Source organism: Allopontixanthobacter confluentis (assembly GCF_009827615.1).
GTDB lineage: Bacteria > Pseudomonadota > Alphaproteobacteria > Sphingomonadales > Sphingomonadaceae > Allopontixanthobacter > Allopontixanthobacter confluentis.
On record NZ_WTYU01000002.1, the window covers coordinates 470363 to 580945 of the forward strand.

Annotated in this window: 118 protein-coding genes and 1 tRNA gene (2 of these 119 only partly in view); 60 read left to right on the forward strand and 59 right to left on the reverse strand. The window is 59.9% G+C overall.

All coding sequences use genetic code 11. The features are described from left to right. Both GRI44_RS10555 and GRI44_RS10560 read left to right on the forward strand, forming a co-directional pair. Nucleotides 1–722, forward strand: partial view of a cisplatin damage response ATP-dependent DNA ligase gene (locus tag GRI44_RS10555; protein WP_160601753.1) — the end only. 901 nt of this gene lie to the left of the window's left edge; 722 of the gene's 1623 nt are visible here — the last part of the coding sequence; the start codon falls outside the window, past its left edge; its stop codon occupies nt 720–722. A 78-nt stretch (nt 723–800) separates the two neighbouring features. Beyond that, nucleotides 801–1454: a YoaK family protein gene (locus GRI44_RS10560; RefSeq protein WP_160601754.1), complete on the forward strand. Its 654-nt coding sequence runs from the start codon at nt 801–803 to the stop codon at nt 1452–1454. Here GRI44_RS10560 and GRI44_RS10565 read toward each other — a convergent pair. From GRI44_RS10565 to GRI44_RS10585, 5 genes are read right to left on the reverse strand one after another with little or no spacing between them, the layout of a single operon-like run. Next, the gene (locus GRI44_RS10565; RefSeq protein ID WP_160602342.1) at nt 1439–1720 is read right to left on the reverse strand and encodes a DUF167 domain-containing protein; all 282 of its coding nucleotides are present in this window, start codon (nt 1718–1720) and stop codon (nt 1439–1441) included. The two genes, GRI44_RS10560 and GRI44_RS10565, sit on opposite strands and share 16 nt — an antisense overlap. Next, the gene (locus GRI44_RS10570) at nt 1701–2294 is read right to left on the reverse strand and encodes a gamma carbonic anhydrase family protein (RefSeq protein ID WP_160601755.1); all 594 of its coding nucleotides are present in this window, start codon (nt 2292–2294) and stop codon (nt 1701–1703) included. The genes GRI44_RS10565 and GRI44_RS10570 overlap by 20 nt, the downstream gene beginning before the upstream one ends. Then, entirely contained in the window at nt 2291–2893 is a 603-nt protein-coding gene (locus GRI44_RS10575; protein WP_160601756.1) for a GNAT family N-acetyltransferase, read from the reverse strand. The genes GRI44_RS10570 and GRI44_RS10575 overlap by 4 nt, the downstream gene beginning before the upstream one ends. Beyond that, nucleotides 2886–3881 (reverse strand): porphobilinogen synthase, encoded by a 996-nt coding sequence (gene hemB / locus GRI44_RS10580; protein ID WP_160601757.1) that lies wholly within the window; start codon nt 3879–3881, stop codon nt 2886–2888. Before hemB ends, GRI44_RS10575 begins: the two co-directional genes overlap by 8 nt. 36 nt (nt 3882–3917) lie before the next feature. Beyond that, nucleotides 3918–5591: a M23 family metallopeptidase gene (locus GRI44_RS10585; protein WP_232843110.1), complete on the reverse strand. Its 1674-nt coding sequence runs from the start codon at nt 5589–5591 to the stop codon at nt 3918–3920. A gap of 165 nt (nt 5592–5756) precedes the next feature. Between GRI44_RS10585 and GRI44_RS10590 the strand changes: the two genes are divergently transcribed. The 6 genes from GRI44_RS10590 to GRI44_RS10615 all read left to right on the forward strand — a co-directional run bounded on the left by GRI44_RS10590 (nt 5757) and on the right by GRI44_RS10615 (nt 11513). Further along, complete coding sequence (locus GRI44_RS10590; protein WP_160601758.1) at nt 5757–8555, forward strand: helicase-related protein; 2799 nt, start codon at nt 5757–5759, stop codon at nt 8553–8555. Nucleotides 8556–8568: 13 nt separating this feature from the next. Further along, nucleotides 8569–8877, forward strand: coding sequence for an RNA-binding S4 domain-containing protein (locus tag GRI44_RS10595; RefSeq protein WP_160602344.1), 309 nt, complete (start codon nt 8569–8571; stop codon nt 8875–8877). Nucleotides 8878–8892: 15 nt separating this feature from the next. Continuing rightward, complete coding sequence (fdxA, locus tag GRI44_RS10600) at nt 8893–9231, forward strand: ferredoxin FdxA (protein ID WP_160601759.1); 339 nt, start codon at nt 8893–8895, stop codon at nt 9229–9231. 400 nt (nt 9232–9631) lie between these two features. Next, on the forward strand, nt 9632–10165 hold the full coding sequence (locus GRI44_RS10605; protein ID WP_160601760.1) for a CarD family transcriptional regulator: 534 nt from the start codon (nt 9632–9634) through the stop codon (nt 10163–10165). Nucleotides 10166–10315: 150 nt separating this feature from the next. Beyond that, nucleotides 10316–11068 carry a head GIN domain-containing protein gene (locus GRI44_RS10610; RefSeq protein ID WP_232843111.1) on the forward strand — a complete coding sequence of 251 codons (753 nt, stop codon included), beginning with the start codon at nt 10316–10318 and terminating at the stop codon, nt 11066–11068. Nucleotides 11069–11180: 112 nt separating this feature from the next. Beyond that, entirely contained in the window at nt 11181–11513 is a 333-nt protein-coding gene (locus tag GRI44_RS10615; protein WP_160601761.1) for a hypothetical protein, read from the forward strand. Between the two features lie 30 nt (nt 11514–11543). Here the strand turns inward: GRI44_RS10615 and GRI44_RS10620 are convergent, their stop codons facing one another. Then, on the reverse strand, nt 11544–12482 hold the full coding sequence (locus tag GRI44_RS10620) for an L-threonylcarbamoyladenylate synthase (RefSeq protein ID WP_160601762.1): 939 nt from the start codon (nt 12480–12482) through the stop codon (nt 11544–11546). Between the two features lie 82 nt (nt 12483–12564). Between GRI44_RS10620 and GRI44_RS10625 the strand changes: the two genes are divergently transcribed. Further along, nucleotides 12565–14304, forward strand: coding sequence for an acyl-CoA dehydrogenase (locus tag GRI44_RS10625; RefSeq protein ID WP_160602346.1), 1740 nt, complete (start codon nt 12565–12567; stop codon nt 14302–14304). A 62-nt stretch (nt 14305–14366) separates the two neighbouring features. Here GRI44_RS10625 and GRI44_RS10630 read toward each other — a convergent pair whose 3' ends face one another. Continuing rightward, nucleotides 14367–15824 carry a PQQ-dependent sugar dehydrogenase gene (locus tag GRI44_RS10630; protein WP_160601763.1) on the reverse strand — a complete coding sequence of 486 codons (1458 nt, stop codon included), beginning with the start codon at nt 15822–15824 and terminating at the stop codon, nt 14367–14369. Between the two features lie 78 nt (nt 15825–15902). Here GRI44_RS10630 and GRI44_RS10635 point away from each other — a divergent pair, with 78 nt between their 5' ends. Together GRI44_RS10635 and GRI44_RS10640 are read left to right on the forward strand one after the other, a co-directional pair. Next, entirely contained in the window at nt 15903–16385 is a 483-nt protein-coding gene (locus tag GRI44_RS10635; RefSeq protein ID WP_160601764.1) for a GAF domain-containing protein, read from the forward strand. A gap of 135 nt (nt 16386–16520) precedes the next feature. Continuing rightward, nucleotides 16521–16961, forward strand: a complete 441-nt coding sequence (locus tag GRI44_RS10640; RefSeq protein ID WP_160601765.1) for a hypothetical protein — start codon at nt 16521–16523, stop codon at nt 16959–16961. A gap of 46 nt (nt 16962–17007) precedes the next feature. On the opposite strand, the gene GRI44_RS10645 is transcribed toward GRI44_RS10640, so the two are convergent. The 9 genes from GRI44_RS10645 to GRI44_RS10685 all read right to left on the reverse strand — a co-directional run bounded on the left by GRI44_RS10645 (nt 17008) and on the right by GRI44_RS10685 (nt 27610). Beyond that, nucleotides 17008–19779, reverse strand: a complete 2772-nt coding sequence (locus GRI44_RS10645; protein ID WP_160601766.1) for an MSCRAMM family protein — start codon at nt 19777–19779, stop codon at nt 17008–17010. Between the two features lie 29 nt (nt 19780–19808). Beyond that, nucleotides 19809–20645, reverse strand: coding sequence for a fimbrial biogenesis chaperone (locus GRI44_RS10650; RefSeq protein ID WP_160601767.1), 837 nt, complete (start codon nt 20643–20645; stop codon nt 19809–19811). Between the two features lie 218 nt (nt 20646–20863). Further along, a complete protein-coding gene (locus GRI44_RS10655) occupies nt 20864–21439 on the reverse strand; it encodes a DUF4402 domain-containing protein (RefSeq protein WP_160601768.1) in 576 nt (191 codons plus the stop codon). A gap of 213 nt (nt 21440–21652) precedes the next feature. Beyond that, complete coding sequence (locus tag GRI44_RS10660; RefSeq protein WP_160601769.1) at nt 21653–22654, reverse strand: ParB/RepB/Spo0J family partition protein; 1002 nt, start codon at nt 22652–22654, stop codon at nt 21653–21655. After that, entirely contained in the window at nt 22651–23427 is a 777-nt protein-coding gene (locus GRI44_RS10665; RefSeq protein ID WP_160601770.1) for a ParA family protein, read from the reverse strand. Before GRI44_RS10665 ends, GRI44_RS10660 begins: the two co-directional genes overlap by 4 nt. A gap of 10 nt (nt 23428–23437) precedes the next feature. After that, the gene (gene rsmG / locus GRI44_RS10670) at nt 23438–23998 is read right to left on the reverse strand and encodes a 16S rRNA (guanine(527)-N(7))-methyltransferase RsmG (protein ID WP_232843112.1); all 561 of its coding nucleotides are present in this window, start codon (nt 23996–23998) and stop codon (nt 23438–23440) included. A gap of 56 nt (nt 23999–24054) precedes the next feature. Then, a complete protein-coding gene (mnmG, locus tag GRI44_RS10675; protein ID WP_160601772.1) occupies nt 24055–25911 on the reverse strand; it encodes a tRNA uridine-5-carboxymethylaminomethyl(34) synthesis enzyme MnmG in 1857 nt (618 codons plus the stop codon). 122 nt (nt 25912–26033) lie between these two features. Then, nucleotides 26034–27308 carry a tRNA uridine-5-carboxymethylaminomethyl(34) synthesis GTPase MnmE gene (gene mnmE / locus GRI44_RS10680; RefSeq protein ID WP_160601773.1) on the reverse strand — a complete coding sequence of 425 codons (1275 nt, stop codon included), beginning with the start codon at nt 27306–27308 and terminating at the stop codon, nt 26034–26036. 29 nt (nt 27309–27337) lie between these two features. After that, nucleotides 27338–27610, reverse strand: a complete 273-nt coding sequence (locus GRI44_RS10685) for a DUF6489 family protein (RefSeq protein ID WP_160602347.1) — start codon at nt 27608–27610, stop codon at nt 27338–27340. A 116-nt stretch (nt 27611–27726) separates the two neighbouring features. On the opposite strand from GRI44_RS10685, the gene GRI44_RS10690 reads away from it, so the two are divergent. From GRI44_RS10690 to GRI44_RS10700, 3 genes are read left to right on the forward strand one after another with little or no spacing between them, the layout of a single operon-like run. Then, nucleotides 27727–28425: a dienelactone hydrolase family protein gene (locus tag GRI44_RS10690; RefSeq protein WP_160601774.1), complete on the forward strand. Its 699-nt coding sequence runs from the start codon at nt 27727–27729 to the stop codon at nt 28423–28425. A gap of 13 nt (nt 28426–28438) precedes the next feature. Continuing rightward, nucleotides 28439–30040 (forward strand): FMN-binding glutamate synthase family protein, encoded by a 1602-nt coding sequence (locus GRI44_RS10695; protein WP_160601775.1) that lies wholly within the window; start codon nt 28439–28441, stop codon nt 30038–30040. Further along, complete coding sequence (locus tag GRI44_RS10700; RefSeq protein WP_160601776.1) at nt 30037–30435, forward strand: nuclear transport factor 2 family protein; 399 nt, start codon at nt 30037–30039, stop codon at nt 30433–30435. Before GRI44_RS10695 ends, GRI44_RS10700 begins: the two co-directional genes overlap by 4 nt. Before the next feature lie 3 nt (nt 30436–30438). Here GRI44_RS10700 and GRI44_RS10705 read toward each other — a convergent pair whose 3' ends face one another. The 4 genes from GRI44_RS10705 to hemE form a co-directional block, all read right to left on the reverse strand. Further along, nucleotides 30439–30837: a BLUF domain-containing protein gene (locus GRI44_RS10705; RefSeq protein ID WP_160601777.1), complete on the reverse strand. Its 399-nt coding sequence runs from the start codon at nt 30835–30837 to the stop codon at nt 30439–30441. Between the two features lie 139 nt (nt 30838–30976). Continuing rightward, nucleotides 30977–32242 carry a transcription termination factor Rho gene (rho, locus tag GRI44_RS10710; RefSeq protein ID WP_160601778.1) on the reverse strand — a complete coding sequence of 422 codons (1266 nt, stop codon included), beginning with the start codon at nt 32240–32242 and terminating at the stop codon, nt 30977–30979. Between the two features lie 170 nt (nt 32243–32412). Then, entirely contained in the window at nt 32413–32856 is a 444-nt protein-coding gene (locus tag GRI44_RS10715; RefSeq protein ID WP_160601779.1) for a CopD family protein, read from the reverse strand. A 31-nt stretch (nt 32857–32887) separates the two neighbouring features. Beyond that, entirely contained in the window at nt 32888–33937 is a 1050-nt protein-coding gene (gene hemE, locus GRI44_RS10720) for a uroporphyrinogen decarboxylase (RefSeq protein WP_160601780.1), read from the reverse strand. A 320-nt stretch (nt 33938–34257) separates the two neighbouring features. Between hemE and GRI44_RS10725 the strand changes: the two genes are divergently transcribed. The 10 genes from GRI44_RS10725 (at nt 34258) to GRI44_RS10770 (ending at nt 40893) form a co-directional block, all read left to right on the forward strand. Then, entirely contained in the window at nt 34258–35103 is an 846-nt protein-coding gene (locus GRI44_RS10725; protein ID WP_160601781.1) for a pyruvate, water dikinase regulatory protein, read from the forward strand. 10 nt (nt 35104–35113) lie between these two features. Continuing rightward, nucleotides 35114–35698 (forward strand): Maf family protein, encoded by a 585-nt coding sequence (locus GRI44_RS10730; protein ID WP_160601782.1) that lies wholly within the window; start codon nt 35114–35116, stop codon nt 35696–35698. 13 nt (nt 35699–35711) lie between these two features. Further along, nucleotides 35712–36566: a shikimate dehydrogenase gene (gene aroE, locus GRI44_RS10735; protein ID WP_160602348.1), complete on the forward strand. Its 855-nt coding sequence runs from the start codon at nt 35712–35714 to the stop codon at nt 36564–36566. Continuing rightward, complete coding sequence (coaE, locus tag GRI44_RS10740; protein WP_160601783.1) at nt 36563–37183, forward strand: dephospho-CoA kinase; 621 nt, start codon at nt 36563–36565, stop codon at nt 37181–37183. Before aroE ends, coaE begins: the two co-directional genes overlap by 4 nt. Nucleotides 37184–37228: 45 nt before the next feature. Continuing rightward, complete coding sequence (gene dnaQ / locus GRI44_RS10745) at nt 37229–37918, forward strand: DNA polymerase III subunit epsilon (RefSeq protein ID WP_160601784.1); 690 nt, start codon at nt 37229–37231, stop codon at nt 37916–37918. A gap of 71 nt (nt 37919–37989) precedes the next feature. Beyond that, nucleotides 37990–38553 carry a ribosome hibernation-promoting factor, HPF/YfiA family gene (hpf, locus tag GRI44_RS10750; RefSeq protein ID WP_160601785.1) on the forward strand — a complete coding sequence of 188 codons (564 nt, stop codon included), beginning with the start codon at nt 37990–37992 and terminating at the stop codon, nt 38551–38553. Nucleotides 38554–38741: 188 nt separating this feature from the next. Then, nucleotides 38742–39215 (forward strand): PTS sugar transporter subunit IIA, encoded by a 474-nt coding sequence (locus tag GRI44_RS10755; RefSeq protein WP_160601786.1) that lies wholly within the window; start codon nt 38742–38744, stop codon nt 39213–39215. Beyond that, the gene (locus GRI44_RS10760; RefSeq protein ID WP_160601787.1) at nt 39205–39696 is read left to right on the forward strand and encodes a PaaI family thioesterase; all 492 of its coding nucleotides are present in this window, start codon (nt 39205–39207) and stop codon (nt 39694–39696) included. The genes GRI44_RS10755 and GRI44_RS10760 overlap by 11 nt, the downstream gene beginning before the upstream one ends. Further along, nucleotides 39693–40031 (forward strand): DUF1491 family protein, encoded by a 339-nt coding sequence (locus tag GRI44_RS10765; protein ID WP_160601788.1) that lies wholly within the window; start codon nt 39693–39695, stop codon nt 40029–40031. Before GRI44_RS10760 ends, GRI44_RS10765 begins: the two co-directional genes overlap by 4 nt. A 202-nt stretch (nt 40032–40233) precedes the next feature. Then, entirely contained in the window at nt 40234–40893 is a 660-nt protein-coding gene (locus GRI44_RS10770; protein WP_160601789.1) for a cell wall hydrolase, read from the forward strand. 108 nt (nt 40894–41001) lie between these two features. On the opposite strand, the gene xth is transcribed toward GRI44_RS10770, so the two are convergent. The 3 genes from xth to GRI44_RS10785 form a co-directional block, all read right to left on the reverse strand. Further along, entirely contained in the window at nt 41002–41775 is a 774-nt protein-coding gene (gene xth, locus GRI44_RS10775) for an exodeoxyribonuclease III (protein WP_160601790.1), read from the reverse strand. 131 nt (nt 41776–41906) lie between these two features. Further along, nucleotides 41907–42236 carry a HesB/IscA family protein gene (locus tag GRI44_RS10780; protein WP_160601791.1) on the reverse strand — a complete coding sequence of 110 codons (330 nt, stop codon included), beginning with the start codon at nt 42234–42236 and terminating at the stop codon, nt 41907–41909. Nucleotides 42237–42326: 90 nt separating this feature from the next. Continuing rightward, nucleotides 42327–42758, reverse strand: coding sequence for a CBS domain-containing protein (locus GRI44_RS10785; protein ID WP_160601792.1), 432 nt, complete (start codon nt 42756–42758; stop codon nt 42327–42329). A 113-nt stretch (nt 42759–42871) separates the two neighbouring features. Between GRI44_RS10785 and GRI44_RS10790 the strand changes: the two genes are divergently transcribed. Further along, entirely contained in the window at nt 42872–43165 is a 294-nt protein-coding gene (locus GRI44_RS10790; protein ID WP_160601793.1) for a hypothetical protein, read from the forward strand. 34 nt (nt 43166–43199) lie between these two features. Here the strand turns inward: GRI44_RS10790 and GRI44_RS10795 are convergent, their stop codons facing one another. From GRI44_RS10795 to GRI44_RS10815, 5 genes are all read right to left on the reverse strand, one after another. Beyond that, the gene (locus GRI44_RS10795; RefSeq protein WP_160601794.1) at nt 43200–43589 is read right to left on the reverse strand and encodes a (2Fe-2S) ferredoxin domain-containing protein; all 390 of its coding nucleotides are present in this window, start codon (nt 43587–43589) and stop codon (nt 43200–43202) included. After that, nucleotides 43586–45727 (reverse strand): S9 family peptidase, encoded by a 2142-nt coding sequence (locus GRI44_RS10800; protein ID WP_160601795.1) that lies wholly within the window; start codon nt 45725–45727, stop codon nt 43586–43588. Before GRI44_RS10800 ends, GRI44_RS10795 begins: the two co-directional genes overlap by 4 nt. A gap of 110 nt (nt 45728–45837) precedes the next feature. Then, entirely contained in the window at nt 45838–46398 is a 561-nt protein-coding gene (locus GRI44_RS10805) for a DUF2497 domain-containing protein (protein ID WP_160601796.1), read from the reverse strand. A gap of 37 nt (nt 46399–46435) precedes the next feature. Beyond that, on the reverse strand, nt 46436–47881 hold the full coding sequence (locus GRI44_RS10810) for a TolC family outer membrane protein (RefSeq protein ID WP_232843113.1): 1446 nt from the start codon (nt 47879–47881) through the stop codon (nt 46436–46438). Nucleotides 47882–47904: 23 nt separating this feature from the next. Continuing rightward, entirely contained in the window at nt 47905–48576 is a 672-nt protein-coding gene (locus tag GRI44_RS10815; RefSeq protein WP_232843114.1) for a protein-L-isoaspartate O-methyltransferase family protein, read from the reverse strand. Nucleotides 48577–48757: 181 nt separating this feature from the next. Here GRI44_RS10815 and GRI44_RS10820 point away from each other — a divergent pair, with 181 nt between their 5' ends. The 3 genes from GRI44_RS10820 (at nt 48758) to GRI44_RS10830 (ending at nt 52416) form a co-directional block, all read left to right on the forward strand. Then, nucleotides 48758–50284, forward strand: coding sequence for a fumarate hydratase (locus tag GRI44_RS10820; protein ID WP_160602350.1), 1527 nt, complete (start codon nt 48758–48760; stop codon nt 50282–50284). A gap of 148 nt (nt 50285–50432) precedes the next feature. Continuing rightward, a complete protein-coding gene (locus GRI44_RS10825) occupies nt 50433–51683 on the forward strand; it encodes a sensor histidine kinase (protein ID WP_160601798.1) in 1251 nt (416 codons plus the stop codon). Next, nucleotides 51676–52416: a LytR/AlgR family response regulator transcription factor gene (locus tag GRI44_RS10830; RefSeq protein WP_160601799.1), complete on the forward strand. Its 741-nt coding sequence runs from the start codon at nt 51676–51678 to the stop codon at nt 52414–52416. The genes GRI44_RS10825 and GRI44_RS10830 overlap by 8 nt, the downstream gene beginning before the upstream one ends. Nucleotides 52417–52596: 180 nt before the next feature. On the opposite strand, the gene GRI44_RS10835 is transcribed toward GRI44_RS10830, so the two are convergent. Continuing rightward, nucleotides 52597–52914, reverse strand: a complete 318-nt coding sequence (locus GRI44_RS10835) for a UrcA family protein (protein WP_160601800.1) — start codon at nt 52912–52914, stop codon at nt 52597–52599. A 191-nt stretch (nt 52915–53105) separates the two neighbouring features. Between GRI44_RS10835 and GRI44_RS10840 the strand changes: the two genes are divergently transcribed. The 3 genes from GRI44_RS10840 to GRI44_RS10850 all read left to right on the forward strand — a co-directional run bounded on the left by GRI44_RS10840 (nt 53106) and on the right by GRI44_RS10850 (nt 55171). Continuing rightward, a complete protein-coding gene (locus GRI44_RS10840; RefSeq protein WP_332872405.1) occupies nt 53106–53387 on the forward strand; it encodes a hypothetical protein in 282 nt (93 codons plus the stop codon). Nucleotides 53388–53472: 85 nt separating this feature from the next. After that, complete coding sequence (locus GRI44_RS10845) at nt 53473–54324, forward strand: diacylglycerol kinase family protein (RefSeq protein WP_160601801.1); 852 nt, start codon at nt 53473–53475, stop codon at nt 54322–54324. Then, on the forward strand, nt 54317–55171 hold the full coding sequence (locus GRI44_RS10850) for a metallophosphoesterase family protein (RefSeq protein ID WP_160601802.1): 855 nt from the start codon (nt 54317–54319) through the stop codon (nt 55169–55171). The genes GRI44_RS10845 and GRI44_RS10850 overlap by 8 nt, the downstream gene beginning before the upstream one ends. Nucleotides 55172–55265: 94 nt before the next feature. Here the strand turns inward: GRI44_RS10850 and rpsI are convergent, their stop codons facing one another. The 4 genes from rpsI to GRI44_RS10870 form a co-directional block, all read right to left on the reverse strand. Beyond that, a complete protein-coding gene (gene rpsI, locus GRI44_RS10855) occupies nt 55266–55790 on the reverse strand; it encodes a 30S ribosomal protein S9 (RefSeq protein ID WP_160601803.1) in 525 nt (174 codons plus the stop codon). Continuing rightward, nucleotides 55790–56269 carry a 50S ribosomal protein L13 gene (gene rplM / locus GRI44_RS10860; protein ID WP_160602352.1) on the reverse strand — a complete coding sequence of 160 codons (480 nt, stop codon included), beginning with the start codon at nt 56267–56269 and terminating at the stop codon, nt 55790–55792. The genes rpsI and rplM overlap by 1 nt, the downstream gene beginning before the upstream one ends. 183 nt (nt 56270–56452) lie before the next feature. Then, entirely contained in the window at nt 56453–57205 is a 753-nt protein-coding gene (locus GRI44_RS10865) for a hypothetical protein (protein WP_160601804.1), read from the reverse strand. Continuing rightward, nucleotides 57202–58278 carry a COX15/CtaA family protein gene (locus GRI44_RS10870; protein ID WP_160601805.1) on the reverse strand — a complete coding sequence of 359 codons (1077 nt, stop codon included), beginning with the start codon at nt 58276–58278 and terminating at the stop codon, nt 57202–57204. Before GRI44_RS10870 ends, GRI44_RS10865 begins: the two co-directional genes overlap by 4 nt. 141 nt (nt 58279–58419) lie before the next feature. On the opposite strand from GRI44_RS10870, the gene GRI44_RS10875 reads away from it, so the two are divergent. From GRI44_RS10875 to GRI44_RS10890, 4 genes are all read left to right on the forward strand, one after another. After that, complete coding sequence (locus GRI44_RS10875; protein WP_160601806.1) at nt 58420–58791, forward strand: MerC domain-containing protein; 372 nt, start codon at nt 58420–58422, stop codon at nt 58789–58791. A 17-nt stretch (nt 58792–58808) separates the two neighbouring features. Then, entirely contained in the window at nt 58809–59801 is a 993-nt protein-coding gene (gene thiS / locus GRI44_RS10880; RefSeq protein ID WP_160601807.1) for a sulfur carrier protein ThiS, read from the forward strand. Between the two features lie 99 nt (nt 59802–59900). Further along, on the forward strand, nt 59901–60428 hold the full coding sequence (locus GRI44_RS10885) for a hypothetical protein (protein WP_160601808.1): 528 nt from the start codon (nt 59901–59903) through the stop codon (nt 60426–60428). 58 nt (nt 60429–60486) lie between these two features. Next, nucleotides 60487–61017, forward strand: a complete 531-nt coding sequence (locus GRI44_RS10890) for a hypothetical protein (RefSeq protein ID WP_160601809.1) — start codon at nt 60487–60489, stop codon at nt 61015–61017. On the opposite strand, the gene GRI44_RS10895 is transcribed toward GRI44_RS10890, so the two are convergent. The 3 genes from GRI44_RS10895 to GRI44_RS10905 form a co-directional block, all read right to left on the reverse strand. Beyond that, nucleotides 61014–62816, reverse strand: coding sequence for an AMP-dependent synthetase/ligase (locus GRI44_RS10895; protein ID WP_202386323.1), 1803 nt, complete (start codon nt 62814–62816; stop codon nt 61014–61016). The two genes, GRI44_RS10890 and GRI44_RS10895, sit on opposite strands and share 4 nt — an antisense overlap. 84 nt (nt 62817–62900) lie before the next feature. Next, complete coding sequence (gene ggt, locus GRI44_RS10900; protein ID WP_160601810.1) at nt 62901–64643, reverse strand: gamma-glutamyltransferase; 1743 nt, start codon at nt 64641–64643, stop codon at nt 62901–62903. Between the two features lie 10 nt (nt 64644–64653). After that, complete coding sequence (locus tag GRI44_RS10905; RefSeq protein ID WP_160601811.1) at nt 64654–65688, reverse strand: quinone-dependent dihydroorotate dehydrogenase; 1035 nt, start codon at nt 65686–65688, stop codon at nt 64654–64656. A gap of 430 nt (nt 65689–66118) precedes the next feature. Between GRI44_RS10905 and GRI44_RS10910 the strand changes: the two genes are divergently transcribed. The 10 genes from GRI44_RS10910 (at nt 66119) to GRI44_RS10955 (ending at nt 75081) form a co-directional block, all read left to right on the forward strand. Then, the gene (locus tag GRI44_RS10910) at nt 66119–67966 is read left to right on the forward strand and encodes a DUF885 domain-containing protein (protein ID WP_160601812.1); all 1848 of its coding nucleotides are present in this window, start codon (nt 66119–66121) and stop codon (nt 67964–67966) included. Between the two features lie 75 nt (nt 67967–68041). Next, nucleotides 68042–68965: a helix-turn-helix domain-containing protein gene (locus tag GRI44_RS10915; protein ID WP_160601813.1), complete on the forward strand. Its 924-nt coding sequence runs from the start codon at nt 68042–68044 to the stop codon at nt 68963–68965. A gap of 107 nt (nt 68966–69072) precedes the next feature. Then, complete coding sequence (locus GRI44_RS10920) at nt 69073–69519, forward strand: SUF system Fe-S cluster assembly regulator (RefSeq protein WP_160601814.1); 447 nt, start codon at nt 69073–69075, stop codon at nt 69517–69519. Continuing rightward, nucleotides 69516–71012 (forward strand): Fe-S cluster assembly protein SufB, encoded by a 1497-nt coding sequence (gene sufB / locus GRI44_RS10925; RefSeq protein WP_160601815.1) that lies wholly within the window; start codon nt 69516–69518, stop codon nt 71010–71012. Before GRI44_RS10920 ends, sufB begins: the two co-directional genes overlap by 4 nt. Further along, the gene (locus tag GRI44_RS10930) at nt 71009–71482 is read left to right on the forward strand and encodes an endonuclease domain-containing protein (protein ID WP_160601816.1); all 474 of its coding nucleotides are present in this window, start codon (nt 71009–71011) and stop codon (nt 71480–71482) included. The genes sufB and GRI44_RS10930 overlap by 4 nt, the downstream gene beginning before the upstream one ends. A gap of 9 nt (nt 71483–71491) precedes the next feature. Further along, nucleotides 71492–72235: a Fe-S cluster assembly ATPase SufC gene (sufC, locus tag GRI44_RS10935; RefSeq protein ID WP_160601817.1), complete on the forward strand. Its 744-nt coding sequence runs from the start codon at nt 71492–71494 to the stop codon at nt 72233–72235. After that, entirely contained in the window at nt 72232–72999 is a 768-nt protein-coding gene (locus GRI44_RS10940) for a SufD family Fe-S cluster assembly protein (RefSeq protein WP_160601818.1), read from the forward strand. The genes sufC and GRI44_RS10940 overlap by 4 nt, the downstream gene beginning before the upstream one ends. Before the next feature lie 2 nt (nt 73000–73001). Beyond that, nucleotides 73002–74210 (forward strand): SufS family cysteine desulfurase, encoded by a 1209-nt coding sequence (locus tag GRI44_RS10945; protein WP_160601819.1) that lies wholly within the window; start codon nt 73002–73004, stop codon nt 74208–74210. Continuing rightward, nucleotides 74210–74725: an SUF system Fe-S cluster assembly protein gene (locus GRI44_RS10950; RefSeq protein WP_160601820.1), complete on the forward strand. Its 516-nt coding sequence runs from the start codon at nt 74210–74212 to the stop codon at nt 74723–74725. Before GRI44_RS10945 ends, GRI44_RS10950 begins: the two co-directional genes overlap by 1 nt. Further along, nucleotides 74725–75081, forward strand: a complete 357-nt coding sequence (locus GRI44_RS10955; RefSeq protein ID WP_202386324.1) for a HesB/IscA family protein — start codon at nt 74725–74727, stop codon at nt 75079–75081. Before GRI44_RS10950 ends, GRI44_RS10955 begins: the two co-directional genes overlap by 1 nt. Nucleotides 75082–75087: 6 nt before the next feature. Here GRI44_RS10955 and GRI44_RS10960 read toward each other — a convergent pair whose 3' ends face one another. After that, nucleotides 75088–75537: a hypothetical protein gene (locus GRI44_RS10960; RefSeq protein WP_160601822.1), complete on the reverse strand. Its 450-nt coding sequence runs from the start codon at nt 75535–75537 to the stop codon at nt 75088–75090. Then, a complete protein-coding gene (locus GRI44_RS10965; RefSeq protein ID WP_332872406.1) occupies nt 75527–76252 on the reverse strand; it encodes an EI24 domain-containing protein in 726 nt (241 codons plus the stop codon). The genes GRI44_RS10960 and GRI44_RS10965 overlap by 11 nt, the downstream gene beginning before the upstream one ends. A gap of 100 nt (nt 76253–76352) precedes the next feature. On the opposite strand from GRI44_RS10965, the gene GRI44_RS10970 reads away from it, so the two are divergent. Then, on the forward strand, nt 76353–77348 hold the full coding sequence (locus tag GRI44_RS10970; protein ID WP_160601823.1) for an adenosine kinase: 996 nt from the start codon (nt 76353–76355) through the stop codon (nt 77346–77348). A 60-nt stretch (nt 77349–77408) separates the two neighbouring features. Here the strand turns inward: GRI44_RS10970 and purD are convergent, their stop codons facing one another. Continuing rightward, the gene (gene purD / locus GRI44_RS10975) at nt 77409–78710 is read right to left on the reverse strand and encodes a phosphoribosylamine--glycine ligase (RefSeq protein WP_160601824.1); all 1302 of its coding nucleotides are present in this window, start codon (nt 78708–78710) and stop codon (nt 77409–77411) included. Between purD and xseA the strand changes: the two genes are divergently transcribed. From xseA to GRI44_RS10995, 4 genes are read left to right on the forward strand one after another with little or no spacing between them, the layout of a single operon-like run. Next, complete coding sequence (gene xseA, locus GRI44_RS10980; RefSeq protein WP_160601825.1) at nt 78709–80196, forward strand: exodeoxyribonuclease VII large subunit; 1488 nt, start codon at nt 78709–78711, stop codon at nt 80194–80196. The genes purD and xseA overlap by 2 nt on opposite strands. A gap of 23 nt (nt 80197–80219) precedes the next feature. Beyond that, nucleotides 80220–80423: a DUF2093 domain-containing protein gene (locus GRI44_RS10985; protein WP_160601826.1), complete on the forward strand. Its 204-nt coding sequence runs from the start codon at nt 80220–80222 to the stop codon at nt 80421–80423. Then, on the forward strand, nt 80420–81403 hold the full coding sequence (locus tag GRI44_RS10990; protein ID WP_160601827.1) for a M23 family metallopeptidase: 984 nt from the start codon (nt 80420–80422) through the stop codon (nt 81401–81403). Before GRI44_RS10985 ends, GRI44_RS10990 begins: the two co-directional genes overlap by 4 nt. A gap of 33 nt (nt 81404–81436) precedes the next feature. Continuing rightward, complete coding sequence (locus GRI44_RS10995) at nt 81437–82426, forward strand: esterase-like activity of phytase family protein (protein ID WP_160601828.1); 990 nt, start codon at nt 81437–81439, stop codon at nt 82424–82426. 162 nt (nt 82427–82588) lie between these two features. Here the strand turns inward: GRI44_RS10995 and rpmB are convergent, their stop codons facing one another. Beyond that, nucleotides 82589–82891 carry a 50S ribosomal protein L28 gene (rpmB, locus tag GRI44_RS11000; protein WP_160601829.1) on the reverse strand — a complete coding sequence of 101 codons (303 nt, stop codon included), beginning with the start codon at nt 82889–82891 and terminating at the stop codon, nt 82589–82591. A gap of 162 nt (nt 82892–83053) precedes the next feature. Here rpmB and GRI44_RS11005 point away from each other — a divergent pair, with 162 nt between their 5' ends. Beyond that, nucleotides 83054–83515 (forward strand): nucleoside deaminase, encoded by a 462-nt coding sequence (locus GRI44_RS11005; RefSeq protein WP_160601830.1) that lies wholly within the window; start codon nt 83054–83056, stop codon nt 83513–83515. 19 nt (nt 83516–83534) lie between these two features. Here GRI44_RS11005 and GRI44_RS11010 read toward each other — a convergent pair whose 3' ends face one another. The 4 genes from GRI44_RS11010 to GRI44_RS11025 form a co-directional block, all read right to left on the reverse strand. Then, complete coding sequence (locus tag GRI44_RS11010; RefSeq protein ID WP_160601831.1) at nt 83535–83993, reverse strand: hypothetical protein; 459 nt, start codon at nt 83991–83993, stop codon at nt 83535–83537. A 155-nt stretch (nt 83994–84148) separates the two neighbouring features. Then, the gene (gene nadC, locus GRI44_RS11015; protein ID WP_160601832.1) at nt 84149–85009 is read right to left on the reverse strand and encodes a carboxylating nicotinate-nucleotide diphosphorylase; all 861 of its coding nucleotides are present in this window, start codon (nt 85007–85009) and stop codon (nt 84149–84151) included. Nucleotide 85010: 1 nt separating this feature from the next. Continuing rightward, a complete protein-coding gene (locus tag GRI44_RS11020) occupies nt 85011–85808 on the reverse strand; it encodes a LytR/AlgR family response regulator transcription factor (protein WP_160601833.1) in 798 nt (265 codons plus the stop codon). Continuing rightward, nucleotides 85805–87094 carry a sensor histidine kinase gene (locus GRI44_RS11025; RefSeq protein WP_160601834.1) on the reverse strand — a complete coding sequence of 430 codons (1290 nt, stop codon included), beginning with the start codon at nt 87092–87094 and terminating at the stop codon, nt 85805–85807. Before GRI44_RS11025 ends, GRI44_RS11020 begins: the two co-directional genes overlap by 4 nt. 92 nt (nt 87095–87186) lie before the next feature. Between GRI44_RS11025 and GRI44_RS11030 the strand changes: the two genes are divergently transcribed. Continuing rightward, entirely contained in the window at nt 87187–87801 is a 615-nt protein-coding gene (locus GRI44_RS11030; RefSeq protein WP_160601835.1) for an HD domain-containing protein, read from the forward strand. A gap of 19 nt (nt 87802–87820) precedes the next feature. Here the strand turns inward: GRI44_RS11030 and GRI44_RS11035 are convergent, their stop codons facing one another. The 9 genes from GRI44_RS11035 to GRI44_RS11070 form a co-directional block, all read right to left on the reverse strand. Next, entirely contained in the window at nt 87821–88822 is a 1002-nt protein-coding gene (locus GRI44_RS11035) for a M48 family metalloprotease (protein ID WP_202386325.1), read from the reverse strand. Then, on the reverse strand, nt 88819–89526 hold the full coding sequence (locus GRI44_RS11040) for a DsbA family protein (protein ID WP_160601836.1): 708 nt from the start codon (nt 89524–89526) through the stop codon (nt 88819–88821). Before GRI44_RS11040 ends, GRI44_RS11035 begins: the two co-directional genes overlap by 4 nt. Before the next feature lie 6 nt (nt 89527–89532). Then, the gene (locus tag GRI44_RS11045; protein ID WP_160601837.1) at nt 89533–90888 is read right to left on the reverse strand and encodes a M48 family metalloprotease; all 1356 of its coding nucleotides are present in this window, start codon (nt 90886–90888) and stop codon (nt 89533–89535) included. 10 nt (nt 90889–90898) lie between these two features. Next, nucleotides 90899–91873, reverse strand: coding sequence for an alpha/beta hydrolase (locus tag GRI44_RS11050; RefSeq protein WP_160601838.1), 975 nt, complete (start codon nt 91871–91873; stop codon nt 90899–90901). Between the two features lie 155 nt (nt 91874–92028). Continuing rightward, a complete protein-coding gene (locus GRI44_RS14175; RefSeq protein ID WP_202386380.1) occupies nt 92029–94014 on the reverse strand; it encodes a PAS domain-containing protein in 1986 nt (661 codons plus the stop codon). A 155-nt stretch (nt 94015–94169) separates the two neighbouring features. After that, nucleotides 94170–94628 (reverse strand): DUF2141 domain-containing protein, encoded by a 459-nt coding sequence (locus GRI44_RS11055; protein WP_160601839.1) that lies wholly within the window; start codon nt 94626–94628, stop codon nt 94170–94172. A 5-nt stretch (nt 94629–94633) separates the two neighbouring features. Then, nucleotides 94634–95392 carry a sterol desaturase family protein gene (locus GRI44_RS11060; RefSeq protein ID WP_232843115.1) on the reverse strand — a complete coding sequence of 253 codons (759 nt, stop codon included), beginning with the start codon at nt 95390–95392 and terminating at the stop codon, nt 94634–94636. Nucleotides 95393–95476: 84 nt separating this feature from the next. Beyond that, nucleotides 95477–96001 carry an MmcB family DNA repair protein gene (locus GRI44_RS11065; RefSeq protein ID WP_160601840.1) on the reverse strand — a complete coding sequence of 175 codons (525 nt, stop codon included), beginning with the start codon at nt 95999–96001 and terminating at the stop codon, nt 95477–95479. Between the two features lie 94 nt (nt 96002–96095). Further along, a complete protein-coding gene (locus GRI44_RS11070) occupies nt 96096–96500 on the reverse strand; it encodes a hypothetical protein (protein ID WP_232843116.1) in 405 nt (134 codons plus the stop codon). Nucleotides 96501–96636: 136 nt separating this feature from the next. On the opposite strand from GRI44_RS11070, the gene GRI44_RS11075 reads away from it, so the two are divergent. Further along, nucleotides 96637–96713: transfer RNA gene (locus GRI44_RS11075), tRNA-Arg, on the forward strand. 191 nt (nt 96714–96904) lie between these two features. On the opposite strand, the gene GRI44_RS11080 is transcribed toward GRI44_RS11075, so the two are convergent. From GRI44_RS11080 to GRI44_RS11090, 3 genes are read right to left on the reverse strand one after another with little or no spacing between them, the layout of a single operon-like run. Continuing rightward, on the reverse strand, nt 96905–97333 hold the full coding sequence (locus tag GRI44_RS11080; protein ID WP_160601841.1) for a hydrogenase: 429 nt from the start codon (nt 97331–97333) through the stop codon (nt 96905–96907). A 32-nt stretch (nt 97334–97365) separates the two neighbouring features. Further along, a complete protein-coding gene (locus GRI44_RS11085; RefSeq protein ID WP_160601842.1) occupies nt 97366–98130 on the reverse strand; it encodes a MauE/DoxX family redox-associated membrane protein in 765 nt (254 codons plus the stop codon). 6 nt (nt 98131–98136) lie between these two features. After that, complete coding sequence (locus GRI44_RS11090; RefSeq protein ID WP_202386327.1) at nt 98137–98424, reverse strand: metal-sensitive transcriptional regulator; 288 nt, start codon at nt 98422–98424, stop codon at nt 98137–98139. Between the two features lie 81 nt (nt 98425–98505). Between GRI44_RS11090 and GRI44_RS11095 the strand changes: the two genes are divergently transcribed. Together GRI44_RS11095 and GRI44_RS11100 are read left to right on the forward strand one after the other, a co-directional pair. Continuing rightward, nucleotides 98506–100305 (forward strand): copper resistance system multicopper oxidase, encoded by a 1800-nt coding sequence (locus tag GRI44_RS11095; RefSeq protein WP_160601843.1) that lies wholly within the window; start codon nt 98506–98508, stop codon nt 100303–100305. Beyond that, nucleotides 100305–101495, forward strand: coding sequence for a copper resistance protein B (locus GRI44_RS11100; protein WP_160601844.1), 1191 nt, complete (start codon nt 100305–100307; stop codon nt 101493–101495). The genes GRI44_RS11095 and GRI44_RS11100 overlap by 1 nt, the downstream gene beginning before the upstream one ends. Nucleotides 101496–101564: 69 nt before the next feature. Here the strand turns inward: GRI44_RS11100 and GRI44_RS11105 are convergent, their stop codons facing one another. Both GRI44_RS11105 and GRI44_RS11110 read right to left on the reverse strand, forming a co-directional pair. Continuing rightward, the gene (locus tag GRI44_RS11105) at nt 101565–103130 is read right to left on the reverse strand and encodes a long-chain-fatty-acid--CoA ligase (protein ID WP_160601845.1); all 1566 of its coding nucleotides are present in this window, start codon (nt 103128–103130) and stop codon (nt 101565–101567) included. 67 nt (nt 103131–103197) lie between these two features. After that, complete coding sequence (locus tag GRI44_RS11110; RefSeq protein ID WP_160601846.1) at nt 103198–104421, reverse strand: M20 metallopeptidase family protein; 1224 nt, start codon at nt 104419–104421, stop codon at nt 103198–103200. A gap of 93 nt (nt 104422–104514) precedes the next feature. Between GRI44_RS11110 and GRI44_RS11115 the strand changes: the two genes are divergently transcribed. Beyond that, complete coding sequence (locus GRI44_RS11115; protein ID WP_160601847.1) at nt 104515–105537, forward strand: diacylglycerol kinase family protein; 1023 nt, start codon at nt 104515–104517, stop codon at nt 105535–105537. Continuing rightward, nucleotides 105519–106436 carry a hypothetical protein gene (locus tag GRI44_RS11120; protein WP_408609197.1) on the forward strand — a complete coding sequence of 306 codons (918 nt, stop codon included), beginning with the start codon at nt 105519–105521 and terminating at the stop codon, nt 106434–106436. The genes GRI44_RS11115 and GRI44_RS11120 overlap by 19 nt, the downstream gene beginning before the upstream one ends. A 3-nt stretch (nt 106437–106439) precedes the next feature. On the opposite strand, the gene GRI44_RS11125 is transcribed toward GRI44_RS11120, so the two are convergent. Continuing rightward, entirely contained in the window at nt 106440–106946 is a 507-nt protein-coding gene (locus tag GRI44_RS11125; protein WP_408609205.1) for a DUF2141 domain-containing protein, read from the reverse strand. 384 nt (nt 106947–107330) lie between these two features. Here GRI44_RS11125 and rpe point away from each other — a divergent pair, with 384 nt between their 5' ends. The 3 genes from rpe to purH form a co-directional block, all read left to right on the forward strand. Then, nucleotides 107331–107993, forward strand: coding sequence for a ribulose-phosphate 3-epimerase (gene rpe, locus GRI44_RS11130; RefSeq protein ID WP_160601849.1), 663 nt, complete (start codon nt 107331–107333; stop codon nt 107991–107993). 125 nt (nt 107994–108118) lie between these two features. Next, nucleotides 108119–109948, forward strand: coding sequence for a heparinase II/III family protein (locus GRI44_RS11135; RefSeq protein WP_160602359.1), 1830 nt, complete (start codon nt 108119–108121; stop codon nt 109946–109948). Between the two features lie 13 nt (nt 109949–109961). Then, a protein-coding gene (gene purH / locus GRI44_RS11140; protein WP_160602360.1) for a bifunctional phosphoribosylaminoimidazolecarboxamide formyltransferase/IMP cyclohydrolase crosses the window boundary here: on the forward strand, nt 109962–110583 show its 5' end (the start). Its footprint extends 962 nt past the window's final position; 622 of the gene's 1584 nt are visible here — the first part of the coding sequence; the start codon lies at nt 109962–109964; its stop codon lies beyond the right edge, outside the window.

Genomic DNA, 110583 nt, shown 5'->3' on the forward strand with positions numbered 1-110583 from the left:
AGCGCCTTGGCCGCAAGACCGTGAGCAAGAAAATGCTCGCCGAAGCACCGGCCTTTGTTCGGCTGTATGATGCATTGGCAATCGAAGGCGAGGATTTGCGCCCATTGGGGTGGTCCGACCGGCGCAAGCGGCTGGAAAGTTTCATGCCGCGTTTGCCGGCCAGCCATTTTGATCTGTCGAACATTGTCGAGGCGGCCAGTTTCGAACAGTTGGCGGAAATCCGCGAAACGGCGCGCGATGATGCGATCGAAGGGTTGATGCTCAAACGCCGTGACGCGCCCTATATTGCCGGGCGCAGGGCGGGCCTGTGGTATAAGTGGAAACGCGACCCGCTGCTGATTGATTGCGTGTTGATGTATGCCCAGCGCGGCAGCGGCAAACGCAGCAGCTTCTATTCCGATTACACGTTCGGTTGCTGGAACGGCGACCCGGATGCCGGCGCGGAACTGCTGCCGGTGGGCAAAGCCTATTCTGGCTTCACTGACGAGGAACTGAAAAAGATCGACCGTCATGTGCGCCAGAATACGCTGAACCGGTTCGGCCCGGTGCGCGAAACGGACAAGACCCTCGTGTTCGAAGTCGCGTTCGATTCTGTTCATCAGAGCAAGCGCCACAAATCCGGTCTCGCCATGCGTTTCCCGCGCATCCACCGGATCAGGTGGGACAAACCGGCGCACGAGGCGGACCGCATTACCGCGTTGGAAGCCCTGATTCGGGACTGAGCCGCAATGCGCCGCATTGCAATGTATGTGTTGGCGGGCTTGCGTTGGCAGGCTGGCGGTGTTTGAACATAGTCCAACATGAACCGATATGACCGATCCCGCAGATTGCTTGCCATCGCGATTGCAGCATTGGCTGGTTTTGTCGATGCGTCAGGCTTTCTTGCAGGCGACCGGTATTTTGTATCTTTCATGTCCGGCAATACCACCCGTCTGGCAGTCGATCTTACGTCCGATATCAGGCAGGCCATGATCCCTCTTGGTCTGATTACTGGCTTTGTGCTGGGCGTAACCTTGGGGGCCATCACCTCTGATCGCGCAGGCAAATGGCGCAAGACCGCAGTGCTGGCCTTGTCCACCCTGCTTCTATGCGGCGCAGCGCTGGCCCGTGAATATGGCTCCATCGCAGCGATGATGGCCGCATTGGTTTTGGCAATGGGCACGTTAAACAACAGCTTTCGGCGCAATGGCGAAGTCACCGTGGGCGTCACTTATATGACAGGCAGCCTGGTTCGCATCGGACAGGCCATCGCCGCTGCGATACAGGGCCGCCCACTGGCAGGCTGGGCCAGCACTGTGCTACTATGGGCAGGGCTGGTTGGCGGGGCAATTGCTGGCGCTGTAACCTACAGCGCCGCACCCTATTATGCGCTTGGTCTGGCGGCCGGGTGGAGCGCGGCCCTGGCGCTGTTTGCCAGCCGGATAGAACGCCGGTCCGCTCACTCAGAAATCTGAAATTGCTTGTCGCGCCCAGTTGCGCCGCGCAACATGCGAAGCCGTGACGTCGGCAGACACAGGCATTTTGCGAGCAATTTCAGCACTGCTTCATTCGCTTCGCCATCGGTCGGGCGGGCGCGCACTTTCAGGTGCAGTTTTCCTGCAACGATGGCCGCCGCTTCCTCCCGCGCGCCCGGGGTAACCCGCACCGCCAGCCGCCCCGCGCCATCCGCCAGAGCATGGATGGCCTGCGGTGGGGGCAGATCAGCCTTCGCCCGCGCCAAGGCCCGCTGCATTCACTGCTGCGCCGTGATGCCGTGCATTTTCGGCATAATGGGCCACGCCCATGCGCATTCCGGCAATGGCCGCATCGTTCAATTCGCGCATGAACCGCGCCGGGCGGCCGCCCCACAGGCTTCGCGGTTCCATGATCTTGCCTTCGGTCAGCATGGCACCTGCGGCCAGCATGGCATCAGAACCGATGCGCGCCTTGTTCATCGCAATCGCGCCCAACCCCATGAAGCCGCGGTCTTCGATGATACAGCCATGGACCATGGCCAGATGGCCAACCAGCACATCATCACCGATGATGCAGGGCGAGCCCTCTTCATCGCCGGGGCGCGCAGGGTCGCAATGGACCACGCTGCCATCCTGGATGTTGCTGCGCTGGCCAATGACAATGCGGCTGACATCTGCGCGCAGTACGCAATTATACCAGATGCTGGCATCCGCGCCGATTTCCACATCCCCGATGATGCGGCAGCCAGGTGCAATAAAGGCACTGTCATGAATGCGCGGGCTTTTGCCGTGGACCGGGATGATTGTGACACCGGGCCGGTGTGCATTTGGTGTGGTCATGGCTGTTTCTCCCAATCTTCGCGGCGCCCATCATTTCTGACGGCCGAATAAACGATAGTGTCGCGCCACGGCGGGTCATATCGCACATCGGCATAGTCCAGATCTTCGCGGCGTTTCATGCCCAGACGGATCATCAGCCCCCAGCTTGGCCTGTTATCGATGACCGTCAGTGCCACGATTTCCTTCGCGCCAAACCGGGCAAAGCCTGCGTCCATGGCCGCTTGCGCAGCTTCGCGGGCGTAACCCTTGCCCCATGCGTCCTGGCGGAAACGCCAGCCGATTTCCATCGCGCCGGTTACAGAACTGCCCGGTGCATCAGCGCGTTTCAACCCGCAAAAGCCGAGCACTTCGCCGGCCAGATGGCCGCCATCGTCCTCGCGTTCCACCAGCCAGAAACAGTGACCGTTACGCGCGGCGCAATTTTCCACCCTGCTGCGCTGGATGGCCATGTGATCAGCGTCCATCACCCCGCCCAGCCATTCCATAACCGCAGGGGTGTTGGTGTGCCGGAAAAACGCTGCCCAGTCAGCATCGCCCTGCCAGTCGCGCAGGACCAGCCGCTCAGTTTCAGCGCGAAATCCGGGGGTCCTGTCAGCCATTCATCAACCTTGCCGCATGGGCCGCATGATAGGTAAGGACGCCGGTGCAGCCTGCCCGTTTGAACGCCATCAGCGTTTCCATCACCAACGCATCCCGTTCGCCCGCACCTGCGGCAGCAGCGGCTTCGATCATCGCATATTCCCCGCTCACCTGATAGGCGAAGACCGGCACATCGAAGCGGTCCTTAACCCGCGCCACAATGTCGAGATAGGGCAGGCCCGGCTTGACCATGACGCTGTCAGCCCCTTCGGCAATATCCAGCGCCACTTCGCGCAGGGCCTCATCTGTATTGGCAGGGTCCATCTGGTAGCTTTTCTTGTCACCTTTCAGCAATCCGCCAGAGCCGACTGCATCGCGAAACGGGCCATAGAATGCCGAGGCATATTTGGCGGCGTAACTCATGATCTGGACATTATGATGCCCGCCCATTTCCAGGGCCATGCGGATGGCGCGCACGCGGCCATCCATCATGTCGGACGGGGCGATGATATCAGCGCCCGCGTCGGCCTGGTTTATCGCCTGATCGACCAGCACGGCCACTGTATCGTCGTTGCGTACATAGCCTGCATCGTCTGTGAGACCGTCCTGCCCGTGCGACGTATAAGGGTCCAGCGCGACATCGGTCAGAATGCCGATGTCATTGCCGCAGGCATCCCGAACGGCTTTGATGGCGCGGCACATCAGATTGTCGGGGTTCAGCGCCTCGGCGCCATCATCGCTGCGCCGGTCAGCCTGCGTGTTGGGAAACAGGGCGATGCACGGAATGCCCAGCGCGGCCGCTTCGCGCGCGCGGGCAGCAATGCCATCAACCGACCAGCGGGACACGCCCGGCAGCGATGCAATGGGCTGATCCACGCCGTGACCCTCGGTAACAAACAGCGGCCAGATAAGATCGGCAGGGGTCAGCGTGGTTTCGCGGTGAAGTGCGCGGCTCCAGCCTGATGAACGGGTCCGGCGCAGGCGAAGGTTGGGATAGGATGCGGTCATGCAAGCATCTGTTGCCGCAATCGGCGTAAAATTCAATCAGCCGATTTTTCTGGGCTGCTCCACCTTGTCGATTTCCCTGACCGGGGCTGTCTCCACCTCGCCTGTTGCAGGGGTCATGGACGCAAGCGCGGCACCGGGCGTAACATTGCGCAACTTTGCCAGCGTTGCGCGGAACTGCTGCAATTCAGCGCCTGACAGCTGGGCACGCGTGACAAAACGGACAGAAGCCGGATCAACCGCGCGGCCCGAACGATACATTTCATAATGCAGATGCGCGCCGGTCGAAAGGCCGGTGGAGCCGACATAGCCAATCACCTGCCCGCGGCGAACGGCCTGTCCGCCGCGCACTGCCATCCGGCTCATGTGGCAATAGCGGGTTTGCAGATCCCCGCCGTGGCTGAGCCGGACTGCATTGCCGCAGCCGCCCATTCTGCCCGCCCCGCTGACCGTGCCATCAGTCACCGCGACAATAGGTGTGCCGTAACCGGCGCGGAAATCCATGCCGGCATGCATGCGCCTGTATCCCAGAATGGGATGGCGCCGCATACCGAAACGTGACGAGATACTGCCCGGCACTGGTGCCACCAGCCCGGCGCGCTGTTCGCCAACCCCTGATGCTTCGAAAAACCGGCCTTCCTTGCCCCAGCGCATCAATTGCGTGGCTTGCCGCCCGCTGCGTTCAATACCGGCATACAGCAGCTGGCCTGCCTGCCGTTCGCCGGTGGCGGCGCGTTTATGGGCAATGATGATGTCAAACGTGTCGTTCGCACCCACCGCACGTTCCATATCAACCTGCTGGCCCAGCGTTTTGAGATATTGCTGCACGGCGCTGGCAGGCGCACCAGCCGCGCGGGCAGACCGATACAGGCTCTGGCCGACAACGCCGCGAATACGCAGCGGCGTTTCATCCACGCGGATGGGTTTGCGCTGCAGGGCCAGCGTGCCCCCGCTCCGCTCGATCCCCAGTTCCAGATCAAACCGCGCACGGAAGGCCAGCGCATCCAGCGGTCGCGGGGATCCGGGTGATGGACGCCTGCCAAGGGTAATATCCACTTGCGTTCCCGGCTCGATATCGCCCAGCGGCATCGTGCGGGCGACCATTTCGCTGACCCGCGCAGCATCTGCCGCGCCCACCCCTGCGCGTTGCAGCATGCGCCCAAAACTGTCCCCGCTGACCAATGTGGCCAGCATCTGAACCTGCGGCCGTTCGGGCGCGGAACGCAGCGGCACCACCGCATCGGTTGCACCCATGTGGCGGCCGCTGTCACTCCCCAGTGCCAGAGGCAGGATCATGTGGCTGCGGAATTCATCCCGCGCCTGGGCATCCAGTGACATGGCCGGTGCCGCTTCGAGCGGCGCGAAATCCGGCCAAAAGGCAATCGCGATTGCGGATAGGCCAAGCAGTGTGCCGACCCCGCGAAACCAGCGGCCACTGCCGATTTTTTCCGCCAGATCGGGGGCGAGGTCCATTTTCTCGAAGCGTTGCGACATGGCCAGGCGCCATTCTTCAAACTTTTCGGTCAGGCTGCGTGCGCGCTGCAGTACAAGCTGCCGCGCGTCGGTTGTTCCCGTTCCGGCATCGTCTGAAATAATCTGCGCATGAGACAGGGTAACGGTGGCAGTATTACCCGCCCCGCCCGCCATATTGCCTTCAAATCCGCGCGGATAATGCAGCGCGCCCTCCTGTGTCGGCCTTAATGCAAAAGCCATTTCCTGATCCCGTAACGCCCTTTGCCGCTTTTCCTGCACTTTTAAAGTTAATGTCGATTTAAGCTGCGATGATCTGCATCGCTGACAGGACAAGCTGTTGACGCTGCACGACAAGAGCTTGTCGCAAGGCATGTGCGATGCCACATTCAGCCTGTGACCCGTCGCATGTCAGATACTTCAACGCTCAAGGCTGTCCTTGGGCCGACCAACACCGGCAAGACCCACTTGGCGATTGAGCGGATGTGTGGCCATTCCAGCGGTGCCATCGGCTTTCCCCTTCGCCTGCTTGCGCGCGAGGTGTATGACCGTGTCTGCGCCATCAAGGGCGAGGCGCAGGTTGCGCTGATTACCGGCGAAGAACGGATCGAGCCGCCCACCGCGCGCTATATGTGCTGCACTGCCGAAGCCATGCCGGTGTTCGGCGCTGCACGCGGCGATACTGGCGGTTTTGCTACAAGCGGGGCATTCAGGAACCAGCCGCCATCCTTTGTGGCGCTGGATGAAGCGCAACTGGGTGCCAACCGTGAACGGGGCCATATTTTCACCGACCGGCTGCTGAATGCCCGCGGACGTGATGAAACCATGCTGTTGGGTGCAGCCACGCTGGAACCCATGGTGCGCGCCCTGCTTCCACGCGCGGAAATCATCCAGCGGCCACGGTTTTCCACCCTGTCGCATATTGGCCCGCGCAAATTATCCCGCCTGCCGCCGCGCAGCGCCATTGTCGCCTTTTCGGCGGAGCAGGTTTACGCTGTGGCAGAAATGCTGCGCCGTTTCCGGGGCGGGTCTGCCATTGTCATGGGCGCTCTCAGCCCTGATACCCGCAACCGGCAGGTGGAACTGTTCCAGTCGGGCGAAGTGGATTACATCGTCGCCACCGATGCCATCGGCATGGGTCTCAATCTTGATATCAACCATGTCGCCTTCGCTTCCCTGACCAAATTCGACGGGGTCAGACAGCGCAGGCTTTTTCCGGCCGAAATGGCGCAGATTGCAGGCCGTGCGGGGCGCCATCAGCGCGATGGAACATTCGGCACATTATCCGGCATGGGCGGGCGCCATGCGGATAATCCCGAATTTACCGAAGAAGAAATCTACGCGGTGGAAGAACACCGCTTTGCCCCCGTCACCAAGCTGTTCTGGCGCGATGCCCAGCCGCGTTTCGACAGTGTGGCCATGCTGATCGGCGATCTGGAAGCGCCGCCGCAGGACCAGGGGCTGGAACCGGTGCTGACGCTTGCCCCGGAAGCGATCGACCTTGCCGTGCTGAAACGGCTGGCTGAAGAACCCTTCGCCAGCGACATTCGTGGACAGGCCAATGTCCGGCGCTTCTGGGCAGTCTGTTCGCTGCCGGATTTCCGCCAGCAGGGGGCCGATACGCACAGCCGCTTCGTGGCGCGTTTGTGGCAGGATTTGCGCGGCGGATATCTGGGTTCGGATTATGTCGCGGCACGAATTTCCGAACTGGACAATGTTCAGGGCGACATTCACACGTTACAGGGCCGGATCGCCGCGATCCGCAGCTGGTCCTATATCTGCCAGCGGCCCGACTGGGTTCTGGCGCGCGACGAGATGGCGGCACGCGCCCGTGCAGTGGAAGCCCGGCTTTCCGATGCGCTGCATGGCCGCCTGACAGAGAGATTCGTTAACCGGAGGACTGCAATCCTGATGAAAACGCTGGGACAGGATGCTTCACTGCTGCCCGTTACACTATCGGATGAAGGCACCATGCTGGTGGAGGACGAGCCGATAGGCAAGATAAGCGCGTTCCGCTTCGCCGTGGACCACGAAGCCAGCCATATAGATCGCAAGATGCTGTTGGCCGCTGGCGAAAAATCCCTGCCGCGCATTTTGACGCAGCGGGCTGACGCATTGATCGAGGCAGGCTTTGCCGGCGTTTCAATCGACAAGGGCAGCCTGTGGTGGGAAGGTGAACGGATTGCGCAGCTGGAACTGGCGGCGGGCTCGGCCACCCCGCGCATCCTGCCCGCACGCGAATTGAATGTGCTGGCCGATGCCACGAAGGCCCGCCTGGTTGGCGCGCTGGAAGAATGGCTTGCCAGCAAGACTGCGGCGCTGGAACCCCTGGCCAAGCTGGAAGAAGCCTCGCGCGATCCGGCCGCAGGTTCAGAAGCGCGGGCGCTGCTGATTGCCCTTCTGGCAGGGCATGGCCATGTCACCCGCGAACAGGCAGGGCTGGAACATTTGCCCAAGGAAACGAGGCCGTTCCTGCGCCGGCTTGGCGTCACTTTCGGGGCGCTCGACATTTTTGCACCAGCCTTGCTTAAACCTGCGCCGCGCCAGATGCTGCATGCACTCGGGCGGGACCGGCGGCCGGTGCATTCCGCAATGGTGCCGGTCATTGCAGGCACAGGCCAACTGCCCTCGGGCTATCGCCCTGCAGGCGAACAGGCCGTTCGCATCGACATTGCGGAAAAACTGTTTCGCGCTGCCCATGATGCGCGCGGCAGAAGCGGGCGCCGCAAATTTGCGATTGACCCGTCGCTGGCCATTTCCACGGGACTGACGCCGGACAGCTATCGCCGCCTGATGGGTGTGGCCGGTTTCCGCCAGCTTTCTGCACGCCCGCTGGCAGAGGGAGCATTTGGCCCGCCAGCGCCGGATATGTGGGAATGGCGCCCGGCATCACGCACCCCGCACAAGACGGGCGGCAATCGCAAAACGGGCGGCGCTGCGGGCAGCCGGAAGTCCGGTGCGGCAAAATCCGGCGCAGTAACATCTGATACCGGCCAATCTGCTACAGGCCAATCTCATACCGGCCAGTCTGGTGCCCGAAAATCAAATGCACCGCGATCACAAAGCGGCAGACAGGCAGACGGCAGCCGGCGCGGCAATCAGGACAGACGAAATACGCCCCAGCAGCGGGAGCGGCAGCCAGACAAGCCGGTCAATGCGCCAGCCACGGGCAAGGCACTTGCCGGTCTGGCCGACCTGTTACGGTAGCGCGCATTTGGCCATGCGGATCGACAGGCTGTTTTGCTATCTGCGCTTTGCCCGCACCCGCAGCCTGTCGCATCGCCTGATTGATGAAGGCCATATCCGCCGCAACGGGGTGCGCGTGTGCCGTGCCAGCCAGCCGGTTGCGGTGGGCGATGTGCTGACTTTCCCCTGGGGCAGCGGGGTCCTGGTGATCGAACTGCTGGCGCTGCCGGCGCGGCGCGGTTCGCCTGCCGAAGCGCAAAGTTTTTATCGGATGCTTGACCAGCAGGGCCAAACCGCCATAGCACCGGACAACAGTTTAACAGCCTCAGATATTCAGGACTAAGGGGAACACGCAGCCATGACTTATGTCGTTACCGACGCTTGCATCAAATGCAAATATACCGACTGCGTCGAAGTTTGCCCGGTAGACTGCTTCTACGAAGGCGAAACGATGCTGGTCATCAACCCCAGCGAATGTATCGATTGCGGCGTTTGCGAACCTGAATGCCCCGCCGAAGCGATTTTGCCCGATACCGAAGACAATCTGGAAAAGTGGTTGGAACTGAACACCAAATATTCGGCTGAATGGCCCAATATCACCACCCAGAAAGATCCGCCGGAAGATGCCGACGAACATAAGGGCGAAGAAGACAAGTTCGACAAATACTTCACGCCTGAACCGGGCGAAGGCGACTAGATTTTTGCGGCAACGCAGGACAGGGGCAATGGATTGCCCCTGTCTGAAACTCCTGCCCGGGCCACTGTAATGGTGTGTCCGGGCTTTGTTGTATTGGCGAGGCAGCTTGCGTTCTTTTGGCCAGCCGCCTGGGCCTTTAACGGCCAAACACCGTGGTTTGGCGCTGGATAACGCCCTCACCCAATTGTGTGATTGGCCTTAGATTCGCGAGTCTGGCAATTTTGTTGCGAATCTGCTATATAATAGTGGAACTGCTCTGGCTCACGATGGGTAGAGTTAGTATCTGGAAAGGCGCAGACCCCCAACCACAGACAATTTCCCGCTTTCCGGCGCGGTATTCCGCGGCCTGCTGGAATGGCCTCCCTATGGTTCAGGTGCTGCCCGCACGAAAGGATTTTATATGGCAACCGAAGCAAACGTCTTCGACGTTGGCGATTATGTTGTTTACCCCAAACATGGGGTGGGTCGCGTCATCGAACTGCAAAATGAAGAAATCGCCGGAATGCAGCTGGAACTGTATGTCCTGCGTTTCGAAAAAGAGCGCATGACCCTGCGTGTGCCGACCAACAAGGTCGAAGCCATCGGGATGCGCAAGCTGTCCAGCGACAAGACGCTGAAGGAAGCCATGGAAACCCTCAAGGGCAAGCCCAAGGTCAAGCGCACCATGTGGTCCCGCCGTGCGCAGGAATATGAAGCGAAGATCAATTCGGGCGATCTGGTGTCGATTGCCGAAGTGACGCGCGACCTGTTCCGCCCGGAAGACCAGCCTGAGCAGAGCTATTCCGAACGTCAGATTTTCGAAGCTGCGTCCAGCCGCCTTGCCCGCGAACTGGCGGCGATGGAAAAGACGGACGAGCCTGCTGCGCTCGAAAAGATTCTCGACGTGCTGCGCGAACATGCGCCGCAATATTACGAGAACACCGAAGACGCGTAAGCGCGCGGGCCGGTCCATCGACCAGCGACATAATTCAATCGATCAGGGCCGTCCGAAAGGGCGGCCCTTTTTGGTGGTCAGCTTGCGAGCCGCCCGTTGCTGTATTATATCGGTAACACGCAAGAATGCAGGATTATGGAGGTAGGCAGCATGTTGCAGGATTTCTTCAGGAAGATTGCGCCTATCGCAGTCGCCGCAATGTCGGTCGGGCTTTCCGGGTGCGACGAGGCAAACGTGACAGTGAATGGCGAAAGCGGCGTTCCGCTGTCAGAACTGGACATGACGGGCGATGCACCAACCGAAGTGCTGCTGGCTGGGCCTGATACTATCGTCATCACCGACGGTACGAAGCTGGCAATCGATGTGGAAGGCGATGCCAAAACCGTCGCCGCAATGCGTTTTTCGCTGAAAGACGGCACGCTGGCCATCATGCGCGCAAAAGGAAATTGGAAGGATGGCGGCAAGGCGACTGTCAATATTACCATGCCATCGCCCGAAGCGCTGATCCTGGCCGGGTCGGGCACCATCAACGCTGCGTCCCTCGCCAGCCAGGCTGATGTCAAAATCCTCGGCAGCGGCAAGGCATCGACTGCCAGTATCGCGGCGGATAAGCTGGAAGTCACTGTCGCTGGTTCGGGCACCTATCTGGCGTCAGGCGTGGCCAAGGCGCTGGATCTGACGGTGGCAGGCTCTGGCAGTGCGCGGATGGGCGGCCTCAAGGTCGAAACGGCGGACATCAAGATCGTCGGTTCTGGCGATGCCGAATTCGCATCCGATGGCACGGTCGATGCCAGCATCATGGGATCGGGCGATGTCACCATCACCGGCCGCGCTACCTGCAAGGTGAAATCCATGGGTTCCGGCACGGTCACTTGCCAGAACGTAACGCAGGAAACGGAATAAGGCACACAATCTGCCGCTGAATGGCGTTTCAGTCTGATGGGAATGTTTGATATCGGCTGATTAATCGACCGGACACATCAAACAGGCTATGCGGCGCTGGAAAGGAATTTTCATGCGCCGCATTGCCCCTGCCTTTGCTGTATGTGCAGCCCTGTCATTGTCAGGCTGCCTTGCGAAAACCGCGCTGGACGTGGTCACCGCGCCGGTGAAAATCGCTAGCAAAGCCGTTGACCTTGCTACCACCAGCCAATCCGAAGCTGACGAGAAACGCGGGCGCGAATTGCGCAAGCGGGAAGAACAGCTGGGCAAACTCGACCGCCAGCGCGAAAAGCTGGCCCGGGAATGCGATGACGGAAACAATTCCGCCTGCCGGGATCTGGTCGATGTGGAAGAAGAAATCCGCCTGCTGGTCCCTACCGTGCCGGTGGAACGCCAGCCGCGCTAAAGTGTTAGAATAGTGTGGCGGCCCTGAATTTCAGGCCGCTGCGCGTCGAAGCCGATCATTAATGGCAATGCCCACGCCCGTATGCGGCACAGGCGCAACGGCAATTTTTGCAAAACCGGAATCACCAGCGCGGTGCAGCGCTGCGTAAAGCGCGCCTGCGGCTTCTTCCAGATCGGCAGAAGCTGACAGATTATCGTGCCCGGCGATGTGCCCGAACCCGATCAGATATTCATCTGCCTGCGCGCTATCTGCATTCAGCCGCACCGGCTTTCCGGGTGAATAATGTGATGCCATCTGGCCCGGCGCTTCCAGCCTGCCGCCGACCGCGCTGGCCGCATCCTGCCCGGCTGTCGCCTCGATTGTAATCGGGCCCGGTCGTAACACGTCGATGGTGCCGTCATGGCGGACCGCTACTATCGTTGATTCCACGCCTTTTTCGCACGGGCCAGCATCCAGTATCAGGTCGATCCGCCCGTCCAGCGTGGCTGCCACATGGGCGGCGCTGGTGGGGCTGACGGCGTTGCTCCTGTTGGCAGAAGGGGCCGCCAGCGGGCAGCCACTTTCCCGGATCAGCGCCCGCATCGCAGCATGGGCCGGCATCCGCACCGCGATGGTCGGCAGGCCTGCAGAGACCGCAGCGGTAACCGGCGCCCCGCCCAGCAGTGGCAGGACCAGTGTCAGCGGGCCGGGCCAGTAGCGCGCTGCCAGCGCCTTTGCCGCGTCACTGAAATGCGCCAGCGTTTCTGCCTGATGGAGTGTATCGACATGGACGATGAGCGGATTGACGCCGGGGCGTCCTTTCGCATGGTAGATTTTTGCAACCGCCGCGGCATCATCGGCGCGGGCCGCCAGACCGTACACAGTCTCTGTCGGAACCGCCACAATGCCCCCACCGCGCACGATTCGCGCAGCGCGCGCAATTCCGGCATCGTCAGCCCATACCGTTTCCGTAGCGTTCTTGCCGGACATGCCGCCGCGCTATAGGTGGGAGGCAGAAAAGCCAAGCTCTTCCGGCGTATCTGCCGCGAAAGCTGCAAAGGAATTTGACGTGATCCCATATACCGCGCCCACCCATGACCAGCTGCTCGCCATCAATATCTGCGCTGAAATCGAACATCTGGCGCAGAGCGAACGTTTCGCCGCGGCAGAGCCTGACATGGTTGAAGCCATCGTTGACGGCATTGGCGGGTTTGCCGCTGGCGAGTTTGCCCCGCTCAACCGTGCGGGCGATCTGGGAGGGGCAAAACTGGAAAACGGCATTGTGCGCCTGCCTGACGGATTTGCCGAGGCCTATGAAGCCTATGTCGCCCAAGGATGGAACGCGATCGGTTCCCCCACCGAATATGGCGGGCAGGGCCTGCCTTTCACCCTTGCCTGCAATGTGCTGGAAAATCTGGGCAGCGCCAACATGGCCTTCACTCTCCTGCCGATCCTGTCTGTCGGCGCGGTTGACGCATTGGCTGATCATGGCAGCGACGCGCAGAAATCGCTGTATCTGCCCAAGCTGGTCAGCGGCGAATGGTCCGGCACCATGAACCTGACCGAACCGCAGGCTGGCAGCGATGTGGGCGCCCTGCGCAGCACCGCCACGCTGATCGCGGATGGCGAACATGCCGGAAAATACCGCATCACCGGCCAGAAAATCTACATCACCTGGGGCGAGCATGAACTGGCCCGAAACATCATCCACCTGGTGCTGGCCCGCCTGCCCGGCGCACCGGAAGGCACACGCGGCATCAGCCTGTTTGTCGTGCCCAAATATCATGTGAACGCCGATGGCTCGCTGGGCGGCAGGAACGATCTGCGCTGCGTCAGCCTGGAACATAAGCTGGGCATCAATGCGTCACCCACCTGCGTCATGAGTTATGGCGACAATGGCGAATGTATTGGCGAATTAGTTGGCGCGGAAAACCGCGGTCTGGCGGCGATGTTCACGATGATGAACTCGGCCCGCATCAATGTAGGCAGCCAGGGGGTGCAAATTGCCGAACGGGCCTTGCAGCAGGCCATGCATTACGCTGCTGACCGGGTGCAATCAGCCCGCGCAGGATCGCCTGACCGCCATTCGGTTGCGATTATCGAACATCCAGATGTGCGCCGTATGCTGCTGCGCATGAAGTCCCTGACAGAAGCCATGCGCGCACTGCTGTATTACACCGCCGGGCAGGTGGACCGCGGCGCATTGGGCGATGAAGCCGCCGCGCGCCGCGCCGAAGTGCTGGTGCCGATGATCAAGGCCTGGGGCACAGATACCGGCGTGGAAGTGGCCAGCATTGGCATTCAGGTGCATGGCGGCATGGGCTTTGTCGAAGAAACAGGCGCAGCGCAGCATTACCGCGACGCGCGCATTGCCCCCATTTACGAAGGCACCAATGGTATTCAGGCGGCTGATCTGGTCACGCGCAAGCTGGGCTTTGAAGATGGCGCAGTATTTGCCGCACTGATGGCGGATGTGGCCCGCGACAGCGCTGATGAGCCTGCCTTGCAGGCGCTTGCCAATGCGTGCGCCGACATTGGCCAATGGATGCGCAGCGATGCCAGCCTGGATGATCGGCTGGCAGGCAGTGTGCCGTTCTGCACCATGTGCGCCGTGGCCGTGGCAGGATGGCAGATGCTGAAACAGAAACGCGCGGTAGAGGCAGGCCATTCGCCTGCCCTGGCCGCGACTAAGCCGGTTACGGCGCGCTTTTTCCTTGACCATATTGTGACCGAGGCTGCGGGCCTCAAGGCATCCGCCACAGCGGGCGCAGGCCTGCTGTATGAATTGACCGCAGACCAACTGGCCGGCTGATTACGGCCTGCTGCTTACTTCCAGCCGCTTACGAGCGACCGATAACCGCCAGCGGCCCTCCCTTACTGGGCGACTTGCTGGCGGGCATATTCTTCCTTGAAGCGCACCTGAGGATCGCCGCGCAATTCGCGCTGCGGCGGCAGTGACTTGGTGCGCGTGGTGGCAATTTGCGCCGATGGCTGCGCGCCCGGTGCGGTGACGCGCCAGATGATGCCGGCTGTATCGTCGCTGACCAGCAGCGAACCATTCCCAGCCCATGTGACCCAGGTGGGCCTGCCCTTGGTCGTGCCCTTGCCCGTCAGGAAGCCCGTCAACACCGGCACTGGCTTGCCTTGCGGATTACCGCGCGCATCGAAGGCGACATAGACCACATCATAGCCCGATGCAGGTTTGCGGTTCCACGAACCGTGGCGCGCAATGAACGCGCCGTTGCTGAACCCATCACCCATGGTCGTGCCCTGCTGCGAAAACACGAGGCCCAATGCAGCGACATGAGGGCCAAGGGCATATTCCGGGCGGCGCGCATATTCGTTGGTGTACGCGGGCATCGGTGCCTTTACGCGCTGGTCGATCGTGTCCTTGTAGTAAATCCATGGCCAGCCATAATTGGAGCCAAGCGGCACATTGGTCAGATAATCCGGCACCAGATCGGAGCCAAGCTGATCACGTTCGTTGACAGTGGTCCACAATTCGCCGCTCCACGGGTTCCAGGCCAGACCGTTGGGGTTGCGCAGCCCAGTGGCAAACAGCCGCTGGCGGCCTTCCGCCAGATCATATTCCCAGATGGCCGCGCGCCCTTTTTCCACGTCCATTCCATTTTCACCGATGTTGGACGCGGACCCGACTGCGACGTAAATTTTCGTCCCTTCAGGGTTGATGGTAATGTTGCGCATCCAGTGATTGCCTGCGGCAGGCAGATCCATCAGTTTCTCAGCAGCGCCGGAAACCGTCGTGCTGCCCATGGCATAAGGGAATTTCAGCAATTCATCATGGTTTGCAATGAACAGGGTGCCATCATTCCACGCGATGCCGGACGGCGAATCAAGATCATCACGCAGCACCTGGCGCACATCTGCACTGCCATCGCCATCAGTATCGCGCAGCAGCACCAGCTTGTTGGGGGATGGCCCTGTCGCGCCAGCACGGGACATCAGAAGATTGGCAATCCATGCCGTGATGCCGCCACCATCGCCCGATGACGGTCCGCGGGTCAGCGTCACCAGCACATCGCCATTGGGCATGGTGTACATCACGCGGGGATGGTCCAGACCTTCGGCAAAGCGCGTTACTGCCAGGCCTTGTGCTGCGGCGGGCACTTCGTTCGCAGCCCAGCCGACAGGCTCGGCGATGTTCACCGTCGGGATAGCCTCGGCCTTGGGTTCTTCCAGCACCGGATCAGTGCCGGTCACGGCCGCGACATCCAAACTGGCGCGGTCCCCCTGTACGACCCATGCGGCCGCAAAAATAACCAGTAGGATTAGGACAAGGACCCAGGCGAGTATCTTCTGCTTTGTGCTCATGATCAAATCGATAAGCCAGTGCGCGGTTTGCTGCAATCATTGGTTGCAGCAGGCCCGCCGCACGCTAGATAGAATTGCATGTATGATTTTACCGCAGATGCCGATCTTGCCCCCGCCGAAATGCACCGCCAGCTGGTGCAGGCATGCGATGCATTGACCAATGGGGAAAGCGACGGCGTGGCCAATATGGCCAATGTCGCGGCACTGATGTGGGAATTTATCCCGCGCCTCAACTGGGCCGGTTTTTACCGCGTCATCGATGGCGAAATGGTGCTCGGCCCTTTTGTCGGCAGGCCGGCCTGTATCCGCATCCCCATGGGGCAGGGCGTGTGCGGCACTGCTGCCAGCGAAGGAAAAACGCAGCTGGTGGAGGATGTTCACGCTTTCCCGGGGCATATTGCCTGCGATTCTGCGAGCAATTCCGAATTGGTGGTGCCCATTATGCGTAATGGCCAGGCGATTGCCGTGATCGATCTCGACAGTCCGGATCATGCCCGGTTCACTGCCGAAGATGCCTCGGGCGTGGAAGCACTGGCGCTAATGCTGTCCAGCCGGATCTGAGCCTCCAGACCTTTAATGCTTAACGGTGGCCGGCCCGAAACGGGACGCAGGCAAAGCTTTGTTTGGAAATGCGCGGCAGAGGATGGTAAAAACACCCTTGCATTTCCGTCCATGTCAGGACGCGTGACACGGGGTATGACTATGCGTATTCGCCTGCCATTGTGGACTGCCGCTGCGTGCATCACTGTTTTTGCAGCCGGCCACGTCGCTGCCCATCCGGTGGCCGTGGGCGAGGTGCCAGTAAATCCCGATGCACAGTATCACCATGCTGACCCCGCGCCGAGTGGCGCAGACTTCCAACCGGCCTGGACAGAGCACCGTTACAAGCACGACTGGCACCATGATGCATATCGGCAGCCCGAAGCTTGCGTCTGGCACGAAGCGTCGCCGCAAGGATGGCAGGGCTGGCAGGGGCAGTCAGACAATATGTGCGCAGTGCAGCCCATCCTGTTGGATGATCTGGCCGCGCGCTATCCCCACGGCATTGGCCCCGTCATGCTCGTGCCTGTCATGGTGGCCATTCCCCAGCGCGCCGTAATCCGCGAATATGTTACCGAGGAATGGATCGAGGAATAGGCCGGTCTGCCAGCCCACCCATACTCCAGAAAAACACCATGCAAAATCAGTCAGGTGATGCTGACGCCATAGCGCCGCTTCGCAGTCCTGAAATGGCGCCGGTGCTGGGCATGGTGGCAGCCTGAGCAATGGTAAAGCTGCCTTTTTGCAGTTGGATAATTCCCATCCGCGCCACATCCTTGTCCCGGGCAAGCTCGACCGCATCCTGAATCTGGCCGGTGACGCCCAGTGCCCTCGCGGCATCAGCGGCTACCCGGATGCGATAACGGCCATAGGGAATGCGTTCAAACAGGAAGAAACCGTCAAATTCGCTCACTGTGCTGGCAACAATGGCCCCGCGCGAATCAATCAGTTCCAGCGCGACCCCTGCCGCTTCCACGCCCGAAGTCGAATGGATGACCCCTTCCACTTCGCCCGATGGGGACACGGGCAATTCAATGACCGTTGCCACGCCAGGCCGCGGCACGACCACAATCCCCTTGGTCGACGCGGCGAGATAGGGATCACCCAGCGATGATTCGTCAATCCCCACCATTACCGGCACGAAGGGGCGCAATTCGTCGACAAAAGCCCGGCCATTTTCATCGGTTATGGCATCGGTGGTGCGGAAGCCGGCTTCGACATAGACATCTTTCAGCACTTCCTCGTCCGGACCACGGCGGCCATCGCCATTGTCATCACGGAATACGGTGACGGCGGCCTGCCCGCTGCGCGCCAGTTTCTTTTCCGAAAAACGGATGCCGCCATCCAGCGGGTCCGGGCCGAAGCTGAAGGAAAGTGCAATATTGGCACCAATCCCCCCGTTTTTCGAATAGCGCGCATCTGTGCGAAGGGAGAATTTGTCGAACCTGCGCGAATAGCCAAGGCTGAATTGTGTATCATCCGAACGTGCGTCATATTCCACTTCGGCAGAAATATCCGATCGGTCGTCCAGCCCCTTGTCGGTGGATACAACCGCGCGGCTGAACCCCTTGTCTTCCCCTTCCAAGTCAAATTGCGCTGACCCGCGCAGGCGCAAGCCAAACATGCGGGTGTTGGCCAGCAGGCGAAGCTGCGTTTTCCTTAGGTCGCGCTGGTCATCTGCCGCATCGCGCACATTGCGCTCCAATTGCGCCGTCAACGCAATGCTGCGCATGGACACTGCAGTTTGCGTTAAGAATTTGGTAATATTTGTTCCGTCCCGCAGGGTGGACTGGCCGAAACTGGCCTGCAATGGCAGGGTAAGGCTGCCCAGACGCAACGCCGTGTCGAAATTGACAGCGAAACTATGGCGAAGGCCTTCCTCGACAAATTCACTGATAAAATCTCCGCCAGCCCAGGTGGCCGCTGCACCAAAATTGACCGGCCCCACTCGGCCAAGGGCATTGGCCTGCACCGCCATGCCCGCGCCCAATTCATGAGCGCCGCTCAATTCAAGCTGCATGGCCCCCATGGACCTGTAAACGCCCCCCTCGAGATAGTTGCGCCGGCGCCCGTTCAGGAACAGGCTTTGCGCGCCCACGGCGATGCTGGTGCGATCATTAAGGCCATGTTCCAGACCCAAACCCCCACGCCAGGCATCGGCGGTTTGCGTATCCTTCTTGTGCAACTCGAACAGATCGCGGTTCTGCTGCAGAATCCCTGCCCAATAATAGGTCTTGCCTGGTTCGATATTGCTTTGCCCCACAGGATGGTCAAAACGCTCGCGCCGGATTTGCCCCTGGGGCCCGTAAAGCACGACTTCGATGTCATTGCGCCCGTAGAACAGGTCAATATCGAAAAATTCGTAGCGGCCCGATGCCGTGTCCGATTGAAAAGCGATGAGCTGCCCGTTGCGATACAATTCCGCGTCCCATCCGGTCGGCAAAGTGCCGCGGACGGTGGTGGTGGAAAAGCGCGATTGGCGGCCGACTGGCTGGTTGGTGATGAACGCACCGCGGCCAACCGCAGTCTGACCGGTCAATTGGCCCGATTGTGTCTGCACATCGCCTGCGGCCATTTCGGTGGCGCGCAGCGGCCCAAGAAGATTGGCTGCCTCGTCGCGTCGGTATGCCCGCACTCGCAAGGAATCTGGCCGGAGCGAGCCATCGGAACTCAACCGCGCATCGAAGGCAGCGCCCGCAATCTCGCCGGCAGCATATAATTCATACCGCGCGTCAAGCTGCGACTTTCCGCCGGGCATAGAGGTATATGTGCTGCGAACTACCGCATCCACCGATGGCGTGCGCCACACACGATATTCCGCATCCGCTCTCGGATAAGCGCTCAAATCAAACGGTGCCGGCTTTGCACGAAGTCGCGCGGCGCGACTTTTTCGCTCCAGCGTCTCCAGGAATGGCAGCCTCGTCTCACTCTCAACGCGAATTACGGAGTTATAAAGCTCCGGCTTAAGCGTGATGCCGAACCAGCGGGACAATGCTTTGCTGTTTACGCACCAGCCTTCCGGAGTGTCGTAAATATCATTTCCGAGTGGCGAAAGAGTATCGTTCACGTTTTGTACCGTGCCGGCTTCTCGGTCGAGAGTGAATTTCTGGTCTTCCCTGAACAGCCAGCCAGTTGCGCGGCGCGACTTTTTATCCAGTCTGATTGGCAGATCGAACGACTGTATGACGTCACCAAGATCAAGGCAGATTCCCGTATCTGTTTGATATCCTCGGATTTCATTGGCGAGAGTATAGGTGCCGACGGCCACCTGGAGCAGGATAGCATCATCATCGCTGACCTGCCATGGCGCCGCGGCAACTTGTGCCTTTGCTGGCGGGGTTGCGGGCACAGCAACGCCAAATGCCGCCGCGAAGATCGCAGCGGCACTCAGCGTTAAAGAACTGTGCCTGGTCATATCAACCCGGTCCGGTCAGCGCGCCAGTCTCAGCCCAAAACCGTTTCGACAGATGCAATGACGCGGCCACCGGCTTCTGGCATCTCGCGATATTCGAACCGCAGCTGCCCCTTCATCTGCGCTGCCTGTTCCGCTGACAGCGGGAACTGCATGCGCCGTTCGTCAACTTCACTGTAGATTGCGACACCGCGTGCCATGAAGACAGGTTCCGAGCTGCCGGGGCGGACAACGCGCAATTCCCCATAGGTGGAACTTTCGCCACTGCGACTCATCGCGAGGCGCAATTCAGGACCGTTTTCGCCTGTCACAACTTGCGGATTGTTGATCGCGACGGTCGCTTCAATACGGCCATTGCGCACGATGATGGGAATGGTGACCCCGTAAATGGGAATAAGATTGATCTGGATGCCTTCGGCTTTTTCAGCAGCCTCTGTCACAGGGCGAGGCGTGGGGATGGCGCGGAAGGACATATGGACGCGATATTCCCCGTCGGGAATGTCGGCACCCGGGCGCGCGCTGATGCGCACTGCCTGTGGCTGGCCCGGCGGAAGGGTTATCCGGCGCGGGGCATAGCGGATCATCGACATAGCGGCTTTTTCAACTTCATTCGCGTCTGCTTCTTCCACATCGACAAGGTCGCCATCTTCAGTCATCCGCCGCAGTTCCAGGCCGATGCGATAGGTCGCCTCGTCGCTCCCGACATTGCTCAGAATGACTTCGGTGCCCCGGCGGCCATCCAGAATGATTCTGGTAGGCGCCACGAGAAGATCGCCTTGTGCAGATGATGGCGTGCCAGAAAAAGCGCCAGCCAGAGCAGCGCAGGCAGCAAATGCGCGGTACAATCCGCGGGTAAAAGGTCGTTGCATTGGTGTCGGATCCCCGAAAAGTTTCTGCCAAATTCAGCGGCATGTCCGTAATTCTACGGGCTTTGTATCGGCTTAAGGTTAAAATCCGTTAAACATGAGCGTGCCGGATGGAGCGGACGAAGCGTGGCGCCGTTGCACAGGAAAAAGGCCGCATCCTTGCGGACGCGGCCTCTCCACCCCTGGTTTGATCATCGACCAAACCACGGTATTTCAGCTATTTAGAGGTAATCGACCGCAACTACGAAGGAACCAGTGTAGGTGCCAACTGTTTCTGCGCCGTCGAAAGAGATCGTGCCGCCAACCGAGAAATCTGTGGTCGAGCCGCCGCCAACCAGCGACGCTGTATAATAGGAAGTGCCTGCTGCTGGGGTAACCAGTGTCTTGTTCGTGGTCATGCCGCTCAGAACGATGGTCTCATCGGCACCGCCACCGACAGTTACGCCGTTCACAAGATTAGTGACTTCGCTGAAATCAATGCGAACTGTCTTGCCGGTTGTGCCACCTTCGATCGAGAAGGTCGCAAGCCCGGTTGTGCCGCTGCACAGAATATCGCCGCTTCCGCCATCACAATTGCGCGAACCATCGGTGGGGTTCAGTGTTACGGTACCGGCGTTGCCTGTTGCCAGCACCACTGCGCCAAATTGCAGGTCGGTGTTCTTTGTGAGCGTGAAAGCGTCAAGAATTTCTGCAAAGGCGTCGGCCGAGGCGCTATCTTGCGCCTGAGCGGCGGTGGCCATGCCCATCGAGGCAGCAAAAGCGACGCAAGCTACGCCGGTACGAAAAAGCTTTTTCATGTTGTCCTGGTCCTTCCAAGGGTGGTCTTCGATCCCGTGCGGGAAAACCGACCTGGCTCCCCGCCGAACAGACCTTGTGGTCGTCCGATGACCCCTATGTAGAACCACGCAGTTCAATCTTTGCTTCCGGGTATGGTTAACGCGTCAACACCGTTTTGTTAATATTTTCTGCCTGCAAGGCGCGTCAATTTTCAAGTAACCTTTTGTTTTTGCTCAAATGTCTCCGCCGGTCAGTCTTTGGCAGACCAAATCCAGCTGGTCGAGCGTCCGATAACGGATGGTAACGGTGCCGGATCGGGGGTCAGTATCGGTCTTTATTTTCACCGGAAGACCAAGGAATTCCTCGAGATGGCCTTGCACTGCCACAATATCGGCGTCCTTTGCCGGGTCGCGCGAGGTGCGGACAGTGCGCCGATTCGTTTCCTGAGTTGTCGAACCTGCGCGAATCATCCGTTCTACATCTCGCACGGATAATTTCTGCGCCACGACCTGTTTTGCCAATGACGCGGCATCATCATGCCCGATCATTGCGCGGGCATGTCCCATCGATAATTTGCCGTGCTCTACCAGCGCCAGCACATCATCCGGCAAGGCCAGCAGGCGCTGAAGATTGGCAACGTGGCTGCGCGATTTATCGACCAGCCGCGCTATTTCCGCCTGAGTCAGGCTTTCATCATCTGATAGGCGTTGATAGGCGCGCGCTTCCTCGACCGGATTGAGATCTTCGCGTTGAATGTTTTCAATCAGGGCGAGAGCCATAACTTCGCGTTCATCCAGTTCTCGGATGATTGCAGGTATTTCGTGCAAGCGCGCCTTTTGCGCGGCCCGCCAGCGCCTTTCACCCGCCACCAGCTGGTATCGGCCGCCTGCCAGCGGCCGCACGATGATAGGCTGAATGACACCTCTGGCCGCGATGGATGCTGCCAATTCGTCCAGCGCGTCTTCATCGAAATGAGTGCGTGGCTGGCCGGGCAATGGTTCAATCGAGGCGACACTCAAGGACGCCATGCCATTGGCAGTTATCCTTGCTGGCGCTCCTGGCTCAGCTGGCGACGCGCCATCGGAAGATTTCTCGGCCTGCTGACGCACCAGTGGCTCTTCACGCCGCGTTTCGCCAAGCAAGGCGCTCAGGCCCTTGCCGAGCTTTTTCTTGTGATCGGCGGCATTGCGCGGTTGCATGGCAAAGCGGGCTGTTTCGGTCGGGGCATCACTCATGCGGCTTTCCTTTGTTCAGGCAGTCGCCCGATTAATTCACGCGCAAGGGCAATATAGGCGCGGCTGCCGGCGCAGGCATGATCATAGACCAGGGCTGGCAAACCGTGGCTGGGTGCTTCGGACAGGCGGACGTTACGCGGAATTACCGAATCGAAAACCAGCGACCCGAGACAATCGCGAACATCGTCGGAAACCTGATCAGTCAGCCGGTTTCTGCGGTCAAACATTGTCAGGACCACGCCAATAATCCCGAGATCGGCGTTAAACCGCTGCTGCACTCTTTCTACGGTCAGCAAAAGCTGGCTGAGCCCTTCCAGCGCGAAAAATTCGCATTGCAGCGGCACCAGAAGCGTATCAGCAGCCCCCAAGGCGTTCAGCGTCAGCAGGCCGAGCGATGGCGGGCAATCGATGAAGCAGATATCATGATCGGTATGCCCGGAAAGCGCGTTGGCCAATCGGGCGGTCCGATCATCGACTGTCACAAGTTCAACCTCGGCGCCGCTCAGGTCCACCGTAGCCGGCACAATATCCAGTCCTGGAATACCAGTTGCCTGCATGCAATCATCAAGTGAGATCTCATCTACCAGAATGTCATAGCTCGAGCGTTCACGAGCATTCGTGGCCACCCCCATGCCAGTGGAGGCATTTCCCTGCGGATCCAGATCAATCAGAAGCGTTTTCCATCCCGTAGCGGCCATGGCCGTCGCGATATTGATGGCTGTGGTGGTTTTACCCACTCCACCCTTCTGATTCGCAATTGCGATCGTGATCATCCTGAAACCTTCACTTTCTTGCCAGTTTTCCGACGATTATGCCCGAATCGTCGTCGGTTCTGGACTGTTCCACGTGGAACATCTTGCGGTCTTTTACAGACAGCAGTTCCAATTCTTGCGCTGCGGAACGGCCTTTCGGCAATAACCAAAGCGTATCCCTTGTGGAAAATCGCTCTGCAACAGCCATCATGCGGTCGAGTGGCGCGAAGGCTCTGGCGCTGATTATGGCGGCGGGGACTGTCTCAACATTTTCCAATCGGCTGCCGATGACTTCGCAATTGTCCAGTTCAAGCTCATCCCGCATGCGTTCCAGCCACTCGATGCGGCGCTTGCGAGATTCCACCAGATCCACTCTCATCTCAGGCCGCATGATTGCCACGACCAGTCCCGGCAGCCCCGCCCCGGTTCCAAGGTCCAGCCACAAGCCTGTTCCACGTGGAACATATTCAAGCAGCTGCGCGCTATCTGCGATATGTCGCTGCCAGAGTATCGGTATCGTAGCGCTGGCGATGAGGTTTTGCTGTTCGCTCTCAGCGATCAGCGCATCGACAAATTGGTCCAGCTTCTGCATGGCCGTGTCATCGCACAGGCTGGCGACATAGCTTCGCGCCGTTGCTTCATCGGCAATCATGCCATGTGCCTTTCAAGTTTTCTCGCGTGGACCAGCACTGCCGACAAAGCGGCAGGGGTAATGCCAGCCACCCGCCCGGCCTCGGCAAGGTTCGCGGGCCGGGCGGCGGAAAGACGCTCGGTCATTTCGTTGGAAAGTCCGGGCACAGTTGCAAACGGAAAAGCAGACCCCAGACGAACCGATTCGCTGGCCCGCAAATCCCGCAATTCACTGTCCTGGCGGGCAAGATATGGCGCGTACGTCGCATCTTCGGCCAATTCTGCGCCGACCTCATCTGCGGGATCAAGCCCATACGGCAACCATTGTGCAAGCCCATCAAGATCAATGCCCCCGAAGCGCAGCCATTCATGCAGAGGCTTCGTCCCGCTATCCCGGCGCAATGGTAAACCTGCATCTGAAAGATCAGTGGCCGCGACCAGTCGGTCCAGCGCCTTCGCCCATTTGTCTGCCCGATTGCGCCGCTTTGTGAACCATTCCTGCCTGTCTGGTCCAATGCAGCCAGCATCCGTGCCTGCGGGAGTAAGGCGGGAACTCGCATTATTGGCGCGCAGGCGAAGCCTGTATTCTGCGCGCGAAGTCAGCATCCGATAGGGTTCGGTCACTCCGTGCAGGGTCAGATCGTCGATCATTACCGCGATATAGGAATTTGCCCGATCAAGCTTTGCCGGCGCGGTGCCCAGAACATTTGCCGCAGCGTGCATCCCTGCCATCAATCCTTGCGCAGCGGCTTCTTCATATCCAGTCGTGCCATTGATTTGTCCGGCGCAGTAAAGCCCCGGCATGGGTTCCAATTCGAGGCCGCCCGTTAAAGCGCGCGGATCAATGTGATCATATTCGACCGCATAGCCGGGGACTGCCATTTCCACATTCTCAAGGCCGGCCATACTGCGAAGCATATCATGCTGCACATCGGTGGGCAGCGAAGTGCTGATACCGTTCGGGTAGACAAGGTGCGTGCTCAACCCTTCGGGTTCGAGAAACACCTGATGCCCGTCGCGATCAGCAAAGCGGTGGATTTTGTCTTCAATAGACGGACAATAACGCGGCCCTTGTGCACCGATTGCGCCTGAAAACAGCGGCGAGCGGTGCAGGTTCTTACGAATAATGTCGTGGCTGCGCGCATTGGTGCGGGTGATGGCGCAAAACACTTGCGGATTGACCCTGCGCGCTGTGAGCGGAGACATGGTCCACTGGTCCTGATCAGAAGGCTGTTCTTCCAGCACTGACCAGTCAATCGTCCGCCCATCCAGCCGTGGCGGTGTGCCTGTTTTCAGCCGCGCCATCGGCAGTTTCGCTTCACGCAATTGCGCTGCCAGACGCCGGGCGGAATTTTCACCAATCCGCCCGCCTTCGAAGCGTTCCTCACCGCGAAACATCGTTCCACCCAAGAAGGTGCCTGTGCAAAGGATAACGGCCTGTGCATTCAGACGTCTACCATCCGCCAAAGTGACACCAGCGACCCTGCCCGCCTTCAATGTCAATGCCGCAACTTCGCCTTCAATCAGGTGCAGATCGCCCTGATGTTGCATCTGCTGCTGGATTGATGCCTTGAACAAGACCCTGTCCGCCTGAACGCGGGGGCCCCAGACTGCGCTGCCTTTGGAGCGATTGAGCATGCGATAATGGATGGCCGCCGCGTCTGCAGCCTTGCCAATCATCCCGTCGAGCGCATCCACTTCGCGCACCAGATGGCCCTTTCCCAGCCCTCCGATTGCCGGATTGCAGCTCATTGCACCGATAGCATCGAGCTCAAAGTTGATCAGAGCTACACGCGCGCCCATTCGGGCAGCAATCGCTGCTGCTTCGGCGCCGGCGTGGCCTCCTCCCACTACGAGGATTTGAAAATCTTGCATGAGTGGGCGAATAGTGCAGCGCAAACGACTGGTCAAAGGAAGACACGACCGAATGGGCTATGTTTCACGTGGAACGTTGAAACAATTTTCAAAATGCATCGGCAATGTTCCACGTGGAACATCTACTTCCCGATACAAAATCGTCCAAAAAGAGCGTCGAGCATGTCCTCTGTCGAGGTACGCCCGATCAGGCGATCAAATTCGACTCTGATCTGACGGAGACTTTCAGCCGTCAGGAGAAGATCGCCCGCGGGAATTATGGAAAGGATCGACGCGTGCACATTTTCCAATATCCGGTGCTGTCGTTCACTTAACGCAGCCTTCCCCTCACCGGGCATCGCTCCCCGCGCCGTTTCCAAAAGCGCATCGGTAAATTGCGCCATTCCCGCACCGGTTTTTGCTGAGACGCGGTAATCGGCAGTGGGCTTGCGGATGTCACCAGTTTCGTCACATTTGGCTTCTATTTCCCATGCACCCTCTGGCCCCCCACCCTCATTGCCCAGCCACAACACCAGATCGGCGCGCTGTGCTGCGGATTTTGCCCGCGCAATTCCTATCTGTTCAATTGCATCGTCGCTCGAGTCGCGCAGTCCCGCCGTATCCACGAATGTAAATGCGACGCCGCCGATTGCTACAGATCGTTCCAGCACATCTCGGGTCGTGCCTGCCGTTGGCGCGGTAATGGCTGCGTCATCATTGATCAAGCCGTTGAACAGAGTGGATTTGCCGGCATTGGGCGGGCCAGCCAGAACCACCCTGTATCCCTCCTTCAGCACCCTTGATGGCGGCCGCGATAGCCAGCTTTCCAAAGCTGATCGCAAATGGTCAAGCATGCTGGTGAAAGATGGGGGAAGCGCAGCTGCATCTTCCTCGTCCGAAAAATCGAGCACGGCTTCCACTTGTGCCGACAGATGCAGGACCTGTTCGCGCCAGGCTTCGATTTCGCGCGAAAGAGCGCCCCCGGCCATTGCCATGGCGGAACGCCGCTGCATTTCCGTTTCCGCCTCAAGTAAATCGGCCAGCCCTTCCGATTCCGCCAGATCAATCCTGCCGTTCAGGAAAGCACGCCGCGTAAATTCGCCCGCTTCTGCACGGCGCAGCCCGTCCAGCGTTGCGAGTTCGCTTTCCACTGCGGCCACGACTGCCCTGCCGCCGTGCAGATGCAGCTCTGCCACATCTTCGCCAGTGGCAGTGGCAGGGCCAGGCAGCCACAGCACCATCGCATGATCAAGTTCATCACCTGACGAACTGCGCAGTTTGCGCGCAGTTGCGCGGCGGGGCGCTGGCATTGCGCCCACCAGCGATGCCAACGCGGTGCCAGCAGATGGCCCGCTAATGCGCACCACGGCAATACCGGCCGGAGGACTGCCGCTCGAAAGAGCAAAGATTGTTTTCATTTCAAGAGTTTGCCGAGATTTCGGAAGTGTCAGTCGTTTTTCTTGGTGCCGGCTTTGCCTGCTGTTCCCCCGCTTGCCGCGTTGAGGCTGCCTTCCACGAAGTTCTGGAAAAGCTTCATTCCCATTTGGCCCATGGGTGCCAGATGTTTTGCGTAATCCTGCAATTGTTCAGGGTTGCTTACACCTTTCATCGCCTTGGTAATGGTGTCGATGTAGATATCATTCGCCTTGCCCACATCGGGCAGGCCCATGAAACTGCGCGCTTCTTCTGGTGTGCAATCTATTTCGACATGGACCTTCATGGCGCTTTCTCCGTTAGATAATGACATCAACATGCCTGCTACCCCACTTGGGTTTGGCAAAGCGTGCGTGCAAGCGTTAAGCCGCCTTAAAACACATTCGCGAGGATTAGACCAACATGACCGAGATTGTCAGCATCCCTACCCTGTCCGGCGATGGCAGCTTCAACGCCTATGTTGCGCGCCCTGCGGGTGAGGCAAAGGCAGCCATTCTGGTGATCCAGGAAATTTTCGGGGTGAATGCCGGCATCCGCCGCAAATGCGACAAATGGGCAGAGGCAGGCTATCTCGCGGTGGCGCCAGATCTGTTTTACAGGATCGAAAGCGGGATCGAGCTGGATCCCGATGTTGAGCCGGAAATGGCCCGCGCCATGGAATTGTTCGGCCAGTATAAGCCTGATGAAGGCATCTGCGACATCGAAGCAACCATTCGCTGGATCAGGAACGAAGCGGGCGTCGAAAAAGTCGGCGCGGTGGGATACTGCCTTGGCGGAAAGCTTGCTTATATGACCGCGGCACGCACCGATATTGATGCAAGTGTCGGATATTACGGCGTGATGATCGACCAGATGCTGCATGAAGCCAAGGCAATCGCACATCCCCTGATGCTGCATATCCCCACAGCCGATCATTTCGTGAATGCCGCTGCACAGCGCGCCATGCACGATGCGCTTGATAACCATCCCAAGGTGACACTGCATGATTATGCAGGGCTGGACCATGGTTTTGCCACCGAACATGGCGATCGGCGGGATGAAGACGGAGCAACGCTGGCTGACAGCCGCACCGAGGCGTTTTTCAAGCAGCATCTGGCATAAGACCAGACCTGTGATGCAAGCTTTCGCACCGCGCTATTCCATCCCTTTCATGCTGCTAGTCCTGACCGTAGCAGCCGCCTTGTGGCCGCCGTTGCGATGGGCGCTGCTGGGTCTGGTGCCCATGCTGCTGGTTGCGTTGTGGGATTTTGCGCAGGCCAGCCACGCCTTGCGCCGAAACTATCCACTGGTCGCACGAATCCGCTGGATCATGGAGGATCTGCGCCCTTTCGCCCAGGCCTACATCGTCGAGGATGATCTGGAAGGCCGACCTTTCAGCCATCAGGAACGTGCCCTTGTCTATGCCCGCGCCAAGGGGGAGCTCGATTCGCACCCGATGGGCACCGAACTCAATGTCTATTCGGATGAATATGAATGGTTGAGCCATTCCATCGTGCCCAATGATCATGCCCCGCAATGGTGGCGCGTCAATGTGGGCGGTGCCGATACGGCCAAGCCTTATTCTTCCGCCTTGCTGAATATCTCCGCGATGAGTTTCGGGTCGCTTTCGGCCCGCGCAATCGAGGCGTTGAATGCAGGCGCGCGCATGGGCAATTTTGCCCATAATACCGGGGAAGGCAGCATCAGCCGCTATCATCGCGGACCGGGCGGCGATCTTATCTGGGAAATCGGCAGCGGCTATTTTGGCTGCCGCACCGATCAAGGCGGCTTTGACGCGGGCGAATTCGCCGAAAATGCGCAGGATGATCAGGTCAAGATGATCGAGATCAAACTGAGCCAGGGTGCCAAACCGGGCCATGGCGGCGTGTTGCCCGGCCGCAAGGTGACGCAGGAAATTGCCGAAGCGCGCGGCATCACGCAAGGCGAAGATTGCGTTTCGCCCGCGGCCCATTCCACCTTTTCTACGCCTGTTCAACTGATGGAATGGGTGGCACAGCTGCGTGATCTTTCGGGTGGCAAGCCTGTCGGCATGAAATTATGCGTCGGCAAACCGCATGAAGTTTTCGCGCTGGCCAAAGCGATGCTGGCAACGGGTATTACCCCGGATTTCATCACGATTGATGGCGCCGAAGGCGGGACCGGCGCTGCCCCGCTGGAACTGTCCAATTCGGTCGGCATGCCCATGCGCGAAGGGCTGATCATGATGCGCAATGCGCTGGTGGGCGCCGGTTTGAAGGACGGGGCAGCACACGGTGTCAAACTTGCCGCATCAGGCAAAATCCATTCCGGCGCGCAAATGGCCAAGGCCTTCGCATTGGGCGCAGACTGGTGCAACGCAGCGCGGCCATTCATGTTCTCGCTGGGCTGTGTGCAATCCATGAATTGTCACACCGGCGAATGCCCGACCGGCGTTGCCACGCAGGAACCGTGGCGGCAAAAAGGGCTGATCGTGGAAGACAAAGCCCCCCGCGTGGCCCGTTTCCAGCGCCAGACTGTCGCCAGCCTGCGCGAAATCGTGGTGGCGATGGGGCTGGATAACCCATGGGAAATCGGCCCGCATGATATGAGAGAACGGCTGAACGGCGCCAAATCCAACGCGATTGATGCCATTTACACCTTTGTCCAGCCAGGCCAGTTGCTGCATGATGCATCCGGTACATCGCTCGGCCTGCACTGGCACGCGGCCAGCGCAGACACTTTCAGGAGAATGGCATGACCACCCATGATGCATTGGCCCGGTGGCACACAATCGCCGCGCAAGGCAGCCCGCGCGCCGCGCTGGAACAGATCATTGCCGAAAATGCCGTGTTCCATTCCCCCGTGGTCCACACACCGCAGCGCGGCCGCGCGCTGGTGGTTGCCTATCTGTCAGCAGCCGGACAAGTGCTGGGCAATGACAGTTTCACCTATGTCCGCGAAGTGGTGGACGGAAACAATGCCGTGCTGGAATTCACTGCCGAAATCGGCGGTATCTTCGTCAATGGCATCGACATGATCGAATTTGATGATGCCGGCCAGATCGTGGATTTCAAGGTGATGGTAAGGCCGATGAAGGCGATGAACAAATTATGGGAAATGATGGCTGAACAACTGGTCCGCAACCATTCCTGATGTCTAGGCCAAAGCGGCCGACTGCTCGATAAAACTGCGGATTTTTCGCTGCATGGTGAGAGGAAGATTGGCTGGCAATACTTTGCCCAATCGTTCTGCAGCGTCGTTACCTGACAAAACAATGCGCTTCATCGTCCAGTTTGGGCAATAGCGGCGGTCTGTTGCGCGGTCGTCCAGCCGCCGGATATTGCAATGGCGCGGATCGCGCGCCAGACGCTCCATCAACGCGTCGAGGTTTTCCTGTTCGCCTTCCACAAGCTGGAGAAATTTCTGCCCGTCAAAAACCAGGAAACCGGTGATGCCATTGCGGCCATTATTGCGCGATGACGCTTCCAGCAGATTGACCATGTCTAATTGCTGGAAGCCTTCGCTGGCGGCACTGGTGTAGAGATATTGGCGCATGGCCAATATTTGCCAAAAAATACTTAAAGCATGATTAAGCAAGGCGTTACACACAAACCCTGCACCCTCCATTAAGCGTGTTTGCCCGCCCCGCCCATGTCAGTGATGAACTGACGAAGCGGAGCGGGCAGAATTCTGCTTACTGGTTCATAGTGGCGAAGAAATCTTCGTTGGTCTTGGAATCCTTCATCTTGTCGAGCAGGAATTCCATGGAATCGATTGTGCCCATCTGCATGAGGATCCGGCGCAGGACCCACATCTTCGACAGCTTGTCCTTTTCGACCAGCAGTTCTTCCTTGCGCGTGCCGGATTTGCCCACATCCAACGCCGGGAAGATGCGCTTGTCCGCAACCTTGCGGTCAAGCACGATTTCCGAGTTGCCGGTGCCCTTGAATTCTTCAAAGATCACTTCGTCCATCCGGCTGCCGGTATCGATCAGCGCAGTGGCAATAATCGACAGCGAACCGCCTTCCTCGATATTACGGGCTGCACCGAAGAACCGTTTCGGGCGCTGCAATGCGTTGGCATCCACGCCGCCGGTCAGCACCTTGCCGGAACTGGGGACGACGGTGTTGTAGGCACGGCCAAGGCGGGTGATGGAATCCAGCAGGATCACTACATCGCGCTTGTGTTCGACAAGGCGCTTGGCCTTTTCGATCACCATTTCAGCAACCTGCACATGGCGCTGCGCGGGTTCGTCGAAGGTGGAGGAAATCACCTCGCCCTTCACACTGCGCTGCATGTCGGTCACTTCTTCCGGCCGTTCGTCCACAAGCAGCACCAGCAGGAACACTTCGGGATGGTTGTCCGTGATCGCCTTGGCAATATTCTGCAGCAGCACGGTCTTACCCGTGCGCGGCGGCGCCACGATCAGGGCGCGCTGGCCTTTGCCCTGCGGCGAGATGATGTCGATCACCCGCGCGCTCTTGTCCGTCACGGTCGGGTCGAGCGTGTCGAGGTTGAGCTTTTCATCAGGATAGAGCGGGGTCAGATTGTCAAAATTGGTGCGCAGACGCACTTGGTCGGGATCTTCGAAATTGACCGTCGCCAGGCTGGTGAGCGCAAAATAGCGCTCGCCTTCCTTGGGCGCGCGGATTTCGCCTTCCACCGTATCGCCGGTGCGCAGGCCCCATTTGCGGATCTGGTTGGGCGACACGTAAATATCGTCCGGACCAGCAAGATAATTGGCTTCGGGGCTGCGCAAAAAGCCGAAGCCATCCTGCAGCACTTCAATGGTGCCGATACCCATGATCTGGTCGGTATATTCTTCGTCTTCCGCCAATTCGCGCAGGATGCAGAACATCAGATCCTGCCGGCGCATGGTGGAGGCGCCCTCGACGCCCAGTTCTTCGGCCATGCTGACAAGCTCGGCCGGGGGTTTCTGTTTCAAATCTCTGAGATGCATAAATAAAGTCCAAAAAAATGGAAAAATGGCCGGCAGGTCATTGGGGCTTGGAGAAAGCAGACCCGGTGCCCGCAGCAGCGGAACATCAGCCGGAATGGAAATTCAGATACGCCGCTGCGCACCATGCGTCAATTCGGTTTACACGCAGTCCGGCGCGGTAATCACACTTGTCAGAACGGTTTGACAACCACCAGCACCACGATGATGGCCGCAGCAATGCCGGGCACTTCGTTGAGCAGCCGCAATTTCTTGCCGGTAAGCAGGCGCTCCCCCCGGGCCAGTTTTTTGGCATAGGCGGACAGATAGCCGTGATAGCCCGACAACAGCAGTACCAGCAGCAATTTGGCGTGGAACCAGCCCTGCTGCAACGCCCCGATGGAACCGGCCAGCGCCAGCCCCAGCAGCCACACGGCAATGATGGAGGGCAGCAGGATGATTTTCAGCAGCTTGTTTTCGCGGTCTGTCCACACGGCATCTTCGGCAGAACCTTGCGGCGCTTCCTGGTGATAGACGAAAAACCGCGGCAGCATGAACAGGCCCGCCATCCAGAATATGACAAAAATGATATGACCGGCCTTGAGCCAGAGATAGGTCATGGAAAGCACATCCTGCATGCAAGAAACCTAGGAACCGAAGAGGGTTTCGTCACCCCCTCCAGCTGCGAACTTTTTCGATCAGCCGTTCGACATGGGCAATCGGCGTGAACTGCCCGATCCCATGGCCCAGGTTAAAGACATGCGGGCGGCCGGCAAAACTGCGCAGGATATGGTCGGCCTGCGCATCCAGCGCATCGCCCCCTGCCAGCAGCAGCAGCGGATCGATATTGCCCTGCACCGGCATTCCGGCAGGCAATTCGCGTGCGGCCCATACAGGATCGATAGTTTCATCAATGCCCAGCGCATCCACCCCGGTTTCCTGCGCATAGGCAGGCAGTTTTTCGCCCGAACCTTTAGGAAATCCGATGATCGGCACATCGGGATAGCGCGCCTTTACCGCCGCAACGATGGCGGCATTGGGCGCAATCACCCAGCGTTCAAACTGCGCCGGTGCCAGGCTGCCGGCCCAGCTGTCGAACAATTGCACCGCTTCTGCGCCGGCATCGATCTGCCCCGCCAGATATTCGATCGTCACGCCGACAATCGCATCGATGATCTGCTGGAAAGCCGCCGGATCGCGGTAGGCCATGGCGCGGGTATCATGCTGGTCGCGGCTGCCCTCGCCGTTCACCATATAGGTCGCCACGGTCCACGGACTGCCGGCAAAGCCCAGCAAGGTGGTCTCAGGGCCCAGCAGCGCCTTCACCTTGGCGACGGTGCGGTAAATAGCCTCAAGACGCTCTGGCACGGCTTGCAGGCCTTCCAGCGGCGATGCGAGCGGCGAAGATCGCGGCGCATCCAGCAAGCGGGGTGACAGGCGCGGACCTTCACCGACCAGGAATTCCAGTGTCTGACCCATCGCATGGGGGACGATCAGAATGTCCGAAAACAGGATCGCCCCGTCAAAGCCGAACCGGCGGATGGGCTGAATGGTCACCTCGGCTGCGGCATCGCTGTCATAGACGAGGTCCAGAAACCCGCCTTTTTCCGCGCGCAGGGCACGGTATTCAGGCAGATAACGGCCAGCCTGGCGCATGAGCCACAAGGGTATCTGGTCAGCACGGTTTCCGCGCAGGGTTTCGATCAAAAGACCGGGCATCGAAGGAGTCCAATCAAAATAATATAGTATTTAATAAGGATTGTAGGAGTCTGTTGGCCCTGTGGATATCGGGGACATCTGCGTTCTGCCCGATTTGTCCCAGCTTGAACAGGCTTGTCAGCTTTGCGAATCCCGATGGCTTCGCGTCAAGCAATGTTTATCCCCACTGTCCCCAGCCTGTTCAAAACCATGTTCGCCTGTCCACAAAGCCGGTTGGAAATGGCCGGTAGTGGGTATGGAATCAGTGGTGTAACTTGTCGCCAGCTTTATCCCGTGGTTTATGCCAATTCTTGTCCACAGCCATCAAGACCCCTTTATCCATGAGCCGACTCCACCTTCATCTGGTGTCAGATTCCACGGGCGAAACGCTCGAAATGGTCGCCAAGGCCGCCCTCGCCCAGTTCGAGGATGCCGAAATCGTGCGCCACTTCTGGCCCATGGTCCGTTCGCGCCAGCATCTGGACCGGATTGTGCCTGATCTGGCGGATAATCCCGGCCTGGTCCTGTTTACTCTGGTCAATCCTGAAACCCGCGCCCGGCTGGAAGACCATTGCCGCCAGCTGGGCCTGCCTGCCGTTCCTGCGCTGGATGCCGTCACAGAAGCGCTGGAAAACCAGCTGGGGCAGGAAGCCCATGGCCGCCCCGGGCGCCAGCATATCATGGACGAGGCCTATTTCGCGCGCGTCGATGCCATTCATTACACCATTGCCCATGATGATGGCATTGGCTGGGAAAACTGGGAAGAAGCGGATATTGTGCTGGCAGGCGTGTCGCGCTGTTCCAAAACACCGACCAGCATCTATCTGGCCAATCGCGGGTTCAAGACCGCCAATATCCCGCTGGTGGTGGAAAGCCCCCCGCCCAAGGCGCTGTACGGGTTGCGCCACCCGCTGGTGGTGGGGCTGACAACCGCCCCCGAACGGCTGGTGCAGATCCGCCGCAACCGGCTTCTCAGCCTCAATGAAGCGACCGAGACCGCTTATGTGGATAGTGAACGGGTGCGCGAGGAAATCCAGTTCGCGCGGCGCATGTTTGCCGATAATGGCTGGCCAGTCATTGATGTGACGCGCCGTTCCATCGAAGAAACGGCCGCAGCCGTGATCAAGCTGTATAATGAACGCGACAAGCGGGAAACCGAACCGCACATCGGCACCAATCCGATATGATCGCCGGCAAATGATTATTCTGGCATCCAAATCCGCCTCGCGCGCCGCCATGCTGGATGCAGCGGGGGTGGCCTATGAAGCCGTGCCCGCCAATGTGGACGAACGCGGGATCGAAGCGGGCCTGGCTGGCCAGTCGTGCGAAGACATCGCCCTTGCCCTGGCCAAGGCCAAGGCAGCAGCGTTGACCAATGCCTATCCCGGCACGCTTGTCCTGGGCAGCGATTCGCTGGTGAGCGTGGCCGGACAACGTTTCGACAAGCCGGCAAACCGCGCTGCTGCAGCCGAGCATCTGCGCTATTTTTCCGGCAAGACCATGCATCTTCACAGCGCGGGGGCCCTTGCCCGCGATGATGCGATTGTGTGGCAGCATGCCGCGCTGGCCACCTTGCAGGTGCGGGCGTTGTCGGACGAATTCATCCACGCCTATCTCGATGCAGAATGGCCAGAGGTGTCCCACTGCGTCGGTGTTTTCAGGATTGAGGCAATGGGTGTACAATTGTTCGATGCGGTGGATGGCGATCAGTTTACCGTTCTTGGCATGCCGCTGCTGCCGCTGCTTGGTGCGCTGAGGGATGCAGGGGAACTGCGTGCATGACGATGGTGAATTCATGACCCTTCTTGCCCATGTCATTGGCGATCCTGTGGCACAGTCCAAATCTCCTGCGATCCATAATTTCTGGGCGGGAAAACTCGGCCTTGATGCGCATTACACCGCGCAGGGCGTGGCGACAGACGGTCTTGCAGACTATCTTGCCCGGTCGCGCCAGAACACGGACTGGCGCGGCTGTAATGTGACCATGCCGCACAAACAGGCCATCATTCCGCTGCTGGACCGGCTTGACCCGGTGGCACAGGCGATTGGCGCGGTGAACACCGTGGTGCGCGGCCCCGATGGCGCCCTGTCGGGCTATAATACGGACGCCGCCGGTTTTCTCGAACCGCTGGCGGATGATTTGGGCCGCAGCCATCTGTTCCGCATGGCGCGGGTTATCGGCACTGGCGGCGCAGCACGGGCAATCGTCGCGTCACTGGCGCAGCACGGGATGGTGGTGGTTCTGGCCGCGCGCAATCCGGACAAGGCGCGCGTGTTGCTGGATGAACTGGCTCCGGGGGCCGACCATCATGTGGCTCCGCTCGGTCATTTTGCACAGGCAACCGATTTTGCTTTTGATGACCGCGAAGGCTGTCTTGATCTGGTGGTCAATGCCAGCCCTTTGGGCATGCGCGGCCAGCCCCCGCTTGAATTTCATTTCAGCCATGCCCCGCCCGGCTCGATCGCTTATGATATTGTGACAGACCCGGTTGAAACAGAATTTCTGGCACAAGCACGCGCCGCAGGGTTTCGCACCGTGGATGGCCTGTCGATGCTGATCGGTCAGGCCGCTGCGGCATTTTCCCTGTTTTTCGGCATGGAGCCGCCGCGCCAGCATGATGCCGAATTGCGCGAAAGGCTGCGGGCATGACAAAGCCGCTTATCTTGGGGCTGACAGGGTCCATCGGCATGGGCAAATCCACCGTGGCCAGAATGTTCATGGATGCAGGCGTGCCGGTCTTTGATGCAGATGCCGCAGTGCATGTGCTGCAGGGCCGCGATGGGGCGTTACTGCCCGCAATCGAGGCGGAATTTCCCGGAACGACCAGTGCTGCGGGGGTGGACCGGGTAAAGCTGGGGGAATTAGTCTTTGGCGATCCTGCCGCACTGGAACGGCTGGAAGCCATCGTGCATCCCGCCGTTGCCACCATGCGGCAGGAATTTCTGCTGGGCCATGCAGATGCGCCCGTGGTGATGTTCGATATTCCGCTGTTGTTCGAGAAAAACGGCCAGGACCGGGTCGATCAGGTGGTGGTCGTGTCCGCCCCTGCTGACGCACAGCGAGAGCGGGTGCTGAAGCGCCCCGGCATGACGCCGGAAAAATTTGCCCACATTCTGTCATTGCAGGTGCCCGACGCGGAAAAACGCGCCCGCGCCGATCATGTCATTGATACAGGCGGCACCCTTGCCCGCACAGAAGCCGCGGTTGCCGTGCTGGCGGACCGGCTGAAACAGCAGGCCAAAGACAATGCAGCGCGCTTAAAATGACCGCACCCCTTGCACAGCGGCGCAGACGGTCCGATAGTATAGAGAATGCGTGAAGTTGTTTTCGATACCGAAACGACCGGTCTGGACCCCAGAACGGGGGATCGTATGGTCGAAATCGGCTGCGTCGAGATGGTCAACCGTGTGGCCACCGGCAGCAGTTACCATGCCTATTACAATCCCCAGCGCGATATGCCGGCAGGGGCAGAGGTTGTTCACGGCCTATCTGCGGCCTTTCTGGCTGACAAGCCGCTGTTTGCCGACATTGCCGCTGACCTGATTGAATTTATCGGCGATGCGCCGCTGGTGGCGCATAATGCCAGCTTCGATTTTGGCTTTCTCAATGCCGAACTGGCGATTGCCAGCATGGAACCTGTGTGCCTGACGCGGATGGTGGACACTGTGGCCATTGCGCGCAAGAAACATCCCGGCGCCAAACTGTCGCTGGATGCGCTGTGCAGCCGCTACGGCGTGGATCGCAGCCACCGGGTCAAGCATGGCGCGCTGCTGGATGCCGAATTGCTGGCGCAGGTCTATGTCGAATTGACCGGCGGCCGCCAGATCGGGCTGGAACTGGCGAACGAGGGGGCGGCATCTGCCAATGTGCTTGAAATTCGCGCCCGAACGCCCGTTTCGCAAGACCGGCGGGAGCCCCGCCCCCATTCGGCAAGGCCTGAGGAACTTCTGCGTCATCACGAGTTTATGAAAGGGATAAAGTCGCCGCTCTGGGGCGAATGAACACTTAAAAATCCAACCGGGTCGGCCAGATCCGCATCTGGGCGCCCCCTATAACAAAAAGAGGTATTTCAATGGATATTCGCGTTTCAGGCCACCAGGTGGAAACAGGTGCAGCGCTGCAGGATCACACAGCAGAGCGCCTGAACTCGATTGTTGAGAAATATTTCAATCGCGCCCTGTCCTCCCATGTCACTTTTGGCAAAGCGCCTGCCGGTGCTTTCAGCTGCGATATTGTGACCCATGTCATGCAAGGGTTCATCGTCAAAAGTCATGGCGAAGCGCAGGATGCCCATCTCGCGCTTGATCAGGCAGCAACCAAGATCGACACCCAGCTGCGCCGCTATAAACGCCGCCTCAATGACCGGCATGAACAATCCGCCCATGCGTCGCGCGAGGAAGAAGCTGCCTACCGCATTTTCGCGCCCCAGGAAGTGGATGTGGAAGAAGCCGCCGATGCACCGCTGATTGTGGCAGAAACAAAGGTCGATATTCCTGAAAGCAGCGTGGCTGATGCCGTCATGATGCTGGACCTGCGCGATACCAATGCCATGTTCTTCAAAAATGCTGGAACCGGCCGCCATAATATGGTCTATCGCCGCAACGACGGATCGATCGGCTGGGTCGAACCGCATTGATGGCCTGCTTTGCTGCCCGATAGAGTGGTGGTTTTGCGGCCTTCCGCCAGATCATTCATCCAGGCACTGCCTGCCCCCGCTATCGGGACGGCAGGCAGTTTCGGGCCACAACTTTGCTGCAGCCATCAATTGTGCTGGAGCCCACAACTCCGCCGGAGCACGGTCGTAAGACAGACGTAATTCAACTTATGAACGCAAATTTCAAACTCCTTCCCGAAGCTGTCGCCATCGTGGGCGCCGCCGACAAGGCGCAGATTCTGGCCCTGCTGGCGGAGCGGCTGGCCGCAGCCTATGGGCTTGACCGTGATGAAGTGCTGGAAGGGCTGGAAGAACGTGAGAAGCTGGGCAGCACGGGTTTTGGCAGCGGTGTGGCAATCCCGCACGCGCGGATTGACGGGCTGAAGCGCCCTGTTGCCGCATTGCTCAAGCTCGAAACATCGGTGAATTTTGATTCTGCTGACGGGATGCCGGTTGATCTGGTCATTGGCCTGTTATCGCCCAGCAATGCCGGTGTGGCGCATCTTCATGCACTGGCGGCCATTTCGCGCATGGTCCGCGATGAAGCGACTTATGAGTCGCTGGCAGGCGCCACTGATGTGGAAGCCCTGAACGCCTTGCTGACCAATCTTTCAGGCAGCGGGATAGACCGCGATGCGGCCTGACGATAGTTCTGCCAGCCACGAGGCGCCCGGCGCCAGCCTGCATTACCGCGCGCTGGAACGCCTGTATGGGTCTGCGCCGGTCAACAGATTGTTCGCCTCCACACTGCAGATCGAAGGCGAAGGCCGCTCAAGGCTGATGTTCGACGTGACAGAGGCGTGTTACCATGCCGCTGGCGCCGCGCATGGCACGATTTATTTCAAAATGCTGGATGATGCCGCGTTTTATGCGGCCAATACGCTGGTGACTGACCGGTTCTTGCTGACGACATCGTTCAACCTCCATTTTACCAAGCCGGTCCGCGCAGGACGGGTCATAGCAGAAGGCCGCTGGATCAGCGGGCGGCGCAGGGTTTATGTCGCCGAAGCGCGCCTAATTGATGAAGAAGGCGATGAAATTGGCCGCGGCACTGGCACCTTCATGCGCTCGCATATCCTGTTGTCGGGCCTGGCCGGCTATAGTCCGGGCAGCGAGACTGCATGAGCGATGCGCGCCTTCCGGCCCATGTCGAGGTTTCGGCGCTGATTCGGGCAGTGCAGGCAAATGGCGGTTACGCAGCAGTTCTGGCCAAGGGTGAGCGAGACGCTGGTACCATCCTTGTATTAACCATCGACAGACACCGAAACGGGGCCCTTTACGAAAGAATGCCCCAGCCGGACGGATCGCGTAATTTCGTCGTAACAAAAAAGCAAACACCTGACAATAAACAGGAATTTGACGAATATCTTGACCGGCGCAAGCGTCAGGATAGCGATATCTGGATCATCGAGGCGGATATCGCAGATGCAGAACGGTTCATCGATTCCCTCAACGGTTAAGTTGACTTAGTCTCAAATGTAACTATTTGGCCCGCCAGCTACCGAGTGCGTAGGCGGTCGTGGAGGACATGGGGTCATCCAGACAGGCACGCAGACGGGTGGCGGCCGGCAGGCTTGAAATCGGACCAAATCCTAAATCGCAAATAACGCGAACAGGTCCCACCTGCGTCTGTGCTCGTCAACCGCCGTAACGAACGAGATTATGAGTCGTAAGACCAATATTGCATCTTTGTCGGCAATCGCCGCAACACTGACAGTAACCATAGCCAGCGCCGTAAGTTCCGGCGCATTTGCCCAGCAGGGCGAAATTCACGAAATCAGCAACCAGTCTCTGACCGAAGAAACCGTCCCGGTGTTCGTGGCAGAAGAAGTGGTTCAACCCATTACAGAGCAGGTAGCCGACGACATCGCGGCTGATGCCAAGGCGAATGCCGTGCCGCAGGCCGCTTCGCTCAACGCGCTGGTTTCCAGCGTTACCACGCCCGCCAGCCTGTCCAGCGAAATGGAATGTCTGGCAGGGGCAATCTATTTTGAATCGCGCGGCGAACCTGTAGCCGGCCAGCTGGCTGTCGCTCAGGTTATCGTCAATCGCGCAGAATCCGGCCAGTTTCCCGAAAGCTATTGCGGCGTCGTCTTCCAGCGCTCGCAATTTTCCTTCGTGAAGGGCGGCGCCATGCCCAGCATCAAACGCGGATCATCCGCGTGGAAACGCGCCAAGGCTGTTGCCCGCATCGCGCATGAAGGTCTGTGGGACAGTCAGGCCGCCGATTCGCTGTATTTCCATGCGAAATATGTGCGCCCGTCATGGAGCCGCAAGAAAGTGGCCCGCGCCACCATCAACACCCATATTTTCTACCGCTGATTTTGCGCCGATATTTTCGGGCCGTTGATTTAGGGCCGATGATTTAGGGCCGGGAATTATCGCAAAGTGATCAAACCCCCTTCCGCAATGGGAGGGGGCTTTTTCGCGTCAGTCCCGTACTTCAAACCATACCGGAGCATGGTCGCTGGCTTTCTCCCGCCCGCGATGGTCCTTGTCCACCCCGGCGCCCACCAGCCTGTCAGCCAGTTCAGGCGACAACAGCATATGGTCGATGCGGAAGCCATGATCGCGCTGCCACGCACCTGCCTGATAATCCCAATAGGTCCACACCCCGCCCCGCGGGTTGAGAGTGTCCAGCGCGTCGGTCCACCCGTCTGCCAGCAGCCGCGCATAGGCATCGCGTGATGCTGGCTGCATCAGGGCGTCACTTGCCATGGCCTTGGGCGACCAGACGTCCTTGTCTTCGGGGATAACGTTGAAATCGCCGACCACAGCGCAGGACAGTTCCAGCGACCAGAGATGCTGCATACGGCTGCGCAGCCGCTCCATCCATGCCAGCTTGTAATCAAATTTAGGGCCGGGCTGCGGGTTACCATTGGGCAGGTAGATGCACACAACGCGCACCCCAGCCACATCCGCTTCCAGATAACGCGCCTGTTCGTCTTCGGGCGCGCCGGGCAGGCCGCGCTGCATTTCCACCGGTTTTACCCCGTCTGCCAGGATGGCAACGCCGTTAAACCCCTTCTGGCCATGCCAGATTGCCTGATAGCCGATTTTCTCGAATTCTTCGGCGGGAAAGCCTTCGTCCTGGCTTTTCACTTCCTGCAGGCACGCAACCTTAGGCCGTGTTTCCTGCAGCCATTCAAGCAGGCGGGGAAGGCGTGCCTTGACGCCGTTGATATTGTAGCTGGAAATTTTCATGGCCGCAGCCTTAGCGCGGACCTGCGCGCAACGTCCATCATGACCTGCATATCAGGAAAGGCCGATCACACTGGTACTTCAGCCGGGCAGATCACACTGGCACTTCAGCTTGGCCCTTCAAACCGGACCGGTCAGATGCCGAAGCTGGAACCGCAGCCGCAACCGGCTGCCGCCTGGGGATTTTCGACCTTGAAAGCCGCGCCGCCAAGCGATTCCACAAAATCCACCACACTGCCCGAAACGAGATCAAGGCTGACAGGGTCCACCACCAGCGTCACGCCATCTGTTTCGCTGATACTGTCGTCCGCTTCGGCATTTTCTGCCAGATCGAACTTATATTGGAAGCCTGAACAGCCACCCCCTTCGACAGACAGGCGCAGAATGGCGGGTTTTGCCTGTTTTTCGGCAATCCAGGCCACGCGTTTTGCTGCAGAAGGCGTCAAGGTAAGGCTGTGGGTCATCCAGCCTATGTAGGGTGCCCCACGCGCGCGCTCAAGAGAGAGGTTCTTGTCCTGTCGTCCCACTGGGGCCAACTGGCAGAAAAGCTGCTATCACACGGTCTGGATATAATGGCGCATCGCTTCTGCTTCATGGGCGATCTCATCGAGGCGTGATTTCACCAGGTCACCGATGGAAATGAAGCCGCACATTGTGCTGCCGTTCACCACTGGCAAATGGCGGATCCGCCGCCGTGTCATCAGGCCAAGTGCGTCCAGCACCGTTTCATGCTTGCTCACGGTGATGGCAGGGGCGGTCATCACCTCGCCAACCGGGCGTTCCAGACAATCCGAACCAGCCTCCGCCACGCGGTAGATAAGGTCCCGCTCGGAAAAGATTCCGGCCACTTCATCACCGCGCAGGACAGGCAGGGCGCCAATCCGGCGTTCGGCCAGCAGCGCAATAACTTCGCGCACCGGCGTCGACACATCGCACGTCACAATCTGCGACGGGTCGCGGCCTGCTATCAGGTGGGAAATTTCCATGACGCGCTTCCTCCTTTTGATGAGGTGGAAATATGCCATGAAACATTGTCCTTGGCGAATCCGCCCGTCGAAGCGGCATTGCAACCTGTGGCCGCACGCGGCAAAGGAAAGTCATGAAAGACCGTCCCTCGCTTGAAGATCCTGAAAATGCGGCTTTTGCCTGGGCGCGCTATCGCCGGCTGATGCGGTTCATGCTGCTGATAACCATCGGCACCGTGCTGATTGCCGTGGCATTGCTTTACAAGACCAACGGAATGGTCTCGGTCCATTTCTACATCGCGACTGCGCTTGGCATCGGCTTTGCCATGCTGCTGACATCCGCTCTGATGGGGCTGGTGTTCTTATCCAGCGGGACGGGGCATGATGAAAACGTGCGCGATAACCAGAAAGATTCGCGCCGCGACTGATTGCCGGTTGCAGATGTTCACCTGGCGATTGTGATCAATCGGCCATGCCGGTGAGGCGGTATTCTTCAACCACCTGCCCGCCGATCAGATGCTGCTGGATGATCTTCTCCAGCACATCCTCATTGCATGAATGATACCACACCCGGTCAGGCCAGATGACCGCGATCGGCCCTGCCTCACAAATTTGCAGGCAATCCGCCTTGGCCCGCTGCACGCCGCCTGTGCCGTCATCCCGCTTGGGGCCCACCAGACCCAGCTGTTTCAGCCGTTTCTTGAGGTAATCCCACGCGGCCTTGCCTTCCGACCTGCTGCAGCATTTCTGTTTTTCTGACGGACCACACAGGAAAATCTGCCGATCAACGGTTTCCCCGCCAATCTTGGCCAGCGCACGCCGCGCTTTGGCCAGTGCCCTGTCTTCGTTCATTCTGTATCCTGCTGCGGTTTTGCCAGCCAGCGGTCGAGCCAGCCAAACACCGTCTGATGCCATTGCAGCGAATTTTTCGGCTTCAGCACCCAGTGGTTTTCATCCGGAAACACCAGCAATTGGGCGGGAATACCCTTGCGCTGAAGCGCGGTGAATGACGCAATGCCCTGCGTATAGGGAATGCGGAAATCCTTTTCGCCAGTGATGACCAGCATTGGCGTTTGCCAGTTCTGGACATAATTGACCGGGTTCCACCGTTCGAACGCAGCCGGGTCCTCGAAATAGGCCTTGCCGCCATGTTCCCATTCGATGAACCACAATTCCTCGGTTTCGTAATACATCGCACGCTGGTCAAATACGCCATCGTGCTGGACCAGACATTTGAACCGGTCAGGCCATTGACCGGCAATCCAGTTCATCATGTATCCGCCATAAGAAGCGCCCATCGCGCAGGCCCGGTCGCCGTCAATCTGCGCGTCCAGTGCTAAGGCAGCGGCCAGGCCTTTTTGCAGATCTTCCAGCGGTTTACCGCCCCAGTCATTGGTGATGGCATCGGTAAATGCCTGCCCGTAACCAGTGCTGCCGTGAAAATCGATGGAAATGACGGCATAGCCCTGGCTGGCCAGAACACGCGGGTTCCACCGGCTCGACCAACTGTCATTGAACGAGCCTTGCGGCCCGCCATGCACATAGAGAATGGCCGGAATTTGTGCAGCATCCGCGCCCTGTTTCATTTCAGGTTTGGTGATCTGGCCCCACACCGTGTCGCCATCTGCACCTGTAAAGCTGAACCGGCGGATGACCACAGGCGACAGTTTGCCCATTTCCGCCAATGCCACAGAAGTAACCGGCTGCGCTTGTCCCCAGCCTTGCGACAAATACATTTCTGACGGTGCGCCGATGGAATTGCGCGTAAACAGCAATCGTTGGCCCGGCAGGGTGGTCACATCGCCGATATGCGCTTCGTTTCCGGGCATCAGGTCAAGGGTTTCGACCGCGCCGCTGCGGGGGTCGATGCGGAAAGCTGGCGTGTCCAGCGTGTCCTGCGCGGTGGCGACGATCCACCGCGAATCAGGCGTCCATGCAATGGAATCAAACGAGCGGTCAAAACCTTGCGTCAAGGCGCGGGTCTGGCCGTTTTTCAGGTTGCGCAGCTGGATGATCTTGCGGTCCGCTTCATATCCCGGCCGCGCCATGGCAACATAGGCCAGCCATTTGCCATCAGGCGATGGTGCAGGCAGCGCATCGAACGCCGTATTGGCCGCAGTCAGATTACGCGGCGCGCCGCCTGCCGCAGGCGCCCAGTAAATATCCACATTGGTGGACAGTGGCTCCTGCGCATCAGCCACACGGGCAGCAAAATACACGCCGGAACTGTCCGGCGCCCAGACGACATCTTCGCCCCCGCCAAATGGCTTGGTCGGCGCATCGCCTGTCAGCGCGCCCGTGCCTGCCGGGCCATCGGCGGCAACGCCGGGTCCTGTGGCCCTGCCATCCAGCAGATCGAAAGTGAACACCCGGCTATGGTTGCCCGGCGTTTCCCAACTGTCCCAGTGGCGGATGAAGCCGTCCTGCGCATCATACAACCTGCCTGTTCCGGGGCCGGGCAAATGCGAAGCAGGCGCATCACTGCAACCAAATGTGGCGCAATCACGCGGAATATCGCCCCACACGGCAATCTTGCGGCCATTGGGCGACAGGCTGAACCCAGCCACTTCGGCGTCCAGATCGGTTACTTGGGTTACGGTGATGGCTTGCTGGCCAGTGGCAGGTGCAGCCGTGCGCCACACCTGACTGGTGTTTTTGCCATCCTTGCCGCTGGCCAGGAAATACACTGCACCGTCAGGCGCGAATTTGGCGTCAGACGCGCCATCCGGCAGGTTCAGGACGACAGGCGTTGCAAGTTTTGCCGACAGGTTCTGCAAATAATAACGCGTGCTGCGAGCGTACGTTGCGGGATCTGTCTGCGTGACAGGATAAATGACCCACTGCCCATCGGCGCTGGTGGCTCCTGCCCCCAGCCTCGGCATTGTGACAAGGTCCTGCGCGGACATTGGCGCAGTCGTGTCAGAGGCGGAAAGCGGTGCGGCCATTGCCAGCGACACAGCGGTGAGTGCAAACCCGGTGTTGATTTTCATGGGCTGAGGATTAGCCGCTCCGCCGGCAGGTGCAAGCCCCTTGTGTGCCGCGCAGTATCGCCGCCGTCACGCGGCTGCCAAACGGGCGTTTACCCGATCGGCGCCAGCTTTCAGCCGCGCTTTCCGGCAATCCGGGCGATTTCGGCCTGAACCATTTTTTCCACCATTGATGGCAGGTTGCTGTCCAGCCATTCCGACAGCATCGGGCGCAGCATATCGCGCACCAGACCTTCCAGCGAAGTTTCCCCTGAACGCACGATTTGCGGCGCAGCGCCCGGCTGCGACAGCATTGCCAGCGCGGCAAAATTTTCACGCATGGAATCGCGCACTGGCTCAGCAGTCAGCGGGATATCATCATCGTCATGATCATCTTCGAACCGGGAATCGTCAAAGCCATCCGATGCGGGTTCTTCTTCGGCGAAATCGGCCATGCCGAGGTCCAGAACTTCGTCTGCCTCATCCGCGTCCGCCGGTTCGACGCTGGTGTCCGAGGTGGCTCCAGCGGTCATTTCGCGTGTCATTTCGCGCGTCATTTCTGTGGCGAGATGGCGGATTCCATCCGATTCGCGCTGGCGGCGTTCTTCGGCAGCACCGGCGCGGTTGTCGCGGGCGATCACTTTTTTGATCGATTCAAGGATTTCTTCAACCGATGCTTCGCTCTGTTGGCGCATTATGAACTAGCCTTCGAAAAGTCTGGCGTCAGATGGTTCAGGTGCCCGACTGCGAGTCACCTTGTGCTGGAATTTCAGCGTCCGGAGCAGGAATGTCAACGGTGCGTGTCGATTGTGCGGCAGGATCTGGGTCGCGTGACCAGTCGAACCACTTGCCCGAAACGCGGTCCGCATTGACTTGCGGGTCATACAACAGCCCTTCATCGGCCAGCCCCAGATCGCGCGCTTCTGCGCGGCCCATGGCGGCCAGCAGGCTGAACCCGGCCACATAAGCGTTGCGCCGTGCTGTCACCAGCAACACGCGGGATTGCAGCAATTCCTGCTCGGCATTGAGAATGTCGAGAATGGTGCGATTGCCGACCGAATTTTCCGCCCGGACGCCTTCCAGCGACAGTTCGGCAGCCGACACGCCCGCCTGCGACGAGACGATGATGGCATTGGCAGCCTGCCAGCTGGCATAGGCCGCACGGACCTGGGCGATCACTTCGCGTTCTGCCGCAATCACCTGTTCCAGCGCTGCTGCGGAACGGGCCTGCGCCTGACGCTGAAGGGCGGCAGGGCGCCCGCCCTGAAACAAGGGCACACTCACTTGTACACCAGCCTGCGCCGATGTGGAGGTTTGCGGCAGATTGCCGGAGATATTGCCGCCCAGAGTGCCCAGAAAATTGGAATAATCGCTGCCCGCAAACAGCGACACACGCGGCAGGCGGCCCGCGCCGGCCACGCTGATATCATATGCGCTGGCTTCGGCGCGTTCGCGGGCGGCAATCAGGTCAGGGTTGTTTTCCAGCGCCGTATACAGCGCGGCGTCCGCGCTCTCGGGCAGACCCGGCAGGGGTGGTGGGGGCTGCAGGTCAACCGGCATCTGGCCAACCAGCTGAATGTAATTTTCGCGCGCGGATATGAGATTGGACTGCGCTGTCTGCAAATCGCTTTGTGCCACGGCCAGCCGCGATTGCGACTGGGCAATGTCCGTGCGGGTCAGGTCGCCAATTTCAAACCGGTCACTGGTGGCCTGCAGATTGACCGACAGGACATCGACCTGATTGCCAGACAGGCCGACAATGGCCTGATTGCGCAGCACATCCATATAGGCCGCGACAACCTGAGTGAAAATCGCCGATTCGGTCCCGCGCAGGTCAGCCTGCCCTGCTTTCACCCTTGTTTCAGCCGACCGGATTGCATTCTTGACCGCGCCGCCTGAATAAATTGGCACGCCCAGGTCCAGGCCTGCACCAATAGAGCGTTCGGGCGCGGTGAAACTGGTGGAGGACTGCTTGATGAATTCCACATATTGGCCCGAAGCAGACGCGTTGGGCCTGCCTGCGGCCTTTTCAACCGCCACAGTCTCGTCAGTGGCGCGCTGGTTGGCGCGGGCAGACTGCAGGGTGGGGTTGGTGACATAAGTTGCCGCCAGCGCCTCGCGCAGGGTGTCGGCATTGGCTGGCACTGCAAGGGATGCCGCGCTGGCGAGTAGCGCCATTTTTACCAGCCTGCGATACATGGTCAGAAGCTCCAGCCTGTCGTCTTGTCGAATTCGGATAGGCGCGGGATGCCCATTTCTGCCAATGCCAGCAGCCCGATGCCGCTGGTTGATTTGCGGCCCACTGCAAGTTTGGTCACACCATTTGTCACCAGCCCCGTCAGGATGCGGGCGCCATCGTCCATCCGTTGTGCCAATGTATCGGGCAGTTCTTCCACTGCGCCGTCCACCAGCACCAGCGAATAGCGTGCTGGTGACGCAGTTTCCGCAGCGGCATCTTCAGGGGTTATGACATCGAGCGAGCCGACCAGCGGGCGCAGCAATTCAGGCAGGTAACCACTGCCGCTGTCCACCACCAGCGCCGTGTCGGACAGGCCGGGCTGCGCTTCTGCCAGTATCATCCCGTAAAACAGCGGCGCCGCAAGGCGGCGGCCGTTGGCAAGCGGGATGGACCGGTCAATATAGGCTGTATCGCGCGCAGCTTCAGGGACGAAATCCTCCCGCGCCACAGCGGACATGCGCGCCAGCACAAAGGGTTCATTCACGCCGCTGGTGCGCAGCTGGCTGTCAATCATCGCGCGGCGCGCCGTGTGCGCCTTTGTCGGTTGCGCCAACTGGCCCGATTGCGCCGGATGTGCTGATTGGTTCAGGGACGAATGCTGCGAAAATGTGTCTGCGGTGGTGGTGTCGGTCATGGTCATCTCTGGCTACTGTATCACACCAACAATACAGTTGGTCAATCCGCTTGGGCTTTACGGTGTAGGGCCGCTTACGCCAAGTGCTTTGACGCTAGGGGCCGCCTGCGCCTATGGACCGCTTCATTCGACCGGAAGGAGTATGCGTTCGATGAGTGACTTGGCGAAGGGCGACACGGCAATGGCCGAAATGGTGACGATCCGCGAGGAAGACCTGATCGAAAGCGTGGCCGACGCGCTGCAATATATCTCCTATTACCACCCGATGGATTATATCCGCGCATTGGGCGTTGCCTATGACGCAGAGCAGGGGCCTGCCGCGAAAGACGCCATCGCGCAAATCCTGACCAACAGCCGCATGTGCGCTGAAGGCCACCGGCCCATCTGCCAGGACACCGGCATCGTCAATGTGTTCGTCAAATGGGGGCAGGACTGCCGCCTTGGCTCATCGCGCAGCCTGCAGGATGTGGTCGATGACGGGGTCCGCAAGGCCTACACCAATCCGGAAAACAAGCTGCGCGCATCCATTCTGGCAGACCCGGCCTTCACCCGCCGGAACACGCGCGACAATACGCCCTGTGTCCTGTCGGTTGAAATGGTGCCGGGCAATACGGTTTCCATCGATGTGGCGGCCAAGGGCGGCGGCAGCGAGAACAAGTCGAAGTTCAAGATGATGAACCCGTCCGACAATATCCTCGACTGGGTGGTGGAAATGCTGCCCTTGATGGGCGCTGGCTGGTGCCCGCCCGGCATGCTGGGCATTGGCATTGGCGGCACTGCCGAACATTGCATGAAACTGGCCAAGCAAAGCCTGATGGACCCGATTGACATGGCGCAGCTGAAGCAGCGCGGCGCACAGACCGATATCGAGCAGCTGCGGATCGACATTTTCGACGCCGTTAATGCGCTGGGCATCGGCGCGCAGGGGCTGGGCGGCCTGTCCACCGTGCTGGACGTGAAAATCTACGATGCACCGTGCCATGCCGCGGGCAAGCCTGTGGCGATGATTCCCAATTGCGCGGCCACCCGCCATGCCCATTTCACGCTGGATGGTTCCGGCCCCACATTCCTCGAAACGCCCAAGTTGGATGAATGGCCTGACGTGGACTGGCAACCCGATGTCGAAGCAAAACGGGTCAATCTGGATAGCATCACCCCTGACGAAGTGCGGAGCTGGAAAAATGGTGACCGTCTGCTGCTCAGCGGCAAGATGCTGACCGGGCGAGATGCGGCGCACAAGCGCATTGCCGACATGATGGCCAGGGGCGAGGAACTGCCGGTCAGTTTCGAAGGCCGCGCGATCTATTATGTCGGTCCGGTTGATCCGATCATGGGTGAAGCAGTGGGTCCGGCCGGCCCGACCACGGCCACGCGGATGGACAAATTCACCAAGATGATGCTGGACCTTGGCCTGCTGCTGATGATTGGCAAGGCTGAACGCGGGCAGGGCGCGGTTCGGGCGATTGCCCAGAACAAGGTTGCCTATCTCATGGCCACAGGCGGCGCAGCCTATCTGGTCAGCCGCGCAATCAAGGAAGCCAAGGTGGTCGCATTTGAAGACCTTGGCATGGAAGCAATTTACGAATTCACCGTCGACAATATGCCGGTGACTGTCGCGGTGGATAGCGAAGGCAACAATGTCCACACGCTGGCGCCGGCGTTCTGGAAAGACAAGATCGCCCGCGAACATTTGCTGCCGGGCACCTGACGCCGCGACGCAAAGCTGGGCATTACATAGGGGTGGGGCGCGCATTTTCGGCGTGTCCCGCCCTTTTTGCTGCTCGACGAAAGGCGCTGCCTGTTCGACCGGAGCGCTGGCGCTGCGCCGCTGTTGTGGCGTAGAACCAGACATCATTATGACAGAGCCCGACATCACCACTATCCCTGCACGCTTGCCATTTCGCGTTGTCCTCGCGTCGATGGTCGGGCTGTGGCTGTGCTATTTCCTGCTTACCACTTTGCGCGGCAGCATCGTCGGCCTGGAAATGCAGGATGAATTGCTGTGGCGGCGCGGCCTGGTCAGTCTTGCCGGCGTGGTCGTCACTTTTGTCATGTGGCTGGTGCTGCGCCTGTTTGACGAACGTCAGCTGTGGGCCAAGATCGTCGCCGCATTGCTCGTCGCATTACCGGCTGCGGTCCTCATCGCGCAGGCAAACCAGATGGTATTTGCCGATATTGAAGCCAAAGTGATTGAAAAGATCGGTGCCCGTCAGGGGGTGAAGATCAGGCGGGATGAAGCCGGCAATGTGCTGGTCGATGTGCCGGGCCTGCCGGGCGAATTGGACGATCCGCAAAACCCGCCAGAGCGGAATATCCAGTCAGACAAGTCCACGGTGGCCGCCACCGTGACGCTGGCGCGCGCGCCAACCGGCCTCGACAGGTGGCGCCAGTTGACCGATATTGCGCTGGGCCGCTATTTCCTGCTGCTGGCATGGGCATCGCTTTACCTGGCGCTGCTGGCAGGCGCGCAGGCCCGCGCTGCTGAACGGCGCGAAGGCGAATTTCGCCGCGCAGCCAAGGCATCGGAACTTCGTTCGCTGCGCTATCAGGTCAATCCGCATTTCCTGTTCAACGCCCTGAATTCGCTGTCCGCACTGGTCCTCACCGGCAAGGTGGATCGCGCCGAAACGATGATCCAGACCATTTCCAATTTCTACCGCCACAGCCTGGCCGATGATCCAACCTCGGATGTATGTCTGGCGGATGAATTTGCACTGCAGCGTCATTACCTTGATATTGAAGCGGTCCGTTTTCCTGATCGGCTGCGGCCGGTGTTCGACCTGCCGGACAATCTGGCAGAAGCGCGCATTCCCGGCATGATCATGCAGCCGCTGGTCGAAAATTCGGTGAAATATGCTATCGGCCCGTCGAAGGTTCCGGTGACCGTTACGCTGGCTGCGCGTGAGGAATATGGCCGGCTGGTGGTTTCTGTCAGCGACAATGGGCCGGGCGCTAATGCGGAAAGCAAGCATGGTTTCGGCATTGGCCTTGCCAATGTGCGGGACCGGCTGAAAGCGCGCTTCGGCAAGGATGCGACGATTGTTTCAGGGTCAACAGCGGCAGGATATCTGACTGAATTGAGGATACCGATGGTGAAGCATGGCTGAAGACACAAGCGACCAACCGCTGCGCACGCTGATCGTTGATGATGAACCGCTGGCAGTGGAACGGATGCAGGTTATCTGCGCGAAACTGAAGGATCTGGCTGTTGTTGGCACCGCCAGCGACGGTGCCTGCGCGCTGCGACTGGTGGAAGCACTGAAGCCCGATCTGGTGCTGCTGGATATGACCATGCCCGAAATGGACGGGCTGGCCGTGGCACGCAAACTGGCGCGGCTGGAACAGCGTCCGGCGGTCATTTTCGTCACTGCGCATGATCATTTTGCGGTCGAGGCGTTTGATCTGGACGCGGTTGATTATGTGCTGAAACCGGTCGCGCCCGACCGGCTGGGCCGGGCCATTGAACGGGCCATGGCGCGGCGCGGTGAAGCGGTGGCTGCCGCCAGCGAATGGCTGACCGAATTATGGGTGCCGCACCGGTCGGAATTGCTGCGAATAGAGATTGCACAGGTTTCGCGTATCGATGCCGAACGTGATTATGTGCGGCTGCATGTGGCAGATCGCAATTATCTGCTGCTGCAAACCATCGCCGGGCTGGAAAAACGGCTCGATCCTGCGGAATTCATTCGCATCCACCGCTCCACTATCCTGCGGCGCGAACATATTCATGGCCTGCGCCATGATGGGCTGGGTGTGTGGTCGGTCGAACTGGATGATGGCGAGGCGCTGCGTATCGGCAGGACCTATCTGCCCAAGGTCAAGGCCATGGCCGGGCGTTGATCGTCCCGAAGAATTCGGGACCAGTGTAACCACAGGTGACATAACCGGAAATAAGAAGGCCGCCTGACGGGCGGCTTTTTTTGGTGTTTCACACCGTATCCCTTGGAAGCGAACGGTAGCAGGGGTTTGACCCGGGCCAGGGGACTGGTCCGGCCCGGGTCAAGACGGCTGACGGGCAAATCAACCGCCGAGGCGCTGATCGGTCAGGATGGCTGCAAACTGCTTTTCAGCCTGCGCTTTGGCCGTGTGGAAGCACTGCAGTACATCGCGAGTTGGCACGCGGGTGCCAGTGACAGCACGGTCCATTCCGCAAACTTCGCGGGCGGCCTTGATAATCCGCTGGTTGAGCGTTTTCTGGCCAGCAGCGGTGGCAAGGTTGAGATCGGCATATTCGACATGAATCGTCTGCTTTTGTTCAGTGTTCGCGAATGCCGGTGCGGCTGTGCCAGCGGTGACGGTTGCGCCAAGGGCGGCAAGAGCAATCATTGCATGTTTCATAATCTTCTCCTCCAATTGCGAGACCACCAAGAGGGGGGCGGGCGGCCTTCACAAACATTGGAGTAGGCGGCTTTCGCGATCACTTCAGCCAGACTTCGACAGCGGCGCGCATTCTTCCGACCACGGATGTAGTCGGCAGATGAATGCTGTAAAACCGCGGTCGAATGCTGTTTGGCAATCGACGAAGGGCAGTGCATGATGTGCCCATGGTGCTGATTGTCATCTTCATGCTGGGAATCGGCAATTTCGCCCTCCACCGCGCCGTGCTGGAAAGCAGGCACCCCTTGCTTGGCCAGATGCCGTGGTTTGTGCACATGCTGGGCGGGCGCGTGACCATGGTCACCGAATTCGTGGTTTTGCTGGCGTCCATGTTGTTGGCGGCCAATGGCTGGCCGTCGCTGGTGTGGGCCTATCTTGGCTATACTGCGCTCAATGCTGTTGCTGCCTGGTTGATCCTGACGCGTCGCATCTGACCTTGATTTGCGCCGCAACGGGCTTGTGCGCCGCGTATTTGGCGGGGTTCGGGAACAACCAGCCGCCTTGCCGCGCTTAGGCTGTATGGAACCAAATTCGACAACATGGCTGGTCATCAACAGCGCCAGCGGCAGTCACGATCCGGAAATGGTGGAAACCATTACGGGCGCATTGGCAGATGGCGGTTATCCGGCCAAACGGGTGGTGGATTGCAAGCAGGATGAATTGCCTGATGCCGCCATGGCAGAACGCGAGGGCGTGACCCATGTGGTGCTGCACGGCGGGGATGGCACGCTGAATGCGGCAATCACCCGGCTGGAAGGGTGGGACGGCGCCATTCTTCCCTTGCCCGGCGGCACCTCCAACCTTTTGTGCCACCGTCTGTTTCCCGATTGCGATACATTGGCCATTCTGCGCAGTTTCACGTCTGGCGAGTTGGTGCGCCGGCGTGAATTTTGCCTCCGCGGGGAAAATCATGTGGCCTTGTGTGAGATACTGGCTGGCCCCGGCGCATTATGGGCCGACGTGCGCGAGGAAATGCGTGAATACAACATCGGTCAAACGCTGGCCAAGGCCATTGATGCCAGCGGAATTGGCGATACCGGCCCCAATGTTGTGCTGGCCGATCCGCAGCGCGGCAAGGATGAAGGGTATGGCGGGCTGCGTCTGATTGTGGAAGCGCACACCATGCGTATCGAAGGATATGGCCCCGATGGCTTGTCGGAATTTGTCGAACAGGGCATCGCCATTTTGAAGCGCAATTTTCGCGAAGGCCCGCACGATGATCTGGGCGTGGCCGAAAAAGCGGTGCTGCGGTCGGCCGAAAATCAGCCGATACCGCTCATGGTTGATGGCGAACGGCATACAGGCGGGGCGGAAATCACGTTTTTGCTTGCCCCGCTCCAAGTCGATCTGCTTGGGCCGGTGAATGGCTGACAGCACTCTATTATTTCACCTGAGCGATATTCATTTTGGCCTCGAGGATAACCGCGCGCTGGACTGGGTCGCGGCGGAAGTATCACGCCGCAAACCTGACGCCGTGATGATCACCGGCGATCTGACCATGCGTGCAAGGCACCGCGAATTTGCCGCAGCGCGGGAATGGATCTGTTCGCTGGAAGCACCGGTTACAGTGGAAGTCGGCAACCATGATTTGCCCTATTTCAACCCGGTGGAACGGTTTTTTACCCCGTACAAGCGATTCAAGGGCATGGAAGCCATGGTGGAGCGTGAACTGGACCTGCCAGGCCACGCGATCATTTCGCTGAAGACCACCGCACGCGCGCAATGGCGGATGAACTGGTCGAAGGGCTGGGTGACCGATGCGGCGCTGGAAAAAACGCTTCGCGCTATCGATGCCCTGCCGCCGGGCCGTCAGGTGCTGATTGCCGCCCATCATCCGCTGGTGGAGGTGGGCACCCATGGCACTGCGCTTACGCGGGGCGGAACACGGGCGCTGGCGGAACTGGCCAAGCGCAACGTGGCCGCCGTGCTGACGGGCCATGTGCATGATGCATTCGATATCATGCAGGAAACTGAAAATGGCATGGTCCGCATGATTGGTGCAGGCACGCTGTCACAGCGAATCAGATCAACCCCGCCCAGTTTTAACGAACTGACGATTGTGGGCGGGGATGTGCGCGTGGAAGTGCGCAATCTGCAGCATGTGGCGAGCGAAGACATGATGATTGACGAGGTGCCCGAAGATGCAACCCCGCCGCGCAGTGCTGGCGAACCCGTCGCGCCGGTCAACCAGGTGCCGCGCACTGATCCGCCAGTGTGAAAGACTGATGCCTGACAGTTAAAAACCCCTGGCAAACAAAGAAAAAGGCGGCCCGTTTCCGGACCGCCTTTTTTGTAGCGATTGTCTGTAACGCTTAACGCTTCGAGAACTGGAAGCTACGACGTGCCTTCGCACGGCCATACTTCTTACGTTCCACCACGCGGCTGTCGCGGGTCAGGAAGCCGGCAACCTTCATGGTCGCACGCAATTGCGGTTCGAACTTGGAAAGTGCCTGGGCGATGCCGTGCTTTACCGCGCCAGCCTGGCCGGAAAGACCGCCACCCTTGACGGTGCAGATCACATCATACTGTTCCAGACGGTCAGCAATGCTGAAAGGCTGGTTGATCACCAGACGCAGCGTTGGACGTGCGAAATACACTTCCTGATCGCGGCCATTGACGGTGATCTTGCCCTTGCCGGGCTTGATCCACACGCGAGCCTTGGCGTCTTTACGACGGCCAGTGGCATAGGCGCGGCCCTGCGCGTCCAGTTCCTGCTCACGCAGCGGCGTGGAAGGCACCTGGGCAGTTGCAATTGCAGCGGCATCCGCATCGGGAGTGTCACCAGCGATGGTCTTCAGATCGGCGAGATCGGAGACGGTGTTGTTTTCGTCAGCCATTACGAAGCAGCCTTGTTCTTGCGGTTCAGCGACGCGACGTCCATCACGGTGGGCTGCTGCCCGTCATGCGGATGTTCGGTGCCGTTATAGAGGTGGAGTGCCTTCATCTGCGCACGGCCAAGTGGCCCGCGCGGAATCATGCGCTGCACAGCCTTTTCCATAACCCGCTCGGGGAAACGGCCTTCCAGCACCTTTGCCGGTGTGGTTTCCTTGATCCCGCCAGGGTGGCCGGTGTGCTTGTAATAGATCTTGCCGGTCATCTTGTTGCCGGTGAACTTCACCTTGTCGGCATTGATGATGATGACATGATCGCCGCAATCGACATGCGGGGTGAAGCTGGGCTTGTGCTTGCCGCGCAGCAGGTTTGCTACGATGGTGGCAAGGCGGCCAACGACCAGACCTTCAGCATCGATCAGATGCCAGTTTTTTTCAACCTCGGCCGGTTTGATCGACCGGGTGCTCTTGGTGAGCGCCTTCATGGCTTGGTTCCATTCCTGAAAAATTGCAGGCCCCATCATGACAGGGCCGGATAGTTTTTCGCGAATCCCCGAAATGGGTTCCGCAAAGATGGCGCGATTTGTTCGTTTATGCAGCCTAAGTCAAGCAAATCCGCGCATCTTGGTGGAGGTAAAATAATACCGTCAGCGCAATGCCCGCGTGTTTCAGGCGGACAGCAGGGACCAGTTCTCGCAAGACGTGCGGCTGGCGTCGCCAATTTGTGTGACGATGCAGCGCTGTGCCCGTTGCATCAGGTGCGCCGCAGGATCGGTGGCGGCGCTGAACGTGACGATGACTGACCCGCTTTGACCATGCGGCAGATCAATCTCGCGGCGTTGCTGCCAACTGGACTGCGCCGGATTGAAGAGGTCTTCCGGCAACTGGCTGGCAAGCTGCGCGGCAGATTGCTGCAGATAGGCCAGAAACTGTCTGGCATCTGCTTGCTTGGCATCTGACAGCCTTGCCGCATCAATCTGCCGGCGGGCCTGCAATATCGCCTGATCAATTTGGGCGGGCGCGCCGTCTGCCTGTTCTGCGGTGATGAGGCCATATTGGTCCAGCGCGATCGGGAACATGGCGTTTTCTGTCCGGCCACGCTCGATCGCGGCGAGCATGCCCAGGCTTTGCGGAGCGGAAACATCGACGCCCACTTGCTCGCCTTCAAGGGAAAAGCCCGCATCCTGATCGGTGAATTGCACCTGCCAGATGCGCTGCACGACAATATGCGCGCCATCACCAAGCTCGCGGGACAATTCCCGCGTCAATCGCATGGGGGTGGAGGGGGGATTAAAAGCGTTTGCCGCTTGCCGCGCGCTGGCAGGCCGGGCGCGGGCAGGGCGAGTGGTAGCCAGCAGCGGTACCAGGGCTGCGCCTGCCAGCCAGGCCATGGATTGCCGCCGGTCGAGCGGGCCGGTCACTTGCGCCGCCCCAGAACATGGGCGCCCCACGCGGTGGCCGACACCAGCAATGCGCCGACCGCCTGATGGGCGACGCCCAGCCACAATTCGACACCGGACAAAACCGTGGCAATGCCGAGCAAGATCTGGATGCCAAAGGTGCTGTGGATGGCCACGGACGCCCGCCGCTCGAACGGTTTGACCTTGCGCGCCAGCACAATCAGCGCCGCCACCGCCACCCACGCCCACCACCGATGCAGGAAGTGCAGGAGGAAGGGATCATGTGTGGCTGCGTAGAAAAACCCGCGCGCGCCATCATAATCGGGCACGAAACGGCCTTGCATCAAGGGCCAGCTGTCGGACGCAAGGCCCGCATTGAGGCCCGCGACCCATGCGCCCAGCAGCAATTGTATGAACAGGATCGATCCGGCCAGCACCGTCACCCCGGTCAGCCGCGCCGGCCGCGCTGAACCCAGCGTGCCCAGCCGTGTCAGATCAAGCGCAGTCCAGATCAGGCCGGCAAGCGTGAACAGCGCAGTCAAAAGATGGATCGACAGCCAGAAATGGCTCACATCGGTCATCTCGCCTGACAGGCCGGAGCGGACCATGAACCAGCCGAATGCACCCTGCAGCGCGCCCAGCGCCAGCAGCGCCACCAGCCGCAGTTTATAGCCCTGCGGTATCTGCCGCCTGATCCAGAACCATGCCAGCGGCAGGAAAAATGCCATGCCGATGATGCGGCCCAGCAGGCGGTGGAACCATTCCCAGAAGAAGATAAACTTGTAATCAGCCAAGACCATGCCCGCTGGCCCGTTGACCTGCGTATATTCAGGGATTTGCTTGTAAGCATCGAACTGAGCCTGCCATTCGGCCTGCGTCAGCGGCGGCAAGGCGCCTGTAATTGGCTTCCATTCGGTAATCGACAGGCCTGATTCGGTCAGCCGCGTTATGCCGCCCACCACCACCATGATGAACACCAGTACCGCCACACACCACAGCCACCGCGCCAGAAGAAGCGGGCGGCCATCAGCCTTTTCGCTATCAGCGGCCAAGCCGGGCGGGGAATGATCTACGTTTCCGATTGCTGCGACCATGCGCCCCTACTGCGATGCAGCCTGAAAAAGCGCAAGGGCAATCAGGTTGCGAAGCGCGCATGATTGGTTGCGCAAATTGCACCACAAAACTTTTGTTGCGCCCTTGCGCAATGTTACAACGTCACATACATGGAGGCTCTGATGCGCCAGGGACTTCTCTCGATTCGCGCCCGTCTGGACCGTGCGGGCATTCTGCTGTCGGGGCTGTGCGCCTTGCATTGCATTGCCAGCATCCTTTTCCTGTCGGCCCTTGGCGCGGGCGGCCACTTGCTGCTTTCGCCTGAAATTCACCGCATTGGCCTGCTGCTGGCGACATTGATTGCCGCAGTCGCGATTGGCTGGGGCGCATTGCGGCACCGGCGCGCGGCCCCTTTTGTGGTGGCCATGACCGGGCTCAGTTTCATGGGCGGCGCGCTGGCCGTTCAGCATGGCGTGGAAGAAGCCGTTCTCACCATTATCGGCGTCGCTCTGGTCACGCTGGGTCACATACTCAACTTGCGCCACGCGCATTGAACGCTATCTGGCGGGGTATGAGCGCCCACCTTACCCTTACCGTTAACGGCGAAACCCGCCGTACCCAGGTCACCACCATCGCGGCACTCGTGCGCGAGCTGGAACTTGATCCGGCCAAGGTGGCAGTGGAGCGCAATGGCGACATTGTGCCGCGCTCAACCCTGGAAGGCGCCGCTCTTTCAGACGGTGATGCTCTTGAAATCGTGCATTTCGTCGGCGGGGGCGATCATCAGCCACCAGCAGACGATAGCTGGGAAGTGGCTGGCCGCAAGTTCACCTCGCGGCTGATTGTCGGAACCGGCAAATACAAGGATTTCGCACAGAATGCCGCGGCGCTGGAGGCCAGCGGCGCCCAAATCGTCACTGTTGCTGTGCGCCGGGTCAATGTTTCTGATCCCAAGGCGCCCATGCTGACGGATTACATCGATCCCAAGACAACAACCTATCTGCCCAACACGGCAGGCTGTTTCACTGCTGAAGATGCCATTCGCACGCTGCGTCTGGCGCGCGAAGCTGGCGGCTGGGACTTGGTGAAGCTGGAAGTGCTGGGCGAAGCGCGCACGCTCTATCCCAACATGCGCGAAACGCTGCGCGCCACCGAAGTGCTGGCCAAGGAAGGCTTCCTGCCGATGGTGTATTGCGCTGATGATCCCATCGCTGCCAAACAGCTGGAAGAGGTGGGTGCGGTGGCCATCATGCCGCTGGGCGCGCCCATCGGCTCCGGCCTTGGCATCCAGAACCGCGTGATGATCCGCCTGATTGTGGAAGGGGCGAGCGTGCCCGTGCTGGTCGATGCCGGTGTCGGCACTGCATCTGATGCCGCGGTGGCCATGGAACTGGGCTGTGACGGGGTGCTGATGAACACCGCCATTGCCGAGGCGAAAGACCCGATCCGTATGGCCAAGGCCATGAAGCTGGCCGTTGAAGCAGGCCGCCATGCCTATCTGGCAGGCCGGATGGCAACCCGTAAATATGCCGACCCCAGCAGCCCGCTTGCCGGCCTGATTTAAAGCCTCGCTGATTTAAGGCACCTCTGATTTGGAGCATTCTGGTTACCGGAAATTAACCATCTTGGGCGATGTTCTCCTTGCAACAGGGGACAAACGACCATGTCGACCACCAGCACTGCTTCGATGACCATTGCCGAAATGCGGGAATTTGCCAGCTTTGATGCTTGCGAACAGCGGTATATCAAACGCAGCCTCGATGTGGGGTTGGGCCGCCATGATGCGTTCAAACTGTGGGCACGCGATGCGGCGGAAAACGCCTCCATCCGCAGCCAATATGTCATCTATCAGGATTTGAAGGCGCTGCGCTGCCGGATGCCGAGCGAAATCGGGTTTGACGATCTGGACCCGTTCATGGGCAAGCTGATGCGCGTCACCGCTTTTGACCTGGCACAAGAAAGGCTGACCAGCTTTTCTGCGTATCGGTTTCTTTATGAGCGCCTGCTTGGCGCAGATGTGCGCCCCTGGCTGCCCAGCGCATTTTGCGCCGCGTCAGCATTGCCACAAATCCGGCCCGAAAGGCGGCGCGATCTGCTCAAATCCCTGAGCGAAGCTGCCGCAACCGCGCCGGGATGGTCTGACCGTCAGCCAGCCTTCTATCCTGACTGGGTCGAAGAAATAGCCGCCTGAGGGTGAATTTGCGGATTGTGTAGACGCGAAATTAACGACCCTGCTCCACATATCCGGCATGGCCATTGCCACGCCAGCCCACGCGTTCGGACTTGAACAGCAGGGTGATATTCTTGTTCTGGGCACAATCTGGCGCGGCGCCATGATTGGCATGTATTCCAGCACCGATGCCGCCATAATCCAGTGTCTCGAACAGGCATCTGATGCAGGTCTGGCGTTGCCCCAAGGCGCATTTGACGAATGCCCGCAAAAGCGGCTGTTGGCGCTCGAAGGGCTGGTTTCAGACCGGACCGGTCAGGAAAATGATGCTCAGGCAAATAATGCTGCAACCATCAAGGCCTTGTCGATCTGGCGGCAAATGTCCGCCATGCGGGGGCCGGTCATGAACGGGCGCTTTTCGGCCAAGGGCCGGCGCCTGAAAATGGAATGGAGCCAGTTCAGAAACGGTGTGCGCGAACATTGCGGCCCGCTGACATGCAGCCCGCTTGACCTGTTCGAACAATTGGTCAGCCTGAAACGCGCGTCCGAGGGTCTGGAACTGGAACTGGTGAAAATCCGCCGCGACATGGCCCGCGGCGAGCCTGCCTAGCTGCGATAGAGTGCATCCAGCCGGTCACCATAGCGTTCCCTGATCTTGTGCCGGCGGATTTTCAGGCTGGGTGTCATTTCTTCGTTCTCGATTGAAAACGGTTCGTCGGCAAAGGTGAACTGCCGGACTTTTTCCACCACTGACAGTTCCTTGTTCACCCGGTCCACCGCGGCGCGGATGGCGCTGCGGAATTCAGGGAGTTCCTGCAATTGCTGGCAATCGAATTTCTTGCCCTGCTCGCGGCACCATTCCACCTGCCATTCCGCATCGGGAACAATCAGGCCGACCACGTAAGGGCGCTTGTCCCCTGAAACCATGGCCTGGGCAATTTCGGGTTGCAGGGTCAGCATTCCTTCAATCTTTTGCGGGGCAACATTGTCGCCCTTGTCATTCACGATCATGTCTTTCTTGCGGTCGGTAATCACGATCCTGCCGCGGCTGTCGATGTGCCCGATATCCCCTGTATGCAGCCAGCCATTTTGCAGCGCGCGGGCGGTTTCCGCCTTGTTCTGCCAATAGCCATGCATCACCAGCTCGCCGCGGCACAGAATCTCGCCATCTTCGGCGATTTTTATTTCCACGCCGCGCATGGGCGGGCCGACGGTTTCCATGGCAATGCCAGCGGCAGGGCGGTTGCAGCTGATGACGGGTCCAGCCTCTGTCTGGCCGTAGCCCTGCAGCATGGTGAGGCCCATGGATTCAAAGAAAATGCCCACTTCGGGGTTAAGCGGCGCGCCGCCCGACACCATCGCTTTCATCCGCCCGCCGAACCGCTGGCGGATCTTGGGCCGCAGCGCCTTGTCGATGAGGAATTCCATGGGCCGGTCGCGCAGGCGCATTTTGCCGCCCGCCCTGATTTCGCCAATCGAAAGGGCGCGGTCCATCATGTAATTGGCCAGTTTGCCCTGTTTCGACACCTGTTTCATGATGCGCGTGCGCAGCACTTCGAACAAGCGCGGCACCACCACCATGATGGTCGGCTGCACTTCCTCGATATTGCTGGCCAGTTTTTCCAGCCCTTCGGAATAATAGATTTCCGCGCCCATGCCGATCGGCAGATATTGCCCGCCGGAATGTTCATAGGCATGGCTCAGTGGCAGGAAGCTGAGGAAGCGTTCTTCCCCCCAACCAAAATCATCCGCCAGAATTTCCGCAGCGCCCGCCACATTGCACAGGATGGAACCGTGATGCTGCATCACCCCGCGCGGCGCGCCACCAGTGCCGCTGGTGTAAATGATGCAGGCTGTGTCTGACCGGCCAATGGCGGCAATGCGCTTGTCCACTGCGGCGCGGGCGGCGGCGGCATCCCCTTCCATCATGCTGGACCATTGGTGGCATGTCAGCGCGCCTGACTGATATTGCGCGATAGCGTCAATCGCGATGATATGTTCCGGCACGCCGGACCGCATCATGGCAGGGATCAGCGGCTGCGACAGTTTTACGTTGGAAACAATCACCGCGCGGGCGCCGGAATTGTCCAGAATATGCTGGTGGTCGCGTTCGGTATTGGTGATGTAGGTCGGCACAGACACGCAGCCAGCCGCCATGATGGCGAGATCGGCAATGCACCATTCGGGCCGGTTTTCCGACACCAGCGCAACCCGGTCGCCTTCATCCAGGCCCAGCCCGCGCAGGTTTTCCGCCAGCAGGCAGACCATGTCTGCCGCTTCGCGCCAGCTGATTGTCTGCCAGTGGCCGTCCTTTTTTGCGGCCAGAAACGGCTTGTCGCCCCGTTCCTGCGCACGGGACAGAAAAAGCTCGACGAGGTTATTCGCCGAATCAAAATCGGAAAGCTGCAATATCCGCTCCTGCACCCGCTATCATTTGTCGATCTTGCGGTTCGTCATTTATCTAGGCCGCCGCAACCGTAGCGGCAAGCCATCTCATTGCGGCACCGATGCCCCTTCGCTGCGCGGATCGGCCGCGCCGACCCAGCCGGTCGCGGTGCGTTCTGCAGCGTTGGTCTTAAGCGGCAATTCGCGCGCCATAACCTGGCTGTGGCCCAGCGCAGTCAGCGCGGCTGTCATGCTTTCCAGCATCGAACCCTGTTCGATCACGACCGTATCGCCGGGTGAATAAAGCTGCGGCAGGGCCAGCGCATCAGCCAGCGGCAAGCGAAAATCAATCAGGCCAATCAGCGTCTTGGCCACCTGCACAGGGATGGTCCCGCCGCCTGCTGCGCCCAGAATATAGATCAACTGCCCATCCGGCGCATAAACGACCGTTGGCGCCATGGAACTGCGCGGGCGTTTGCCGCTTTCCACGCGGTTGGCCACCATTTGCCCGTCCACCACCGGGGCCAGGCTAAAATCGGTCAGTTCATTATTGAGATAAAAACCCCCCATCATCAGGCCGGATCCAAACGGCCCTTCGATGGTGGAAGTATAGCTGACGGCAGTGCCTTCGCGGTCAAGCGCGACGAAATGCGACGTGCCGTTTTCCGGCGGCTCGGTGCCATCCGGCGGGGCGATTGCCAGCGCAGGCGCGACACCCGCCTCGACCTTTTGCATGGTGGCGCTGGTAGAAATCAATCGTGCGCGGCCAGCCAGATAATCGGGCTGCAACAGCCACTGGACCGGCACAGTGATGAAATCAGGGTCCGCCAGATAGCGTTCGCGGTCGGCATAGGCGAGGCGCTGGGATTCGGCGAACACATGCCAGCTGACCGGCGAATTTACGCCCAGCCCATTCAGGTCGAACGGTTCCAGCTGTTTCAAAATGGCGATGACCGTGGTCGCGCCCGATGATGGCGGGCCCATGCCGCAGATGCGGTAGGCGCGATATTCACCGCATACCGCATCGCGCGGCTTGGCTTCATAGGATGCCAGATCCTGCGCGGTCATTCCGGCATCGCGGGGCGTGGCACGGCGGATGCGGGCGGCTATTTCTGCGCCTGCTTCATTGGTGTAGAACCAGTCCGGCCCGCCAGCGGCAATGCGTTTCAATGTGGCGGCAAGGTCGGGGTTGCGGATAATGGTGCCAACCGGCTTTGCGTCGCCTGCATCGGTGTAGAACAGCGCCCGCCCCTCGGCACTGGCGGCGGCGCGTGGCTGGTATTTGACCAGAAATTCGTTGAACCGCGGCGATACGGCAAAACCGTCTTCTGCCAGCTTGATTGCCGGGGCGAACAGGCTGGCCCATGCCAGTCTGCCATATTGCCGGTGCGCCTGTTCAGCCAGGCGAATATTGCCCGGCACCCCTATGCTCAGGCCGGTCATGACCACATCACCATAGGATTTTGCGGTGCCATCATCCGCCAGAAACCAGTCCGGCCCGGCAGCGGCAGGCGCGGTTTCGCGGCCATCTATGGTGCTGACCTGGCCATCAGCCGTGCCTCGCACGAAGAACCCGCCGCCGCCAATGCCTGAACTTTGCGGTTCCACCACCGTCAGTGCCAGCATGGTGGCAATGGCTGCATCGGTCGAACTGCCGCCCTGCCGCAACATTTGCGCGCCCGCATCAGCGGCGCGCGGGTCGGCCGCGCTGACCAGACCGGTTGGCGCCTGAAGGGCGGGTGCCGCTGCTTCTGTTCCTGCGGGCCGGGCAATCTCGCCAGTGGTCGCACAGGCTGATAGCAGCAGGCTGGTGGCAACAAGCGGGGCGAGGCGGGTGAAACGCATTGTCATGCCGCTACTGCTATTCACTCCCGACCGCCTCGGCAATGCTGGAAAATCCATCGCGCCGCATCAATCGTTCCAGACCCCTGGTGATCTGCCGCGCCAGACCGGGGCCGTGATAGATCATCGCGCTGTATAGCTGGACCAGCGTGGCTCCTGCCCTGATCCGCGCCCAGGCATCTTGTGCCGAGGCAATACCGCCTACGCCCACCAAGGGCATCTCGCCGCCGGTTGCCTGCCGGAAATCGCGAATGCGCTGCTGCGCCAGCCCGCGCAACGGCGCGCCGGACAGGCCGCCTGCTTCATCACGGTGAGGGGATTTGAGGGCAGGGCGAGAAATGGTGGTGTTGGAAACAATCAGCGCGCCCAGCTTCTTGTCCACCGCGATGCGGGCAATGGCGTCTATGTCGGCAGGTTCAAGATCCGGCGCCACTTTGAGGAAAACCGGCACCTGTGCGGCGCCGCGTGCTTCCAGCACTGCGTCCAGCAGGGAAACCAGCGCGCCTTCATCCTGCAAGGCGCGCAGGCCCGGCGTGTTGGGGCTGGAGATATTGACTGCCAGATAGCTTGCCAGCGGCGCCATCAGCCGCGTCAGCTGGGCATAATCATCAATGCGGTCGGCAGAATCCTTATTGGCCCCGATGTTGACGCCGACAATTCCCCCGCTTCTGACCTTGCGCCGTTCCGCCAACCGGCGCGCCGCCACTTTTCCACCGCTGTTGTTGAAGCCCATGCGGTTGATCACCGCCTCATCCTCCACCAGCCGGAAAATGCGCGGTTTGGGGTTTCCTGCCTGTGGCAGCGGAGTGATCGACCCCACTTCGGTAAATCCGAACCCGAGGCCCAGCAGCGCATCGGGCACCTGGGCATCCTTGTCGAAACCCGCCGCCATGCCCAGCGGATTGGGAAAGGACAGCCCGGCCACATCCACGGCCAGGGGGCCAGCCCGCGGGGGCGATTTGAACGGGCTGCATTCCAGCCCCGCAATCGTCAGCCGGTGGGCCTTTTCGGGGTCAAGAATAAACAATGCCGGGCGTATCAGGGAGAAAACCATGGTCTGGCGCTATGCCCAAATGGCCTGCCCCTGTCGACTATTCCGGGCGCAGATCGCGCAACAAGGGTGAAGATAAATAGGTCGCAGGGACAGGATGCTGCACCAAGATTGTCGTTTACATACAATAAAAACCAGGGGGAACCGGTGTAAGAGGCTGATGCGACCCGAAGGGCTCGATGCAGCAATGTAACGAGTTCCTCGACTTCAGGAGCGGTTCCTTCACGAAGGGCCGCTCCTTTTTTTGTCCTGAATCCAGCTACATCTTGGTGCGGCCAGCGGTTGTTGCGCTGGCCTGCCAGCCTTTTCCACGCTGCTGCGAATCGTCCAATCCTGACGAGATTCGCGGCAAAATCTGCAAAGTTTGGCCGCATGCTCTAGCCAAAGCGCATTCTTTCCGCCTAGTTTGCCCAATAATATTCGGGTGGAGAAAATGATGATCCTTCGTGCTTCCGGTCTTGCGACCGCCGCAATACTTGCCCTTTCCACCAGCGCCTGTGCGCCGCAAACCGCTGAAATTTCGAGTGCAAGTTCAGCGGCCGCACTTGCTCCGGCACCGGCCACAGCCCAAAACGCGCAGCTGGCCCAGCTATTTGCGGATTATGACGCAGCGCAGCTTGCGCTTTCGCCCCAATCCAAGGCGTATCGCGGCATTCGTGACGATGATTATGCCCGCTGGGGCGATTTTTCCGACGCAAATGCCATCGCCAGCCAGAACCTGCTGCAAGCAACTGCCGCTAAAATGCATCAGGATTTCGTTCTGGCTGATCTTTCAGCGCAGGATGCCCTTTCCTACCGCTTGTTTAATGCCATGGCCAAGCGCAGCGCGGCGACATTCCCGTTCCGCAAATATGGCTATGAATTTGACCAGATGAACGGCGCGCAATCCGGCCTTCCGGCTTTCCTGATCAATATTCATTCGGTCAAGAATCAGGAACAGGCAGCTGCCTATGTCACCCGGATCGGCACGCTGGGCCAGTCGCTCGACACGCTGACGCAAACATCACGTACCCGCGCAGATGACGGCGTGATGCCGCCGCGCTGGGTGTATGATTACGTCATTTCCGTTATTGAAAACCTGCTCTCTGCTGGCGATCAAAACGCCATTCTGGCAGATTTTGCCGCCAAGGTGGACGCAATCGACCTGGCTGAACCAAGCCGCACCGGCCTGAAGGCAGAGGCAGTGGCCGCCTGGAACACGGGCGCGCGCCCGGCCTATGCGCGCCTGCTGGATGAAATGAAGCGGCAGCAGGCCATTGCCGGCACAGCTGATGGCATCTGGCGGTTTCCCGAAGGCGGCGCCTATTACAACGCTTTGCTCGGCAATTACACCACCACCGCGCTCAGTGCGGATGAAATTCATGACATCGGCCTTGGCGAAGTGGCCCGCATCCATGGCGAGATGGAACGCATCATGCGGCAAGTGGGCTTTACCGGCAGCCTGCAGGATTTCTTCAAACATACCCGCGACGGGGAAGAATTTTTCTACGACACGCGGGAAGCGTATCTGGCCGATGTCGATACCAAGCTGAACGCGATGCAGGCCCGCCTGCCGGAATATTTCGCCACCCTTCCGGCTGATCCGCTGACGGTAAAGCCAGTGGAAGCATTCCGCGAAAAAAGCGCGGGTAAGGCATTTTATCAAAGCCCCGCGCCAGATGGTTCGCGGCCCGGCACCTATTATGTGAACCTGTATAATCTGCGGGACATGTCGAAGAACGAGCTGGAAGCGCTGGCCTATCACGAAGGGTTGCCTGGCCATCATCTGCAGCGGTCCATCCAGACGGCGCTGGGTGATGTTCCGCCATTCCGCAGGTTTGGCGGCGTTACTGCCTATTCCGAAGGCTGGGGGCTTTATTCCGAGGAACTGGGCAAGGATATGGGCTTCTACAAGGATCCCTATTCAGACTTTGGCCGGCTGGGCATGGAATTGTGGCGCGCCTGCCGGTTGGTGGTGGACACTGGCATCCATGACAAACGATGGAGCCGCGAAAAGGCGATCCAATATCTGACGGTCAACACGCCCAATCCCGAAGGGGACATCCGCAAGGCCATCGAACGCTACATCGTCTATCCCGGCCAGGCGACGGCCTATATGATCGGCAAGCTGAAAATCATGGAATTGCGGTCACGCGCACAGAGCAGGCTGGGCGACCGGTTCGATATTCGCGCTTTCCACGATGTCATCCTGAAAACAGGGCCGGTGCCGCTTTCGATCATGGAAGAAAATGTCGACGCGTGGATTGCCGACCAATCCGGCGCATCGGACGCTGCAGGGTGATGTAGAGCGCAGCACCGCAGGGAAAAGGCGTAAGGAAAGGGCGCGCTGAAGGGGCGCGCGACGCAGGAGGACGAGATGAAAGAAGACCGCCGGTTTACTTTCGAATTTGTCGGGTTTCCGGCTGATCTTGCGCCTTGTATCAACACGCTCTTCATTTTCCGCACAGACGAAGATGTGCTGGAAGATATTCTTCCTGCCTATTCGGCGCAGTTCTTCATCATGCCCATGGGGCAGGCAGAAATGCGCTTTGCCGACGGACGCGTGGCACATTCCTGCGCGGCATTTTTCACCACGCCGCTGCAACAGGCCGCACCGTTTAAAATGCACGGCCCTGGCCTTGCCATCGGCGTATCGCTGAACGCTTTGGGCTGGGCGGCACTGGGCGGCATTCCGGTGGACCAATGTGCCAATCAGGTGCTGCGGGCCGATCAGGTCCTGCCAGCAGAGCTGGCGCAGCAGGTTATGAAGCTCAGCCAGTCTGTCAGTGAGGGCGAAATAGATCCCGCCGGGGCTTGCGCGCAGATGGCACAGATTGTGCGCAGCGGGATCAGGCCGATCGAAAATGGCCATGAAACCGTGATTGCCCGTGTGGTTGAATGGCTGAACAGCGATTTCAACCCGCCTGTCGAAGATTTATATGAGATGCTGGCTCTGTCCCCGCGGCAGGTGCAGCGCCTGACCAGACGGTATTTCGGCCAGCCCCCCTCGCGCCTGCTCAAACGGTTCCGCGCCATTCGTGCGGCCACGCTGCTTTCGCTGCCCGATCTGCCTGATGAAATGCGGCGGCAGGTGGCAGATGCCTATTATGATCAGGCGCATTTGATCAACGATATCCGCCATTACACGGGCCGCACGCCAAAGCTGCTGAAGCACGAAAGCCGCTCTGTCGCAACCGATACACTGGCCCCCGCCGGGTATGGGCTGGTGCAGCCATTTGGTGGCGGAAGCCCTGACAGGCACGACATATCCGCCGACATGACCCTGCCCAGCGCCTGCTAACGACTCGCAACAAGGGGTTTGCCGTTGAAACCGGCCAGGTGGCTCCTTAGGTGAAATCGGAACGAATCAGTCTGATTAAGGCTGTACCACCTCAGCAGGAGCCGATTTTGCGCCTTTCGAGCATGGCCGATTATGCCGTTGTCACCATGAGCGCCGCTGCGCGCCATTGCGGGGGCGTGCGTGTTTCGGCGGCAGAACTGGCGACCGAAACCGGCCTTCCGGCGCCGACCGTGCAGAAACTGGTCAGTCTGTTGACCCGCAGCGGCTTGCTGCGTTCCATCCGCGGTGCCGGCGGCGGCCTGCAACTGGCCCGTCCCGCTGCGGCCATCACGCTGGCCGATATTGTCGAGGCGGTGGAAGGACCCATCGCGCTCACATCCTGTGCGCCGCAGGGCAAGCATGATTGCGCGCTGGAACAAAGCTGCGCTGTCCGCCCGCACTGGGCGATAGTGAATGAAGCAATGCGCGGCGCGCTGGCGGGTGTGCCGCTGACCCGTCTGGCGCAAGGGGCGGTTCCCGCGCCGCAGAATGAAATTGATCGAGAAATGGCATGAACGAACAGACCACACTCAAGGATGGCGCAATTCAGGACAAGGCTGCACGCGATGCTGCCAAACGTCTTGAAACCTACGAATTCGGCTTCTCTTCCGACATCGAGCAGGAATTCGCGCCCAAGGGGCTGAACGAAGACACGGTCCGGTTCATTTCCGCCAAGAAGAACGAGCCGGAATGGATGCTGGAATGGCGCCTGAAGGCGTTTCGCCTGTGGCAGACCATGGACACGCCCGACTGGGCGAAGCTGAACATCGCGCCGATCGACTATCAGGATGCGTTCTATTACGCAGAGCCGAAGAAGAAGGAAACGATCGGCAGCCTCGACGAGGTCGATCCGGAAATTCTGCGCATTTACGAAAAACTCGGCATTCCCATTGCCGAGCAGGAAGTGCTGGCAGGGGTGGAAGGCGCGCGCAAGATCGCGGTGGATGCCGTGTTCGACAGCGTTTCTGTCGCCACCACCTTCCGCGAGGAACTGAAGCGCGCTGGCGTCATTTTCCTGTCCATCAGCGAGGCGATCCGCGAATATCCCGACCTGGTGAAAAAATGGCTGGGCAAGGTCGTACCCACGCGGGACAATTTCTTTGCGACATTGAACTGCGCGGTCTTTTCCGACGGGACGTTTGTTTACATCCCCGAAGGCGTGCGCTGCCCGATGGAACTCAGCACCTATTTTCGCATCAATGCTGAAAATACCGGCCAGTTCGAACGCACGCTGATCATTGCCGAAAAAGGCAGTTACGTTTCCTATCTGGAAGGCTGCACCGCGCCGATGCGCGATGAAAACCAGCTGCACGCCGCAGTCGTGGAACTGGTGGCGATGGACGATGCGGAAATCAAATATTCCACCGTCCAGAACTGGTATCCCGGCGATGCGGAAGGCAAGGGCGGGATCTATAATTTCGTCACCAAGCGCGGGCTGTGCCAGGGCGCACGTTCCAAGATTTCGTGGACACAGGTGGAAACCGGCAGCGCGGTAACGTGGAAATACCCGTCCTGCGTGCTGAACGGCGAAGACAGCGTGGGCGAATTCTATTCCGTCGCTGTCACCAATAATTACCAGCAGGCCGACACCGGCACCAAGATGATCCACAATGGCAAGGGCAGCCGCAGCACGATCATTTCCAAGGGCATTTCGGCCGGCAAGTCCAACAACACCTATCGCGGACTGGTGCGCGTTGCCGCCAATGCCGACAATGTGCGCAATTTCACCCAGTGTGACAGCCTGCTGCTGGGCAGCACCTGCGGCGCGCATACGGTGCCCTATATCGAAGTGCGCAACCCCACCGCGCAGATCGAACATGAAGCGACCACCAGCAAGATTTCGGATGACCAGCTGTTCTACGCCATGCAGCGCGGGCTGGGTCAGGAAGAAGCGGTGGCGCTGATCGTCAACGGTTTTGCCAAGGAAGTTATGAAGCAATTGCCCATGGAATTCGCAGTGGAAGCACAAAAGCTGCTGGCTATCTCGCTTGAAGGATCGGTCGGATGAAAAAGACACTCTCCATCAAGACAGGCCCCAAGGAAAGCAGTGCTGACCCGCGTGACAATTGGGGCGTGAAGGGCAAGCGGCTGGACCGGCTGCATGAAATGGCCCGTGATCGCAAACGCAACCCCAGCGATGCTGAAAAGCTGATGTGGAAGCAATTGGCCAATCAGAGACTGGGCGGCTTCAAGTTCAAGCGGCAGTTCATTGTCGGCACGTCGATTGTCGATTTCGCCTGCCCCGCCGTGTGGCTGGTGGTGGAAATTGACGATGCCGATATCGGCAGCGAAGTTGAAGCCTTGAGCGACCGCAAACTGGCCGAAGTGGGTGTGCGCGTTCTGCGTTTCACCAACGAGCAGGTGCTGGAAGATGTCGAAGCGGTCTGCGGGCAGATCCTCGACATGCTGAACACCAAATTCGAAAAACCCAAGCGCCATCGGACATCCGATGCCGTCGCCTATAATTCCGATAATTGAGATTCCAGAATGCTGAAAATTGACAACCTGTCTGCTGAAATTGGCGGCAAGCCCATCCTCAAAGGCCTGAGCCTGTTCATCAATGCAGGCGAAATCCATGCCATCATGGGCCCTAATGGCGCGGGTAAATCCACGCTGGCCTATGTGCTGGGCGGGCGCCCCGGTTATGAAGTGACCGGCGGCAGCGTCACCTTCATGGGCAAGGATCTGCTGGAACTTGAAACGCATGAACGGGCGGCGCTGGGCCTGTTCCTGGGTTTCCAGTATCCGGTTGAAATTCCCGGCGTGTCCAACGTACAATTCCTGCGCGAAGCGCTGAATGCCCAGCGCGGTGCCCGCGGCGAAGCCCCGCTTTCCGGCGGCGAATTTCTGAAACTGGCCAAGGAAAAGGCCTCCCTGCTGAAAATGGACATGGAAATGCTCAAGCGGCAGGTCAATGTCGGCTTTTCCGGCGGTGAGAAAAAGCGCGCCGAAATGGTCCAGATGGGCATTCTCGACCCGGTTTTCGCCGTGCTGGATGAAACCGATAGCGGCCTTGATATCGACGCGCTGCGCATTGTGGGTGACGGGATCAACACCATCATGCGCAAGCCTGAAAGGGCCGTGCTGCTGATCACCCATTACCAGCGCCTGCTGGATTATGTGAAGCCCGATTTCGTCCATGTGCTGGCCGATGGCCGGATCGTCAAAACCGGCGGGCCGGAACTGGCGCTGCGATTGGAAGAAGAAGGTTACGAGGTGGTCGCAGCGTGACCGAGGCAGCCACCCTTCCCACCACGCGCGACGAGGACTGGCGCTATGCTGACAGCGAATTTCTGGCTGCAGCAAACCCGCAAGCGATCAACCATTGGCGCACGTTGACCGTTCCGGCGGGCGAAACCCGTGCCAGATATTCCGAGGAATCTTCCGGCGCGCAATGCCCCGGTTCGGTCGAGCGATACCGCGTGCATGTAGAGCGGGGCGGCAGGTTCGAGGCGTTTCACCTTGTCACGGGCGGCCGTTATGTCCGCCATGAAATCGAAGTTACGCTGGAAGAAGGCGCGCATTTCGAATTCGGCGGGGTCACTCTGGGCGGCGATGACAAGGTGCAGGAATTTGTCACCAGGGTCATCCATGCTGAGCCCAATGCGACATCGAACCAGGTTGTTCGCGCTGTCCAATGGGGCAAGTCGACCGGCAATTTCCTGGGCCGGATCGAAGTGGTGCGCGATGCGCAGAAAACCGACGCGGCGCAGAATTTTCGCGCACTCCTGCTGGAACGCGGGGCCTCTGCCAACACCAAGCCCGAACTGGAAATTTTCGCGGACGATGTGAAATGCGCGCATGGCGCGGCAATCGGCGCGCTGGATGAAACGGCGGGCTATTACATGGCCGCACGCGGCCTGCCGCCGGAAGTGGCGCGCAAGCTGCAGGTGCAGGCTTTCATTGCCGATGCCTTTGCCAATTGCAGCAATTCCGATGCGGCAGATCGTCTGCTGGAAGGCGCGCTTCTTAAACTGGATGGTGCGGTAATTTGATCATGCAGACGCCCTCCCGCAAGGCCGACTTTCCCGGGCTGATGACGCCTGATGGCAAGCCTTGGCATTACCTCGATACCGCTGCCACCGCGCAAAAGCCGCAGGCCGTGATCGATGCGATGGTGAACGCGCTGGGCCGCGATTATGCGACTGTGCACCGCGGGGTTTATGCGCGTTCTGCCGACATGACCGCCGCCTATGAAAAGGCGCGGAGCCGCGTCCAGTCCTTCATCGGCGCGAAATCGGCCAACGAGATTGTCTTCGTGCGCGGCGCGACCGAGGGGATCAACCTTGTCGCATCAAGCTGGGGCATGGCCAATCTCAAGGCGGGCGACCGCATCATGCTGTCCATGCTGGAACATCATTCCAACATCGTGCCGTGGCAGATGGTGGCTGAAAAGACCGGTGCCAGCATCGATGTCTGCCCGCTGACGCCAGACGGGCTGATAGACCTTGATGCGTTGGAAACCATGCTGACGCCGCAGCACAAGATCGTGGCGCTGGCCCATGTGTCCAATGTGCTGGGTTCTGTGCTGGGCGCGAAACGCGCTGCCAGACTGGCGCATGGTGTGGGCGCGAAACTGCTGCTGGACGGGTGCCAGGCAGCCCCACGCATGCGGCTGGCAATGCAGGAACTGGACTGCGATTTCTACGTGTTTTCCGGCCATAAGCTATATGGCCCGACCGGCGTGGGCGTGTTGTGGGCGCGCGAGGAAATTCTTGCCGCCATGCCCCCCTATCAGGGCGGCGGCGCGATGATTGACCGCGTGACCTTTGAAAAAACCACCTATGCCCCGCCGCCGCAGCGGTTCGAAGCTGGCACGCCGATGATTACCGAAGTGATCGCGCTGCATGCCGCCATCGATTATGTCGATGCGCTGGATCTGGAAGCCTGCTTTGCCCATGAAAGCGCCCTTGCCGCCAAGGCGCGCGAAGCCTTGTCGCAATTCAATTCGATCCGCCTGTTCGGGCCGGAAAAATCCGCCGGTATCGTGTCATTCGAGATGGCAGGGGTTCATCCCCACGATCTGGGCACCATATTGGATGAAGACAATGTCGCTATCCGTGCCGGCCATCATTGCGCGCAGCCGCTGATGGCGCATCTGGGTGTGCCGGCAACGGCCCGCGCCAGTTTTGGCGTATATAGCGATGAAAGCGATATTGCCGCGTTGATGCGCGGTATTGAAAGAACCAAGAGGATATTCGGCTGATGGACAAGCCCGAAGACAACGCCCGCGACACTATCGTCGCCCTGTCACCTGCCGAGCAGGCAGAAACGCTGGCCAAGCCGCCGCGCGCACGGGTGAGCGATGCGATTGACGTGGATTCAGAAACCATGGGTGAAAAGCTGGAACGCAAACGCGACTATCTGGAAGGCTTCCTGTCGAAAAAGCCCGAAAACGTCACTCCGGGTGAGCCGGGCGGCGATCTGTATGAAGCGGTCGTGGCGGCGCTGAAGGAAATCTACGATCCGGAAATTCCGGTCAATATCTATGACCTCGGCCTGATTTACGCCGTGGAAGTGTCACCCGATGCAGATGTGGTCATCAACATGACGCTGACCACCCCGCATTGCCCGGTGGCAGAATCCATGCCTGGCGAAGTGGAATTGCGCGCAGCATCGGTGCCCGGGGTGCGCGATGCCGAAGTAAATCTCGTCTGGGACCCGCCGTGGGATCCCCAGAAGATGAGCGATGAAGCCCGCCTCGAACTGGGAATGTTGTGATGACAGAGACCAAGACCCGCACCATGCCTGCCGCTGTCATACTGACCAAAGGGGCAGAGCAGCGCATTGCAGACCTGATGGCCAAGGCGCCTGAAGATGCCATCGGGGTCAAGCTGTCGACCCCGCGGCGTGGCTGTTCCGGCCTTGCCTATTCGGTCGATTACGTCGCCGAAGAAGCCAAGTTTGACGAGAAAATCGAAACGCCCGGCGGCACGTTCTACATCGACGGTGCCAGTGTGCTCTATCTGGTCGGATCGATCATGGACTGGGTGGAGGATGATTTTACCGCAGGGTTCACCTTTGCCAACCCCAATGCCAAGGGTGCTTGCGGCTGCGGCGAAAGCTTCATGGTCTAGGCTTACCTAGCGGCGTTTGAGTGCTGCCACACAGGCGGCGCGGTCCACGTCCAGCCCGTCACTCGTGCGTCGTGCATCGACATAGGTGGCGGTCGGCTCTGCGCCTTGCCGTAACGGGTAGAGATAGACATCCAGCACGCAGGCTTCGCCGCTGAATTGCAATTTGCGCGTGTCGCCTTCGTAAACATCCAGGCGCGGCGTGCCAAACGCGCGCGTCAGACTGTCAGCATTGGAACCGATCAGGCCATCGACACCGGCTATGTTCATCACCCGCGGCGCGCGAAACGCGGTGCTTGCGGGCATGGACGGGTTGGCCGGCGGCGGGCCTGCGCGGGTGGTGCGCCCGGCCGGCGGATTGGACGCGGTGCCGGGCGATGCTTTTGGCACAGTGCCAGCACATGCCGCCAGCAGCGGCAAAATGGCAATCGCAAGGGCGCGGCCAGGGTTAATTCGCATGTCGGGTTCCTTTCCGGCCATGCACCAGATGGGTGGCAGCCGCTGCGCCGATGACGGGCGCCAGAAGATTGACGAAAGGGATGATCAGCAGGCCTGCAACGCTCGCCCCCAGCACAAACCGCAAGGGCGCGCCAAGCGGCTGCGCGCTATCATCACGCACGGCGTGGCGCAGCCACACCATGTCCTGCAATTCGCGGCCCAGCAGCCAGCCATTTACCAGCAGAAATAGGATCGGCGTGCCAACGCCGGTAACCAGCAGCGCAATGGCAAAAGGCGCGGCGACCAGATTGGCGATCACAGCGCGAAGGGTGGAACGCATGGAATTGCGCAATTCTTCTTTCCAGCCAATGCTGCGGGCCGAGGCCAGCGCCGCCGGATAATGCCGCGCTTCTACCGCCTGCACCACTTCGTCGGCAAAGAATTGCAGCACTGCCAGCGCAACCAGCCGGAACAGCAGCCATCCGCCAATGGCAGTGAGCACAACCGCCACCAATGCGCCCAACTCGCCGCCATAGGATACATCCCACCTGTCCAGCACACCCGCCAGCAGATACCACGCACCAAACCCCAGCAAGCCCAGCACAGCCAGTGTCAGCAGCATGGATTTGGCCAGCACCCGCAGGATTGCAGGGTCTGTTAATTGTGCAAATGCACGGGCAAGGGCAGTCGGCAGGGAGAGCATCTGCAACGCCTGTGCCGCGCTGACATGGGCCAAGTCAATCGCACTTTGTTGCAATGCGGGGCAGGCAGGTCTTGGCGCACGGCGCGCGAGCCGCTAGGCGCGCCTTTTGACTGACCGAATCCCAAGGATTTCCATGACCAACACCCGTTACGACGTAATCGCCATCGGCAATGCCATTGTTGATGTAATGGCCCCCTGCGAAGATGCGCTGATCGAACAGCTGGGCATGACACGCGGCGGCATGACGCTGATCGATACCGATGGCGCCAATACGCTGTATGATGCGATGGGCCCGGCAAAGGAAATTTCCGGCGGTTCGGCCGCTAATACGCTGGCTGGCCTGGCCGGGCTTGGCGCGACTTGCGGTTTCATCGGGCAGGTTGCCGATGACCAGCTGGGCGATGTGTTCAAACATGACATCCGCGCAGCCGGTATCGATTTTGATACTGCGGCCCGCGCTGGCGACCCGCCGACTGCCCGCTGCCTGATTTTTGTCACCCCCGATGGCCAGCGCACCATGAACACTTTCCTTGGTGCATCGCAATTCCTGCCGGCAGACGCGCTGGACCTGGAAGCGATTGCCGCATCCAAGGTGCTGTATCTGGAAGGCTATTTGTGGGATCCGGAAGAACCACGCGCCGCCATGCGCCGCGCCATCGGTGCTGCGCGTGATGCGGGCCGCAAGGTTGCTTTCACCCTGTCAGACCCGTTCGTAATCTCGCGCCACGGTGATGATTTCCGTGCCCTGATTGATGAAGGCATGATCGACATCCTGTTTGCCAACAAGGATGAACTGGCCGCCCTGACTGGCGAAGATGACTTTGACGCAGGGCTGGCAGCACTGTCGCCCAAGGTTCCTGTCATGGTGGTCACCCGCGGTCCTGATGGTGCCGTGGCCGTTGCCGATGGACAGCGTTCCGAAGTGGCCGCGCAGCCCATTGCCAAGGTAGTGGACACCACGGGCGCGGGCGATCTGTTTGCCGCAGGCTTCCTTGCCGGCCATGTGCGCGGTGAAAGTGTCGAGAATTGCCTGATCATGGGTTCGGTCTCGGCAGCCGAAGTGATTTCGCACTACGGTGCGCGCCCCGAAGCTGACCTGAAGGCGCTCGTCGCTGCAAAGCTGGGCTAAAGGCAATGCCGGCTGGCTGGCGTGCCGTGATGGCCGCCAGCCTGCCGGCGTTATCAGGCGTTATTTGCCTTCGCGGGCCACTTCCCGCCAGCCGATGTCACGGCGGCAGAAACCCGACGGGAAGGTGATAGCGTCCACCGCGCGATAGGCCGCAGCCTGCGCCTGCGTCGCATTTTTACCGGTCGCCGTCACATTCAGCACGCGGCCCCCATTGGCGACCAGAGTGCCATCCGGCAGCTGTTTGGTGCCCGCATGAAAAATCTTCACCCGGTCGCCGGTTGCTCCGGCTTCCGCCTCGCCCAGATCGATTACGCCGCCTTTTTCAGGCGCGTCGGGGTAGCCCTTCGCTGCCATGACCACTGTCAGCGCGGTTTCCTCTGCGAAGCGGGCCGGCTGGCAGGTTGCCAGCTTGTTGTCAGCACAGGCCAGCATCAATTCGCCCAGATCGCTTTGCAGGCGCGTCATCAGCACCTGGCATTCAGGATCGCCAAAGCGGCAATTATATTCAATCAGCTTGGGCCCCTGCTTGGTCAGCATCAGCCCGGCAAACAGCACGCCGGAATAGGGCATGCCTTCATTGGCCAGCGTCCTGACCGTGGGCGCGATAATTTTTTCCAGCACTTCACCGCGCAGCATCGGAGTCAGCACCGGGGCCGGGCTGTATGCGCCCATGCCGCCGGTATTGGGTCCGGTATCGCCTTCGCCCACCCGCTTGTGATCCTGCGCGCTGCCGAATGACAGGATGGTCGCGCCATCGGTCAGGGCAAAGAAGCTGGCTTCCTCGCCGCGCATAAATTCCTCGATCACCACTTCCGCGCCGGCCTCGCCAAACCGGCCGCCGAACATGTCCTCCAGCGCAGCCAAGGCTTCCTCACGCGTTTCGGGAATGACTACGCCCTTGCCAGCCGCCAACCCGTCAGCCTTCAGCACATAGGGCGGCTGGAAATTGTCGAGCGCCTTTACCGCCTCGGTAAAGCTGGCGGTGCGCACATAGGCTGCCGTGGGGATACCGGCGCGCTCGCACAAATCCTTGGTGAAACCCTTGCTGCCTTCCAGCTGCGCTGCGGCTTTTGACGGGCCGAACACGGAAACACCTTCCCCGCGCAGCGTATCGGCCAGCCCGTCCACCAGCGGGGCTTCGGGTCCAATCACCACCAGCCCGATGCGGTTCGCATTGCAGAAATGCACCACGGCGCCATGGTCTGCAGCGTCCAGCGCGACACATTCGGCATGGTCGGCAATTCCGGGGTTGCCCGGCGCGGCGTAGAACCTATCCTGTGCGCCAGACAGCAAGCGGGATTGCGCCAGCTTCCATGCCAGCGCATGTTCGCGTCCGCCCGATCCCAGCAGCAGGATATTCATGCCCAGCCCTTTCGACAATGATGACAATAGTGGTGGGCTGGTAGCGCGCCCGCGCCAAGGCGACAACGCCGAGCCGCTGACGATCACCGAGATTTCCGCCAAGCTGAAGCGGGTGGTGGAAGACCAGTTCGGTTTTGTGCGCCTGCGGGGCGAGCTTTCCGGCGTGAAACGCGCGACATCCGGCCATCTTTATTGCGCGCTGAAGGACGAATCCGCCGTGATCGACGGAGTTATGTGGCGCGGCAATGCCCAGCGCCTGTCCTTCGTGCCGGAAGATGGCATAGAAGTGGTCGCCAGCGGCAAGCTGACGACATATCCGGGCCGGTCAAAATATCAGATCGTGATCGACAGCTTGGAAATTGCCGGTGAAGGTGCGCTGCTGGCATTGCTGGAGAAAACGCGGCGGCGGCTGGAGGCAGAAGGGCTGTTTGCCCCTGAACGCAAGAAAGCACTGCCGTTCATTCCCCGCGTGATTGGTGTGGTCACTTCGCCCACCGGCGCCGTCATCCGCGATATTCTGCACCGGCTGTCCGACAGGTTTCCCAGCCATGTGCTGGTGTGGCCGGTGCTGGTGCAGGGGCAAGGTTCGGCCGAACAGGTGGCAGCAGCAGTGCGCGGCTTTTCCGAGATGAAGACCGGCGGACCAGTGCCGCGCCCTGATCTGGTGATTGTCGCGCGCGGGGGCGGGTCGATCGAGGATTTGTGGGGCTTCAACGAAGAAGTGGTGGTGCGGGCAATTGCCGATTGCACCATCCCGATCATTTCTGCCGTGGGCCATGAAACAGACACCACCCTGGCGGATTTTGCCGCCGACCGGCGTGCGCCCACACCCACGGCTGCCGCTGAAATGGCGGTGCCGGTGCGGGCCGAATTGCTGGCGGCGGTCGAAGACCTCGGCCTGCGGCAGAAACGTGCCGCGCCGCGCCCGGTAATGCTGGGCCGCGAACGGTTGCAGGCACGGGTCCAGCGATTGCCGCGGCCCGAAGTTCTGTTGCAGCCACAGGCGCAAAAGCTGGACGATTTGGCCGAACGTCTGCGGCGCGGCCTGTCAGACCGGGCGGCGCAGGCCCGTGCCTTGCTGATGGCAGACAAGGCCCGCCTGTCAGCACCGCTGCTCATGTCGCGGGTGGACCGTGCGCGGGACCGGCTGGCGGCAGCGCGGCTGTTGCCATCACTGGTGGCAAACCGCAGCGCACGCGAACAGGAACGCTTCGCCGCGCTGGAACGGCTGTATCTTTCGCTCAATCCCAAGGCCCCGCTGGCGCGCGGTTTTGTGCTGGTAAAGGGCGAAGGCGGCAGTTTGATCCGCAGCAAGGTGGCGGCAGAAACGCAGGCGCTGCTGACGATCGAATTTGCGGATGGATCGCTGGACGCGGTTCCTGTGGAGGCGGGTTCCGGCAGCCAGCAGACCGCTGCGCCTGCCCGGCCGGCCAAAAAATCACGCCCGCCTGCAACCAGCGGACGACAAGAGGATTTGTTTGGTTGAGCCATCCTTGCTAAAGAGCGGCCATGTTGATGTCTTCAAGTGATAGCGCCGCCAAACTGATTTTTGGCCCCAATGGTTTCCGCGTGATGCGGCCCGGCCAGCACGTCTTGTGCGCGGTTTCCGGCCAGGTCATTCCGCTGGAGGAACTGCGCTATTGGAGCGTGGAATTGCAGGAACCCTATGCCAGTGCGGAAATCGCCACCAGGCGCGCGCTGGAAAAGGGATGACTGCTTTGTCGTTTTCCCGCCAGTTTGCGGCGGCATCATTGGCCTGCAGTCTGCTTTCTGCCTGTAATGTCGTTCCTGCGCCTGCTTCAGCGCCCGCCTCAACACCTGTTTCAACCGCCACTGCAACGGTCCAGCCAGTGCGGGCAGCACCGGTTGCCCCGTCCTCTCCTGCCACGTCTTCTCCTGCCCCTGCTGCCGCGCTGACAGGGCGCCCCGGACCGTCCACTTTCACTTATGCGGGAAAATTGACGCAAGGCGGGTGGATGCGCGGGCAGGCACCCGGTGGCAGCGTATCGGCACACCTTGGCGACCAGCCGCTGGTGCTGGATTCGCAAGGCCGTTTCTTTGCCGCATTCGACCGGGATGCAGCGCCTGTCGCGGCATTACAGGCCCGGCTGGCCGATGGCACCACCATTGAAAGCCCTGTATCCATTCAGCCGCGCGCATGGAATATCGAACGGGTCAATCTGGCGCGCAATCAGGGCGGGCCAAGCGAAGAATTCATGCGCCGCCGGCGGCCTGAACTGGCGCAGATCAACGCGGCGCGGGCCGTCAATGCCAATAGCGATGGGTGGCAGCAGGATTTCATCTGGCCGGTCAAAGGCCGCATTTCCGGCCGGTTCGGTTCGCAGCGCATTTATGCAGGCGTGCCGGGCAGCTATCATTCGGGCATCGACATTGCGACCGGTGAAAACGGCACAGCCTATGTTGCGCCTGCTGACGGGGTTGTGGTGCTGGCCACGCAATCGGCCTTCTCGCTTGAGGGATATCTGCTGATTATCGACCATGGGATGGGCCTCAACAGCGCATTTCTGCACAATTCCAGCCTGGCGGTGAAACAGGGCGATGTGGTCCGGCAGGGCCAGCATATCGGCAATATCGGATCGACTGGCAGCGCCACCGGCCCGCATCTTCACTGGAGCCTGAAATGGCAGGACACCCGGCTTGATCCGCTGCTGTTTACAGGGCCGATGGGGTAGGTTGGTGATGCACGGCTGGCGGAGGTGCGAGCCATGCGGCCACTACGCCTGATACTGGTTTTCCTGCTGCTGCTGGCATTGGCTCCGGGGACGTGGGTTCGCAGCGCCTTTCCGCCGGCTGATCTGGCAGCGGCAGTGCAGGTTACGCCTTTACCGCTGGATGTGCGCCATGCCGCCAGCATCGACATTGTGCGTGGTTGGCGGCTGACCAGCCAGAATGACCATTTCGGCGGCTATTCGGCATTGCTGGCCCTGCCCGGCGGAACGCTGCTGGCGGCCAGCGACAGGGGCCGGTCGCTGCGGTTGCATGTGTCAGACCAGGGGCCGGTGGCTGCGGGCATGGGCTTCATGTCGGGCACGTCTGACACGGACAAACATCTGGTCGATATCGAATCCATGACGCGCGACCCGGCAACCGGGCGCATCTGGGTGGGGTATGAAGGGGCCAATGCGATTGACCGTCTGGACGGCGATATGGCGGGCGCCACAAGAGTGCGACCGACCGCGATGCAGCGCTGGTCGGAAAATAGCGGGGCAGAGGCGATGGTGCGGCTGGCGGATGGGCGCTTTATCGTGCTGGCCGAAGGGTCCCGCAGAGCAAGTGACACCGCCTTTCCCGGCGTGCTGTTTGCCAGTGACCCGATTGGCGGCGGGGCGGGGCAGACATTCCGCTTTGCTGCGCCTGACAATTATCGCCCGGTCGATATGGTACAGATACCTGACGGGCGCGTGCTGGTGCTGGTGCGCCGGTTCCATCTTGGCCTGCCGCCACGGTTCACCACCCGGCTGATGGTGGCAGACCCTGCCGATATTCGTGCAGGCGGCCTTTGGAAAGGAACGGTGATCGCCAGTTTTGCAGCGCCCTTGCCGTCCGACAATTATGAAGGAATTGCCGTCCGGCCGCGCGCGGATGGCAGGCTGGATTTATGGATGATATCGGACGATAATCGCGCCAGTTTTCAGCAGACATTGCTGCTGCAGATGCGTTGGGATCCACGCGCAACCCACGTCCAGCAACAATAACGCGAGGGATTCTTGCGGGGATTCTGGCAGGATTTCAGGCAAACGAAAAGGCGCGCGATTGTGACGCGCGCCTTTTCAGTTTGTATTTAAGCAGGGTAATCTGACTGGCACACTTGCCAGTCCGGCAGCCAGCCCGCAGGCCAGCTACACCGCAGTGGCCTTTCAGGCTGCTGCTGTTGCCGCTGTTGCTTCTGCCTTGGCCAGTTCACGCTTCACCTTGCGGGCGCGATCGCTGAGCTTTTCATTCTTGGTCTTGAGCAGCCAGTTGTCCAGGCCGCCGACGTGTTCGACAGAACGCAGGCCATTGGTGGACACGCGGAACTTGAAGCTGCGGTCCAGCTTCTCGCTCATCAGCGTGACATTCTGCAGGTTGGGCAGGAAGACACGCTTGGTCTTGTTGTTGGCGTGGCTTACGTTGTTGCCTACCTGGCGGCCTTTGCCGGTCAGTTCGCAGATGCGCGACATGATAAATCTCGTTCGATTGCGGACCCGGTGAAATTGTCCGGGGCCATTGTTACTTACGGAAAGCGGGGCGCTTAACGGGGGCTACCCGAATCGTCAAGCAAGAGAGCGCATGGCAGATCACCTTTCTTGCGCGCCGCGCGCACAGGCCCTAGCATATTTCCGATGAACACATGGCCCCTACCCGAGCCGATGGAGCAGGCGCTGCGCCATGCGCAGGCATCGGCCGCTGCCGGTGAAGTGCCGGTGGGCGCGGTGGTGACGCGGCACGGGCAGATCATTTGTGCAGCCCATAATGCGCCGCGCACCCTGCATGATCCCACGGCCCATGCCGAAATGGTGGCGATTCGCGAAGCTGCGCGCAGGCTGGGTCAGGTAAGGCTGGATGATTGCGAATTATGGGTCACGCTGGAGCCATGCGCCATGTGCGCCGGGGCCATCGTGCATGCGCGATTCGCCAAGCTGTATTATGGCGCATCTGACCCCAAGGGCGGCGCGGTGGAACATGGCGCACGGCTGTTCGATCAGCCGACCTGCCTGCACCGGCCCGAAATCTACAGCGGTATTGGCGAACAGCCCGCAGCCGACATGCTGCGGCAATTTTTCCGGGAACGGCGAGGCAGCTAACCTGCGGTCTCCGCGCGGCCTAGTCGAATTTTGAAAGGTCGGTTGGGGTGTCGGCAGGGGTGCCAGCTGGGGTGGATGCAGAATGGTCGAACCATGGCTTTGCATCAGCGCGGAACAGCATCACCACAGCCACCAATTGCATCAGATTGATTACCACGGCCATGATCAGCGCAGGCCCGGTTGCCGTGGCAAGAGTGGTCGGCAGACTGAGCAGGCCAATCGCAGTGAAGGCGACCAGAAACCATTTGGCGATGGAACTGCCGCGCCGGGCAATGAAATACCACAGCACCAGCGACACAGCCATGCCCAGGCTGAACATCACAATCACGGCCCCTGCGCCCCAACCCAACTGCGCCACTGCCGGATCGCTTTGCATCTGCGCGACTATCCGTTCGTAGGATAATACCAGATTCACCACGCCCACGACGAGCGAGCCGAGATACAGACGTTCAAACAAGACAATGGAATTCGGACGCATCGACACAATCCCCCCTAACGATTGCTGGCCCCCCTTACGATGGCTGGCGCAATTGTGGGCCAACAACCGGCTGGTTACAAATAATTTATGCGCCATAGGCGAGCGGGGTGGCCTGTCAAATCAGCTTCGGGAAGTGATTATATGGGCTTAGAGCGTCACAGCGGTTTGAAATCCAGGCCGATGTCGGCTGCAGGCGCGCTTTGGGTCAGGCGGCCCACCGAGACATAATTGACCCCTGTTGCTGCCTTGGCCGCAATAGTATCGAGGTTGATGCCGCCCGATGCCTCTGTGGGCACACGCCCTGCGACCAGCGCGACAGCCGCGCGCAAGGTAGCCGGGTCCATGTTGTCGAGCAGCAAATGATCTGCCCCTGCTGCCAGCGCGGGTTCGATCTGGTCGATGCGGTCCACTTCGCAGATAATTCTCGGCACACCGGCATCGCGGGCCCGGCGCACTGCGGTGCCGACATCGCCTGCCACGGCCACGTGATTGTCCTTGATCATGGCTGCATCCCACAGGCCCATGCGGTGGTTTTGCGCGCCGCCCTGGCGGGTGGCGTATTTTTCCAGATGGCGCAGGCCGGGAATGGTCTTGCGCGTATCCAGCAGCACGCAGGTCTGGCTGTCCATCGCATCCACATATTGCCGCGCCATGGTGGCAATGCCGGACAAATGCTGCACTGTATTCAGGGCGCTGCGTTCGGCAGTCAGCATGGCGCGGGCATTGCCTGAAAGCCGCATCAGATCAGTGCCCGCAGGCACTCTGTCGCCGTCTTCCACCAGCAGTTCTATATCCATATCGCCTTGCAGGCTGCGGAAAAACGCGACCGCAATCGGCAGTCCTGCCACCACAATGGCATCGCGGCTGTCCATCACGCCGGAAAAGCGCGCATCTGCCGGGATCACGCTTTCTGACGTAACATCATGCCCGCCGCCCGGCAGACCCACACCAAGGTCTTCTGCAAGGGTAGCGCGAACAAATTCGCTGAGGTCAAAGCCTTCGATTGCAAAGCCCATCTTAATGCACAAACCGGGCAACAACGTCGCGATAGGACCGGCTGACTTTCACTTCCGCGCCGGAATCCAGCACCAGGAAACATTCGCCATTGGTATGCGGTTTCACTTGCCGCACCTGATCAAGGTTGACGATGGTGGACCGGTGGACGCGCTGGAACTTGCGCGGATCGAGCCTGCGTTCAAGATCCTTCATCGTTTCGCGCAGGATGAGCGAATTGTCGCCGGTGTAAATGCACATGTAGTCGCCTGCCGCTTCGATATGTTCGATCGAGCCGACTTCAACGCGGAAAATCTGCCCGCGATCCTTGATGTTGATGAGCTTTTCAAACCGGTCACTGGTTTCTGTCTCTGCCTCGGCAAATTCCTCCGCTGCGTCAGGGGCGACTTCGGCCAGAACATTCATCAGATTTACCGCTTCTTCGGCGGACCGTTTTTCCGCCAGACGCACGCGCACCCGCTCGACTGTATCGGCCAGCTTGTCCACATCGACAGGCTTCATCAGATAATTGACGGCATTGGCTTCGAACGCGCGAATGGCGTGTTCCTGATAGGCAGTCACAAACACGAACAGCGGCGGTTCAATTTCCATCACGCCCTTGACCACACTGAACCCGTCAAAACCGGGCATTTCGATGTCGAGAAATACCAGATCGGGCTTTTCGGTCTTGATCTTGCGGATGGCTTCGCGCCCGTTGGCGCAGGTTTCGATCACTTCAATATCGTCAAAGGCTTCCAGCCGCAGTTGCAGCCCCTGAATGGCGAGTTTTTCATCATCAACGATGATTGTGCGAATAGTCATATGTTTGATCCGATCGTGCGCCCCACGGGATGTATGTTCGTCTGCGATGACGTAATGGTTGACGCGGCCTTGGGTTTCTCAGTCTGTGATGTGCTTGTGGACGGGTTTGGGGATGCGGTTGGGTTCTGGCCAGCGTCGAGCGATATGCGCGCCTTTTCCGGCGCGGGGTTGTCAGTATCCGATGTCTCATACGGCAATTCGATCACCACCGTAAATCCGCCCTCGGGAGGAGTGCGGATTTCGAACAGATGATCATCGCCGTATGCTTGTGCCAGCCGATCGCGGATATTGGCGAGGCCGACCCCTGTCGACATCGCCCGTCCCTGCCCCGTCATGGCACCGGGAAGGGTGTGGCGCGGCGTGGCAGAGTTCAACCCCGGACCGGTATCGGAAACGGTGACGCGCAGCCGCTGTCCGACGAGTTGCGCTGCAACGCTGATCTGCGCGCCTTCTTCCTGCGGCGAAACTGCGTATTTGATGGCATTTTCCACCAACGGTTGCAGCAGCATGGAGGGCAGGAAAGCCTTGGCCGCTTCGGGATCGATTCGGAAATCGGGCCGCAGCCGTTCTTCAAACCGCATCAGTTCGATGCCCAGATACAGCTTCAGCGTATCCACTTCCTGTGCCAGCGACACCTTGCCGCCGGGCTGCGTAACCAGCGTGTGGCGCAGAAAGGATGACAGGCGCGTCAGCATGGCATTGGCGGGTTCTGTCTGCTTCAGCAGCACCAGCGTGCTGATGGAATTAAGCGTGTTGAACAGGAAATGCGGGTTCAGCTGATACCGCAGCATGGCCAGCTGGGCGCTGGTCGCCTGCGCTTCCAGCCGTTCCAGCCGGTCGGTCTGTTCTTCCACCTGCAGGAAGTAATTGATGGCGTAATACAGCGCCGACCATGCGCCCAGCAGGGTCATCGGAATATAGAACAGGCCGATCACCAATTGGGCAAAAGATGGCCCGCCAGTTGGCCGTGTCAGGCTGAAAACCCAGGCTTCGATGAAGGTGAACAGGCTGACGGCAATTACCAGCACGATGCTGGTCATGCCCCATGTCACCACAGGTCTGCGCTGGATCAGGTGACGGTAGATGACCGATAGCACCAACGTGACGGAAAAGCCGGTAATCGCCTCTATCAGCAGCAGAACCAGGAAAGACGGGGGTTGCTGGTTGGCCAGCGCGCTCATCGCGCGGAACAAGAACAGGCCGGACCAGCCCGCAATCTGCAGGTTCCAGAACGCCCGGTTCTTGTTGCGGAAGAAGGGTGTTGGTTTGAAGGGCAGCATTACCATGACAGCCAGCCTAGCCGATTTTGCAGCATTCCGTCAGATTGTTTTGCGGAAATGCGATCATGGGATAGGATGTCGGCTGAGGAGAGAAGCTGATGGGTATGGAACAGAAACTGAGCCATGGCGCGATAGAGCGCGCGAAATTCCGCGAAATGAAGGAAGGCACTGCCGAAGACTGGGCACTGATCGGCGGACATTTCCGAGAATTTGCCTCAGGCGTGGCGGACCGTGTTCTGGACCATCTCAAGCTGCTGGACGGTGATTTTGGCGGGTTTCCAATCTGCCGTCTGGAACATTCCCTGCAAACCGCAACGCGCGCCTACCGTGACGGACGGGATGAACAATATGTAGTGATGGCGTTGCTGCATGACATTGGCGATACGCTGGGCAGTTTCAACCATCCGGACGTGGCAGCAGCCATATTGAAGCCGTTTATCAGCGAAGAACTGCACTGGATTTGCCAGCATCACGGCCATTTTCAGGGCTATTACTATTTCCACTATCTCGGCATGGACCGCGAATCGCGCGAACAGTTCCGCAGCAGCCCCTATTTCGATGCGTGCGCGGAATTCTGCGAAAAATACGATCAGGCCGCGTTCGATGGCGATTATGAAAGTGAAAGTCTGGAGTTTTTCGAACCGATGGTGCGCCGCGTGATGGCACGCCCATTGGCCACGCTCTATAAAATGGAAGAAACAGCAGACGCTTGAAATACAGGCAGGGCCGGCTTTATGGCTGGCCCTGCCTGACAAATAATGTCGCCCAGTCCGCCCCGCGATTGTGTGGATTGCGGCCATTTGCATCTGAACTTTCAGCCATGCTCTGGCGGATGGCGGGCAATTCAGCGGCGATGAAATCGGCACGTTCGTCCCAGCCGTCATGCGTACGCCCGCGCAGCAAGCCGCCATCATTCCGCGGCCCCCAATGCCGCATGAAGCGTTCCGCGGCCGCAGGATCATAACCGGCATTGGCCAGCAGCCACGGCATCATCCGGTCCGCTTCGCGTTCGGTCAGGCGCACGTGGGACCGCTTGCGGCCATGGGTGTCCAGCCAGGCAGGATGCCCCAGAATATTATGCGCCAGTTCATGGGCAATGGCCGCTGCAAACAGCTCTTCGGGATAGGTAAAACCGACGAATTTCTCGCCGATCGCCACGCGTGTTCCGTTGGCAGATGCCTTGGCTGACCCGGCAATCACTTCAAACCGGCCGGGGCAGGCGGCAACGCCGGAAATATGGCTGATGCGCGCAGGCTGGCCCGGGCTGCGCCATTCAATGCTGACTGTGCCCGTAGCCGAAAGGTCTGATTGCAAGGCTGTGTGCAAATCCAGCAGCCGCTTCCATGTATTCGGCCCTGCGGCTGGCAAATCCTTCATCTGGCGCCCATTTATCGCCAGCACTTCGGCAAAGGCAGGCAGGCCAGCGGCCTGTGCGGGCGAGCCGGAGGCAACTGCCTGCACCGCTATGTCCCCTGCGATCTCCATCGCGCTGCGCACAGTATCTGGCGCGGAAAACGTCGCGACATCCTGTAACAACAGCCCGATTGACGGGGCGGCACCTGTGCAAAAGGGTGCATTGCCATGAACGAGCTTCCAGCCGATGGACTGGAGGCTTTCGTCGCGCTGCTGCAATTGCGTCAGGCTACGGATGACGGCATTTTCGTCAGCCGCTGCCGCCGTGCCGGCACTGGCAAGGCACATGGCGGCTGCGACGATTAAGAACCAGCCCTTCACGAACCCTTTGCGTCATCGACCGCGTTTTGCAGCGCGGAAAGCCCGACAGCCCCTTCAAATGCCTGATTGCCAATCACCCAACTCGGGGTGCCGCTGAAACCGAGACGCTGGGCCATGGCGATATTATTGGTCAGTTCCGCCTGCGCGGCAGGGGTGGCAGCAAAGGCGCGCGCCTTGTCCATATCCAGCCCGACTTCCTTCGCTGTCTGCGCAATGGCCGCGTCTGTCGGTGCACCCTTGGCGAACATGGCGCGGTGGAATTCGGCATATTTGTCCTGGTCTGCCGCGGCCAGCGCCACCAGCGCGGCCTTGTCGCTGCCTTCAAAAATCGGAAATTCGCGAATGACCACTTTCAGATCCGGATTGGCCTTTACCAGCGCGGCGACATGTTCCTCGCTCATCCGGCAATAGCCGCAGGCGTAATCGGTAAATTCCACCAGCGTAACAGAACCATTGGGATTGCCGAAAACCGCGCCGGGGAATGGTTTTTTCACGGCATCGGAAATATCCGCGAGCCGGTCCTGCGCTTCCTTCTTCTGATAGGCTTCCGCCATTTCCGGCAGCAATTCGGGATGTTCCAGCAGGTAACTGCGGGTGCCGTCATTGCCGAGACCGCTGAAAGACCAGATGGCAGCGCCGCCAAATCCGAACACCAGCGCGATGATGGCTGTGAGGGCGAAAGAACGGAAGGAAAATGTCATCATGCCGCGCTACTTGCGCTTCTGCTGTCTTTCAAGCTCCGCGCGGGCTTGCAGGCCGATATCCTGCGCCCTGATCCAGTCCGGCGTGCCTGCCTCCAGCCCTATTTCGGCGGCCTGCGCGCTGCGGATGGCCTCGGCATAGCGCCGCGTCATCACTTGCTGTTCAGCGCTGGCCAGCCGCGCACGGGGCAAATCACCCTGCTGGGCGTAAACCACGCCTAACTGATACCAGGCGAATGGATTGAGCCGGTCCCGCCCCACTGCTGCCCGCAAGACCCGTTCAGCCTCGTCAAAATGGGCCGCGTCTTCCGTCGCGATCAGCGCATGACCGAATACCGATGCAATCAGCGGTGTGGAATTGGTCAGCTCTGTCGCTTGCCGCAAGGCGTCCAGCGCTTCGTCAGGCTTGCCCGATTCCAGCAATATCTGGCCTTCCAGTTCCAGAAAATAGGGGTCACTGGGGTTCAGTTCCAGCAAGGCCTGCGTTTCTGCCAACGCCTGATCGACCATCGCATTCTTGTGATAGGCGTAGGCGCGGGCATAGCGGGCCGGCACATCAGTGCGGCTTTCGGGAAATTGTTGCAGGGTGCGCGCAGGCTGGGACAGATAGCCAAACAGCTTTGCTTTCACACGCTCGAAGCGCTGCTGCATCGCTGCATCATCGGCTGTATCCCACGCAGGGTCCACCGTGTAATCTTCACGCAGGCGGGCTATCCGGTCACCCGACAGGGGGTGGGTGCGGCCAAAGGCTGCATCATCACTCTGGCTGAAGCCATAGCGGAATTCCTGATTTTGCAGCTTCTTGAAGAACGCCAGCGATCCGCGGCCCGAAATGCCTGCATCGGACAAAATCTGCACGCCCGCTGCATCCGCCGAGGATTCCTGAACGCGGGTAAAGGCGAGGAATTTGCCCATCGCAGCCTGCTGTCCTGCCATGATGACGCCCATCGCTGCATCACCGGCGCCGGCCACTGCCGCAGCCACGCCCAGCAGCAGCGACACGATCGAGATATTGGTCGCAGTGCCCATGCCTTCACTGCTTCTGATGATATGACCGCCCGTAATATGGCCCAGTTCATGCGCAATCACGCCCTGCACTTCATTTGCCGTATCAGCAGCATCAATCAGGCCGCTATGCAGATAAACCACCTGTCCGCCAGCGACGAACGCATTGATGGACGGGTCATTGACCAGCACAATATCAACATTGCCGGGTTTCAGGCCCGCTGCTTCCACCAGCGGAGCGGCCATGTCCTGCAACAGCGCCTCTGTTTCGGCATCCCGCAAAATCGATTGCGCGGCTGCTGGCTGCGCCGCCAGCACCAGTGCGGCAAAAATTGCCAGAAAATTGCCCAGAATGCGCATCGGTTGCAATTTAGGGTGTGTTGGCCTGAACCGGAACTGAAGCGACTTTTGCCGCAGTCTTCTTCGTCAGCACTTCCCGGGCGAATTTATCGATCAGATTGATCATGTCGCGGTCTTTGCGCCAGGGGCTGGCCAGCGCCAGAATCGGCCCATTATGGTCCATTTCGGTAAATGTGGCCCGCGTGACAGCGCCGCCGGCTTTCTTCACGGCAGCGGCCAGCACGCGTGCATTGCGCGGTTTCACCACGGTGTCCTTGTCACCTTGCACCAGCAGCATGGGCGGCGCCCCGGCACGGGCAAATTCAATTGGCTGCGTGGTTTCGGGGTTTTGCGCGCCGCCAAATGCCAGCTTGGTCGATTCGGTGGCAAAGGGGTAGAAATCATACGGCCCGGACAGGCCGATCACTCCGGCCAGATCGGCCGGCTTCATTCCTTCATTGCCCAGCCACGCAGGATCAAGCCCCATCATTGCCACATTATATGCGCCTGCTGAATGGCCTGCGATGATGATGGCATCAGGATCGCCGCCGAAGCGGGCGATATTTCCCTTGGTCCAGGCTATGGCCTTGGCAGTATCTTCCAGCATGGCCGGAAAGACGCCTTCCGCGCCCAGCCGATAACCTGCCAGCACCACGATGAAGCCTTCCGGCGCGAGGCCGCGTGCGACAAACCCATAATCGTCAGGATCGCCGCTGCGCCATCCGCCGCCATGCACAAATACGAAAACCGGTAGTCTGGCGTCCTGGTTCAGCGCACTGATCGCGGGCTGATACACCGCCAGTTTCTGCGCTTTTGCGGTTCCCAGGGACTGGTTATGCACCAGCGTGACGTCGCGCGTGCCGCCGCTCAGGCGGTCAACCACGTCGAGCACCTTGGGACCGTTCTGGCCGATGGAATATTGCAGCGCTGCAAACAGAAGCCCAGCCACCAGCACAATCGCCAGCACAGTCCACCCCATCCAGCCCATCTTTCTTTTAACCGCCATAACGCTCCCCTCAGCTTTCCCGCGCGGTCTTTGGCCGAAATTGCGCAGGATGTCTCTGGTGGCAGGCGTAGCTGCCTGACAGCAAAAGGGAAAGCGCACACCAGACGGGGCCGGATATTATCCAGCCCCGCAAAGCGTGTTCATAATTTCAGATGTCAGCCAACCAGCTTGCGGCCAGCGCGTTCGACCATGGGAATATCGTCGGTAATTTCGCCCAGCACCACCACTTCGCCCGTGGGCAGGCGGCGGATCATCACCAGGCCAAATTCCGCGCCATCACTGTCCAGATCGGCAAGGCTGATGGGTTCGATGGCGCGCAGTTTCCGGGCCAGCTTTTCCTGCGGGCCTTCATTGGCTTCGGCGGTTTCAGAATTTTCTTCGCGGCGCAGGCGGCGTTCGGCCTGAACCACCCCTTTCAAACCGCCTTCTGCCTGCATCAGGAAGCCGGCCAGCGCGCCGCGTTCCACACCCATGCGGTGGGCATGGGTCAGCACGGCGGCATATTCAGTCAGACGCGTCTTGTCGTAATCCGCGCCGAATACCAGCTTTACCACCGGGGTCATTGGTGCGCGATCCTGCACGGTCAGGCCGTTTTCGGCGATCAGCTCGTCGAAATTATCCTGTTCATCCTGCGCCACGATGCTGAAATCATACGCGCGTCCAACAGCGGCATACAAGGCAGACCGGCTGCGGTCTTCGCAGCTGCGGGCGGCATGGGCCAGCTCGCGCGCGGCGGCCAGGCAATCATACAGCCCTTCGTCCAGACCAGAGTCTAATGCGGTGTCCAGCGCGGTGTCCAGTGCAGGATCGAGGTCGGAATCGTCCAATAAATCGAGAGCGGTTTCCACGCCCGAATCTTCGACTATCGAATCGCTTTCATCGGCGCCTGCGGCATGAATCTCTGCGGCGTCAGCTTCATCATTTTGCGAATATGCTGTAGCAGGATCGGTGCTGAACACAGGCTGCGGCGCGTGGTCAGTCCACGATGGCTGTTCTACAGCGACCTCTGGTTCCGATGGTTCGTCATCAGCGGCAAAATCAGCAGCAAATCCGGCACCTCTTCCGGTGTATGAAAACGCGGCTGGGTCAGCAGTTTCGTAAGCTGCAGCGTCGTCATCATGGCTGTCCGCACTCTCGATTTCTGCGCTCACGGCCATGCTGGCCAGTGCATCCAGATCGATCGGCGTCTTGTTCGCCTTGCCAAAGGTCGGGATCATGCTGGCATAGCCGACTTCGGCGGAATCATCCTCGAAGTCGCCTGTGTCTTCATCATCGAATTCATCGGCATCGGCCGGATCAACGATGGAGAAATTCGCGGAAAAGCCGAAGCTCGGCATCGGATAATCGCCGCTATCGGCGCCATCCTCATCTTCTTCCTCATCTGCGTCCAATTCCCCCAACTCGCCCAGATCAAGCACGTTGGATGCGGCTGGTTCGTCGGCTGGTGCCATTGGCACAGATGACGGGCTGTCCGCCCATTGCGTCACGGGATCAGGTTCGCGCGCTTCCAGTTCGTCCTCATCCTCATCGTCTGCTTCAAGCGCCTGGTCGATTTCCAGCAGCAATTCATCCGTGGTCATCTGGTCGGCCATTTCCTTCCAGTTGATGACGCCATAAATGAAGTCGATACCTTCATCATCGCTCGAAAAAGGCAGCAGGATACCGCGATACAGGATTGTCGCGCCGCGCTGGTTTACAAATTCAGCCTCGAATCCGATCGGTGCCTGATTCGCCAGAATCTGCATGTAATGATCAGTGATTCGCGTCAGCAGCGATCGGCTGGGAATATCTGACAGGGTGCCGATATCATCATGTGTGCCGCATTCTTCGGCCAACTGGTCACCGAGATAGCGAATCGCCGGGTTCTCGACGCCCGATGTGAAATCCAGCAGCACGCTGTAAGGCCCGAAATCCGGCAGGTTTTCAGGGCTCAGATCTTCGATTGAGGGGAAATTGCGCTCGTCCAGCAGGCTTGCCCAATGGTTATAGGCGCGGACCTGCATCCGGCGTTCGTCAGTCCCGATTGCGGCTGGCGGAACCTGAAGACCGGTATCGTCCTCACCGCTGTCCCAATCCCGCTGCCAATCGTCCAGACCGTCATCATAGCCGGTCTCACCGAAATTCCCGCGAAGCGTATCCATGGCTGTCAAAGCCCCCTTGACCCGTGTTGCAAGGAACCTTCTGGCGCGACATGGTAAACATAATGTTAAGTTGCGCCATAAACGTGGCGCGGCGTTCTGGCGTCAGCCATGGGCGCGGTGCCTAGTGGCCCGCCCCTGATGCCCCGCCCGCCCGGTTACAGCATGTACCGCATTCTGATGGTCTGCTTGACCGTGCCGCCGCTGACGTCAAACGCGGCCTCGTCGAATTTTGGCGGCCCCATTTTCACCTTGGCGTCACGCGAAAAACCGAATCCTTCGGTGGGCATCATCATGAAGGCCCGGTCAGCCTTGCCGTTATTGTTTTCATCATGCAGCAGCGCGACGGCATATCGGCCTGCCTTGATATCGTGAAAGGTCAGCGTAAGTGTCTGCGCGGCTGGTTTGACGATACTGATGCTGGCAGCATCGCCCCGGCATTTGGGAAACTGGTCAGGGTTGGAAGTGATGCAGGCCCGCACGACCCCCTTGCTGGATCTGAGGCCTGTCACCGTGATGGTGATGTCGCTGGCCCGGCCAGACGGTTGCCCGCTGATCTGGCTGGCGGCAGGCCCCGCGGCAGGCGCTGCTGCGGACGCAACTGCTGATGTGACCATGCCGGTCAGGGCGGCGATGCGGCCTGCGCGTCGAAAGCGTCCGACAGCCCCCTGTCGGTCCCGCACAAGCGGTCCCAAAATCGAAAATAGAGGCCGTAATTGCATAAATACTGCTCGTGATGACGCTGATGATGGCTGGCACTTATCAACCAGTTTCCGAATTGCGAATGAACGAAGGCCCGCGGAAACATTTCCCAGCCCATGTGATTAGTTACACCCATCACTGTCATGATGGCCAGCACAGCGCCCAGCATGCTCACATGGATGGGTATCAGAAAAACCAGAACGGGAATGAAAAAGGCGCCCGTCAATGCTTCCAGCGGGTGAAAGCTCATTGCGGCCCACGCTGTGGGCGGGCGGCTGGCGTGGTGCACGGCATGGGCTGCGCGAAAAATGCGCGGCTGGTGCATCCAGCGGTGGGTCCAGTAAAACCATGTGTCATGTGCAAACAGAAAGGCGAACAAGGACAGCGGCAAATACCACAACGGATATTGCGACCAGTCTGTATAAATCTTTGTCCAGCCAAGGCTGTCCCATCCCCACGCGACAATTCCGGCAGGAATGCCGTAAATGGCGGCGGACAGGAGTGACCAGGTAATTTCGGTGCGGATTTGCGCATCTAGCCCGGCGTAATGGCCCGGACGCAGCCGCGCTGTCGCCCATGCGAAAATACCGCTGGTGAGCATATAGCGCACCGCCACTATGACGGTCATCGCGATTGCCGAAAGGATGATGGCAGAACCCATTGTTGCATTATGGCGCATGGGGGCGTGATGAAACAGCCCCATTATCGGCCGAATCATTCTCCCAATTATTGGCCGAATCACAGCTGCAACTTTTGTGCGTGCCTAGTCGCCGCCACGCCACGGTGCACAATCAGGGTCCAGACCGGTCAACTGGCGGCGCAGGGCGGCGCGTGCCAGCCGTTCAACTTCAACCTTTCGGCGGGCCGCTGCCAGCGGATGGGTCGGGGCAGGGCGAACAATTTCAGCATCATAACTGTCCGCCACGATCACGCCGCAGAAATCGGGCCGGTAATCGTCATTTTCCAGCGGGCTGCGGTCCAGTTCAGGCGGAAGACCCCAATAGAACCGATCGCAAAAATCGAGGTAATCGGGCCATTTCTCGTCGCCCAAAAGATCAGCGCGGCTGACTTTGATTTCCACAATGACGATTCGCCCCTTGGGGTCGATCCCCATCAAATCGGCGCGGCGGCCATTGCGCAGCGCCATCTCGCCCAGGCACCAGATGTCATTGCGGGCAAACAGGCGGCAAATACCGCGCGAAACCGCTTGCGCGCCATACAAAACTAGTTGGTCGGGGGCGCTTTTCAGCTGCGCGGCGAAGGGAGATGTAAGCGAAGTTTCGGCCATGCCCACATTTGGAACATAGAGGGAACTTCGTCAAGTTGCCGAATCGGGCTTTTCGCCCCCGGCAAGATCACGCCCGATGGGCTGTCCGAAATGACTAGGGCTGATCTGCGGTAGGGACCAGGCCAAGCAGCGCATCGCGCGCCTTGCTGAATTCCTGCCACAATGCCCGTGCCGCTGGCTGCGCATCCTGCCCGCGTGCGTTTACTGCCAGCAAGGCAGCAAGTCCGGGCTGCATAAATGCGCTCAGGTCCGCGACCCCGTTGCGCGCCAGTTCCATTTTCCAGCCACCAGTTTTTTCAATCAACGACGGAAATGCGCGCAAAACAGAAGTGTCAGCCGCGGCGTGCGCCTCCACGCCGGCCATCACGGCTACCGCCATTCCCGCTTCCTCCAGCGCTGCCCATTGCTGGCCGAATGCATTTTGCACGCCGTCCGAAATCGCCGCATCAAAAGCTGGCTGAATGCCTGCCACATGAAAATCTGAAGAATAAGCGTTCATAGTGCCGCAGCCCTAGCAGCCGTCACTTGCCAAATTGCTAATGAGGAACAAGCCCCCGGTAAAAAGTTAGATCGGCCCCAATGCCACATTACGCTTCCAAGCAGCGAAGCCCTTTGCTAAGCGGCCCCTCCTGAACGCATCCGTAGCTCAGCTGGATAGAGCGCTGCCCTCCGAAGGCAGAGGTCACAGGTTCGAATCCTGTCGGGTGCACCAGCTTTTCTGCCATTTTTGCCTGACCGACCGATTTTGCACTCCGGTGTGTTTGCGGTGAAATGGGTGGAACATTCGCGAATTCCGCGTCGCCAGGTAGGGCGCACGCCGAGCTCGCCACACTTGGTCCGCTCTCGACCCTTAATCGCGGACATTGCCCCCTTTCGAGGGGCGGACCCGAAAACAGTCTTTACTCAGCGCTTCGCGCGAATCAGCCCGATCACGAATATCGACCAACCAATCGTCATCAAGACGCTGCCTCCGAGCACCGCAATTGAAACCAAGGCCTCCGTCACCTGTGCGGCACTATATCCAGCGCCAGCAATGGGCAGGTTGTTACTCGCGCCAGTCGCTGCTGATGCAGTCAAGCCAGCCCAAAGGCCAAACATGCCTATGACAATTGTCCATCGCGCTAAGCTGGAATAGGTCGAACGAAGATCGGCGGATGCCCAAAGGGCCCCGACAATCATCATTGCCATGCCACTTTGAACAGCAGTTTGGTGGGCCGAGAGAGCCATACGCGGGTTTAGAAAGCTCTGAACGACCGCTCCTTGCAACAAGCCAATCAAAAAGAGTAGCGCGCCTGCGACGACTAAAGTCCGCTGATGTGTTGAAAGGTTCATTGTTGCATCAGTCTTCTTCCTTCGATCAGCGTTTACATTGCCATCCAGCCCAGCGCCTTTGCGCCCATCCACAGCCCCATGCCGATCATGATGAGGTTCTCTGTCAGGGACACAAAGCCGAGCGGAACATTGGAGCTTCCGCCGACACAGGCGCATTTCAGCTCTCGCTTGTCGATATAGACCGCCTTGAACACGCTGACTGCGCCGATGGTGCCGATAAACAGCGATAGTGGAACGGATATGGCCGGCAAGGCGTGTGCGGCCATCAGCACACCTGCCAAGCCTTCGGCGAAGGGGTAAACGAAGCCGTATGGCACCCAGCGCGCCGCCAGCAGATCATAATTGAGAAACATCGTCGAGAAACTGCGAACATCCTGCAGCTTCTGCAATGCCAGCAAGACCATGGAGAAACTCACGAACCATTCCAGCGCCTGCACGGTGAATATGGTCTCGAACACATACCAGCTGATGGCCAGGCCCAGCAGCAGGGCGATCCCGAAAATCGCGATGACCGGCTGGTAGCTAGTATCACCATCTTTCTGCACGGATTTGCCGAAATATTCGCGCAGATCATCATATCCGCCAATCCGCTGCCCATTAATGAACGTCTGCGGCGTGGTTTTGACATCGTGCTTTTGCTTGAAAGCCTCAGTCTCCTCGCGCGTGGCCAGATGGCGGTCATCAACCGAAAAGCCCTGCCGTTCCAGCAGATCCAGCATCTTCAGGCCATAGGGGCACACATGGCCGGGCATGACCATTCGGTACACTGTCGCTGTCTTGCTGTTGGCCATTGTCATGTTTTCCTACCGCTTCGCTTTTTCAAACAGGTCGATCAATTCGTTGAACTTGGTTTTCTGCTCCTCGGCATCGCCGCTGCTGATTGCCTCGGCCACGCAGCATTGCGCATGGCGCTTCAGAATTTCGCTTTCCGCACGGCCCAGCGCCGCTTTGACAGCCTGGATCTGATCGAGGATTTCGATGCAGTAGCGATCATCCTCCACCATCTGCGCTACACCGCGCACCTGCCCTTCGATGCGGCGCAGACGGTTGGTGATTTTCCGATCCTGCGTTGCTGGCAATTCGAATTCCAATCCTGAAAAAAACACAGCTTCAATTTCTTGTAATACCTATGGGGGGTATATAGGTACAAGGTCTGAGGAGCCGCAAGACATATGCCCGGATTAAAATTATCCCGCCGTCAGATGATTGGCACTGGCCTGGTGGGCGCAAGCGCACTCGCGGCCCCGGCGTGGGCGCGCGGCGGCGACATCCGGCATGCGGGCATGCTTCGTCAGGGTTTTGACGAGGTGTCGGGGCGGGAGATAAACCTCACCATCGCCGCGGGGCAGCGCATGATCCAGGGGCGCCGCGGCCATGGCGTTGCTGTCAATGGCAGCGTGCCCGGGCCGCTCATTCGTCTGAAGGAAGGCGAGCCGGTCAAACTGAATGTGACCAACATGCTGGACGAGGACAGTTCAATTCACTGGCACGGCCTGCTGGTGCCGTTTCAGTTTGACGGTGTGCCCGGGGTCAGCTTTCCCGGCATCAAGCCGGGCGAAACCTTTGTTTACGATTTGCCGCCGATCCGGCAGGCGGGCACATATTGGTGGCATTCGCATTCGGGAATGCAGGAGCAGTCCGGCCATTACGGGCCGCTCATCATCGACCCTGCCGGGCCTGATCCGATTGAGGCGGACCGGGAATATGTGCTGTTGCTGAGCGAGTTTACGCCGCTCCATCCGCACACGATCATGACGAAACTGAAGCACGGCGAAGGCTACTTCAATTACCAGCAGGCGACCGCCACTGATGATTATCCGATGGATGGCAATGAGCGGCGCATGTGGGCGAAAATGCGGATGATGGCGACCGACATTCTCGACGTGACGGGATCGACCTACACCTATCTTGCCAACGGATTTGGACCGCAAGAAGCGCCGGAGTTTCTGTTTGCCAAGGGCGAGCGCATCCGGCTGAGAATTATCAACGGCAGCGCAATGAGCTTTTTCAACCTGCGCATTCCCGGTGCGACAATGCATGTGGTGGCCGCCGATGGATTGCCCGTGCGGCCTGTTGCCGTGCATGAATTTCAGATCGGTACGGCAGAAATTTACGATATTATTGTGGAGCCAGTGGGCGAGGCAATGACGATTGTGGCGGAAGCCATGGACCGTTCCGGCATGGCAATTGCCACGCTTGCCAGCCGTCCGGGTGCGCGCGCGCCAGTTCCCGCCTTGCGCGACCCGCCCCTGCTGACGATGGCAGATATGGGCATGAGCGGGATGGACCATGGTAATATGGGCCAGGCCGAGATGGACCATGGCAAGATGGACCATGGCAAGATGGATCATGCCACGATGGATCATGGCACGATGGATGCTGGTATGGGTACCACTATGGGGGCCGGCATGAATATGCGCGATACGTCGCTACTTCCGCCTGACGTGAAAATCGGCCCCGGCATCGATATGGTCGCAATGAACCCGATCGACCGGATGGGCGATCCGGGGATCGGGCTGGACGATGTCGGCCACCGCGTGCTGACATACAAGGATCTGGTGGCGCTGGCGGCCAATGACGATGCGCGTCCCCCGTCACGCGAGATGGAAATCCACCTGACCGGCAACATGGAACGGTATATGTGGTCGTTTGACGGGAAGAAATTCACAGCCGTCAGCGAAGATCCCATTCGCTTCGCTTATAATGAACGGGTCCGGGTGAAGTTGGTCAACGATACCATGATGGCGCACCCGATCCACCTGCACGGCCTTTTTTTCGAGCTGGTAAACGGGGCCCCTGTCGGCTTCCAGCCACGCAAGAATGTGCTCATCGTGCAGCCGGGCGGCAGCGCGACATTCGATCTCACTGCGAATGAGGAAGGCGATTGGGCATTCCACTGCCATTTGCTCTACCATATGCATTCCGGCATGTTCCAGATCGTCACCGTGGCTCCGCAGGGAGGTGCGGCGTGATGAAAATGTGGCGAGTCGGCGCTGGCATCTGCGCAATTTCCATCTTCGCGCCCGCGCCCGCCGTCGCGCAGGCTCACGATCATCAGGCGATGATGCAGGCACAGGCACAGGCAAAGTCTGAGGCTGAGGCCGAGGCCGAGGCCGAGAAGGTGCGCGCTTGTGAGGAGGAAGCCGAGCGCCATCGTGCGATGGGGCATATACCTGAAAAGGACCAGTGCCAGCCTGCCACCAAGCCTGTTGACCATGCTGGGATGGACCATTCGACTATGGATCATTCGGCAATGAACCAATCTGCCATGGACCATTCGGCAATGGGGCACGGTGCGATGGACCATGGTGCGATGGACCATGGTTCGATGGGCCACGGTTCGATGGGCCACGGTTCGATGGGCCACGGTTCGATGGGCCACGGTTCGATGGGCCACGGTTCGATGGGGATGCCAGCAATCAAAGCCGCGCCCCCTGCCGCTGCCGGGTCCGGCCCCGCCCGTGCCGCTGATGCCATCTGGGGCGCTGCAGCAATGCAGGCCAGCAGGGACGCACTGGCGCAGGAAAACGGGGGGATGCAAACCTTCTGGTTCCAGGCCGACCGCGCAGAATATCGGATGGGTGACGGGCGCGATGGGTATCTGTGGGATGTCCAGGCATATTACGGCGGTGATCTGGACAAGATCTGGTTCAAATCCGAAGGCGAGGGCAGTTTCGGCGAAGCGATCGAAGAGGCCGAATTTCAGGCGCTATACAGTCACGCCATCGGACCATATTTCGATCTGCAAGTGGGCGTCCGCCAGGATGTTGCGCCGCAAAACCGCACATACGCCGTGATCGGGGCTCAGGGCCTTGCGCCCTATCTGTTCGAGATTGACGCTGCTGCATTCCTGTCCGACCGGGGTGACATTACAGCCAGGGTCGAGGCTGAACTTGACCAGAAAATCACCCAGCGCCTGATCCTCCAGCCACGTCTGGAGATAAATCTGGCTGCGCAGGATGTGGCGGAACTTGGCATTGGTACAGGCCTTGATAGCGTGGAAGCGGGTGTGCGCCTGCGCTATGAATTTGCCCGCGAATTTGCGCCCTATATCGGTATCGCGCATGAACGGAAATTCGGCGGTAGTGCTGATTTTGCCCGGCTGGCAGGCGAAGATCGCAGCGCCACGAATTTCGTGCTTGGGGTCCGCTTCTGGTTTTGACGCAATGCCTGACTGGCTGCAACCATACGCGCTTCTGCCAGTCAGGGATGCGGCCTGCCCGCCGCAGCGTCAGTTCACCTGCCGGTCCAGCCCTTCCCAATATGGTGCGCGCAATTCGCGGCGCAGGATCTTGCCGGATGGATTGCGCGGCAGGGCGCTGATGAAATCGACTGTTTTGGGGCATTTGAAGCCCGCGATCTGCTGCCTTGCATAGGCAATGATCGACGCTTCGTCAGGCTGGCAGCCGTCCTTGCACACCACCACCGCTTTTACCGCTTCGCCCCATTTGGGGTCTGGCACGCCGATTACCGCAATGTCGGCGATGTCGGGGTGGCCATACAGCGCGCTTTCCACTTCGGCAGGATAGACGTTTTCGCCGCCGCTGATGATCATGTCCTTGATCCGGTCCTGGATGTAGAGATAGCCTTCTTCGTCCACGATGCCGGCATCGCCAGTGCGGAACCAGCCATCGCCAATCAGCGCCTTGGCGGTTTCTTCAGGCCGGTTCCAATATTCGATCATCACACATTCCGACCGGATGGCGACTTCGCCGATAATGCCGGGGGGAAGAGGGTTGAGATTTTCATCCAGAATGCGCAATTCAACGCCGGGCAAGGGCTTTCCGGCGGACCGCATCACATGTTCGCGGCCGGGCAAGTGGTCTTCCGGCGACAGGGAAATGACTGTGCCATAAGTTTCGGTCAGCCCGTAAAGCTGGGCAAAATCGCACCGCAACCGGTCCACGCCTTCCTTCAGCAGGTCGAGCGGGATGGGGCTGGCACCGTAGGTCAGCCCTTTGACTGACGAAAAATCCGCATTTTCCGCATCGGGATGGGCCAGCATGATGCCCAGCGCAGCAGGCACCAGAAACAGCCATTTGACCGCATATTTCTGCACATCGCTGATCAGCAGGGCAGGATCGAATTCGGCGTGAATGATGATTTCCTGCCCGCCCAATGCGCCGCTGATGGCCGTGCCGACCCCGGCAATATGGCCGTATGGCATGGCGAAAATCATCGTGTCGCCCGGCGCTGCACAATACCAGTAGATGTTTTCAGCTTCCAGGCGCGGGCGCAGGCAGGTGCCGTTGCGGTTGCTCAGGACCACGCCCTTGGGCTTGCCCGTGGTGCCGGATGTGTAAAGCTGCAAAAACGCTTCGTCTGCCACCGGTTGGCTGGCGACTGGCGCATCGCTCTGCCGGTCACGCCAGGCAGCAAATTCATTTTCCATATGCACCGTGTCACCGTCCCACGGGACATTCCGGAAGGCATCTTCCACGAACAGGATTTTCGCGCCACAATCCTTGAGGATGAAATCCACCTCGGCAGGGGCAAGGCGCCAAATGATCGGCACGAACACCACGCCTGCACGCGATGCGCCAACGCATAATTCGACGCAAATATCGCTGTTCTTGCCCAGATAGGCAATGCGGTCACCTTTCTTCAGGCCCATGGCGGCAAGGCCATTGGCAATCTGGGTGGCATGCCGGTCATATTCGGCAAATGTGGTCGTCCGCTCACCGAAACGCAGGGCGATTTGCTGCGGGTTTTCTGCCGCACTGCGCGCCAACCCTTCGCTGAAGGTGTAGCAATGCTGATCGCTGGTGGGCCGATTTCTCGTGGGCGTATCGTTCATCATCTCTCCGCTTGTATCCGGGTGCCTTTTGACACTTGCCGTTCCTGTCATGTTGCAACGTGCCGCGTCAGGTGAACCCCTGTTCGAGGAACTGGATGGCGCAGCCTGCCAGAATGGCCGTGCCGCGCGGCAGGGCAGCTTCATCCACCATCATGCGCGATGAATGGATGCCGCAGCACGTGGTCCAGTCCGCGCCGCTGGGCGCAACGCCCAGAAAGAACATTGCGCCGGGCACTTTTTCCAGCACATAGGCGAAATCTTCCGCGCCCATGATCGGCGCGGGCAGGTCTTTCCAGCCCTCTGGCCCCAGCAATTGCTGCGTCACCGTGCGGCCCAGCGCCACCGCGCGTTCATCGCAGATGGTGACCGGGAAACCGGGCGTGACAAGGACCGTGGCGGCCACCCCATGCGCAGCCGCAATGTTCCGGGCCACTTCATCCAGCAGACTATGCACGCGGGCCCGGTGCGCGGGCGACAATGTGCGCATGGTGCCGCGCAGGGTGGCATGGTCGGCAATGATATTATGCGCCGTTCCCGCATCCATCCGGGTGACAGTGACCACCACCGCATCCGCCGCGTTGAACCGGCGGGTAACCATGGCCTGCAATGCGGTCACAATGGCACAGGCGGCGGGCACCGGATCACGCGTATCATGCGGCATGGAGGCATGGCCGCCTTCGCCGGTAACGGTAATTTCGAACTGGTCGGCAGCGGCCATCAGCGGGCCGGCTTTGCCAGCGATAATTCCGTGCGGCGCATTGGGCATGATGTGCAGCGCAAAGGCGGCGTCAGGCAGCGGATCATCCGGCGTGCCGCCCAGCAGGCCATCATCCAGCATGAAACGGGCGCCGTGGTATCCTTCTTCGCCAGGCTGAAACATGAACATGACTTCGCCAGCAATGTCGGCCTGCCGCGCGCACAGCATTTGGGCAGCGCCTGCCAGCATGGCGGTGTGCGTATCATGGCCGCAGGCGTGCATCGCCCCTTGGGTGGTGGAAGCAAATTCAAGGCCGGTATTTTCCGGCATGGGCAATGCGTCCATATCGCCGCGCAACACTACGCGCCTGCCCGGTGCGGCGCTGTGTTTCGTGCCTTTCAATATGGCCACTTCGCCCGTGGTGGACGGGCCGCTGCGCCATTCCAGCGGCAGATTGGCCAAGGCCGCGCGCACCTTGTCACGGGTTTTGGGGGTATGCAGCCCCAGTTCCGGTTCGGCATGAATGGCGCGGCGCAGGCTGATGATCCGGTCAGCCAGCGCATTGGCGGATGAAAGCAGGTCCGTCTGGTGCATGGGCCGATGCTACATAATTAAACCGGCTGAGTCCCAGCCAATTTATGCCCCCCTATGGATGAAGAGCGCAATGGCGGCTAAGGCGCTGGTGAAATGACTGGCCAAAACTCCACTCCTACCCCCGCCACCGCCGCAAAACCGGGCCCGAAACAGCCTTTGGTCGGGGTCATCTATAACCGGCACAGCCATCGCAATCAGGGGCTGGACCATGATTCGACCGACCGGCCCAATATTCTGGTGGCCCATCCTTCCGGCACGGCGGATCTGGCTGGATTGCTGGCCGGTTTCGCGCAGCGCGGGGTAGAATTGCTGGTCATCAACGGCGGTGATGGCACCGTGCGTGATGTCTTGACCAGCGGCCTGCCCATCTGGGGGGATGACTGGCCGGCACTGGCGGTGTTGCCCAAGGGCAAGACCAATGCACTGAATGTGGACCTTGGCGCGCCGGCAGACTGGTCACTGGCCGATGCCATTGCCGCGTTTGAACGGGGCAACAGAGTGCGCCGCCGCGCCCTGAAAATCGCCGGAGCAGAAACCAGCCCGCCCAGCGGGGCAGGCAGTACCAAGCCGCCCGCCATGCTGGGGTTCATTCTTGGCGCAGGCGCATTTACCACCGGCATCCGCGTGGGGCAGGACGCGCACAGAATGGGGGCATTCAACAGTCTGGCCGTGGGCGCGACCACCGCGTGGGGCGTTGTGCAATCCCTGTTCGGCACGGATCGGAACCGCTGGCGCAGCGGGGTCGGGATGCAATTGCATATCGGCGCTGAAGGCAACCCGCTGGCCCACAGCGGCATTGGCGATCCGGACAAACGCTGGTTTCTCATCTCATCCACGCTGGAAAACCTGCCCGTGGGCATGAAGCCGTTTGGCCCCTATCGCACCGGCCTGAAACTGACGGTGGTAGACCGTCCGCGCAGGCGGCTGCTGGCGATGATCCCTGCCATTGTTGCTGGCAAGGTGCCCCAATGGGTGCTGCGTGCCGGGGTGCATTTCGTGCGTACGGACCGGTATGATCTGGCGCTGGCTGACGAATTCATTCTGGATGGGGAGGCTTTTCCGGCAGGCCGTTACACCGTGTCCAATGGCCCTGAATTGTGCTTCGTGGTCCCGTGACGCCGCGTGATGCGGGCAGCGGTTTGCACCAGCGCATTGCCGCCGGGCTGGATGCGCCGGTCCATCAGGCCGTGCGCGACTTTGCCGCGACGCTGGCACGCGATACAGGCGCTGTGGCAGCGCTGTTTTACGGATCGAACCTGCGAACCGGCGAATTGGAAGGCGTGCTCGATTTCTATCTGCTGATGCCGGGGGCAGAACGCAGCCGGATATGGCCACGGGTCAGCTATCATGAATGGGACTATGCCGGGCAAACCCTGCGCGCCAAGGCTGCCACCATGGCTCTGTCCACCTTCGCTGCCGCAGCGTGCGGCCAGCGGCGAGATGCCACAATCTGGGCGCGTTTTGTCCAGCCAAGCGCATTGGTGTGGCTGGCTGACGGGGAAACCCGCGACACTGTGGCCCGTGCGATTGCGGCGGCGGCTGAAACCGCAGCCCGGCTCAGTATTGCACTTGGCCCGCCATGCGGGACGGAGCGTGACTATTGGCGCGCCCTGTTTCAGGCGACTTATCAGGCAGAATTCCGGGTGGAAAAGCCGGGGCGCGAAAATTCCATTCTGGATATGAATGCGGCCCATTTTGACGGGCTGTTACCGCTGGCACTGGCGGCACAGGGCATCCCTTTTACCGCTGATGGCGCGTCCATCACGCCGCAGCTTGCGCCGCAAAAACGCCAGCAGATCTTACGCTGGTGGAATGTGCGCCGGCGGCTGGGCAAACCACTTAACCTGCTGCGTCTGGTCCGGGCCACCACCACATTTGACGGGGCCGCCCGCTATGCTGCGTGGAAAATCGAACGCCACACCGGCGTTCCTGTAGAAATAACCCCGTGGCGCGAAAAACACCCGCTGCTGGCAGCACCGGGCGTCTTGTTCAATGTGTGGCGTAACCGTGCGTGACGGTCAGAAATATTTCATCGACAGGGTGATGGAGGTGACGCCGCTGCCCACCGTAAAGGCTGTCTTCTTGAAGTGGGGCTTGCCCAGATTGAAAATGTTGATGCTGGGGTTGTTCGACATGGCGCCGCCATCTTCCCTCAGGTCCGTATCGCCATTGCCATTCAGATCGTGGCGCACGGCAATGCCATATTCGCCGGGGCCAGGCACTGGCAGGCAGAATGTCATCGACCCTGCGCGCGCAGGCGCTTCGATCCGGTTGAGCCAACGCCCTTTTTCAAGCCAGTCCGCCTTGGTGCCCTTGTAACTCTGGATGCGAATCCTGCCGGTCGATGCCTTGATGCCGCTGACCGTGACTTTCACGGCCGGACCGGCACTGGAAGAACATTTTGCAAGGTTGTTGGAGATCGTCTGCCGGTATTGCGGCTGTGCGTGCACCTGTGCGGGGGCAGCCAGCAACATTGTGCCGGCCACCAGGGCAACGGCCGCAGAACGAAGATGGGTCGTGGTCATCATAATCTGTAAGTTTCCAAATCTGGCTGCACGGGCGCAGCTTCAGAACATCCGATTCGCCAACCCTTCGGCAGGCGGGATGTTCGCTGAATATGGCGCCCATTTGCGTGCACGGCCATGAATTACCGCTGAATTGCACACAATGCCAATGTTCAGGCTTCCGCAGGGTCCGGAAACCAGCAGGCCATGAATCCACGAAGGATGCGCGCAGGGGAACGCTTCTGGAGAGGGCAAACTTGCAAAAAACCCGGCAGACAGGCGGGGCCAGTGTGGAAAAGCGCATCCTTGGCGCTTGCCGCTACTACATCTGGCATCTAACCCGTTGGCAGCCCGCAATCACTACCCGCAAGCGTTCCGCTTGCCTCCCACGTAAAGCGCCCGAGCATGGCAATACCGCTTATTTCGCCTTCCATCCTGTCTGCCGACTTTTCCCGGCTGGGCGAAGAAGTGCGCGCGATTGACGCCGCTGGCGCTGACTGGATCCATGTTGACGTGATGGATGGCCATTATGTGCCCAACATCACCATCGGCCCTGATGTGGTCAAGGCGCTGCGCCCCCACACGGCCAAGATTTTCGATGTCCATCTGATGATCAGCCCGGTCGATGCCTATCTGGAGGCATTCGCCAACGCCGGGGCGGATATCATCACTGTCCACCCCGAAGCCGGGCCGCATACGCACCGCACGGTGCAGGCGATCAAGGCATTGGGCAAACAGGCGGGTATCTCGCTCAACCCTGCAACACCTGCCAAGATGCTGGATTATCTGATCGACGATATCGATCTGGTGCTGGTGATGAGTGTGAACCCCGGTTTCGGCGGGCAAAGCTTCATTCACAGCCAGCTGCGCAAGATCGAAGCGGTGCGCAAGATGATCGACAAGACGGGCCGCGACATCCGGCTGGAAGTGGATGGCGGCGTTAATCCTGAAACGGCGCGGCTGTGTGTTGATGCCGGCGCAGATGTGCTGGTGGCAGGGTCTGCCACGTTCAAGGGCGGGCCGGATTGCTACGCTGCCAATATCGCGGCGCTCAAGGGGCAGGGATGATGGCCGGCGCGACGACAGGAAGCCGTGTCGTCGCTGCGGGAACCCCTGCTGCCCAACCCGCTGGCAAACCTGCCCGCACCATCGATAGTCCCCCGGGCGATCCGAATTTGAAGGCGATACGTGCCATGGCCATGCCGCTCGATACGAAGGATGATACCGCGCTGGTGACAGATGCTGCGGCCACGCATGATGCCGCTACGCATGGCGGGCCCAGTGAAGTGCTGCAGCCCGGCCGCGCCCTGGCGCTGAGTGATTTTTCTGCGCCATCTGTCGGCGCGGGGGAACGGTTCATCCGCCTTGCCTATCGGCTTGGCGTTTCATCCTCCACACTGACTTCGCCATTCCGCAAGCCCTCGCGGGCGCGGCTGCTGGCGACGGTGGAGTGCCCCTTGCAGGCTGAACGCGCCGCAGGCGTGGCGCTGCGCGCCGGACATTTTCTGGTCCACGGGGTGAAAGCGCCCATCGCGCAGATGGATTTGTCCCCCACGGCGCGGCTGACGCCGCCGTTTGAACGGGTGGTGCACGGCTTTTCATGGCTGGGCGATCTGGCGGCCTGCGCGCCGCGCGAACAATGCACCGCCACAGCGGAACGGGTGCTTGCAGCCTGGCTCGATCTTAACGGGCCCAAGGCCAGGGGGATTGGCAAGGGGCCTGCGTGGAATGTCGAACATGTTGGCAACCGGCTGCTTAACTGGCTGGTCTATGCACCGCTGATCCTGTCGGGCGATGACCGGCTGCGGACAGAGGCGCTGCAGGCGTTTTCCCACACCGCCCGCTGGCTGGACCGCAATGTTACCCGCGCGGATGACCGGCTGGGCGAAGTGGCAGGGTGGTGCGCCATTATCGCCGCCGGATTGCTGTTGCCCGATGGCAAGCCGCGCCGCCTGTTTGGCGAAGCGGGGCTGGTGCGCGCGCTGGGCGAATTGGTGGCTGATGATGGGGGAGTGCTGTCACGCAGCCCGGTCGCGCAGATGGATGCGATTGCCTTGCTGGTGAAGCTGACAGCCTGTTACCGCGCGGCTGACCGCGATCCGCCCGCTGCGATCGAAACGATGACTGCGCTGCTGGTACCGCCGCTGCTGGCGCTGATGCATGGTGATGGCGGGGTGGGCAGCTGGCAGGGTGCCGGCGCAATCCGCGCGGAACGTGTGGCCGCATTGGCAGAAGCCAGCGGCGTCCGCACTCGCCCGCTGAAAGATATCCGCCAATGGGGGTATCAGCGCATGACCGGCGGCAGGACCATCGTGCAATTCGATGCTGCACCGCCGCCGCGCGCCAAACACGCCCGTGCAGGCTGCGCATCCACCCTGGCGTTTGAAATGTCGTGCAACGGGCGGCGGATTATCGTGAATTGCGGCGGCGCGTCCTTTGCTGGCGGGCAAGTGCCAGTGCGAATCGAACAGGGCCTGCGCGCCACTGCGGCCCATTCCACGCTGGCGCTGGATAATGCCAATTCAACCGCAGTCATGATCAATGGCAAGCTGGGCAAGGGCGTCGAGGAAGTGGAGATCGACCGCCGCACCATCGAAGTGAACACTGGCAAGGCAGCCCGCGTGGAAGCCAGCCATGATGGCTATGCCAGCAGGTTCGGTCTGGTTCACCGCCGCATCCTGATCCTGCGCGATGATGGCAGCGAATTGCGCGGCGAGGATTTGCTTGTGCCAGCAGGCAAGGGCAAGCGCGGCAAGATTGATTTTGCGATCCGCTTTCACATCGGGCCGGGAATCGAAATTGGCCTGTCGGACGATGGCAAGGGCGCCGGTCTGGCACTGCCGGACGGTACATATTGGCAATTCAGGCTTGCAGAAACGTCCAGCGGGGGCGATCTGGCCATTGAAGAAAGCCTGTGGGTTGATGGTCAGGGCAGGCCGCAACCCATACAGCAACTGGTATTGCAGGGCCTGACATCGCGCAGCGGAGGGAATTTCTCCTGGCTGCTCAAGAAAATGGGATAATTTGCACGTGAGCATGGTGACAATCGAACGGGCACTGCTGTCAGTGTCCGACAAAAGCGGATTGGTGGAACTGGGGCAGGCGCTGGCGGCGCGCGGGGTAGAACTGGTTTCCACCGGCGGCACCGCGAAAGCACTGCGTGATGCGGGCCTCATGGTGAAGGACGTGTCCGACCTGACCGGATTTCCCGAAATGATGGATGGCCGGGTCAAGACGCTGCACCCCATGGTGCATGGCGGATTGCTGGCCGTGCGTGACAATCCTGAACATGCCGCCGCCATGGAAGCCCATGCAATCGGCGCTATCGATCTGGTGGTGGTCAACCTCTACCCGTTTGAAGCGACCGTCGCCAAGGGCGCCAGCCGCGATGAAATCATCGAGAATATCGACATTGGCGGCCCTTCGATGGTGCGTTCTGCGGCGAAAAATCATCAGTTTGTCACCATCGTGACTGATCCTGCCGATTATGCTGCGCTTGCAGCGGAACTGGAAACGGCAGGCGGCGCGACCACGCTGGAATTCCGCAAGGCAATGGCGGCCAAGGCGTTTTCCGCCACCGCGGCTTACGATTCCATGATCAGCCAGTGGTTCGCCTTTGCCGATCAGGGTCAGCTGCTGCCGGACCTGTTGTGCCTCA

Excerpts from the sequence above, each read along its gene's own strand:
- GRI44_RS10560 (WP_160601754.1), top strand. The coding sequence starts at position 801 with ATGAACCGATATGACCGATCCCGCAGATTGCTTGCCATCGCGATTGCA.
- GRI44_RS10570 (WP_160601755.1), bottom strand. The coding sequence starts at position 2,294 with ATGACCACACCAAATGCACACCGGCCCGGTGTCACAATCATCCCGGTC.
- GRI44_RS10575 (WP_160601756.1), bottom strand. The coding sequence starts at position 2,893 with ATGGCTGACAGGACCCCCGGATTTCGCGCTGAAACTGAGCGGCTGGTC.
- hemB (WP_160601757.1), bottom strand. The coding sequence starts at position 3,881 with ATGACCGCATCCTATCCCAACCTTCGCCTGCGCCGGACCCGTTCATCA.
- GRI44_RS10585 (WP_232843110.1), bottom strand. The coding sequence starts at position 5,591 with ATGGCTTTTGCATTAAGGCCGACACAGGAGGGCGCGCTGCATTATCCG.
- GRI44_RS10590 (WP_160601758.1), top strand. The coding sequence starts at position 5,757 with ATGTCAGATACTTCAACGCTCAAGGCTGTCCTTGGGCCGACCAACACC.
- GRI44_RS10595 (WP_160602344.1), top strand. The coding sequence starts at position 8,569 with ATGCGGATCGACAGGCTGTTTTGCTATCTGCGCTTTGCCCGCACCCGC.
- fdxA (WP_160601759.1), top strand. The coding sequence starts at position 8,893 with ATGACTTATGTCGTTACCGACGCTTGCATCAAATGCAAATATACCGAC.
- GRI44_RS10605 (WP_160601760.1), top strand. The coding sequence starts at position 9,632 with ATGGCAACCGAAGCAAACGTCTTCGACGTTGGCGATTATGTTGTTTAC.
- GRI44_RS10610 (WP_232843111.1), top strand. The coding sequence starts at position 10,316 with ATGTTGCAGGATTTCTTCAGGAAGATTGCGCCTATCGCAGTCGCCGCA.
- GRI44_RS10615 (WP_160601761.1), top strand. The coding sequence starts at position 11,181 with ATGCGCCGCATTGCCCCTGCCTTTGCTGTATGTGCAGCCCTGTCATTG.
- GRI44_RS10620 (WP_160601762.1), bottom strand. The coding sequence starts at position 12,482 with ATGTCCGGCAAGAACGCTACGGAAACGGTATGGGCTGACGATGCCGGA.
- GRI44_RS10630 (WP_160601763.1), bottom strand. The coding sequence starts at position 15,824 with ATGAGCACAAAGCAGAAGATACTCGCCTGGGTCCTTGTCCTAATCCTA.
- GRI44_RS10635 (WP_160601764.1), top strand. The coding sequence starts at position 15,903 with ATGTATGATTTTACCGCAGATGCCGATCTTGCCCCCGCCGAAATGCAC.
- GRI44_RS10640 (WP_160601765.1), top strand. The coding sequence starts at position 16,521 with ATGACTATGCGTATTCGCCTGCCATTGTGGACTGCCGCTGCGTGCATC.
- GRI44_RS10645 (WP_160601766.1), bottom strand. The coding sequence starts at position 19,779 with ATGACCAGGCACAGTTCTTTAACGCTGAGTGCCGCTGCGATCTTCGCG.
- GRI44_RS10650 (WP_160601767.1), bottom strand. The coding sequence starts at position 20,645 with ATGCAACGACCTTTTACCCGCGGATTGTACCGCGCATTTGCTGCCTGC.
- GRI44_RS10655 (WP_160601768.1), bottom strand. The coding sequence starts at position 21,439 with ATGAAAAAGCTTTTTCGTACCGGCGTAGCTTGCGTCGCTTTTGCTGCC.
- GRI44_RS10660 (WP_160601769.1), bottom strand. The coding sequence starts at position 22,654 with ATGAGTGATGCCCCGACCGAAACAGCCCGCTTTGCCATGCAACCGCGC.
- GRI44_RS10665 (WP_160601770.1), bottom strand. The coding sequence starts at position 23,427 with ATGATCACGATCGCAATTGCGAATCAGAAGGGTGGAGTGGGTAAAACC.
- rsmG (WP_232843112.1), bottom strand. The coding sequence starts at position 23,998 with ATGCAGAAGCTGGACCAATTTGTCGATGCGCTGATCGCTGAGAGCGAA.
- mnmG (WP_160601772.1), bottom strand. The coding sequence starts at position 25,911 with ATGCAAGATTTTCAAATCCTCGTAGTGGGAGGAGGCCACGCCGGCGCC.
- mnmE (WP_160601773.1), bottom strand. The coding sequence starts at position 27,308 with ATGAAAACAATCTTTGCTCTTTCGAGCGGCAGTCCTCCGGCCGGTATT.
- GRI44_RS10685 (WP_160602347.1), bottom strand. The coding sequence starts at position 27,610 with ATGAAGGTCCATGTCGAAATAGATTGCACACCAGAAGAAGCGCGCAGT.
- GRI44_RS10690 (WP_160601774.1), top strand. The coding sequence starts at position 27,727 with ATGACCGAGATTGTCAGCATCCCTACCCTGTCCGGCGATGGCAGCTTC.
- GRI44_RS10695 (WP_160601775.1), top strand. The coding sequence starts at position 28,439 with ATGCAAGCTTTCGCACCGCGCTATTCCATCCCTTTCATGCTGCTAGTC.
- GRI44_RS10700 (WP_160601776.1), top strand. The coding sequence starts at position 30,037 with ATGACCACCCATGATGCATTGGCCCGGTGGCACACAATCGCCGCGCAA.
- GRI44_RS10705 (WP_160601777.1), bottom strand. The coding sequence starts at position 30,837 with ATGCGCCAATATCTCTACACCAGTGCCGCCAGCGAAGGCTTCCAGCAA.
- rho (WP_160601778.1), bottom strand. The coding sequence starts at position 32,242 with ATGCATCTCAGAGATTTGAAACAGAAACCCCCGGCCGAGCTTGTCAGC.
- GRI44_RS10715 (WP_160601779.1), bottom strand. The coding sequence starts at position 32,856 with ATGCAGGATGTGCTTTCCATGACCTATCTCTGGCTCAAGGCCGGTCAT.
- hemE (WP_160601780.1), bottom strand. The coding sequence starts at position 33,937 with ATGCCCGGTCTTTTGATCGAAACCCTGCGCGGAAACCGTGCTGACCAG.
- GRI44_RS10725 (WP_160601781.1), top strand. The coding sequence starts at position 34,258 with ATGAGCCGACTCCACCTTCATCTGGTGTCAGATTCCACGGGCGAAACG.
- GRI44_RS10730 (WP_160601782.1), top strand. The coding sequence starts at position 35,114 with ATGATTATTCTGGCATCCAAATCCGCCTCGCGCGCCGCCATGCTGGAT.
- aroE (WP_160602348.1), top strand. The coding sequence starts at position 35,712 with ATGACCCTTCTTGCCCATGTCATTGGCGATCCTGTGGCACAGTCCAAA.
- coaE (WP_160601783.1), top strand. The coding sequence starts at position 36,563 with ATGACAAAGCCGCTTATCTTGGGGCTGACAGGGTCCATCGGCATGGGC.
- dnaQ (WP_160601784.1), top strand. The coding sequence starts at position 37,229 with ATGCGTGAAGTTGTTTTCGATACCGAAACGACCGGTCTGGACCCCAGA.
- hpf (WP_160601785.1), top strand. The coding sequence starts at position 37,990 with ATGGATATTCGCGTTTCAGGCCACCAGGTGGAAACAGGTGCAGCGCTG.
- GRI44_RS10755 (WP_160601786.1), top strand. The coding sequence starts at position 38,742 with ATGAACGCAAATTTCAAACTCCTTCCCGAAGCTGTCGCCATCGTGGGC.
- GRI44_RS10760 (WP_160601787.1), top strand. The coding sequence starts at position 39,205 with ATGCGGCCTGACGATAGTTCTGCCAGCCACGAGGCGCCCGGCGCCAGC.
- GRI44_RS10765 (WP_160601788.1), top strand. The coding sequence starts at position 39,693 with ATGAGCGATGCGCGCCTTCCGGCCCATGTCGAGGTTTCGGCGCTGATT.
- GRI44_RS10770 (WP_160601789.1), top strand. The coding sequence starts at position 40,234 with ATGAGTCGTAAGACCAATATTGCATCTTTGTCGGCAATCGCCGCAACA.
- xth (WP_160601790.1), bottom strand. The coding sequence starts at position 41,775 with ATGAAAATTTCCAGCTACAATATCAACGGCGTCAAGGCACGCCTTCCC.
- GRI44_RS10780 (WP_160601791.1), bottom strand. The coding sequence starts at position 42,236 with ATGACCCACAGCCTTACCTTGACGCCTTCTGCAGCAAAACGCGTGGCC.
- GRI44_RS10785 (WP_160601792.1), bottom strand. The coding sequence starts at position 42,758 with ATGGAAATTTCCCACCTGATAGCAGGCCGCGACCCGTCGCAGATTGTG.
- GRI44_RS10790 (WP_160601793.1), top strand. The coding sequence starts at position 42,872 with ATGAAAGACCGTCCCTCGCTTGAAGATCCTGAAAATGCGGCTTTTGCC.
- GRI44_RS10795 (WP_160601794.1), bottom strand. The coding sequence starts at position 43,589 with ATGAACGAAGACAGGGCACTGGCCAAAGCGCGGCGTGCGCTGGCCAAG.
- GRI44_RS10800 (WP_160601795.1), bottom strand. The coding sequence starts at position 45,727 with ATGAAAATCAACACCGGGTTTGCACTCACCGCTGTGTCGCTGGCAATG.
- GRI44_RS10805 (WP_160601796.1), bottom strand. The coding sequence starts at position 46,398 with ATGCGCCAACAGAGCGAAGCATCGGTTGAAGAAATCCTTGAATCGATC.
- GRI44_RS10810 (WP_232843113.1), bottom strand. The coding sequence starts at position 47,881 with ATGGCGCTACTCGCCAGCGCGGCATCCCTTGCAGTGCCAGCCAATGCC.
- GRI44_RS10815 (WP_232843114.1), bottom strand. The coding sequence starts at position 48,576 with ATGACCGACACCACCACCGCAGACACATTTTCGCAGCATTCGTCCCTG.
- GRI44_RS10820 (WP_160602350.1), top strand. The coding sequence starts at position 48,758 with ATGGCCGAAATGGTGACGATCCGCGAGGAAGACCTGATCGAAAGCGTG.
- GRI44_RS10825 (WP_160601798.1), top strand. The coding sequence starts at position 50,433 with ATGACAGAGCCCGACATCACCACTATCCCTGCACGCTTGCCATTTCGC.
- GRI44_RS10830 (WP_160601799.1), top strand. The coding sequence starts at position 51,676 with ATGGCTGAAGACACAAGCGACCAACCGCTGCGCACGCTGATCGTTGAT.
- GRI44_RS10835 (WP_160601800.1), bottom strand. The coding sequence starts at position 52,914 with ATGAAACATGCAATGATTGCTCTTGCCGCCCTTGGCGCAACCGTCACC.
- GRI44_RS10845 (WP_160601801.1), top strand. The coding sequence starts at position 53,473 with ATGGAACCAAATTCGACAACATGGCTGGTCATCAACAGCGCCAGCGGC.
- GRI44_RS10850 (WP_160601802.1), top strand. The coding sequence starts at position 54,317 with ATGGCTGACAGCACTCTATTATTTCACCTGAGCGATATTCATTTTGGC.
- rpsI (WP_160601803.1), bottom strand. The coding sequence starts at position 55,790 with ATGGCTGACGAAAACAACACCGTCTCCGATCTCGCCGATCTGAAGACC.
- rplM (WP_160602352.1), bottom strand. The coding sequence starts at position 56,269 with ATGAAGGCGCTCACCAAGAGCACCCGGTCGATCAAACCGGCCGAGGTT.
- GRI44_RS10870 (WP_160601805.1), bottom strand. The coding sequence starts at position 58,278 with ATGGTCGCAGCAATCGGAAACGTAGATCATTCCCCGCCCGGCTTGGCC.
- GRI44_RS10875 (WP_160601806.1), top strand. The coding sequence starts at position 58,420 with ATGCGCCAGGGACTTCTCTCGATTCGCGCCCGTCTGGACCGTGCGGGC.
- thiS (WP_160601807.1), top strand. The coding sequence starts at position 58,809 with ATGAGCGCCCACCTTACCCTTACCGTTAACGGCGAAACCCGCCGTACC.
- GRI44_RS10885 (WP_160601808.1), top strand. The coding sequence starts at position 59,901 with ATGTCGACCACCAGCACTGCTTCGATGACCATTGCCGAAATGCGGGAA.
- GRI44_RS10890 (WP_160601809.1), top strand. The coding sequence starts at position 60,487 with ATGGCCATTGCCACGCCAGCCCACGCGTTCGGACTTGAACAGCAGGGT.
- ggt (WP_160601810.1), bottom strand. The coding sequence starts at position 64,643 with ATGACAATGCGTTTCACCCGCCTCGCCCCGCTTGTTGCCACCAGCCTG.
- GRI44_RS10905 (WP_160601811.1), bottom strand. The coding sequence starts at position 65,688 with ATGGTTTTCTCCCTGATACGCCCGGCATTGTTTATTCTTGACCCCGAA.
- GRI44_RS10910 (WP_160601812.1), top strand. The coding sequence starts at position 66,119 with ATGATGATCCTTCGTGCTTCCGGTCTTGCGACCGCCGCAATACTTGCC.
- GRI44_RS10915 (WP_160601813.1), top strand. The coding sequence starts at position 68,042 with ATGAAAGAAGACCGCCGGTTTACTTTCGAATTTGTCGGGTTTCCGGCT.
- sufB (WP_160601815.1), top strand. The coding sequence starts at position 69,516 with ATGAACGAACAGACCACACTCAAGGATGGCGCAATTCAGGACAAGGCT.
- GRI44_RS10930 (WP_160601816.1), top strand. The coding sequence starts at position 71,009 with ATGAAAAAGACACTCTCCATCAAGACAGGCCCCAAGGAAAGCAGTGCT.
- sufC (WP_160601817.1), top strand. The coding sequence starts at position 71,492 with ATGCTGAAAATTGACAACCTGTCTGCTGAAATTGGCGGCAAGCCCATC.
- GRI44_RS10945 (WP_160601819.1), top strand. The coding sequence starts at position 73,002 with ATGCAGACGCCCTCCCGCAAGGCCGACTTTCCCGGGCTGATGACGCCT.
- GRI44_RS10950 (WP_160601820.1), top strand. The coding sequence starts at position 74,210 with ATGGACAAGCCCGAAGACAACGCCCGCGACACTATCGTCGCCCTGTCA.
- GRI44_RS10955 (WP_202386324.1), top strand. The coding sequence starts at position 74,725 with ATGACAGAGACCAAGACCCGCACCATGCCTGCCGCTGTCATACTGACC.
- GRI44_RS10960 (WP_160601822.1), bottom strand. The coding sequence starts at position 75,537 with ATGCGAATTAACCCTGGCCGCGCCCTTGCGATTGCCATTTTGCCGCTG.
- GRI44_RS10970 (WP_160601823.1), top strand. The coding sequence starts at position 76,353 with ATGACCAACACCCGTTACGACGTAATCGCCATCGGCAATGCCATTGTT.
- xseA (WP_160601825.1), top strand. The coding sequence starts at position 78,709 with ATGCCCAGCCCTTTCGACAATGATGACAATAGTGGTGGGCTGGTAGCG.
- purD (WP_160601824.1), bottom strand. The coding sequence starts at position 78,710 with ATGAATATCCTGCTGCTGGGATCGGGCGGACGCGAACATGCGCTGGCA.
- GRI44_RS10985 (WP_160601826.1), top strand. The coding sequence starts at position 80,220 with ATGTTGATGTCTTCAAGTGATAGCGCCGCCAAACTGATTTTTGGCCCC.
- GRI44_RS10990 (WP_160601827.1), top strand. The coding sequence starts at position 80,420 with ATGACTGCTTTGTCGTTTTCCCGCCAGTTTGCGGCGGCATCATTGGCC.
- GRI44_RS10995 (WP_160601828.1), top strand. The coding sequence starts at position 81,437 with ATGCGGCCACTACGCCTGATACTGGTTTTCCTGCTGCTGCTGGCATTG.
- rpmB (WP_160601829.1), bottom strand. The coding sequence starts at position 82,891 with ATGTCGCGCATCTGCGAACTGACCGGCAAAGGCCGCCAGGTAGGCAAC.
- GRI44_RS11005 (WP_160601830.1), top strand. The coding sequence starts at position 83,054 with ATGAACACATGGCCCCTACCCGAGCCGATGGAGCAGGCGCTGCGCCAT.
- GRI44_RS11010 (WP_160601831.1), bottom strand. The coding sequence starts at position 83,993 with ATGCGTCCGAATTCCATTGTCTTGTTTGAACGTCTGTATCTCGGCTCG.
- nadC (WP_160601832.1), bottom strand. The coding sequence starts at position 85,009 with ATGGGCTTTGCAATCGAAGGCTTTGACCTCAGCGAATTTGTTCGCGCT.
- GRI44_RS11020 (WP_160601833.1), bottom strand. The coding sequence starts at position 85,808 with ATGACTATTCGCACAATCATCGTTGATGATGAAAAACTCGCCATTCAG.
- GRI44_RS11025 (WP_160601834.1), bottom strand. The coding sequence starts at position 87,094 with ATGGTAATGCTGCCCTTCAAACCAACACCCTTCTTCCGCAACAAGAAC.
- GRI44_RS11030 (WP_160601835.1), top strand. The coding sequence starts at position 87,187 with ATGGGTATGGAACAGAAACTGAGCCATGGCGCGATAGAGCGCGCGAAA.
- GRI44_RS11040 (WP_160601836.1), bottom strand. The coding sequence starts at position 89,526 with ATGATGACATTTTCCTTCCGTTCTTTCGCCCTCACAGCCATCATCGCG.
- GRI44_RS11045 (WP_160601837.1), bottom strand. The coding sequence starts at position 90,888 with ATGCGCATTCTGGGCAATTTTCTGGCAATTTTTGCCGCACTGGTGCTG.
- GRI44_RS11050 (WP_160601838.1), bottom strand. The coding sequence starts at position 91,873 with ATGGCGGTTAAAAGAAAGATGGGCTGGATGGGGTGGACTGTGCTGGCG.
- GRI44_RS14175 (WP_202386380.1), bottom strand. The coding sequence starts at position 94,014 with ATGGATACGCTTCGCGGGAATTTCGGTGAGACCGGCTATGATGACGGT.
- GRI44_RS11055 (WP_160601839.1), bottom strand. The coding sequence starts at position 94,628 with ATGGTCACATCAGCAGTTGCGTCCGCAGCAGCGCCTGCCGCGGGGCCT.
- GRI44_RS11060 (WP_232843115.1), bottom strand. The coding sequence starts at position 95,392 with ATGCGCCATAATGCAACAATGGGTTCTGCCATCATCCTTTCGGCAATC.
- GRI44_RS11065 (WP_160601840.1), bottom strand. The coding sequence starts at position 96,001 with ATGGCCGAAACTTCGCTTACATCTCCCTTCGCCGCGCAGCTGAAAAGC.
- GRI44_RS11070 (WP_232843116.1), bottom strand. The coding sequence starts at position 96,500 with ATGAACGCTTATTCTTCAGATTTTCATGTGGCAGGCATTCAGCCAGCT.
- GRI44_RS11080 (WP_160601841.1), bottom strand. The coding sequence starts at position 97,333 with ATGAACCTTTCAACACATCAGCGGACTTTAGTCGTCGCAGGCGCGCTA.
- GRI44_RS11085 (WP_160601842.1), bottom strand. The coding sequence starts at position 98,130 with ATGACAATGGCCAACAGCAAGACAGCGACAGTGTACCGAATGGTCATG.
- GRI44_RS11095 (WP_160601843.1), top strand. The coding sequence starts at position 98,506 with ATGCCCGGATTAAAATTATCCCGCCGTCAGATGATTGGCACTGGCCTG.
- GRI44_RS11100 (WP_160601844.1), top strand. The coding sequence starts at position 100,305 with ATGAAAATGTGGCGAGTCGGCGCTGGCATCTGCGCAATTTCCATCTTC.
- GRI44_RS11105 (WP_160601845.1), bottom strand. The coding sequence starts at position 103,130 with ATGAACGATACGCCCACGAGAAATCGGCCCACCAGCGATCAGCATTGC.
- GRI44_RS11110 (WP_160601846.1), bottom strand. The coding sequence starts at position 104,421 with ATGCACCAGACGGACCTGCTTTCATCCGCCAATGCGCTGGCTGACCGG.
- GRI44_RS11115 (WP_160601847.1), top strand. The coding sequence starts at position 104,515 with ATGACTGGCCAAAACTCCACTCCTACCCCCGCCACCGCCGCAAAACCG.
- GRI44_RS11125 (WP_408609205.1), bottom strand. The coding sequence starts at position 106,946 with ATGACCACGACCCATCTTCGTTCTGCGGCCGTTGCCCTGGTGGCCGGC.
- rpe (WP_160601849.1), top strand. The coding sequence starts at position 107,331 with ATGGCAATACCGCTTATTTCGCCTTCCATCCTGTCTGCCGACTTTTCC.
- GRI44_RS11135 (WP_160602359.1), top strand. The coding sequence starts at position 108,119 with ATGGCCATGCCGCTCGATACGAAGGATGATACCGCGCTGGTGACAGAT.